Consider the following 115,343-nt stretch of genomic DNA (forward strand, 5'->3'; position numbering starts at 1 on the left):
TGAAGCAACTAGCCGCATGGGTACATCGGGAGAAAGGGCTGCGCTTCTCTCCATATGCATACGTGGATACAAAACATGATCTTGTATTCACCCAGGATGAAGTAGAGGACTTAATGAATGATTCCACCAAAAGAGTCTGGAGAACATTTGCTGGCTCTGGTGATTTCATCGAGCTGACCTTCGCAGATTACTACAAGCGGTTTGTTTATGATGCGGACTTCATTCAGACGGCCGAGATTGCTGTGAACAAGGGGCTGGGTCAGGGCACAATGATTAATAATTTGAACGAAGTGTATCCAAAGGATCAATACGATTTCGTTGAATATCATATTGAGGGAATCGATCCTTCAGTGGAAGGGATGGACTGGCGCAGCCTTCGTCTAGTTTTTGAGAAGATTGGAGAGGATCATGCACTGGTAGGAATAATTCATGATCAATGGACGCCCTAGCTTAGGGGTCTAGATGACAAAGGATTTAGAACATGGGAAAGACCTCAAAAAACGAAGGTGCCTCAGTAGCCATTTCACGGCTTTTGGGGCACCTTCATTTGATTTGTAGCCTAAGAATCGAGTCCGGAGCTTTTATTGTGTAGCACTAGAAGAATAAGATGTAGATCCGGATACCGATTTAGCGATTGCATTATAGCCCTCTGGCAGATAAGTGACAACAGATGCTTTTGAAATCACTTGTGCGTACATTTTCCCTGGATCAGGAGCAGTCACATTAAAGTAAATCACAGCGGTTTTGTCTTTGCCAAATTCAATTCGCTCAATCACAAGTCCATACCCTGGATGAGGTAGATTATTAACGGTCAGCGTAGCCTTATTTACCCCTTCACCAGCTTTGGTTAGTGTAACCTCAGTCTCGTAGGCAGGAGTAGCAGGGCTACCAGTAGACACAATTACGCGTTTGGCAAAAGCGGCAGCATCATAGGTCAGAGCGGCTGCTTCTGAGCGGGTGATGGCATCATTTGGCCGGAAATTACCGTTCTTATCGAGTGTGGCAATATGTGTATTCAACAGGATCTGAAGGCTGTTTATAACCTCAGTAGAGAGTTTATCGCCATCCTTAATATCTATATACATCAGCGTAACAGGGAAATTACCTTTACTTTGCAGCGCTTGCGTCAATAAGTGTGCGAACTGAGCGCGGGTGATGGTTCCGCTAGGGTCCACTGTCCGGTCGAGTGAAAGGCCATTTTGCTTGGCAATCACAAATGCTGAAGCATACCAGGCTTTGTCGTTCACCTTATCAAAATAGTCGCTGGCTTTAGAAGAGCTACCTGACACGGGCTTCAGATTCAAGCCGCCTACGATGAACTGTATCCCTTGTGCAAAGCTTACTTTAGTTTTAGGCGCAAACTTATCTTTATCTACTCCGTTTATAATCCCCTCTTTGTGCAAAGAGTTGATTTTTGCTTCCGCAGGATCACCCTTCAAATCTGAAAAGGCAAAAGCGGATGCCCCAAAAGACATACTTGCTGCCAAAATGCCGCAGGCTATAGTCATTTTTTTAGCGTTATTTATGAATAATGATTTCTTCATTATGCGTCACCTCCATACTCTTAGATGGTAGAATAGACCAAAATGTTGCAGTGAATGAATTAAATATTATCAAGATTCAAATAAAACGTTATCCGCGCAGGAGCGACTCGGCACCATCTACATAAATCTCAGTTCCTGTCACATGAAAAGATTCATCCGATGCGAGAAACAATACCAGATTGGCTACTTGTTCAGGTTTACCGGGCGCATCTTCTAGTGGATGGTTACCTTCCGGAAATTCCACAGGAATCTTCACTTCTTGAAGATCATCGCTCTTATCCGTATTATCCCCAATTTGAGTGTCGATCGATCCAGGACAGACCGCATTTACGCGTATACCGTATTGCGCCAGCTCTAACGCCGCCATTTTCATAAAAGCGACTTGTCCAGCCTTGGAAGAGGAGTAAGCGGAAGCGCCGATGTTCGAGAATACTCGATTTCCGTTAATGGAGCTGGTGATAATGATGCTGCCGCCATGTTCTTTCATATGGGGGATGGCATATTTTACTGTGGCAAAGGTGCTGCGTAGGTTCGTATCCAGTATCTGGTCCCAATCATCGATTTCCAGTGTTTCGATAGGAGACCATGTACCATTAATGCCGGCATTGGCAAAAATAATATCAATCTTCTCGGTCGCCTCCCCAACCTTGCGAATACTTTCTTCGACTAGACCTGGATTGGAGACATCGCATTCAATTACTGTTGCTGTTCCTCCAACAGATTCAATCTCACGTTTAGTTTCATAGGAGTCCTCAGGTGTGCGGTCAAGCATGTATACCTTAGCGCCGTGCTGGGCAAACCGTATGGCTGTAGCTTTTCCAATACCAGAACCAGCGCCTGTAACCACTGCAACTTTATCCTGTAAACGTTGATCTGTCATGATGAATTTCCTCCTTGGCGTTAGATTTCTTAGTTAGTAATTACATACCCGACATAGCTGAATCTAACCAATTGAACTGCAGGGTGGAACAACAGAGGTGGATATATTACTATGGAATGTAAGGATGTAAATAATATGAATTTAGATCAATCTAGCTCATGATAGGGGAACTATAGATGATTCAGCAGCAAGGGGCAGAACGGATTAATGTGGGGATATTTGCCTATGTGGATGCCGGGAAGACAACAACTACGGAGCATATATTATATGAAAGTGGTCGCATTCGTGCACTTGGCAGTGTTGATAGTGGGACAGCATTAACAGATTCTATGGATGTGGAGCGGCAACGCGGAATATCGGTACGGGCGGCATTGGCTTCTTTTACATGGGAAGGTGTGCAGATCAATCTTGTCGATACACCGGGGCACGTAGATTTTCTGTCAGAGGTTGAACGGTCTTTGCGGGTGATGGATTGTGCGGTGCTTATTTTGTCTGCGGTAGAGGGTGTTCAGGCTCAAAGTGAGATGATCTGGAACGCGCTGCGGAAGCTGGGGATTCCGACGCTTATTTTTGTGAACAAAATGGACCGAGTAGGTGCTGACCCTGAAGCTGTACTGGCAGAGGCGAGAAACTATTTATCTAGTGATATCATTCCAGTGCAGCAACCGGTGGGCAAAGAGCAGGAGTACATAGGGGCAATAGATTTGTGGGGGAGCGAGGCTGATCCTGCGGCACAGACTGAACTGTTGGAGGCATTGGCTGAGAGGGATGAAGAGCTGTTAGAGGCGTATATGTCAGGTAGTTCGATTGATCTTTCAGCTTGGAAAAAAGCAATGAAGACGGCTTCCGCATCTGGACGCTACTACCCAATGGTTTATGGTGTTGCCGCCAAGGGGCTTGGCATTACGGCATTGCTGGACGCGATGATTGAGTATTTTCCTCGTGCGGGTGGAAATGCTGAGGGTCCGGTATCAGGGATCGTATACAACATTCAACGTGATAAAAGTATGGGACGAATGGCGTTTGTCCGTCTTTACGAAGGAACAATCCGTAACCGCGATACGGTGATGAATAACACACAGGACATTCAGGGGAAAGTGACCCAGATCCGTAAGGTCGAAGGCGGCCGTACTGAGGATGTAGGAGCACTTGAAGCGGGGGATATCGCTGTAATCTATGGTCTTTCAGGGGTGCGTATTGGAGACGTACTCGGTCATCCGGGGGCGATTCCGGAGGAAGCTAAGCTGGCTGTTCCGCTGTTAACAGTGCGCGTATTCTGGGAAACCGATATGGATGATCATAAGGTTATCGGAGCGCTGCAGGAGCTGGCGGATGAAGATCCGCTTTTGGATGCACAATGGCTGCAGGACGAACGGGAGCTACATATCAAAGTGATGGGGCCTATTCAGCTGGAGATTCTGAACAGTGTTCTAGAGGAGCGCTATGGCCTCCAGGTTACCTTTGGTCAGCCTTCTGTCATTTATAAAGAAACACCAGCCTCTGCTGGGGAAGGCTTTATTGCTTATACAATGCCGAAGCCATGCTGGGCAATTCTGCGGTTTCTGATTGAGCCAGGTCCCCCAGGTAGTGGATTAGTCTACGATTCGGTAGTTCGGAGTTCTGATTTGCTGCCGCAATATCAGAGCGAGACCGCACGCCGTGTGCCGGAAGCGTTGCAGCAGGGCTTGTACGGCTGGGAGGTTACCGATCTGAAAGTGACCTTGATTGAGGGACAGCATCATGTGTGGCATACCCACCCGCTGGATTTTGCCGTAGCGACTCCTATGGGGATTATGGATGGACTCGCGCGGGTAGGTACTAAGCTGCTGGAGCCAATTCTTCAGGTTCGCATCGTAGTTCCTGAGGAGAATGGCGGCCGTGTGATGAACGACCTGGTTCAGATGCGCGGCACGTTCGATCCACCTGTGCTGCAAGGCGAACGGATGATCATCGAAGGGCGTTTACCGCTGGCAACGTCGCTCGATTATCCCGTCAGCTTAAGCTCGTACACAAAGGGGCGCAGCACGTTCACTTCTTTTTTTGCCGGCTATGAAGAATGTCCTTCAGATGTATCCGCAGAGCGCACCCGAAGGGGTGTGAACCCACTGGATCAGGCGAAATATATATTAAGCGTGCGAAAGGCGCTGCAGGGGTGAGATAAAATGAAGATCAGAAAAGCAACAGCTAGTGATATTGACGGGATCGCTTTCGTTCACGCTATGAGTTGGAAAACCACGTATAAAGGACTACTATCAGATGAGTTTCTTGATGCAATCACAGTGGAAGCTAGAAGTAAGCGCTGGATTCGGAAATTTGAAAATCCCAATAAAGACGAGGTTATGTATGTGGCTGAAGATGAGGCTGGGATGATCATTGGCTTTGCAAATGGAGGGGCCCGAAGAGAGCCGGATCTCTACGATGCGGAGCTTTACGCACTTTATTTACTTAAGGAACACCAAGGAAAAGGGCTTGGGAAGCGGCTCATAAGAAGCGTAGCACAGAATTTATTGCAGAAGAAATATAGCTCATTCATGACTTGGGTGCTGGAGGGCAATCCGGCGCTTCATTTTTATCATAAAATGGGTGGCGAGTCTGTTGCGACGAAGGAAATGAAGATTGGTAATGAGATCGTTAAAGAGATCATGATGGGGTGGAGAGATATTGGGGTCGTGGGAGACTGAGCCAACAAAATATAAGGGCTTTTAGCTCGTATGAGCTTCCCCCATCTAAAATTTTAGTATTGAGAGCCAACGGAAGCAATGAGTAGAAGCTTTTAACTGTATTTTCTACAACTAAAATCCTAAGAATGACTTGCCAAAGGATATAACTGTATTTCGTGCATCTATTTTCGTGATTTATGACTCTATGGGTAAATTCATTAGTTTTTAAGTGTATGGAATACAATTAAAGTCACGATAATCCCATTTGCATACGGAATAAGTGTATGAAATACATTTATTTCACGGATTCAATTTAGTTCTGAGCAAAAGCTATACAGAGAAGAAGAAAGATTATTTATTAATATTTTTTTGCTAAAAATATGGTGGTTTAAAGGTTGGGAGAGTGTGAACGATAAACAAGCACGGTTATGTCGTTTGGAGCAATTGAAAAAAAGAATAAAAATAGAAGTCCCATCAGAATCTCTATACAGTGAGTGTATCGAAGCTTTAGGTCCTAATACAAGAATTTATAGTTCAGAAAAGTCGTCTGAAATTGTATCTTTGATGGAGAAAATGGTTAATTTCACACAGTGGGCACGGATTGATTGGGAATCTATTGATCAAAAGAGATCCTTAAAGAAGCCGGAAGAACTGAAAGACATCGAACCTATTTTATTGAGAGACAACTACTTTGTGGTGTGGAATGAATTCAGTCTTCCGATAGTAGAAACTAATTTAGATAATATTATAAAAAACTTCAATGATGTTATTGCTGTTGGATTTGATACATGGATTGTAAATTTGGATCAAGGAATAATTATTGAAAGTCATCACGAGGGAGATTTAACAATGGGTTGGATTACACCCTGAAATTTGAAGTGAAAGAGGGTGGAAATGACAATCCTCGCCTCGTTCATTCCCCCTCAGACTCAGCCTTCTTCCGTGCGCGGAAACGTCGCACCTTCATGAGGTTGCCGCAGGCCTTGTCATCGCAGTACCGCTTAGAACGGTTGCGTGTATCATCATAATATACCCAGAGGCAAGCGGGATTCTCGCAGATACGGAATCTTGCGGGCTCTTTTTCAAGCAATGCCTCGGCAAAAGACGCCGCTATCTCCGCCATCACCTGCTCCCAACCGCTATGGAGTGGCAACAGCTTTATCGCCGCTTGCCCATCATTTTCCCATACCATTCGCCGCGTAACAGGGCCCTTGTCCATATAGGGATTGAGCTGCTCCAGCATTTCTCCATACACTGATTCCCCTTGTACAATGGTCTGTACCCACTTCCATAGCAGTGAGCGAAGCTCTTTAAGCTGTGCCAGTTCTATGTCATTCGGCATCTGTGTTGCTAATAGAGCATGCTCCTTCAGCCATTTAGAAACCCACTCCTCTTCATCGAGCTTGTCCCTATCCTTATTCTTATCCCCTGTACGCCAATCCCGCCAGTAACTGTTAATGAAATCCTCCCACAACACGTCCTGTTCACCCTTTCCGCACAACTCTCGATTATATCGATTGTAACAGTTAAAAATAAGATTAGCTAGTTACTTGATTGAGCGATGGAAATATGCTACATTTCTTTTGTAACCACTATATAATGGTTTAGGTAGTTACATAATTCAGTTAGTATTAGGAGGTTAACATGCAAAATAAAATCAGTGAGGTTCTGCTGCAAAATTGGGATTATTGCATGGATATCGAGGATTGGGCCCCGCCGTTAAGTGATGCACTGGAAGGTGTGGACAGTAAACAGGCACTTTGGAAGCCAGAGGGGAGTACAGTCAATTCCATCTGGGAGACGGTTAACCATCTAACATATTATAAGGTGCGTTTGCTGCGAAAGTTAAAAGGGTTGCCCAAACAACCTGATGCTGAAAGCAACGATGATACCTTCACTGTAACAACGGAAGGGGAAGAAGCATGGGCGAAGGCCGTTGCAGACCTGAAGGACGTGCATTCTGCGCTTAGAGAAATCATTGAGGCGTTGGAAGAAGGTGCATATGATTGGGGTGGTTCGGGTCATGCCCCAGGGGAAGAGGTAATGAGTCTTATTCTGCATGATTCATACCACACCGGACAAATTATTATGCTTCGTAAACTGCAAGGCTCCTGGGTTTCCAACCGTAGTTTTAATTAGAACCTCTATAATAAAAATATAAGCCACACTCCTCTATGCTAGTTTACCTAGTGTAGCGGACATGTGGCTTTTCTTGATTTTACCCTTTTGGGATGCTTCGATATTGAGTCGGCGAGCCCGATAGCACTAGAGATTTCTTTAATATGTAGATCGGTTAATGCCAGCAGTTGACTGGCACGCTGCATTTTGAGGCGCAGATAGAATTCAATCGGGGGAACCCCGGTTTCTTGATTAAATAGATAAATTAGATGCTGCTTCGATAACCCCATATGTTTCGCTGCATCCGGGAGTGAAATGGAGCTGTTGATTCGCGAAAGAACGCTTTAAACAAGCGTTGCACTTGGAGCCGCATCATCAAGGCGCATGAATTCACAAGGCATTGTGCTAGGAATCGTAAAAGAAATAAAGCAGCTTCATGATGCTAAACAATAACTGGTTCGATTTGGAATTTTGTTTCAACTCTGAAAGCCCCGGGTTAATGGAGACTATCTACAGCCTATATTCGAAAGGAGAGATTGATGATGGAACCGGGCTATAAAGATAGAAGCGTTGAAGTGGAGCATACAGAGGTGCAACGGAAGTCGGATTCCAGTGTTGTCGCATCTACCTTTATTAAATATGCTGCTTATATTATTATTTTTTTCGGAGCACTTTTCTTCTTGGTAAAATATGTCTTCCCGATGTTCTAATTGAGATTTCAACGAACCGTATACAAAAATCCATCCTCTGCAAAATGCGGGATGGATTTTTGAATTTAACGAATCCTATAAATTTCTCTGGATGGAATCCGGTGATTCCGCAGAATTACGATAAAAGAACCAGCACTCGTTCAGCAGCTTGATCTGACGGCGGTCTTTTTTGTAATAGGCTTTCATCAGTTGATGGCAGAGCCACTGTGGCAAGGGTATCACTCCTCTAACTGCTTACGTAAGTTAGCATATGGAGAAATGAGCCTAAAGGTGACGATTTACAGAATGCTTTCTGCTTCCTCTTCGTACCACTGCTCTAATTGAGCTTGCAATGCCCGAATCTCGGTCAGCAGGGAGATCAGTGGATAGTTCTTCTGCTCTTGAACAGAGGCGAAGGCCTGCTCCAATCTATTGATATAATCCAAACCGGACTCCAGGGAGTAATCCTCACGTAACAGATCCAGTGAATCACACTCAGCAATCGCTAAGGGCAGATCCGGTACATTATCCGCTGTCAGCTTGTCGATTTCTTTGTTTAGACGTAAATTGAGCGCACTTAGCTGGTACGCATATTCCTCGGGCATTTCCACGAATTGCAATTCTTGATGTTGCTGCAAAATTACATACCGCATTTTCGGCATTGGTCATTCTCCCTCCGTACTTGTCTTCCTTCTTGACAGTTTAGCCTATGCACAAGTTACAATTCAAGTAGAGATGTTAATTCCCGTGGAAAGGACTTGTGATAGAACGCTATGGAAACGATGAGCAACGAAGAGCTTCAGCTGTGGATTGAGCAGGTGTCGCGGGACAGCTTTGGTGTACCCTTTAGGCACAAGGCAAGCTTTAACAGCCGATTATCTTCAACAGGCGGACGATATTTTACCAGAAGCCATAATATAGAGATTAATCCCCATCAGCTTGCTATGTTCGGTAGAGAAGAGACGGAGAAGATTATCAAACACGAGCTCTGTCATTATCATCTGCATTTGGCGAAGCGAGGGTATATGCATCGTGACACTGATTTCAAGAGACTGCTTGCACAAGTTGGCGGAAGTCGCTACTGTCAGACATTGCCGGGTGCGAAAGCTCGGAAGTCACTGCCTTATCGGTACAAGCTGATCTGTACAGCGTGCGCCATGGAGTATCCGCGTAAGCGAAAAGTAGATCCCAAGCGCTACCGCTGCGGTAAATGTTCGGGGAAGCTGAAGCTGCTGGCGCTGGAAGTCCAGTAATCAGACACGAGCATGGCGTTATTTTATAACCAGACCCATCAATCCCACAAAGGAAACAGCTTGCTGAGGCGAAATGATGCATCCTTCTAAATCCTGAATATCCACGATTAAGCCACTGAACTCGCAGTCACTTAGATCAATCCCGTTAAGCTTTGATCCTGATAAGGTGGCTTGATCAATATTACACTCACTGAAGCTGACCTTCTGGAAATTGGATTGGTAGTAATCAGAGCTCATCAATGAACTATTCTCAAAAGCAACCTGCTTCAGATTAGCCATTCGAAACGTTGCAAAATCCCCGATACAATCTACCACGCGAACATTTTGGAATCGCCCCCTTGTAAAGTCCGTACCAATGAGCTTGCAGTTTCTAAATTCGGTTCGATGAATAATCGCATTCGTAAAATCCACATTGGATAGATCGCATCGCTCAAAAATCACATCCATCAGCTCAATCCCAGTTAAGGACGACTCGATAATCGTAACATTTTTAAAAACCACTTGATCAAAGCTGACTTTATTCGCCTCTTGATTATCAATAACTGTATCGCTTATGCTGCAACGACTAAATTCATCTTTGGTTTGCAGCGAATATATTTGCTCAGGGAGTAGAGCGTCTGGATCTGATATTTTTGGTGAATCCATTTTGAATTTCATATGTACCTCCATTTAATGAATGCTCGTTTCTTATTAAATTAACTATCTTAGGGTTCAGCAGATTTGTTAATTCTCAGTAGCGCTCAGACCTTTCGGGAGATACGTACAAATACACCTTTTTCTGGATAAAATCACACATCGTTTTGTAAGCGTTACCAACTTAAGATGGAAGGGAAGTCCATATTAGGTAGAGGGGGTACATTTATGAAACGATTCAGGTCCGCGATGGCGGGTCTGCTCGCGATGCTGCTGATTTTCTCAAGCTTGCCTGTGATGGGAATCGGTAGCGGTTCCGTAGGAGCAGAAGGGGTTGGAGGAACAGGCGCAGGGCTAATTCCATCAGGGACAGTACTCATCAAGAATAAGTGGAAAAATAATTTCTTATATGAAACGTCTGATGGTATCGTGCGTTATGGCATGACCAATCCAGCGGACACATCATCGCATTGGACAGTGGAGACTGTAAATGGTCTGTCACGGATTAAGAATGTGAAGACGGGCCACTACATTACAATGGCTGGTAACAACGGCAAAGAGGATACACTTAAGGCGGCAGATCTCCAAGGAGCTGGAAGTGTTACGGATCAATGGTTGATCGATACTTCCAATAGAAACGGATACATGATCATCCGAAGCGCGAGCGTGCCTGAGAGTAAGCTGGTTATCCACGAGGAGAATCAGCTTGGTTATGCGCAAGTAAGCTCGGATATCAATATTACGTTTGAGAGTCCGCAGTGGGCTTTTATCGATCCTAACGCAGGAACAGTACCTGTACGGTTGGAAAGCCGGATGCGTCCCGGTCAGGTGATGTATGAGGAGAAAGGAAATGTACTTTACGGTAAACAACCTTTGAAGAATGAGGCTGCCCAGTGGTTTCTTGAGCCGGGTACGGACGACGGAACACTGATGATTCGAAACCGTGAGACGGGTCATTATATTAAGCAAAATGAAGTGACTTGGGCTGGAGTTTTTTCGCAAGAAATCGATCCGGACAAGGTGATGCTAAGTGAATGGGTGAAAGAAGATGCACCAGGCGTGGATGGAGCGGGTTTTATTACCTTAAGTAATAAAGGATTAACCGACGGAGTTAAACCTTTATGGCTGAATCCTCAGTTTGAGGAAGATAACAACGTGCGCTCTAACAGCTGGCCGGGTGAAGCAACCAGTCCTAATGCCCAGTGGAAAGTTGTCCCTATTTCCGAGTTTCAGCCGGTACGCTTGGCAACTTATACAGATGCACAAGTAGCTACAGATTTCTTGTATGAATCCGCAAACGGTGCACTTAAGCACGGATTAATTGCTCCAGATACTGCTGATTCATCCGATTATCTATGGTATATAGAGGATTATGACGGCAATAAACGTATCCGTAATGCAGCAACTAATCATTATCTTTCGTATAGTGATGGTACAGCTAAGGCTGAGCAGATCAGTGGAAGCCAACCATCGGATCAATGGAATTTTAAAGATTCTGATGATTATGATGATTATCTGACACTAGAAAATGTAGAGAGCAAAGGCATCTATCTATCTACCTTGGATGGAGACAGTGCTGGTGCGAATGGGGATGCGACTTCCTTAAGCGCCCAGTGGCAGCTTCTAGACCCTAATACACCAACTGATGGGACCATTCCATATTACCGTATTCAAAATGGCTGGAAGTCTTTTTATTGGTATGAATCTGCTGACGGCCTTTTGAAGTACGGAAATATGCAGAAGGATGGCTCTGATCAATGGCTGGTTGAGAAGTACAATGGCCGTAAGCTATTCAAGAATAAGAAAACAGGCCACTATATTAACACGGTGAATATGCCAGATGGCCATATTCAGGTCACCGAGCTACCAGACAGGAATAATGTGCAGCAGGCATACATCTGGACAGGAAAAAATATTGGGAATAGTACCTACGTAATCAGTAGTGTCCTCGACAAGGAACCTAATACATTCCCAGAAAAATTCATCTCACTTCAGAATCTCACTAAATATGCTGAGTATGGTGTGATCAATCCAGGTTGGGGCAGTCCGCAGTGGAGATTTGTTCCTGTCACCGAGAAAAAGCAGGACTTGTTCCGCTTCAAGCTAGACGCTGTAAATGGTGAAGATCAATATCTTAAGGACGGTCCTTTGCTGAGTTCTCCAGATGTACTAGAGAAATTGCTAGAATCTAAGACTGTCACCGAAGCTGTCTATGATTCGCAGGACACTGAAGTAGTGGTGCCGCAGGATAAGACGGAATCTGCAACCGCTGACGCAAAAATGACCCCTCTAGCCGCTGCGAACGAGGATGTAACAGTAGGTCAGGCTACTTATGGTTCACTTGATATGAACGACGATACCTTTGTCTGGCAGCTGCAAGAAATAGCTGGCAGCAATGGATCTGTGAAGATTAAAAATAAAGGTACTGGACGTTATCTCTCCCTGGAGCATATAGGTGGTGCAGTAGATGAGGTTGAGCCTAATGTTGCCGTTCAGACACTGCAAACTGTCTATGATGTATGGGGCAGCATTAAGTGGATTGTGGATATGCAGCCTTCAGGTTTGACTACTTTCAAGAGTGGATGGGCTGGCCACTATATGTATGGGGCTTCCGATGAGAAGGGAAATCCGATTATTAAGATTAGTAAGGCTCCCGATGCAGCGGATAGAAACAGTGCGCATTTTACCGCTGAAGCCGTTGAAGCGATTGCGCCGACGATCCCTGCTTACCCTGTAAGATTTAAGAATGCAAACAGCGGGGAGTATTTATACGAGAATGAGCACGGAGTTGTTCTGTACGGGCAGCCGTCAACAGAGAATGGATTCTCGCATTGGAATATAGCTGTGCAGGACTGCAAACAGACGATTATCAATCGTGCAACTGGACATTTTTTAACATTGAATGGAGATTATTCATACTTGGAGAGCAGTAGCGCAGAACCGGCTATAGACGGAGCATCTGCTTGGGAAGTAAGCTTGGCTTCCGATTATACGCATTACACCATTCGTAGTCTCTATGGAGAATACGACGATGAATTAATAAACATTGCGAATAAGACAGGATATGCTGAACGTGCGCTCCTACTAGAGAGTGACGGCTTAGCTCAATGGACGCTTGAAGCAGCTTCGCAGGAGTTTACTACTCCGTCTGGAGAACTGCGCAATAACAAGACAACAACTCCAGTTCAGAACGATACCAATATTATAACGATCGTGCCGAAAGGGCTAACTGGCAAAGTATTGGCTGAACAAGAAGGGGCGCTCGTATATGCGGAACCTTCCGATAACGCTGCTCACTCCCAGTGGATCGTTCAGGATGTAAATGGACGTAAACGCATAATGAACGTTCAGACCAAACATTATCTTTCTTTAAATGAAGCAGACCAAGCCCTCTTGTTAGCTTCTGGGGAAACTGAACGTTCCAAGTGGACGCTGGAAGAGAAATTAGGCTACAAGCTCCTGCTAAGCGCGGATAAAACAGCCTATCTTACTCACGACGCATCAGCTGTTCAACTTGGCTCTGCTGTGGGAACCGATAGCACTCTTTGGAGCTTCTTGCCCATTCCTACAGATGCAATTTATGCAGGAGGAGAAGCATTCCAAGGCGATCATGTTATGCGGTTTGCAGTCAATGCCCAGCAAGCTGGAGAATACGATGCCGTTGTTCGATACAAGAACACTTCCAGTGATGTAACGGATCTGTTGCTTGAGGTGAACGGCCTGAAGGAATCGGCTAAAGTTAGCTTGGCGAAGTCCTCCTCTTGGACGACTGAACAGGTGAAGCTGAAGCTTCGTGCAGGGATTAATACGGTTTCTCTAAGCAACGGCAACATTGATTGGGGCAAAGTAAGTATTGATAGCCTGACCGTAAAAAATAGCGTAAACAAAGTTTACCGCGGAGCCACAGTTCCTTACATTAGTTATGAAGCTGAAGATGCAGCGACTAACGGAACGCTGATCGGTCCTTCGCGGAAATATCTCACAATGGCTTCAGAGGCTTCTGGACGACAAGCTGTCGCCTTGAAGAATACGGGGGACTATGTAGAGTTCAAGCTTGCAGAAGCAGCTAATTCTATTGTTCTTCGCTATTCCATTCCTGACAGTTCGGATGGTACTGGTGCTGATGAAACTTTGACCCTATATGTAGATGGAGTTAAGAAAAAGCTAAATCTGACATCAAAATACGCTTGGGAATACGGTAGTTACCCATGGTCTAATGATCCTCGTCAAGGTAGTGGACATCGCTTCTTTGATGAAATTCATGCTCTGATTGGGAACGCTCCTGCTGGAGCTACCATTCGTTTAGAGAAGGGAACAGGAGACAATGCCACTTCATACGTCATCGACTTGGTGGATATGGAGCAGGTAGCACCTGAGTTAACACGCCCTGAAGGATTTATTTCCGTAACGGATTTTGGAGCGGTAGCCAATGATGAAGATGATGATACCGCAGCCTTTAAGGCAGCGCTTGCCGAAGCGAAGGCAACAGGTACTGGGGTTTGGTTCCCAGCAGGTACCTTCAATGTCGGAAAGGGTTTACTGGATCTGGATACGGCTGAAATTCGTGGTGCAGGCATGTGGTATACAGTTCTGAATGGAGCAAAATTTTATGGTCATGGCGGCAAAGTCGGTGTATACGACCTATTAATTGATGGTGGTATAAACGTACGAGATGATGAAGCATTCACCAATGCCTTCCATGGTGCTTTTGGGCAAGGCTCGGTCATTCAGAACGTATGGATTGAACATACCAAAGCAGGCTTGTGGTTAACACAACCTATTGGTGAGAAGGCTCGCACAAATGGTCTGTACATGGCAGGTCTTCGAATCCGTAACCTTATGGCAGATGGAATTAACTTTGCCGTAGGCACGGGCAACAGCATGATGGAACAAAGTGACATCCGTTATCCAGGGGATGATGGTATTGCGATGTGGTCGTTCACAGATGCCAAATTGAATGAAGTGAATGGCGCGGAACGGACACTTAGCTATAACAATACGGCACGCTTTAATAACGTCTCACTGCCATGGTTGGCCGATAACATTGTGGTCTTCGGTGGTAAAGATAACAAAGTTCAAGATAACGTGGTAAAAGATACTGTGACTAACGGAGCCGGGATCGCTGTATCTACCCGTTTCTCCGCAGAGCCGTTCCAAGGAACGACTATCGTTGAGCGGAATACATTACTTCGCACAGGTAGTTATGATTCCGGTTATGGGGTGAATCTCGGTGCGTTATGGCTGTACGCTGGTGAGAGTGATCTGAAAGGAAAAGTGTTCATCCGTAACAATACGGCGCTCGACAGCACCTATTCTGGCCTGATTGCCCACGGTAACCTTGAGGGAGAAGCGCTCACGACGATTGATGGAATTATGCTGACGAATAATGTATTAGACGGGGCAGGCACAAGCGGTATAGAAGTTACGAAAAATCTGAAAGGTAACCTGCTCGTCGACAACTTGATTATTCGTGGCGAACGGATGAATCTCCTGACCAATGCATCTCCTGAATTAAGCATCATTGAACAGAACCAAGGAATAGCCACAGCTGTTAAACCGTTCTCCCTCAAGCTTGAAGATGGACAGAGCGGACCTGTTGTACTGGAACAAGGAAAGTCAGCGATCCTTCAGGTGTTGGACAAAGAAGGGGTGGAGATTACTTCACAAGCTACACTTGTGCTGACGAACAGTGATATTGCTACTTTTACAAACGGCAGTCTGCATGGACTTAAAGCGGGAAGCACAGACTTCACGGTAACTGTTGGCAACGATAAGAGGGTGTATACAGTTGAGGTGGTATTACCTAATGGTGGGACGGATCCTGTGGATCCGACTGAACCAACAAGTACACCTAGTCCAACGAGTACACCTAGTCCAACGAGTACACCAGCTCCAACGAGCACACCAGGTCCAACTAGTACTCCTGATCCGGCGGGGTCAGTAAATCCTGTTGCACCTGTCGCTACACCAATGCCAACACCAGCTGCAAATCATGATGCGCAGTTAAAGGCTAAGGCGACTGCTGGGCAGGCTGTGATCGAGATTTCAGCTAATGGAGATGGTACAGCTCGCTTTAGCGCAGAAGCTTTACGCAATGCGGCAGTACTTAGCCCGAATGCGGTGCTTGTTATTGCCGGTGGCGATATGAGCTATCGCTTCCCTCTAGGACTCGTGGAGAGCGTGCTGAAAGCGGCACAAATGCCAGCAGGTACGCTAGAGTTCCAAGTAAATCCGCTAAGCGGAAAAGGATTGGAACAACTGCTTGCTAAGGCTAAGCAGCAAGGCTTTACTGTACAAGGAACTCCGGCAAGTATTACCTTAAAGGTTACAGATGGCAAAACCATTGTACCTGCTAATGGATTCGGCACCACCTATGTAGAACGTGCATTTATGATTAAGGAAGCGCTGGATGCGAAGACGGGGGTAGTCCTTATTTATGATGAACAGACAGGTTCCTTCCGTTATGTACCTGCGATGTTCGAACTCGTGGATGGGATGACCAAGGTTACTGTTAAGAGCAGTAGTGCGAGCGGTGTATTCGTCGCAGCACTGCACCCTGTTACATTTGGGGATATTTCTTCACACTGGGCAAAGAATGAGATTGAGATGCTTGCTAGTCGACTGATCTTGACCGGACAATCCGCAGATACATTTGCGCCTCAGGAATCAGTTAGTCGTGCCGAGTTCGCGGCTATGCTGATTCGTTCGTTGGGTCTTGTCGTTGGGAATACAACGAGGACCTTCAGTGATGTGTCCGATTTATCGTGGTATGCAGCGGACGCAAGAGCCGCAGCAGCTCTAGGATTAGTTCAAGGCTATGAGGATGGAACCTTCCGTCCGAATGCTCCTATTACACGGGAGCAAATGGCTGTTATGGCAGCTAGAGCATTGAAGCTGCTGAACCTTGGAGCTGAAGTATCTGGAGCAAACACTGCTACAAATGTTTTCACAGATGCATCTTCTATTTCTTCTTGGGCAACTGAAGCTGTGAATGTCTTAACTGCTAAAGGGATTATGAAAGGCCAATCCGCAGGCAGCTTTGCGCCTGGCAGTGATACTAGCCGTGCAGAAGCAGCTGTAATTCTAGTTCGTTTGCTTAGAACAGCTAAATTATTGAATTAGCTTTGGTAGTAGAAGCTATAACATTTCATATGTAAAAAGACAGCAGAGCAGCGGTTCTCCGATTATTGGAGAATTGTTGCTCTGCGTTTTTGCATATAAGGTCAACTGATTCGATAGCGGCCTCCTACGCGATACAGCCTTATTTCAGCTTTCCCATTGATAGATTGACTCTGTAATTTCCGAACTTCAGCAGCTCGTCGAGAAAGTTATTCAATTCCTCTTGGCTTCCCGTACGAACACGTATCCAATAGCAGCCTTCTCCACTGACGCGATGTATTTCTTTAACGCTGTCATGTTGCTTTGCGAATGTCTGAAAGGCTGGATGGACCGTATTCGAACCCAGAAACACAGTAATAAAGGCATGAATAGTCTCCCCAACCTTATCCGGATTCCAGCGAACGGTGTAACCTTCAATGACTCCTGTGTCCTGCATTTTGCGAATACGCGCGCCCACAGCTTGACCCGTCATATGGACTTGCTGCCCAATGTCTCTGTGACTGATCGTGGAATCTTCAATTAGAAGCTGTAGGATGCGAAAATCCACATCATCTATGGAGTAAGAACTCATCATTATCTAAAATCCTTTCTGCATGAAAGTAGAACAGGCCAATCTCTTTCCAATCTCAATGTATTCTGTTTCAAGGTCCAACTATAATTAATTGTAGCAGAAGAGATCTGAAAGAAAGAAGGGCTTACGATGAAAATACAGCATATTCGCAACGCGACCCTATGGCTGGAGTATGGTGGAAGTACATTTCTGATCGATCCTATGTTGAGTGAGCAGGGTGTTAATCCTCCCATTTTTAATACGGAAAATGATCGTCGGAATCCGCTCGTTCCTTTGCCGGGAGCCATAGAACAATGGCTGAGTCCTAATGTAATTCTTGTCACACATCTTCATCAGGATCATTGGGATGCCGCTGCCATTTCTTTGTTGCCGCATGATCTACCACTATTATGTCAGGAAGGAGACGGAGATAAATTATCGAAGCAGGGGTTTGAGCATACCACGGAAATTAGAGATTCGCTGACGTTTAATGGAATAACTATAACACGTACTGATGGACGGCATGGCACTGGAGTGACTGGTAAACTTATGGGTAAGGTATCCGGGTTTGTGTTTCAGGCGGAAGGAGAACCTGTTCTATATGTGGCTGGGGATACAATTTGGTGTGATAAGGTGAAAATGGCATTGGACGTTTTTAAACCTGAGGTGACAGTTGTAAATGCTGGTGGTGCGCAGTTTTTAAGCGGATGCCATATCACAATGAATGAGCAGGATGTCGTAGACTTATGCGAATATGCTCCTTCTTCTAAGGTCATCGCTGTACACATGAACGCCATCAACCATTGCCTAGTTACCCGAGATAAGTTAAAAGCTCACTTGGAGAAGGAGGAGCTACAAGATCGAGTACAGGTTCCGGAAGACGGGGAATGGTGTGTATAGACTAGAGGGGGATAGCTCCCTCTTAAATCTATATTGAGGCAGAGTAAGAGGTAAATTTGAAAACGATCACAAAAATTATTTTACCCGCTTGACTAGACCTTGAAATCATGATAAATTAATTCATGTTCACTTCTAAATTTACTTCTAATGTTCCCTGATAGCTCAGTTGGTAGAGCACTCGACTGTTAATCGAGTTGTCACAGGTTCGAGTCCTGTTCGGGGAGCCATTTTTATGGAGAGATACCCAAGTGGCTATAAGGGGACCCTCTGCTAAGGGGTTAGACTGCGTAAGCGGTGCGTGGGTTCGAATCCCACTCTCTCCGTTCTGAATTACATAAGAAGAGCTTCCATTTTGGGGGCTCTTTTTTTGTTGTATAAATTGTCTTTTTTCTAAATTATTAGTGATGATGGTGGCCGGATTCTATATTTGGGAAGGTGAATAGAGTGAGAAAAGCGAATGTTTACTAATAAGCCTAACGAAGTCGATTACATCAGCTAACACAGTAGTTATACTGCGGAGGGAAAATGAAAATTTTAAATCAATTACAAACTAAACCTTCAAGTAGATATGATAGTCTTGATCGTGATCAAGAAGGAAATAAAAATACCAAATTTGCTGACATAATAATTGATGATAGGTCTCTTTACCAAACGCTTAAAAAACATGACATGGTTCCATCCCTCGGGTGGGGGAGTGAAGAGCATCAAAGGAAAATGATTAACTATTTCTTGTTAAACGAAATGCATGAATATTTGTACTATAGGTACCCAATATTAGTCTGTCCCTGGTGTGGAGATGAAGAATGCGGCTTTATATCCGTATTTATTGAAAAAGAAGAGAATCTTATCATATGGAGAGATTTCAAACTGGAACCCAGCAATAAAGCTATTAATGTTGGGCCTTTTTATTTTGAATGGGATGAGTACGAGAAAGTTATAAATGGGACTTTTGGAATTGCGGGGATTCAATGTTAGAGATAAAACATCCGGAGGAACTTATGTCGATTAATCCTAAGATACTTTATAGCTCAAATGAAGAAACAGATTACGTTAGAAAAAAACTTATTGAATTTAATTCTAAACAAGTACCAAATGGCATCTATGAGGAGGTGAATTTATGCTTGAAGGATGATAAAGGAGATATTATTGCCGGTATCAACAGTGCGATATGTTGGAATTGGATGGAGATTGGTATTTTGTGGGTGGATGATAACTATCGTAGTCAAGGTTACGGGAAAAGATTATTGGAAGAAGCAGAGCAAGTTGCTAGAGCGAAAAAATGTACTTTTATCAAATTAGATACATTCAGCTTTCAAGCGCCTGGATTTTATAAGAAGTATGGATATAAAGTGATTGCAACTATCGAAGATGCTCCACTTGGAAGTAAGCATTTTTACTACAAAAAGGATCTTAGCTATGAGTAAGGTGGTTTGAGAAAGGATTAACCTAAACTCAAAGGAGCGAAATAAACATGGAGCTTTTTAAACAAATACCCCTGTACAGATTTTTGGCATTGTGTAATGAAAGTGGTATGGAAAAAACAATATTAGATTGTGGTGCAGGAGGAGATACACCTCCACTAAGTTTGTTTGCGAATTATGGATACGCTACATACGGAATAGAGATGAATGTTGAACAAATGAACAGAGCTAATCAGTTCGCAGCAGAAAGAGGGCAGAATTTAAACATACATCAGGGTGACATGAGACAGTTGGCATTAAACGATGAGTCGATGAGTTTTGTGTATTCGTATAATTCTATTTTTCATATGAAAAAACAAGATGTGAAAGAAGCAATAAATGAATTGAAACGGGTGCTGAAACCTGGTGGGCTATTGTTCGTTAATTTTTTAACCCTTAAGGATTTTCGAGTCGGTGACGGGGTTGATTTAGGGGAACATCAGTATGAACAAATGGAAGATGATGAATTAGTGATCCACTCTTATTATGATTATCATGAGGCGGATTCTATGTTTGAGGATATGCAATTAATATACAAAGAAGATCGAGTATTGGAAAGAAAGTTTGAAGGCGAATGGATACGGCAAGGATTTATTGATTACATATATAAAAAATAAGCTCTTGGAATGACAGCTTCGGTTTTTGTAAAGCGAGTTACTAGTAAGTTGAGTTCTAAAGAGGTTGGAACTATTATCTTAAAGCAAAACGAAATTAACATTACTGTCAGAGATGAACTTGGTCATAGTCTATTAGTGGGCGCAGCTGATAGTGAAGAGAAGTTCTTATTGGCAAGTTTGTTACAACATCAAATAAGTCAAATGATGTAATCTTTTTAGAAAGAATTATTCTGGGATTATGATGATAAAAAAGGAGATATGCAAATGAATAACCGATCAGACTTGCTAAATCAGTTTAAGGAATGGAATGGATTTGTTCTAGAAATTATTGATTTAGATTGGAAAACACCCATCGCTGAAGGAAAATGGGCAATTCATGATGTTGTTAGTCATATAATGCTTTGGGATAAATACTTTTATGAATCGACAATAGAACCGATAGTGTGCGATAAAGCGATAACACTTCAACTTATTGATTTCGATTTATTTAATAATGATGCTGTTACATATGGTAAGACAAAAACTAAAGACGAAATAATAGAATTGACGATGAAGTATCGTAACTTAATATTAGATTGTATAGGTAGTCTTGAAGAGGAAAAATACTCGGAAAAATATGTTGACGGAAGGTTTTGCTTTGAGTCATATTTAAAGGATTTTATATCACATGACCGACATCATATGATGCAGATTAAAGAATTAGAATTAAAAGAGAAAATGTGAACAGCTTATTCTCCTTCCGTTTATCGGTTGGGAATAAGCTTTTTTTTGTATGTCATAATGAGATAAATGTTATATTATTTCCCATTGAGTTCAGCATTCGAATGAATATCGAACATGGGTCAATTGGTGCCGAACTTCAAAAATCTCTGATTTCCTCAGTTTTCCTCCTCCCTACACATTTTTTCGTAGAATCACTCCTTGTTCAATGAATTTATATGTCATGTAATATAACGTAAATATTGAATTTTTTAGTAAATAACACAGTTATCGTTAATCTATTTGTATTTTTATGTTAATATAAATGACATAAAATAATGAAAATGAATGTAAGCTTAAGAAAGGTGCTTTTTAAAAAGTGAATATAGGAATAGGGGGACGGCGATGGAGTATTTCATTCAACAATTAATTAACGGGATTTCTGTAGGGAGCATCTATGCTCTGATCGCACTAGGGTACACCATGGTTTACGGGATTATTAAATTGATCAATTTTGCTCATGGTGATGTGTTTATGGTGGGGTCGTTTATTGGATTGTTCAGCGCTAGGTATCTGGCTACGGCAGGGCTGCCTCCAATCCTAGTCTTACTTATTTCATTGGTAATCTCTATGACCATCAGTGCGTTACTGGGGATGTCGATCGAACGGCTAGCCTACAAACCTCTACGAAAAGCCTCGCGGATCGCTGTACTTATTACTGCAATCGGCGTTTCTTTTTTTCTGGAATACACAGGTGTATTTGTTCTCGGGCCTCAGGCTAAAGGCTTTCCAGAGATACTTAATAAGCAGCAATACACCTTGTTTGGTTCTTCGATTCAGGTAGATTCCAACCAAATTATGATCTTGGGAACGACGGTTGTTTTGATGATCATTCTCCAGTATATTGTGCACCGAACCAAGATCGGTAAAGCGATGCGGGCTGTTTCTTTTGATATGGAAGCTGCACGCCTGATGGGAATTAATGTAGATCGGACAATTTCAGCTACTTTTGCTATAGGATCTGCACTTGCGGCAGCGGCGGGCGTTATTTTTGGAATGACTTACAATTCGGTTGACCCGATGATGGGTGTGCTCCCAGGACTCAAAGCTTTCGTGGCTGCTGTGCTTGGTGGCATTGGCAGCATTCCCGGCGCTTTGGTGGGTGGGCTTCTGCTGGGTACAGTTGAGACAGAGGTTTCTTCTCTGGGGTATTCTTCGTGGCGTGATGGTGTGGCCTTTGCTGTACTCATCCTAATCCTTATCTTTAAACCGTCCGGGCTGTTTGGTAAAAATGTCCGTGAGAAAGTGTAGGGAGATGCCGTATGAAGAAGATAAACAAGTCATTTTGGATCGGCATCGTCTTAGCTATTGTCCTATATGTCATCATTCAAGTTCTTCTAACAACGGGAATATTTGATGATGTTATGGAGTCTACGCTAATTCTGATTTGTATAAATGTCATGCTGGCGGTGTCTTTGAATCTGATTAACGGGATAACAGGGCAATTCTCAATCGGGCATGCTGGGTTTATGTCCATTGGTGCGTATGTTTCTTCTATTCTAACTCTGAATTTTGACATGCCTTTCGTACTGGCGTTAGTAATCTCTGGTCTGGTGGCTGCATTCTTTGGTGTACTTATTGGGATTCCGACCTTACGGCTAAATGGAGATTATCTGGCGATTGCTACGCTGGGATTTGGAGAGATTATTCGGATTGTCCTGCTCAATACAGAATATGTGGGCGGAGCTTCAGGTCTAAGCGGCATCCCCAATCAAACGACTTGGACGATTATGTTTCTGTTCACACTGGTCACGGTTGTTGTCATCAATAACTTTATACGTTCCACTCACGGCCGAGCTTGTATAGCGATTCGGGAGAATGAAATTGCTGCTGAAGCGATGGGGATTAATACGACTTTGTACAAAGTCATTGCTTTTTCACTCGGTGCATTATTTGCGGGGATAGCTGGTGGTCTCTCTGCTCATAAGTTCTACGTCATTAATCCGGGTAGCTTTAATTTTCTAAAATCATTCGAAATTCTAGTCATGGTTGTGTTAGGTGGACTAGGAAGTACAAGCGGTGCCATCGTGGGTGCGATTGTGCTGACAGTGCTCTTTACGGTGCTTCAGGAGTATCCGGAGCTGCGGATGATTATTTACTCGGCGATTCTAATTCTGATGATGATTTTTCGGCCTAAGGGGCTGCTTGGCAGCACGGGTTTTTCTTTCTTGAAATTGTCTAAAAAGGAGGTCAAGCCAAGTGACAGCATTAACAGCGGAAGTGCTTCTTGATGTTCAACAGGCGAGTCGTGCATTTGGGGGACTTAAGGCGCTGAATGAGGTAACCCTCCACATTAATAAAGGTGAGTTGATTGGACTTATTGGGCCTAATGGTGCGGGGAAAACAACTCTTTTTAATCTGCTGACGGGGGTATATCCGCCTTCCAGCGGCAACATTACTCTGAGCAATCAGGCAGTGGGTGGGATGAAGCCTTATCGTATTAATCGAAAAGGGGCTGCACGGACATTTCAGAATATTCGGCTATTTACCGCTATGACGGTTCTCGATAATGTTAAGATCGCGTTTCACCAGCATGCCAGACATTCAATCTTTACCTCTATGCTCCGGTTGCCTAAGCATTTTACTGAGGAGAACAAAATTACACAGAAGGCTATGGACATTCTCAAAATCTTTAATCTAGCTGATCAATGTGATGAATGTGCCGGGAATCTTAGTTACGGAAATCAGCGGCGACTGGAAATTGCGCGTGCGCTTGCAGCGGGGCCTAAGCTTTTGCTATTGGATGAACCTGCGGCAGGGATGAACCCGAACGAAACCAAAGAGCTAATGAATCTGATTGCTTGGATCCGTGAGTCCTTTGATCTGTCGATCTTGCTTATCGAGCATGATATGTCCCTTGTGATGGGAGTGTGTGACCGGATTTATGTGCTGGATCGCGGAATGCTGATTGCTGAGGGTACACCGCTACAAATAAGGAATCATCCAAAAGTTATCGAAGCCTATCTAGGACAGGAGGTGTAGTGGACCATGCTTAGTATACAAGAAATTAATGTGTATTATGGGGCCATCCATGCCTTGAAGGATTTAAGTATGCATGTAAAAGAAGGCGAGATCGTAACTCTAATTGGAGCTAATGGAGCAGGAAAGTCTACATTGCTCAAGACCCTCTCAGGATTGCTGAAACCGAAGACAGGTACTATAGATTTCCTTGGAAAATCGATTGCGAATCAGAGTGTGCAGTCCATCGTAAAACAGGGGCTTATTCATTGTCCGGAAGGCAGGCGTGTATTTGCTAATATGTCGGTGGAAGAAAATCTGGAGTTAGGCGCTTTTTTACAAGATTCGGGCAGCTTAGCTGCTGACTTTGCCAAGGTCTACTCCACCTTCCCGCGTCTTTTAGAGAGGAAAAAACAGCTTGCCGGCACCTTGTCTGGCGGGGAGCAGCAGATGCTCGCTATGGGGCGTGCAATGATGGGGCATCCCAAGCTATTGCTGCTAGACGAACCTTCCATGGGGCTGGCTCCATTGCTCGTTCAGGATATTTTTCGGATCATCCAAGAAGTGAATGCCTCTGGAACGACAGTACTTCTTGTAGAACAAAATGCGCATCAGGCACTTAAGATTGCTCATCGAGCTTATGTGCTCGAAACAGGCAGAGTGGTGCTTGAGGGAGATGCCAAGGAATTGGCAGACTCGGAAGAGATCAGAATGGCTTATCTGGGACATTAATTCATCGGCTAGTTCACAACAGCATCACAGAAAGAACCTATAAATCATTTATTTTGGGAGGCTGGAAGAGGATGAAGAAAATCGGGGCCATATTGATGACTGTGTTATTGGCTGGTGGATTGCTGGCAGGCTGTGGGAACAAGACAGACGACACTACCGCTGAGGGCGAGAATGCTGGTGGAGGGACCATCAAGATTGGAGCAGACCTTGAGCTTACAGGCGGCCAGGCTTCCTTCGGTGATTCTGCACTTAAAGGGGCAAAGCTGGCGGTAAAAGAAATTAATGATGCTGGTGGAGTGCTCGGCAAAAAACTTGAATTGATTGAAGCGGATAATGCATCTAAGTCGGAAGAGGCGACACGCGCAGCGCAAAAGCTAATTACTACCAATAAAGTCGTAGCTATTATCGGTGCAACTACATCTACGAATACACTAGGGATTGTTCCTGTTGCTCAAGAAAAAGGCATTCCTCTGGTCAGCTCCTCAGCCACAAACCCCAAAGTAACTGTTGATGAACGTACTGGTGACTTGAATGAATGGGTATTCCGCGCCTCTTTTATTGATCCTTTTCAAGGAGAAGTAATGGCGAACTTCGCCAAGGATACACTTAAAGCGAAAACAGCAGTTATTTATACAGATGCATCTAGTGATTATTCCAAAGGGCTGCAAACCTTTTTTAAAGCTACTTTTACTAAAAATGGCGGCTCTATCTTAAGCGAAGAATCCTATCAACAAAAAGATTCTGATTTTAAAGCCGTGTTAACACGTATTAAAGAAGCTAATCCCGATGTGATTTATCTCCCGGGCTATTATGAAGAGGTCGGCAAAATCGTAAAACAAGCTCGTGAGATGGGGATCACTGTTCCGTTTATGGGCGGGGATGGCTGGGATTCACCACAGCTGGCTGAGATTGCCGGCGCTGAGGCGCTCAATAATACGTATATGTCCAATCACTATTCACCTGAAGATAGCTCGCCTGAAGTGAAATCGTTCGTAGATGCCTTCAAGGCTGCTAACGGTGATCTTGTTCCAGATGGGATGGCTGCGCTTGGATATGATGCTGTGAAGCTAGTAGCGGATGCTATTAAACGTGCGGACTCCACGGACCCTGAGAAGCTGAAGGAGGCACTCGCTGGGACGAAGGATTTACAACTGGCTACGGGTAAGATCACAATGAATGAAACGCATGACCCGGTAAAAGCAGCGGTGGTGCTAAAATTTGTAGATGGAGTACAAACCTTCGAAGCGAAGGTTAATCCATAAGTTCAGAGGAAAACAAAAGAGCAAACCCAGATCATTGAAGTGCTCCCTGTCAAGTAGACAGTCTAAAAAACAAAAAAATGATTAAATTATCCCCCAGGTTCAGTTTATGAGAGATTGGGGGATTTTTTTTTGTTCATCGTTAAGCAGCTTGTCTATATTCGTTTGGAGATAAGCCGTTTAACCGTTCCGTGTATCGGTAATTATTGTAATAACGGATATAATTGCTCACAACTTCAAAGAGTTCCTCATAAGTGTCGTGTTTTTTCAGATAATAACTTTCTGCCTTTAAAGTGCCCCAAAATCGTTCTATGGGTTGGTTATCTAAACAACGACTTACTCGAGACATACTTTTAGTAAATCCATACTTCACTTGAAGGCGATTATACTCTTGTGATGTGTATTGAAAGCCTCTGTCGCTGTGAAGAAGCGGATTCACTTTGGGGTTGCTTCTGTAAGCTTTCTTCACCGTATCCATGACGAGCATATTGTTGTTGGAATGGCTCATTACCCATGAAACAATGGAGTTGTCATACACATCAATAATAGCGCTCAGATAGGCTTTACGACCGTTTCCATACTTTAATTCTGTGACGTCTGTGCACCACTTCTTATTAGGAGCTTCTGCATTGAATTTACGATTCATTACATTTTCAGCGATATGAATTTCAGTGGCCTTTACGTAATTTGGTCGTTTTCTTCGGATTACAGCCTTTAATCCAAGAGCACGCATAATTCGATAATATTTTTTCTTGTTATAATTCCCCTTAAGTTTACGGTTTAGTTGAATGCGCATTTGACGATATCCAAGAATTCCACCGCGTTTTTCATAGCGAAGCTTCACTTCCTGAGCGAGCGAAAAAATCTCGAGTTCTTGGGTCGATGGCTTCCACTTTAACCATTTATAATAGGCAGATCGGGCGACTCTAGCTAGCTTACATAACGCCGTGATGGGGTAGCCTTTTTCTACGTGCAGTTCCTTGATGGCTGGATACAAATCTGCATGTCGAACTAAAGTTAGCGTGTATTTCTTCGCCGGATCTCTGCCAACTTTTTTGCGAAGGCATTCTCCATTTCTAGGAATTCATTTCGAGCTTCTAGCTCCTTAATTCGAAGTTTAAGGCGTTCATGATCGTCGAGTTCTTCTACTGACTTGATACGGCCACGGTTGTCTCTAAGGGCTTCCTCGCCGCCAGTATTATATTTACGTACCCATGCGTATACCTGTTGATATGAAACTTTATATTTCACGATAGATTTTTGATAGTCTAAGTGATTAGCGATTGTGTATTGTACGATTTCAATGCGTTCTTGAAAAGTTGTTTTCCGTCCGTTATTCATACGAGAGTGTCCATTTCCTTTACGAGTAGGTTTAGTTTCTTTCCTACAAGTATACTTGGAAATCCATCTTCTCAAAACACTACTACTCGAAATATTATACTTCTTGGTAGTTCCCCATAAAGATTCTCCAGATAGAACATCTCTGATAGCAGCAAACTTCAATTCATCAGCGTATTCTTTCCAACCCTTAGATTCTCTTAATCCCTCATAGCCTTCCGCCTTATATTTCCTTATCCAATCTGTAACTGTAGTTTTGGCAACCCCTAATTGCTTTGCTTCATGATTAGGATTTGATACATGCTGAATACATCGCTGTACTACGTGTAATTTTACGTCTAAAGAGATTGAACTCCTTTTGGACATCGCAAAAACTCCCATCATTGTTGAAGTAGAAGTTTTTGTTTTTTCTACTGTCTACTATGATGGGAGCATATCATCATCACACTGGGTTTGCTCTTTTTTCATATCTAAATTATTACAATTCTTAACGTTCCGCTTACATTGCCATGACCCTTGCTACTTGGCATCAAGTTAGAATGGGCTCAAGAAGTAAATTGAAGGAGGAAGCTATGAAAATTGAGCTGCACTGTCATACGAGAATGTCGGATGGTTCACTTCATTTTACAGAGCTGCTGGAGCTTGCTGTTTAAGAACAAATTGGGCACTTGGCAGTTACCAATCATGATACAACACAGGGGCTAGCTGAGATGGACGAGATGTGCAGAGAGCGTGGCATCGAATTTATCCCTGGCATTGAGATATCAGGCTATGATACGCAGCGCCAACGTCGGATTCATATTCTTGGCTATTTTATCGAAGAGGATCATGAAGCCATTAATGCTTTATGTAGTCCTCTACTTTTACGGCGTCATGAAGGCTGTTGCTTGGCAACTAAGCGGTTAATCGAAGCTGGCTATAACATTCGCTGGGAGGATGTCCTGAGCTACGCCGAAGGCGGAACGGGAGTATATAAGCAGCATATTATGCATGCGCTAATTGATCAAGGCTATACGGATCGGATCTATGGCGACTTATATAAAAAGCTTTTCTCACGAGGGCAGCGAGGGGAACAACCTGGCATTGCTTATATTCCGACAGAATATGTCGATGCGAAAGATGCAGTTCGGACCATTATTCTGGCTGGTGGTGTTCCTGTGCTAGCACATCCGGGGCAATACCAGAGCTTTGAGGCTGTAGATGAACTTGTGGAAGTTGGTTTACAAGGCATTGAGGTATGGCATCCATTGCATAGAGAAGAAGATGAGCTTCGGGCACGGGAATTGGCACTTAAATATAATCTGATCATGACCGGAGGTTCAGATTTTCATGGCTTCTATGGTGAAAGTCCTATAACACTTGGCAGTAAAAGTCCTGATGCTGCAGTTGTAGGTGCACTGAAGGAACGTAAGCAATTGCTGCTATGGGGGTGATCAGAATGTCTGAAGAAATGGATATTATGGATCATTTGAACGCCTCTATTCAGTCAGGCGAGTATGTGTCTGACGATAAATTGCCATCGGAGCATGAGCTTGCAGAGCGGTTCAAAGTTCCGCGTATGACCGCTCGGAAAGCATATGAACGCCTGCAGGAGCTGGGGCTTATTTATTCCATGCAGGGGAAGGGAAGCTTTGTTCGGGATAGAAAACTGCGCATTCCGCTCGCCCCCTCAGCTGGAAAAAGCTTCAGTAAGAAGATGATCGAACTCGGATTCAATTATGAATCCGTGAATATATTCGTTAGAGCCTCAAGGGCTCTTTTTTTGTTAGTTAGTGGGAGTGAGGAATATGGATCAAAGAAAAATAGAACGTTCAATCAAGTATGCAAAAATATCGTTTTATATGAACATTGTTATGGCCGTTGGAAAAATGATTGTAGGGCTCTATACTGCCTCAATCTTCTTATGTATATATGCTTTGTACAATGTAGGGTTAGCCTTAGCGAAGGCAACTGCGGTTAAAAGGCATCTTAAGGGGAAGCGGCCGCCTGACGAAACACATCCGTATGGGTACGGCAGAGAAGGATATAAGAGCTACTTCAGGGTTGGAGTCATCTTGACTACGTCTAGCATAGTTTTTATCATTTATTGCGTGCGGTTATTTCTGTACGGCGGTGCATGGATCGATTGTTACAATGAGAAAAGGAAAAGCGCCGGCAGTTTCGGCAATTAAACTATCCAATCTAGCAGCCTCCTTGATATCCCTCGTTCTTACGCAGACCGCTATACTTTCGTTTACACATCAAGGGGATATGTCTTATTATAACGGCCTGGCAGGACTGATCTTCGGTGGGCTTGCTGCGTTGATCGGCGTTGGTATGATGCTACATATGCATCGCGTACTGAATGGTAAGCACTATCCTTCTATTAGGAGAAAGCTATCCAAGACTGTAATATCTTGTGGCGCAAATCTTTCTATTGAACCTATCCGTTATGAGGACCATGGCTCCAGAAGAAAGCTTCTTTATGTCTATGAGATACACAGCGATTCAAGGGAACAATATGAGTGGGTCAAGGTCAGAATTAGATCTGATTGGGATATAGAGATGATTGAAGTATCTAAGAATGCTATGGGCTGAAAAATGGATGAAAAAAAGTGCTTGCCATGTCTCTATATTTCTGGTATCATAATTTTTGTTGTCACGTTAAGACAACCTTGCTAAGGCCCGTTGGTCAAGGGGTTAAGACACCTCCCTTTCACGGAGGTAACATGGGTTCGAATCCCATACGGGTCATATTATGCGGTAGTGGTGGAATGGCAGACACGCTATCTTGAGGGGGTAGTGGGTGTATACCCGTGGAGGTTCGAGTCCTCTCTACCGCATACAAATAAAAGTAAGAAATCCTTTGCTTCGCAGAGGTTTTCTTACTTTTTTTTATAAGATTAGATAAACTGATTAGTTCTTAAAGGCTCTGGCATATTGGGGATAAAGCTGTCTGACACAGTCTGGGCAGATATCATGGGTGAATTGTAGAGCAAGCTGTTGCTTTAAAAAATGTTCAATAGTGATCCATTCATCCTTAGAATTTCGAATAGATTTGCAGGAAGCGCAGATAGGGATTAACTCATGTGTTGACTGGCATGTCGAACAGAGGCTGGTGATTCCTGACAGCTGAGTTCCTTCTATAAAAGCGCCCAAATCATATAGAGAAATAATAAAAGCATTTTCTAAATAATCATCTGAAAGAAGAGGATAGAGCTCCAAACGAAAAATCCGGTTCCCTTTATTGATAGGTTGTATGGAGAATTCAGCAGTATAAACCTGGTGTTCTCTGCTGAGTATGATTGTCACCGACTCACAAAGCTTGGCCCATTGTTCGGAATCGACAATCACATCTTGCATAAGCTCCGAATAATAAGCTCCAATCCATTTGTTATGGGGGGAGAGGCCGTATTCATGACTAAATACCTTCCACTTCCGATTGGTGAACTGGATAACTCCTTGATTGTTGATGACCACTGCATTGTGGGGGAGGCGTTCAAGTGAATGGATAATGGAAGATGATAAGCACTTTGACAAAAGTAACCGCTCCCTCCTAGAGATCCTTCAAGATGATAAGATAATAAAGGGAGTTACTTGTCACCTGAGTCGCCTCTTATCGTCATTCTAGCCATATGATATAATCGGATAATACATAATAGCACCAATTATATACTTTTTTACGTTATTTTACAATACGAATCACTTAAATAAGTCTTTTTTTATTTTTTTTTGTGAAAGGCGGTTCACTGATGCAGACCATTTACGAACGTATAGAGTACTTAATTAAGCAAGAAGGTCTGACCAAGAAATCGTTCTGTGAGCAGTTAAACATTAGCACAGGGAATATGGGCGATTGGAAGCGGGGGAAGTCTACTCCGGGAACACATAAATTGATTGAGATCGGTGCTTTTTTTCATGTGAGTCTGGATTGGCTTATCTTAGGCAGAAACACACCTGAGATATTGAAAGAGAGCAGTGCGACCTATGATTTCGAAGAAGCGAAGACAAGTGAAGGTCGAGTGGATGAATTGCTTCCAGAAGAAAAGGAATTCATTAAAGAATACATAGCTTTCGCTGAGTATCGCAAGCAGAAATTGGTAGATGAAAATTCTTGAATCAACGCCTTTACATTTTGGAAAAGTACATTTATAATAATGAATGTTGACCTCAAACAAAGTTCTATGTTTAACACACCGCGCGGTAGTGGTGGAATGGCAGACACGCTATCTTGAGGGGGTAGTGGGTGTATACCCGTGGAGGTTCGAGTCCTCTCTACCGCATATAGATTGACGAAAGAAGCCTTGCGACGCAAGGCTTCTTTTTTTGTGCTTAATCAAGCATTGGGGGAAGCACTACTTTTTCTTAATAGGGACGCATAAATGGGCTTCGAATCGTTCATCATCTGGTCCAGAATTTTCTGTATATTGGATGAAAAAGACACCATCCGGATTGAATATATATTCGGAATGCGGCAGCCATTCATTATGTATGTGATTCCAAGTGTTCTGAAAAGCCGAGTGAGGCACCCCGTTTGCTGTAAATATGGCATAGGTTGATGCAGGGAAGGTCTTCTGCACAAGCCCTTCAGGAATGAAATCTAGCTGCTTTACTTCGACCGCAAGGAAGAACTCATGATCCCAAGCAGCTTGTTCCCACAATCGGGGGACAGATGTACGATTCTGAAATAGACCCAGATAACAACCACTGTCTTGAACTTTTGAGGGGATGGAGTCAAATTTCGCATCAATATCTAACTCACCAAAAACAAATTCCCAAAGATTCGGATAAGGCTCTCCAGAGGCATTAACATTTGTCCAACCGATAACCTGTAGTTCTGGCAAATCACGCAGTTTAACCATCGCTTGACCCTCCCAGTAATTTTCTTCATCAATAATATAAATTATTCCAAAGGGGTTAGGAGGGGGATTTATCACAATATCATGTGTAAAGACAAAAAGGATACTGACCGCATATCAGCTAGTGGACTGAGTGATGTGGCCGGTATCCTTTTTCGGAATTTTTTCTTAAACGGATTATTTCAAAAGCTTGGAGATATAAGATTCGATCTGCTGAGGAGTAGTTTTAGGAGCAAAACGCTTAAGGACACGGCCTTCTTGATCCACCAGGAATTTCGTGAAGTTCCATTTCACGCTTTTTGAGCCTAGAACACCAGGTGCTTCCTTAGATAAGTATTTGAATAAGGGATGTGCTTCGTCGCCTTTTACATCAATCTTCTCGAACATGGGGAAGGTTACTCCATAATTAATCTCGCAGTATTCTGCAATTTCATCACTTTCACCAGGCTCTTGGCCGGCAAACTGATTGCTTGGGAAACCTAACACTTCGAATCCACGATCCTTAAATTTCTCGTACACTTCCTGAAGCCCTTTATACTGAGGCGTAAATCCACATTTGCTAGCTGTATTCACAACAAGGAGCACTTTGCCTTTGTACTTGGACAATGATTCTTCTGCACCCCGAAGAGTGTTGACTTCAAAATCATATATACTCATGGATGCCACCTCCTTTTTAATTCCTATTTTGATTTATCACAATTTAATTGTACACCATTTATGAGAGAGAGCCAAATAAGAATGTTCTATGAATCATTAACGCCCGTTCGCTTTATCAAATCATTGTGAAATTAATGATCATAAATTAAATGTATCTGTATATATTTTATGGAAATAATGACTGAATAAAGGCGTTGATCATAAAAGAGTAATAAATAGCCTCCGTGTTAGGCGTCTTTGGTTGACATCACCCTTAAAATTCTTTAATATGTCTAAGTATCTGAGAATATGTTGCGTGTGCAATTTACAACCAAAAATTTAAATAATGGGTGATGAAGATGTCTTACAGACCGAATATTACGAATGTGACCAAAGCCAGCAGCAACGATAAGGAAGGATTGTACGAGTTCATTATCAAGCTTGCTGATGGAACGGAGTGCCGTGCGTTTTATAATCGGTTTCCGGAATGGAAAATGACGAACATCAGCCGCCTGCTTAAAACTCCATGTCCAATTTGCCGCAAAGATTTCATCTGTAAATGCATGGAGGCATTCACTGCTGATTTCGAAGGACAAATGATCGGCGATCAATGGATTGAAAAGGCAATTGCTGAATAATTAAAGAACGGTACATGTTGGCGCGGGATTTCTATCCCGCGTTTTTGTTTACCCAAAATATGCGATACACTTATCTTTATCAGGGAGGGGGAGCAATGAACGAGGAGCTGAACATTATGCAAAATAAATCCATTGTGCTGATCGATGGGGTGTGTCATCTTTGCCAAGGTTTGATTCGTTTCATCATCCCGCGTGATCCCAAGGCTAAATTTCTATTTGCGCCTTTACAAAGTGAAATTGCTGCTAAGCTAATGAGGGAGGCTGGACTTCAACCTGGGCAGTTGAACACAGTTGTATTGCTGGAGAACGGTGTGTGTTATACAGAGTCGGCTGCTGTACTGCGGATTGCGCGTAGATTGAGATGGCCTTGGCCTGCTGCGTATTTCTTCATTATAGTGCCGCGCCAAATACGGAATATCCTTTACCGTTATGTTGCAAGGAATCGTTACCGTTGGTTCGGGCGCGATGAGCAGTGTCTGCTCCCAACACCGGAGATCAAACAAAGATTTTTGTAATCCGAGATTTGGCTAGATGTTATAATGTAACCATAATTTGGTATAGTTAAGGACATTTAGCGAGGGGTGAAGGGATGCTGCGAAAGGCAGGGCTTTATCTATTAATAGTTATGTTAGTTTCTTTAGGTACGATGGGAACGGTATCCGCAGAGGCTAAGCTCAAGGTAATGGTGAATAATTCGAGCGTGAATTACGGTGTGCATATCGTTTCTGGACAGACGATGGTTCCGCTGAAGGCTTTTGAGAGCTTCAAGAATACTTCTATTCAGTGGGAAGCCCGTACAAAGCAATTAACGATCATCAGAGACTCTATGAAGATTAAGCTTACAGTAGGTTCTCGAACAGCATGGAAGAACTCGGAATCTGTACAACTGGATGCACCTGCTAGAATCATGGATGGAAGAGTTACAGTACCGCTAAGGTTTATTGCAGAAGCTCTTGGGGCTAGAGTAACTCTGGACGCTAGTACGAATACTGTCTGGGTTCAGGAACGTGCAAATGCAAAGCTTGTGCAGAATTATAATAGTAACGATTTGGTTGTTTCCCGCATTGCTGCCTTACAATTTCCATTTGAAGAAAGAGAGCCGTCTCAATTAACGGGTGATAATGAAGCGTTGTCTATGTCGTATTATTTTCCAGAAGGCAGGTCTGATGGATATTTCATAATCTATGGGCATTTTGTATCGTATTATGAGATTAAAGACAACATTAGAACAGTCGTATGGGAAGCAGATTTGGACGATTCGAAAGAGGCTGATAAACAAGATTTTACCGCGATATTTGGACATCCTATTGCAAAGGAATATGGTAAAGCCCCTGTTTTAGCACCATCCTATGCCTATTATTATACGAGTGTATGGGGAAGTCAGATTATTTGCGGAATCGTTAATGTGGATGGAACGACTAAAGTTTCAGGGAAGTCGCTGAACTGGGAGAATAACAAGCCCTTTGTCGTTGCTATTCCCGGCGAGACCAAGCTTTAAGCACTCTACAAGTCATATAGAATATGGAGATGAATTATGAATAAAGGGAAGCCTAAAGGATTTATGCGTTTTGATTGGCCTTTTCATTTTGTGACGATGCCGCTTGCGCTAATTTTGTTTGTGTGGTCGGCAATTTATGCTGTTCAAGAGATACGTGATGATGGGGTTTTAACGGTGCCATTGCTGTTATTTGGCTTGTCCTTATGCCTACTATTTGCGATTACGAGAATTCGTATATATGCGACAAAAAATCAGGATCGCGTGGTGAGAGTGGAAGAGCAATTTCGCTATTTCCGTCTGACAGGCGAAGCTTTGAACCCAGAGCTTGAATTATCCCAAATTATAGCGCTGCGCTATGCAGGTGACGATGAGTTCCCAGCACTGTGTCAGCGAGCCGTGAAGGAGAAGCTCAATCCTAACGATATCCGGTCTGCCATTAAGAACTGGCGCGAAGATAAGATGAGAGTATAGTATCCAGCTAGTGTGCGAAAAAACTTATTGCTGCCTTCTTGTATATATGCTACTATAGCTGTAAATTAAAGGAATAGCGACGGAAGCACCGTTCAATTACCGTATCCACGGTTATTGTCGGTGCTTTTTTTGCTGTCTTTTTTGAGAAAATAATGGATTTCCTTTTATCGAAAGGAGCGTGGTTTCATGGCGGCAAGGATTGTGCTCGCAGTGCGTGAAAGTCAATATATCGAACCTCTATTACATTATCTTCATCACAGCGAGTACGGAGAAATGCTGCGTATTACGGCTTTTAGCCGAAAGGATGCTTTTATTGATTTCATGAGGGGAGAGGACATCCCGGATGCTGTTGTAGGGGACTCTTCTTTCATCGAGGCTTGGCTGATAGAGGGAAAAAACATGGTTCCATGGGCGGTCCTGAGTGAGGATGGAGGTTATCTTGGTAAGAGTGCTAAGAGTCTAGCAGGAGGGGTGATGATTGCCAAATATCAGGCATTGCCTTCCCTTCTGGGGGCTTTCCTTCAGTTATGTGAAGTCCAAAGAGGTAGAGGATCTTCTGTGCTAGATGAAACGCTGTTACTTGGGGTCGTCTCTTCTAGCGGTAACATGGGCAAAACCACAATAGCATTGAATATGGCTAAGCAGCTTGGTGAGATGGGCCTTTCGGTGTTTTATCTAAACCTTGAAAGTGTAGATAGCAGTGGGTTGTTTCTTCGAATCCCTGCAGGTCATACGCCTGGGCTAGAGCGACTGCTTTATGAAATAAAGGCCAGTCGAGACAAGGGTGAAGCAGATACGATCGAATTAGGACAATACTTCATTAGATATGATCACCTCCGAACGGCTGCTTTTAGGCCAGTTATTAATGTGAAGGAAATGCTTCAGATGACTATGGAAGATACATTGGATTTGTTAGAGCGTCTAGTTGCTGAGAGAAACTTTGATGTTGTTATTGTGGATACCGGCAGTATCGAGGAAGAACGAGCAAAAGCTGTGTTACAAAGAAGCAGGATTCTACTGTGGGTCCTGAAAAATGATGATGTAAGCATGTATAAGACTATGAGGTGGTTATCGCATTGCAACACCCCTAACTCTGGTATGACACCCCATGTGATGGACAAGAGTAGATTTGTAGTGAATTTTGCGGGAAATCGTATGGAAGAGTGGGTGCCTCCTGAAGGAATTAGCATTGAAGGGGTATGCCCCTTTATCCAATCATGGACGCTGCAACACCGTGAGGAGCTCTTTTTGAACTCACCGCAATTTCAGAGGGAAATCTTGCAGTTGTGTAAGCGGATTGTAGAGCCAGAACTCCCATTAGTTTTTACTGGGAAGAACTTGCATGAATGAGGAGATGTTCAGGGCGCTGCGTAGTGAGATTCGTGCAGGACTTGATGTAACTTCTGCAGTAGGAAACCGTGAACTCACCGGTTATATCGAACGAACGATTCTAGAAAGTGAAAGTCTACGTTATTTAACGGCGCATGAGAAGCATGAGTTAGTAAAGAGATTGTTTGATTCTTTCCGAGGATTGGATGTGCTTCAGCCATTAGTGGATAACCCGGCGATCACGGAGATTATGATCAACAGTCATACTGAGATTTTTATAGAAGAGGAGGGTCAGATTCGTCGTCTTCCTTTGGAATTTGAGTCCAGTAGCAGGCTGGAGGACATTATCCAAACGGTAGTCTCCGGAGTTAACAGGGTAGTTAATGACTCCTCTCCTATCGTTGATGCTCGGCTTAAGGATGGATCCCGTGTGAATATTGTACTTCCGCCAGTCTCGCTGAAAGGACCGGCTATGACTATTCGTAAATTCCCGGAGACGCCGATGACGATGAATGAATTGGTGGGGCGTGAAGCCTTAAGCCAGGAAGCAGCAGAGCTTCTGCAAATCTTAGTAGCTGCTAAATACAATATTTTTATCAGCGGGGGAACGGGCTCAGGGAAGACCACTTTTCTAAACGCGTTATCTCAGTTTATCCCTTCACAGGAGAGGGTCATTACGATAGAGGATTCCGCTGAGCTACAGATTGTAACTGTGCCTAATCTTGTATCCTTGGAGACTAGAAACGCGAATACAGAAGGTAGAGGTGAGATCTCCATTCGGGATTTGATCAGATCTTCGTTGCGGATGAGGCCTAATCGAATTGTTGTGGGTGAGGTGCGGGGGGCGGAATGTCTCGATATGCTGCAGGCGATGAACACTGGACACGATGGAAGCTTGTCCTCAGGACATAGTAACAGCGCGCACGATATGGTCAGTCGACTGGAGACGATGGTGCTAAGTGCTGCGGATCTGCCGGTAATGGTTGTACGTCAGCAGATCGCATCGGCGATTGATATTTTCGTACATTTGTCCAGGCTCCGTGATCGCACTAGGCGAGTGATGGAGATTAGTGAGGTTGGGGGCCTAAAAGATGGAGAAGTGGTCTTGAACCCTCTATATGAATTTCAAGAGTCCGGTGAGCGAGAGGGACGGGTACAAGGGGGGCTAGTTTCTAGTGGAAACCCGCTTATACATACAGCAAAGCTTAGAATGGCTGGTGTAACCTCCTACCCGTTATCACAGTATGGATTCTGAATTCTAAAAGGGGGAAGAGGCAGTGCTTAAGATTAAGTTTGCTTCTGAAAAGCCTAAGGAAGCTGATTCCGGAGGCCATTCATTATTGCCGGATTATACGGTTTACGAGTTGACTTTGATACAGAAAATTCTGGCAATCGCAGTAGGCAGTTTGCTGCTGTTTGGAGTGGGATATCTTTTTTATCATCATTGGATACTGTCTTTACTACTTATGCCAGGTGGGGGGTATGCACCTCGTATACTGCGTAATTATTTGCTGAAAAGACGCCGGAGTATGCTTAATTTACAGTTTAAACAGACGTTATTTTCATTGTCTTCCTCGCTCTCAGCAGGGCGCTCGGTCGAGAATGCTTTCCGGGAAGCGGTGCAGGATCTACGTATGCTCGACCCGGAGGGAGGCGGCGATATGATCTCGGAGCTAAATATTATCTGTACGCGCATGGAATACGGTCAGCCAGTGGAAGAAGCACTACGGGATTTCAGTGAAAGAGCTGGAATGGAAGATATCGAGCGATTTGCTGACGTGTTCTCTGTATGTAAACGTACTGGTGGTGATCTTGTAGAAGTAGTACGGCGTACATCCTCGATTATCGGAGAGAAGCTAGATATTCAGCAGGATATTGCTGTAAGCATTGCACAGAAGAAGTTCGAGGCTAAAGCACTGCTGATATCCCCACTGATCATGGTGATCTTTATGAGTTTAACTGCAGGAGACTATATGGAGCCTATGTATACGGGAGCGGGTATAGCCATATCGACACTAGCGCTTATTGCGTTGTTCTTATGTTATCTCTGGACTACTAAAATAATGGACATTCCGCTGTGAAGGGGATGAAATCATGCGATGGCTATGTGCAGTAGTCACTATATTTTTACTTGTTGTCTGGGCTCTGTTACGAATTAAATGCGGAAAAAGATATGCCGGGTTAAGGGGGCTTCCAATGGACGGCTTACGACTTCGGAAGCTGGGTGAACCGCTGCTGCTGCTCATTGAGAAGAGTGGCACCGCCAGCCGTTTTCCATCGTTGATGTTCAGGATTCAACGTTCCTTGCAGCGAAGTTATGGGATGCGTTACAGTGCAGAACGGACCTTGCTGTTCATGGGTGAGATGCTTAGCTACAGTTGGTTGTTGCTTGTGGGTGGAAGCTTGATCACAGGGTTTAGCGGCGATCAGACAGGTCTGATTCTAGGTTTTTTCTTGGCGGTAGCTCTACCGGCTGCTATGGTCAGTGATTTACATAAAAAGGTGAGGGTGCGGGAGCAAAATATTATGCTCGAGCTACCAGAGCTTCTGAACAGCATTGTATTGCTGGTGGGAGCAGGTGAGACTGTGCAGCGAGCGATTATCCGCTGTGTAGAGTGATTCGATTAAATATAGTTGGCAATGATAAAAAATAGTTGGCAAAGCATAATTAAAGTTGGAAAAACGTATTTAAAGTTGGCAACGAAAAGCTCGAAAAGCGAATACAGAGCGTCCGAAACGATTAATTTAAAGTTGGCAATGAAAAATCGAAGGATTATGCCGCTGATTTTGAACATTAAGAATGGTCATGAGACGTTCGACATAAAAAGAAGCCTGCTTATTCGCTGCGTAGGCGCATTTTTATTCATACATAAGGGGCTTTATGAGGTTGGAACTTATGAGGGCTTATATGCGAAATAGAGCCCGTTACAGATGGAGGAGACAGTATGACTAAACGAATTATCACAACCGACGCCGAACTAAAAAGTGTAATGATAATGGGCGCTCTTGTAGACGTATGGATGGGGAATCATCTATGTGAGAAAAATCTAATGATACATAGTTATAGTTCATCAGCGATTCAAAGTAAAAACAGTTATTATTTGCGTTTGAACGTACAAATTGTTCGGAAGGATGTTCTTCAGTAAGAGAAGCGAAGTTTTAATAAAGAAGAAGCGGGGACCAAGACTTAATAAATCTTGATCCCCGCTGTTTCCATCGATCAATGTTTTCTTGGTAAGGAATCTGATTGCATAATTTTGCCTGTAATTAAGGGGGATTATGATGTGTGATAGAAGCATATAGCGAAGTAACAAAGAGTTACGAATCCGATAATTGCGAAATAAATATGAAATATAGATTTGAAAAATGAGCATCTCTATCTAGGGAGATGCTCATTTTAACTATTTTCTTAAATGGTTAAGCAATTCTTTTGCAGCATCTAATCGAACCTGCTCATTTTCTGCATTATTTGCTAAGTTACGCAGAATTTCTAACATATCATCTATAACTTGCTGCTGATTTGAATTAATTTTATTTTCACTATTTTTTGTGTAGACATTAATAATTTGATCTAGTTCAGACTCCTCATAGCTTCCTGGATATTTACATGTAGTTCTTGGATTCTTTAACATCGTTTGAATTGAAGCGTTTAGAGAGTCATAAGATACAGCTACTAACCAAGATATACTTTTTGTATGTGGCATAAACAGATCTAGGTATTCTGGTTTCCATTCGTATGAACCATTGATTTTGCCAATATGAACATAGTCATTGTTGTCTTTTTCGCGGATTAAGATGAGATCGCCTTCCTTAGTGTTCAGAAACGTCTTAACGGTACCGAGATTCGTTCTTAGGGATTGCCCTTCGTATCCATATTCATCGTGTAAGATTTCTTTAACTTGATCCATTGTTTTTCCTGTCAAATCACCAGTGGCATGCCAACCAATTGCTACTAAGTTTTTTTCTAAGAAAAGTGGGAGTCGCTCGATATTATGTGGTTTAGAGCGAAGCATAAAAATATTCATTATCATCACCTCATCCTTACATAGTAACCTACTTAGCAGTTACTAATTAGTTTATAAATAACCTATAATAATTTCGGCGTTTTGTCAATGGTTTATTATTTGTTGAACAGTTCAAGCAAACGAATTATCACAACAGATGCTGAGCTAAAAAGCGCAATAAAAATGGGTGCACCTGTAGACATATGGATGGGGAATCATCTGTGTGAGAAAAATCAAAGGATAAGTAGCTACAGCTCATTAGCAATTCAAAGTAACAATAGTTATTATTTGCGTCCGAATGTACAAATTGTTCGTAAGGATATTCTTCAATAAGGTAAGAGGACCTAATTCATGAAAAAGGATAGGCAAAGGACATCTTGCAATCCCATGCAACCTACTTAATGAGAAGATAAATACCCATAACATAAAAGAAAAAGCTCAGATCTCTCTGAGCTTAGAGGGGCGGCTACAAGCACTGCCTGTATCTAAAATTCATTATAATTATTTTCTAGACCAAAAGAACTCTTTATGACCAGCTTCTCGTTTTCTATCCTCAATTTGTTTCTGAATAGCCCCAACAGATGAGCGTTGCATCTAGTTTGCAAGCAGGGGTGCAATTATTTCCATCTCTTGTACAGTTCCCACTTTGGAGGCCACCCAATCCAAAATCGCCTTTTCCGTGTCGGAGTAAGAAAGTCCGTCTCTCATCATTTTCACTTCTCCTCTTTAATAATTTCTTTTCATTTATACAAATACTAAATCGGTTACATCCAAGACTGTTGCTGGATTAGCTGTTTTATAGATTATTTTTTTCCCCTTTAGCGGGCTTGAGATTTCCTCTAATTCAAAAGCAACTCGATCAGGTTCCATCTCATCTTTTTTGTAACTAATAACCCTGTAAACTTCAAGAATTTCACCTCGATACACAGCAGCAAGTTCTTCTTGATTGTACAAGCGATCAATATTCATTCTCCAGGCTCTGCGAACACGCGCCTTCAAGGATTCTTTTGAATTTGGTACTTCATTCACTTTAATAATGATCATTTAATCACTTCACTTTCTTTTTAGTTCTTTGTACTTACTATTAACATTCTTTACATTTTCTTTTTACTTTCTTAGTATATTCTTTTTGCTTTCTTTTTTCAAGCGTTAATTAGCTTGGTTATTGATTTTAGTATCAGAAAGGCCATACCAGTAAAGACTTGGGACTTAACGGTACGCCTACTTGTTTGCTCTGTAGGCGTCTGTTTGTTCATACATAAAGAAAAGCTTATTGGGATGGTAATAATGAGGGCTTACACGAGTACAGAGGCTCGATAGAAATAGAGTGTATGAAATGACTAAACGGGTCATCACAACCGATGCCGAATTGGTGCCCCTGTAGACATATGGATGGGAGGTTATCTGTGTTAGAAAAACCGAATGATAACCAGCTTCAGCCCATCATCGATTCAAAGTAATGACAGTTATTATTTGCGTTTGAACGTACAAATTGTTCGTAAGGATGTTCTTCAGTAAGAGAAGCGAGGACCAAAACTTAATAAATCTTGGTCCCCGCTGTTTCCATTGATCAATGTTTCCTTGGTAAGGAATCTGATTGCATATTTTAGCCTGTAATTTAAGGGGATTTATGATGTGTGGTAGACGTAAACTGTAAACTAAAAGGGCACCGAAGTGCCCAATATGCATCTATTATTTTGCTGGTGTGAAAGTAAAGGTTTCTTTGTATTTTCTATCATGGGATTCGTTATTTGAAGGTTTTCCGTACCAACTAATCTCGATTTGAAGTTCCTTTGAATCAACAGAAATAGGGAAATTAGAAAAGTCGACTATCTCGCCATGTTTAAAAATTTTGTGATGATCGTCTGAAATGCTTAATCCGAACTTTGTTTGGGTATTTGGTTCATCTCTATAGGAGTTAAACACTACATTTTCTAAGCCAACCCCGATATTGGTGATGATAATGTTGTACATTTCACTTTCATTTTTACGAGGTTTTGACATCTTAGAGTCATATTTCTCAACTTTCTTGATTTCAACTTTCCACTGATCAGATTGTTTTGATGCAGGTGTTTTGAAGAGATCATTTGATGCTACGGCAGCATATGGAGAAATTCCAAATGCTAAAAAACAAAAAGCAAAGAAAATTATTAGTTTTTTCAGAATTGTTGCCCCCTGTGAAATAATCAAATTTTGATTAGTATCTCTTTAAGAAGAAAAAATATTCTATTGCGCAGTACGAAGAAACGAATCATCACAACGGATGTCGAATTGGCACCGTGTAGACATATGGATGGGGAATCATCTATGTGAGAAAAATTTAATGATAAGCAGTTACAACTCATCGGTAATTCGAAGTCACGATAGTTATTATTTGCGTACGAACGTACAAATTTTTCGGGAGGATATTCTTCAATAAGAAAGAAAAAGCGGCGAGCAAGGCTTAATTAGCCAAACTTTTGTCGCCGCTGTTGCCATTGAACTAATGTTCTTTGATAGCTTAACACCACCGATAGCTTATAACTATATTTCCAAGGTCTAAAAGTTTTTCTATCTATTTCTTTATTTTCATCGATCAACTGTAGGAAGAAAACGATTAGCACTAACAAACGCTACGCAAATGATCTTTTTTTACAATATGAGATTTCGGTTGTGTAATTATATGGTATCCTGTTAAAAAAGAGGGGGATACCGTGATGACTTGGGATATCAATTTTCAATCTGCTGATGAACTAGTGCAGACATTTAAAAAGCATAATAATCAGGCGTATGATCTATTTCAAAAGCATCCAGAATACGAGGAAGTCTTAATAAAGAGGGCTGAGGAAGCAGGTTATAATTACTTTGAAGTTATGAACGTTGGAAATGCAGAAGAGGTTATTATATTTCAGTTATGGGAAGATATCCTCTCTTTGTTTACTGAAGAAGAGGTGTCAGAATTAAAAAAGAGAGTAGCAATCGGACTTGTCAATAGCGGTGAGCACAGAGCGCGAGTGGAGAGAACTAAATATGATGTCATTCTTATCAACTATGGCATGATTACCTTTATAAATCAGTGCACAAAATATAAAATAGCATCCAATGAACTTGAATATATTGAATTCTGCGACAGAAAAGAACCAAAAACGGTCACGTTGGATGATATCAATACATTTTACAACGAACTGATTGGCAATTATAGAACACACGGGGTTCCATTCGGTCCACTCATTCTCCTAGCTAAGGAGGCAGATTTTCTGCGGGGGGATATGCTCTATGTTAAGGAGCTGTTTATTGTATCGCATGAACTCGCTCACATTTTACTGGATCATAGAGAACAATCACATGAGGTAGAATATCATGCTGACCATCTTGCATATCGCATTACAAAAGATGTTCTTACCAAAAAGCGGATCTGGCTTAATGAAAAATTTATGTTGTTAGCTCTCAAGGATCTGTTTCAGGATATGCAGCATCTAAGAGGGGCGGTAGAAAGCCCCACTCATCCCCAGCCATATGGACGGCTGCTTCAGCTCACAACATCATATTATGGAGAAAAACTAGCAAATGCTTTAAAAAAAGCATTACTCTATGGTGATAACGGAGAATATGAGAAGCTATTGAGCGAAATTCCAGATTACCCACAAAACGTGCTACAGCAAGGGAGTGACTGAAATCAGATGCTGCACCGCTGGTGCAGCATTTTCACCACGCTAACCTGGTATAGCTTAATGAAGCAGTATCAGTCTTAATGCTTACTTTCTCAGTCTGTGTTGTCAAAAGAAAATCCGAAAAATAAGTGTTAGATTCGGGAAATAAAGTTCCAGTAGGTCGAGTTATCTTTAATATCCTTTCGCTTTTGATAAATCAGGTGATTCATTTGGATATGATAGTATATTGCGATGGGATTAATAAATATGTGCAACTTAAAGACTAAGGAAAATAAAACAAAAACATGGGAAATTCATAACAGTTTAATACTTAATGATGAAGGTTTTTTAATAGTTATTTACTTAAATTTCCTAAGTAAGAACGACTGGGAATTCGAGTATAGGATATGGAATGCTGAGAAAATCCCTAAAGTAACCTTGTTAGAGGGGAACCCCCGATAGTTGAAACTATGTTGGAAGAAAAACGAGATATTGAAATGCTATCTTTGTATTTATTCCCTGAGCATGGCTTTAAATTTGGTGTTCGCTGAAAATAGAGTATTAGACTGGAGTTATTGATTAAACGGGTTTTTGCATTGAAGAGTTATCAGTTTTAAAAACAAATTTTAACTGATTCATAAATAAAAGAAGCGGCAGTCTAAGACTTGATAATAAGTCCTAGACTGCCGCTGTTGTCGTTCAACTAGCGTTTCCTTTTAGCTTAATTCCTAAATCCGTCGGGCAGCCAGAGGGGGAGTAGCCCCAATGCTTGAATTTAGTGTTAACTGATGAATTTTTCTTCTATGAATCACGAATCTCTCTTTTACTTAATTTTTTAAATACCGAGTGTGACAGATCGTGATTAATAAACCTTAATATTTTATCGGCACATTCTGCTGGACTCAACTTTTCTGTATTGACTTCTAGGTCATATTCAGCAAAGGAATATACTTTGTCGTACTGGTAAAGTGCTAATCCAAGTGCTCGATCTCCTCTAATATGTTCTCTTCTTATGAGTCCGTCTCTTGAACACAATACACCTACAAACAATGTAGGAAGATCCATCAGCAGATCATAAAATTCATTAAAGCGCTTATCATTATAAATTATTGTATCAACGATGACATTCAGCCCCATTTCCGAAAACAATTTAATGGTCGCATAGTACACTGAGCTGATGGGATCAAAAAGGATCTCTGAGACAACTTCATCATCCAATACTCGTTTAGGTTTAATGCCTGGATATGTTTTATTGATAAAATCATTGTAGTTACCAGAAAAATCATCATAGGATAGGTGATGAAATGGGATCTCGTTCTGTTTTTTTAGTTCCATAGCAATACTGGTTTTTCCTGAGCTTGAGGCTCCGTTCAATAACACAATAAGTCCTTTCTTCAAACGAATCCCCCTCACATATCAAGATTTGCGTATTAGACAACGTTATATTGATAAATTCATTAAATTATCCAAGTGATAAAATATTCGAGGAACGATGTAACTATCCTGCCCGTTCGCTAAATAGGCAGCCAATGATTTCGGCTGCCTACTGTCATAGTGCTATCCTTTTCCGTTAGCTTAACCTATGGGTGCCAAGTTTAACAGAGAACTGATACAAGGCCCTTGGCAGTCCGCTAATCTTTAAAATTCCTTGGTTAACTAAGATCCATATTCTATTGGTAATAAATGAGTACCCTACGAGTTGGTGCGACGTATCACATACCCTCGCGACGACACTCCCCGCCTTGATAAACCCATTCTCATCTTGTTCTTGCTCTAGTTCAATGACTGACCTTATTATCACTTCGTCCAGGGCAGATTCATCAGTACCTTTAACAGAATCTTCTTTCCACAAACGGAGCAAATGATTTTCATTCGAGAGCATTAGCCATTCTGATTCATACCTTTTTCTTTGGTTAGGATCAAGAGGAACACCTGCATAATACTTTTTTACGATTGCCTGAAAATGCTCTCGATCGACTAAACCACTAAAATAGGGATTCAATCCTTCTTTGTTATGAAGCCCAGTAGTATTAAAGAGCTCTGTCACATTGACAACATTAACTGGCTGTTTTCGACCTCTCAACAAATGCAATACGAAACGTAAGCCTGTTTGATCATGTGCGTTATCCGCGCACCAAATGACAATGGTTTTATTTTCTGGAATATTCTTAACTGCCTCTACCATTTTAACAAGCAGATGCTCTGGGGCATAGATGAAGTCCGCATCGTTTTCTGTCAACCAAAAAAGTCTATTCTGCTGTCCAGTTTTCGTATCTAAGTTAGATATTGGTCCGACTGAAAACAATTCATTGAATGCTAAGACTTGGCATAGCTCCCATTTGCCGATTTTACTTAGAGTTACTTTTAATGAACCTGCATCAGAGAGACTGAAAACAAGATAGACATATTGTTGGAGTTCATTCATTTTTAATTTATGGTTGTGAACCGCCTCTATCTGGGTTTGAAGTATATTAACGAGTCCTTCTGCTAACTTTTTTTCTTCAATACTGCCGTCCTTACCATAACGATCTACTGTATTTAACAAATTGTATAGGAACAACCGCAGGTCATTTCCATCAAATTGATGTAGGCTATCGTAGCACTTCTCCATTGATATCCTCCTCACGGGACATATCCACTATAATACCATATATTGTAATAATCCTGCCCTTTAGTTTAACGAATCATCTTCGTCCTTAGTCACCACTTTATTTTCTACTGATACAAAGAAAGAATCTCCTGATTTTAACAAGAGAACGGTCAATTTATAAGAAGACATGAGATATAAAAGGACGTCTACCATGTTTGCTCTAAAGACGATTTTTGTTCATACATAAGGCTTTATGAGAGGAGAACATGGGGTTTATACGCAAAATGGAGCCCATTAAAGATGGAGTGGACGGTATGACTAAACGAATAACTGACGCCTAATTGGCGCTCGTATAGACACATGGATGGGAAAACATTTGTGTGAGAAAAATCAAATATAAGCAGCTACAGCTCTTTAGCGATTCAAAGTGCATCTGAACGTACAGAGTATCCGTAAGGAAGCTCTTCAATAAGGAAAGCGGAACTAATTTGGTGAACAACGAGGCGAGTAAGACGATTATACAAGTCTTACTCGCCTCGTTGTTATGGATCTACTGTAGCCGCATAGCTTGGTAGCGGGGGCGGTTAAAATATACACAAAGTGAACCCTCTTTTAAAATGGTAAATGATCTTCCGTCTCAGTTTCTTTATCGTCTTCATAATATTGTCGGGAAACTGCTACTGCCTCAAAACCGCCGATGTTTAAATCAATTGATTTTCTTGGAATGGTGTAATTATGATCCTCAAATGTTACCGCACATTTAATATTTATCCAACCTGTTATAATAATCTCTTGATTGTGATGATCGATATCATAATCAGAGAAGGCACTTTCCGATATTTGAACAATAATCTTTGCACTAAAATAACCTACGATAATGACTGTAGAATCTTCCTCATCTATATCGAAAGACTCTATGTCAATGTCATAATCCAGATATTCCAAAATTTCAACATCTGATAACGGATTATCCAAATAATCCTGTAAGTCACCACTATGAATGAGGTAGCGGGTAAGAGCCATTTGCTCATCCAAAATTACTTCCCAGCCACCACCAAGTTCAATGCATTGAAGAGCAAATTCTTGCTGCTCCATTCGAAGTTTGATCCACCGTGAATCTGTATATCCATAAAGTTGATTTACATATTGAATAAACATTGATAAGTTCAGCATAATAAATGATTTTTCACTGTATTCCCTAAACTCATCAAGTAATTCTTGGCGTGGTTCAACAGGCTTTTTGTGGCTATCGAGAAGCCACCAGTCTTCCTTTGCGTCGTTAGTAATAAAAATGACGGATTTCCCTGATGATTCCGCTTGACGAAGAATTTGTTTCCAAATCAGCAGATCACCATATTTCTCCAAACTCGTTTCGTCATTTTTTCGTTTACCGTTATCCTCATAACCAGGCGGAATCTTATGCTGATAACGAATACTGCCTTCAGTGTATATATTAATTCTTTGCCGATACGTGAAAGGGGCACCGACCCTCTCGGAAACTTCAATGTCCTCTAAAAATTCTGTTGTTTTATCATTTTCTAGCATAAGTTTATTCCTTTGAATTTCAGCCTGAATTACCGTTTGATAGTTAGCTGCTTCTTCATCGACTTCGGATAATTTTGCTAGAATAAAAGCATTTAGTTCATTGATTTTAGGGTAATTATTGCCTTTATATTGGATGAACTGTTTTTCCAGAGAGTTTCGGGCATTTACAGTAGCTTGCTTTATTTGTTTGGTAACCTCGCTATACTTTTCTTCCGCTGTTTTTTTTACATGGCGGTAATTTTTCATATATTCTTCTTTAACCTGGGCGGGAATCCATACAGATCTTTCGACACCTCTTAGGATGGACAATATAGCTTCCTGATCAGAAGTTGACTTCCTATGTATTTCAAGCAAACAATTCGTATCTAAAATTACATCTGGGGAGTCTGTCCATATGTCTTCAAACTGTTCAAATGATACATCGATCGTCAAATTTTTTTCTCCTCTATGTGTAATGTTATTCCTTCATTATAATAACTCACTTCGTCATACTGTTTGCGATATGACGGTGTTGTCAAATTTATATGATTTCATAAGAATAAGATTCATATGCTGCGGATCGAAATCCTATGAATAAACGCCAACAGATTTAACAATGCTGGAAAGTATTTGGGTTTCAGTTGTTTCCGTGAGATCCTGCCCATCCATATCTGAGGATGCTTTAAACGACAGATAGCAACAGGGGTTGTAGCTTGAACACTATATCTTGCTCCATGAAACTCTCGCCAAAATCTATAAATACGAATTTGTTAATAGATAGCTCTTCAAAAAGAGTTCTAGTTCCGCAAACAAATTATTTATATTAATTGAATGAGAGAACTTTTATTAAAATAAGACTATTTTTTACTTATTAAAGATGAGAGAAAATTTACTAGTTCTTTAATGGTGATATCACTTTTAGCTTCCTTTGCTTTATCAATGCCATTGAGTATTTGTTCCAATTGTATTTTTGAATTGTGATTTTGAATGTTTTTTGCAACGTTATCATTTATGTAAATATGCAAGGTGAAACCTAAGCTGAATAATGCTAAAAAATCACCCATTTTTTCCTCGGAAAGCAAATAAAAGAAACTAAAAATAATTAATAATATTGAAATTGTCCATATCAATCTCTGCAAATGATTGTAATAATGCCTTATTTCAAATGAATAAATGTCAATTTCTTTATTTTGTTGAGAAATGTTTTTTATACGACCAAATAATAAGTAAATCAATATAATGAATCCAACAACGGGTAAAGGGACGAAAATCAAATTCAGATTTGGCATGAATAATTTAAATCCGCAAAATGAAATACTGCTAAGAAGTAGTAACCCTAAACTGAAATCAAATAAGTTTTTAGTTTTTTTCATAATAAGTTTTTCCCTTTCTTGATAAAGTTTTTAAATGATTTTGATGGAAATTAATTGAATTGATTTAAAAAGGAGGGATGAAGTTGTTTTTTTTAGATGAAAAGTTGAAATTGAAAATAGAAGAATTAGTAAGTGAATTAGATATAACAAGAAGGGAAAATAAACTCTTAACTACATTAGTGCTGGATATATGTGAGGAATATGTAGTGCTTGATAATATGCTGCAAAGACAATATGAAATATCTCCTGAATTAATAACATTAGAAATATTTGAGGATTTTAAGTTTAAGATTTTAGAAAAAATCACTAAAATACAAAATCAAATCCAATAATTACTATAATATGATGTGGATGATCTGCCAAGATAAATAAAATTACTCTATGCATTACAAATGGATGTTTTATGGAGAAAAGTACTATATATTAGATCAGCATGAAAGTGGATGGATACAGCATAAAATTGGCAATGAAAACACGACGGATTATGCCACTGATTTCGAACATCATGAACGGCCATGTTTAGGATGATATAGAACTCGATAGGATGCCTACTGACTTACTCCGTAGGCGCCTTTTTGTTCATACATAAAGCGGGAATGAGGGAGGAGGAGCGCTTTTACGCAAACGGAGATCCATTAGAAGTGAGGCGGATTTTATGACTAAACGAATCATCACAACAGTCGCTGAGCTAAAAAGTGTAATGCTGCTAATTGGCGCCCCTGTAGACATATGGATGGGGAATCATCTGTGTGGGAAAACCGAGGGATAAGCAGTTATAGCTCGTCAGCAATTCAAGGTAACAACAGTTATTATTTGCGGCCGAACGTACAAATTGTTCGAAAGGATATTCTTTAATAAGGAAAGAGGATCTAATTCATTAAAAAGAAGAGGCAAGCAAGACTTTATTACTCAAGTATTGCTTGCCTCTGTTGCTATTTAATGTCTCCCATTAGCTCGACACCCTCATTATTTGTTCAGATGTCTCACACAGTCCTAACTCATTTAGGTCCGTCCATTTCGTTTCACACTTGCTTAACGATTTGCAGAGTTTTGTTCTTATCGGCCACGGATAAGCAAGTAAGAAGTATATACAAGAAAAGCCCCAAGATTCTGGTTTTTTTATGACCGATACTTTCGAACTACAATAATGTTGTCTATATAGAAAGATGACCTTTTACTATCAATTTATTGCGCATATTACGTATTGCTTGAGGGGTACAGCCGTGCTTTTTGGCAATATCGGAAATTGGAACATTTTTTAGTAGATCATCCAGAACATCAGACTGATAAGGAGTCAAGCCTGCATAAATATTAGGTGCAGTCTTAACACCGCCGATTAGCCCCTCACTAAACGCGCGCTTAAAAGCCTCATAAGTTCCTTCGTACACAGCTTGCTTAATTTCTTGTAAATCTTCAGTTTTCATAGTGAAAACTCCCTTCGTATCTTTATATTGAAGTCGCACCGAGAGTAACCTCTTAGTAACTTCCTGATTTGTATATTAAACCTTATTGTTATTGGTGTCAAATTTTATTTTGCAACCTCATGCAACCTCCTTTATGAGAAAATAAATACCCATAAAATAAAAGAAAAAACTCAGATCTCTCGGAGCTTAGAATGGCAGCTTTAAGTAAGGAGCGTACCAACTCCAAAGATAACATTGTGGGGCGGATGGATTAGATCAGTGGAACTTTTTAAATTCAGATACAAAAAAAGAGCCACTTCTCAGCGACTTCCCCATATTGCACTTCCAAAGTAAACTGTCCCGAAGAATCCCAAAATAATTAATATTACCGATAAAATACTCACCAAATTACGTATTGATCTATTATCAATCCTCCGAATAATGAGAAAACACATAAGGCCGATAACTGCAACTGCAATCCCACCTAAAATTATTGGTCCTATAGTCTCCCATAGATCTACGTTTCCAAATAAATTGATTTTCATTGAATCCCTCCTGGTGCTTAGGTTCGACAAAAGGAGACTTTAATCCTGCTTTAAAAGGCTTGATGATTTGATATATAGGGGGAATGGATTATGCCATAATTTAAAATGTAGGTAAAAATCAAAAAAAATAAAATCATTAAAGAAAAAAGAGGTGACGAACTACAACTCTTCAAGTGTTAGCAATTTCCGCAACTTGGCTAATTGGGGTTTATTTCCTCATAAAACGCTACATTTTGAAGGGGACAGACAAAGAAACACACTGGAAGTTTGAGATTATTTATTGATTAACTTCATTCGCAGTAATCACATGCACACTGGTACTGTGCATGTATCTAGTTAGTCTGTCGTAGTCCGTCAACACCACCGTTTAACGGTGGTTTTTTTCTTTGTATAAAAAATATTTACACAAAATAATCTGGTTTTCCCCTTTTTGCTTGAAAAAAATTAATTTATATGTATGAAGATACGTGAAAATAGGTATGTGACTTTATGGATAATGAAATTTCAATGAAATTCAAAGTAGAGCGATGCGATTCCGTGAGCGTCTTATATCCCCAAAATATCTGAGGCAGGGAACGTTATACTCGGACACGAGTACGAAATGGGCAAGAATAAGGCTATAGACGCAAAAGAATTACCTGAGAAAAGTGTTCCTCTTGATTACAATCCAGAGGAAAAGGAAGAGATCATATTGAAGCGCTGGAGCAGGCAATATGGCGGCTAGAAGAAGAATTTTGAGATCGCTAATAATCAAGTCTTCAAATAAAACATATTATTTCCTCGTTAGCGTAAAGAGGTAGGGTTTTCTTCTAGTGATGTCGAATGAAATCTGAATAGGAGCGTGAACAACCATGGGAATTTTCAAAGGATTTATAAAAGGTGGCATCATTGGCGTCGCTAGCGAAGTACTTAAGAGTAGAAGCAGTTCCTCGTCATCAAGCATGAACAGTTTTTCACCATCACCCCTCTTTAGCCCGAGTTCGTCGGTACCTTTCATCATTAATGGCCCCATCGGCGAAATAAATAGGGTTATTACGGAGAAGACGTTCAAAACCATTAAAGAAAAGATGAGTAAAGTGGACACGCCGCTAGCGGAAAAAGTCAAAAAGTCTATCGAGAACATAGAAAACTGGCAAAGGACGCTTGATAATGGCAAGGATTCACTGGATCTGAATAAACGAATAATGCGTTTGCTTGCCAAAGAAGACACAAATCTGCTTCAGGCCGATCATTTGTATGTGCAGCGCTCCACCTACACGCACCACGGACTTTACCTGGGTGGTGGCGAAGTCATTCACTACTTGCGTGGAGAAGGAATCACAACCGACTCGATCGAAACATTTGCAAACGGTGCCCAAGTGTTTGTGAAAAAAAGCCTGATGAAATACAATCGCGAGATAGTGATTGGCCGTGCATTTACACGCTTGGGGGAAAACCAGTATAACCTGGCCTCTAACAACTGCGAACATTATGTGTGTTGGTGTCGAAACGGTGATTAAAAGAAGAAGTATGTGATGTCGATGTCCCATGCTTCTTCTTTTTATTTAACGAGGAAGAGATAGATGCGGGCGTATACGCGAACAGAAGCTCTCTAAAAAAGGAGTGTAAAGTATGGCGAAACGGCTTACGTATCTGATAATAATCTACATAATGCGGTGTGGTTTGGTACTCGCGTGGACATTTAGAGGGGCAACAACTGTACGATAAAAACCAAATATCAATGGTTACAGCTCAATAGCGACTCATAGTAAACGTGGCTATTATCTGGGTCCAAATGTACAGATTTTTCAGAAAGGGTATTTTTCAATAAGAAGAGTGGGAATCATCCATTATAAAGAAATGGGGGGCCTGACTTGCTAATAAAGCTTGGGTCGATCGCTGTTGCCATAGAACTAATGTACCCCGTTAGTGTAATTATCTGTTAGAGACTCTACGCTTGCATTAAGCATGATTGGAATGCCAATGATGCATCCTTATCTAGTCTTAGAACCGTAAGGTGGATAAAATCATCCTCATCCAATTCCATCCTTCACTCGTTATCGTCAAACAATTATTCACACGTTTGCTTTATTTCCAATTGACATTGACAAATTTTATTTATGCAATAATATGAATATATGGGTTTTTTTCTACACAGTAATAATTACTAATTTTACCATTTAATAATAAGGAAGGTGTATGCAAGTGGCTACAATCGATTCGTTATTTTTAGATTTTGTAATACACTTTAATAAACAATTTAATCAACTATCCATTGAAGAAATCCAATCTGCATTACTAGAGTTAATGAATAGAGGTTATAATAACATCAATATTCTTACAGTACCTTATATGTATGGCACTTCTCCTTGTAAATATGACGAAAAGTTAATATTATTAACGTACAAAAAAGAAAGTGAATATGGCCTTTCAACGACAGTATCTACTTTTTCAAAAGACCTGACCCTAGTTGAACTTGGAGTAGCAAAAGCAAATATTGCTATTAAAATAAGCCCCACATCTCAATACCTCCATAAAGACAATATAGACGTAGATAAAATTGATGCTTTGCAAACAAAAATATTGGATAGTAATTTAAAGGTCACGTTGGAACGAATTATCAGTGTCTCGGAATCATCAGTAGGGAGATTAGAAAATGATTTCGAGATCGAATTTCCTGAATCAACCTTTCACCTGCAAAATAAGTTGCATGTGACACATAATCTAACAAGTGAAGATATAATTAAAAAGGTATGCTGCTTTGACATAATGAAAGAAAATAATATGGAGTGTTTAGATAATATTTGTTTTTACCCTAAATCGTTACAAAAAAAAGCAATTGTAAATTATTGTCTTTATACTTTAACTGAGTTAATTGGAAATTATTATAATGATAGTAATTACCTCTCAAAAAGACTAGCACTTAACGTTGATGATAGATTAACGTACAGGAAAAATAAATTATATAATGGTTCTCAAGAAAGTCTTGAAAATGCAGATTTTTTCGAGATGTATAAAAAATATTACATCTCATCGGATTATAGTGTTTTTAATGAAGCTCAATTCAGGCAGTATATCAGTAAGATAATCTCAATAGTCGATACTAATTTTCCAGAACGCTCTCTATATGTTTGCTTATAAGTTAAGGTCAACGGAAAATTTTACTTTGAGTATCGAAGAATAATAAAAGCGATGAGTTAGGATTTTAAAATAAAATCCTAACTCATCGCTTTTTTATTAAGCTGCTTCGCTGCTAATTTGGTACTATTATCTATGGAAATATATTACGCTTAGTTTCATTTAAGCAAGAAGGGCAATGTGATGCAATTGATTACCTGGATAAGAACATATTTAGAAAATCGGAAATGGAACAAAATGTTGGAACAGCTTGAAGTCCAACTGAAGCTTTATGCTGGTTCGGACAGGGGGTTGCAAAGACGGTTTGCAGAAATATCATTGCAGAGATTCTATATTTCGGAAGAGCAAATTACCAATTTGTCGACAAAACACATGCATCAGTTCTATACGCAGGAATTTCCTTATGCGATTAACCCTATACTTGAGCGTTATTTTGAAGGAGTACCCACCGAACAACGTAATCTGGATCCTCGATTTTTGAAAATTGAAACTCTTTTTCAAGCTCAAAAAGAAAAGTATTGGAGTGTTTTCTCCAAGTTACGCACAACCATTATGCAATTAAATGAAGAAATCACAGGGAAAACTGAACATGCTGCGACTTTTCTTGTGGATGTTAAGAAAGCTCGTAAGGATTATTTCACACATACTTTAGCTGTGAAATTGGTTTCTGAGTATAAAGATACTTTTGCCTACTTTAGCACAGGCGATATCAGTGGGATCTCCGAATCGACTTCCGCAAGCATTGACGCTTATAAAGAGTTGAACAAGTATCGATCAGATTGGAACAAGGAATACATCAAGAGAGAATTGATTGAAGCTCAAGAGTTACTCTCCAATATTGATGGGAAGTCCCTGGATACTCAGCAGCGAATTGCTGTGGTCACGGATGAAGATAGCAATTTGGTATTAGCTGGAGCTGGCAGTGGAAAAACATTAACGATTGCAGGCAAAGTAAAGTATTTGGTAGAGCGTAAACACGTAAAATCTGAAGAGATATTGCTAATTTCTTTTACCAAGAAGTCTGCGCAAGAAATGAAAGATCGAATCGAAAGCCGACTCCACCTCCCTGTCGCCGTAAAAACTTTTCATGCCTTAGGTCTTGAGATTATTGCTAAGCATCATCAAGCGAAGCCAGACATTTTTAGCGATCTTGTGGGAGTCATTCAGGCGTATATGAAGGATACGATATTTGAAGAGGACCAACAAATTAAGCATCTTATCGAATTCTTTGGATATTACCTTAGTATTCCGAAAGATTATTCTGAGTTTGGGAACTTGGGGGAATACCATGACTTCCATCGTAACCTGGATTTTGAGACCTTAAAGGGAAAAATGTCGAAATCTGATTATGTAGATCATGCAGCGCATGTGCAGAAAAGCCAATTGAAAACTCTTGCAGGGGAATCGGTAAAGAGCTTCGAGGAAACCTTGATTGCCAATTTTTTATTCTTGAATTCGGTGGAGTATGAGTATGAACGAGACTATCCGTGTGATACACGAACAGAACAATACCGTCAGTATAAGCCTGATTTTTACTTACCTGAGCATGATCTGTATATTGAACATTTTGGCGTCGATGAAGTGGAGCGTACGCCTTGGCTGAGCCCCATCGAGGAACAAAAGTACCTAGACTCCATGAGATGGAAAAGAGAGCAGCATGCTTCTCAAGGAACGACTTTGATTGAAACATACTCTTACCTCAATAAGCAGGGGGTGCTTCTTGATAAGTTACGAGAATATTTGCTGGCTCATGGGGTAAAGTTTAAAGAGGCCAATTATCTGTCGATTTTTAATAGTGTTTATAAAGAGAATCAAGATAAATACTTCAAGGAATTTGTGAAGCTGATAGCCACCTTTATTAATTTGTTTAAATCCAGTGGATATGAAGTAGATCAATTTGAAGCATTTGTTCAGCAAAACCAAACGAAACCCGAGATTCCTTTTTTAAAGCGACGAACGGAACTATTTATATCTCTTGTTCGGCCGATATACAGCTACTATGAAGAACATTTAAAGAAGATAAAAAGTATCGATTTCAACGATATGATTAATCAAGCTACTGATATCGTTAGGAGAAACAAACCGTATTTTCCGTACACTTATATTATTATTGATGAATATCAGGATATATCGAAAAGCCGCTTTGGCCTGATTCAAACAATTCAAGAGCAGACGAAAGCTAAAATCATGTGTGTTGGGGATGATTGGCAGGGGATCTACCGTTTTGCGGGTTCTGATTTACAGCTCTTCACCAACTTTGGTCAATATTTTGGAACCCATGAGTTGATGAAGATTGAGCAGACCTATCGGAACTCGCAGCAGCTTGTGGATGTGGCTGGTCGCTTTGTAATGCGGAATAAAAATCAGTTCCGAAAAGAATTGAAATCCATGCATCAAAATCCAGAACCTATTCGTATTTTGGGGTACCAAAAAGACAAGGCGACAGCACTCCGCGTAGCCATCGAACGCATCGTGAAGGAATATGGGAAAAACACAAAAATCCTTCTACTTGGACGCAATGGTTTTGATATCAACTTTTTAGATGAGGAATCTGAATTTCTTCTGAATGCAGACAAGACCCAGATTACCTATTCAAAGTACCGCGAGCTTCGGATCTCGTTTTTGACCACCCATAAATCCAAGGGGCTGGAAGAAGATCATGTTATTTTGCTGAATGCGGAGAACAGTCTCGTGGGATTCCCGAATAAAATCGCGGATGATCCTGTGCTCTCTTGGGTGCTTACGGATCAAGAGTCGTTTGAATTTGCGGAAGAACGCCGCCTGTTTTATGTGGGGCTAACACGTACACGAAATTCTTGCTACATCTTAACTTCTGAGCAGCGAATGTCTACTTTTGTAAAAGAACTAATGGAGAAGGATAGGATTCCCTATCAATTAGTGACGCAAGAAGAGAGCGTAACAGAGAATCCAAAGTGTCCAAAATGCAAAACAGGGCATTTAACGCGTAGAGTGGGGAATACGATCTTTTTGGGGTGCACGAATTTCCCTGGTTGTGATTATACCAATCAACATGTAGAGATATTGAAAAAGCCAAAGTTATGTCCGCGATGTGGAGGATTTTTAGTCTATAGAAAAGGTTCACGAGGGCCGTTTTATGGATGCACGAATTTTAAACACAACTGTCGATATACAGAAGGTGATAAATTTGCGAAATAACAGTTTAAATGAGGAATTAAGTTGGCTAAGAACATAATTCTTTAATTTCAAAGGTTAATAGTTTTGGCATAATTAAAATTAGCTATTCATTGTGCACATGAAAATTGTTTAACGCAATAATAGAAGTGTAATGAAATAATTGACGAAAATTAGGAGTGTGAATACATTGGGATGGTATGATTTTTTAAACAATAATCCAGTAGGCAAAACTTTTAGCAAAGTTGCAACTTCTGCTATTGGTGGTGTTGATAAGACTGTACAAAAGGGATTTAGCAAAGCAGATAAGGTAGTTGATTCATTTGATAAAAAAGGCCAGTCTTTAGGTAGCGCAATAGATAATATGGGAAATACATACAAGAGTGTGAAAAATAGCGGATTAAAGCGTAATCACTTGGATGATATTCATGAAAATAAAAGAGTCCTCGATGAAAACTTGCCAACATTTATTAAGAACTCAAAACCTTATCAAACTGCAAGCAAGGTTGTGGAAACATCGAATAATATTACAAAAGTTGTTGATAAGTTTAATGGGTTACAAAAATAGATTGTTACATGAGAGGATAGACATTCGGTAAATCACCATTTCGTAAACTGTTATTACATATCTTAAAAAAACTATAGGATTTTTAGTCATTATTTCCAGCAAGTAAAAGCAAAAAGAAAGTATATGAAATTGGCATACATGAAAAAATAAACGTATCTGGTAGCTGCCAAGTACGTTTATTTTTTCATTTGCTTTAATACCTATACCAAGACAGACTTGATTTTCACAATAGCTTGAAGATCTTGCTTTTCCTGAAAATAAAGATTAATATCGGAGCCTCGTCATCCTATCCTCAATAAAATGATTTTTGGCAAGGATTCTGAGAAAAGTGGAACTAATGCTTTCATATAGGAAGAATGTCATGAATTGTTCGCTTATTATGATGCAACGGGGTCGCACTAATCGTTATATTTTAAATTATGCTGTCTCCCTTTATTGGAAATTCTATTGATAAGTAAGGTATAAAGCGCAGTTTGATTATTCAAACAGTCCTGCTCGTTTTCGATCTAAGGCGAGTTCACAAGGTTTACAGAGCCATTTTGTCTCATTCCAATAAACTCTTGTTGTAACAAGGCATTTATCACAAGTTTGAAATGAAACCTCTTTGATAACTTGAGTGGTATTTAGGAATTCATTAATCGAAACCCAGTTATCTTCTATATAAAATCCTTTATCTTGTAAGATTATTTCTTTGAAATAAATATACTTAACATTATTATTGATCACATTCCAAATGGCTATTTTATAGTTATAATTATAAAGATAATCAATTGTTTCTTTACAAAATTCATTAAAAATATATATATTGTCTGATATTGTTACGGTGACACTAAGAGGATTTTTGTTACAGTAGCACTCTCCAGCAAAATTAATTGACTTACCACAACTTTGACAATGTAAAGCTTCTTCATCGAGAAAATCATCATCATCAAATTCATCTAGAAAGTCATCATTTTCGTCAATTTCTTTATAAAATAAGAATCTTGCATCCTGTGCCTCAAATTCAAAATCAAATATAGATTCGTTAAAGTTTGAGATTTCTAGATCGAATTGTAATCTTACGCTATTATGCTCGTAGAGCGTTATGAAAAATCCATCCTTTGTTAAGGTTATGTTCATAATTTCATAAAACTCTTTGGAATTCAGATACATAAAACCTGAGCAACCATAAGTTCGTAAATCTTTAAATCGTGAGGCTAAATATTCCGTATTAGTACATTTTTTGAAATTTAAATTTTTGGAAAATGTAACTGAGTCCCCTAAGATGACATTTTCTACTTCCCAACCCGCATGCACCCATGGTCTATTCGGAACACATCTACTATTTCTCCACCAATCGGATTTTTTGAAAGCGGATTTCGGTAAGTTAAATCCTAAAATTTGTTCAAGGTCTACAAATGTAACAACAGTAGACTTGGAACAATTTTCTTCGAGATATTTTATCAAGGGCGCAAATTTACTCATTTTCATTCTCCTAATCAATGGTAATATTAAATCTAGCTTACCCATCTATAATGATTTCTGCAACGTCATCACCATCAGTAATTTAATAATGTCTACTATTACACTCAAAGTAGCAGCGCTAAAAAGGGTTGCCAATTAAACTTTACCAGTATAAAGTAAATATAATTTATAAGTGGGGAGCAACATAAATGAACGAAACAACTAACTTAAAAGCCTTGTTTTCTTTGCCATATTATCAAAGACAATTTATTGAAATTGAAGAAACGGTTTTTTTATATGGTACTCAAGAGATATCTGAATACGTAGCTCGAAAAACACCTGTAGGAACCGTTAAAGACGTGATTAAATCTAGAAGAGTTACAAAGTTAAGTTTATCGGACTTTAATACAAGACATACAACATATAATTCGTTTGGCGGGATGCAACAATTATTTGATGAATTGTTGAAAGGTCCAATAGGCAATCAAGAGTTATCAATAGAAGAATTTGAAGAACTACAAAATTACTACATGAGCAAAAAAGTGATCCAATTATCCCAAAATGATACCCCATTTTTAAAATTTCCACTCGGTCATCCAAAACCAACAACTATTTATGTTTGTAATCCTCATCTAAAAAATACATATTATCCTGTTAAGGAATTCCATAAGAGGACTTTCGAACATAAGTTTCAGGAAATTATCAATTTACTTATGACATTAGGAGCAACTTCTATTAAAGTGGAATATGATAGTGGTTATTTAAAAGAAGTAGACACTGGTTTGAATTTGAATATTAAGACCGTGGAAGTAGATGTGAAAACAGATCATAAAAGGAAAATTGATAATAATATCATTTATGAAGCAAGGTTCAAACCACGTGAAGAGGTTAACTTACCAGAGGAATTAGTTTGGTATTATCATGAACCTACATGGCAATCGATTGCAGAAGGTAGATTAAAACATGGTTTATTAAACTTCAATTTAGCAATAAATTATGAAGAAGATTTCAATGTAAATAGTGAAATAAATATAGATCTTATAAAATACGGCTTAAACATTAATTTAGAAATGGATTCTTTTAAATCAACAAAATGGATAATTAGTGGTGATTTTTCCGAAATGTAACAGTTGTCAGAGTGGATTTTCTGTTATAGGAACTTCGTTAATGGGTTTAACTCGGATGGTGGAAGTATAAAGTGGTTTTTCTATAAGATCGTTCAAAACAACTAATAGTATAACGGACTTTTCTTTTCAAGAAAGGTCCGTTATTTTATTGTAATAAAGGATAAAAAATAAGTGGGAATATTAGCTCCTTAATCTCTTCGTATCGAGTTCAACAAATGAAAAAAAGGCATTGATAAAAGCAATGAAGGTTAATGCAATGAAAGTGACAAGATATGTCTATCAGTTGTGGTAAAATATAGATGAAAAGGGCTGTTTGGTGGAAATATGGATAAAACGAGAAAGTTAAAACGAATATTAATGTTATATGAGATGATAAAAAATGGCGAGAAATTCAACAAAAGTGAAATGGCTTTAGAATTTGGCGTTCATGAACGTTCTATCCAGCGGGATATTGATGATATAAGAAGCTATTTATATGAACGACATACTGGAGAAGAACTTGTCTATAGTTATTCTGTAAAGGCGTATCAGAAGACCACTAGTAGTAGGGAGAAACTCACGGAAGTTGAACTATTAGCTGTTACAAAAATACTGATAGAAAGTAGAGCATTTACTCGATCAGAGATGCAAGGAGTAATCCAATCGATAATAAATCAAGCTGAGAAACATGAGAGAATAAGTATAAAAGAAGCTATACAAAATGAAATGCATCATTACAAACCATTGAATCACAATAAACCATTGTTGGAGCTTATTTGGGTGATTAGCAACGGAATTCGAAGACAAACTGTAATTCAAATCACCTATGAAAGAATGGATGGTAATGAAACTCAGAGAAGAGTAATGCCACTTTCCATAGTGTTTTCAGAGTTTTATTTTTATTTAGTCGCTAATATCGAAAATAGCAAGTATGATGAACCAGCCTTCTTTCGGCTTGATCGATTGAAGAAGTGTGATCTAACAGATGATTCTTTTAGAATTTTACAACAAAAGCGCTTTGAAGCAGGCGAACTCAGAAACCGAATTCAATTTATGTATTCGGGTGAGTTAATCAGATTACAGTTTGAATTTTGGGGGCCTTCGCTTTCTGCTGTTCTAGATAGGTTTCCAAATGGAAGTGTAATTAAAAGGAATGAGCATAGTTGGATTATCGAAGCACAGGTGTATGGGACAGGGTGTATCATGTGGTTATTAAGCCAAGGACCCAACATAAAGGTAATCAAGCCTCAAAGCTTGAAGGAAATTATGAAAGAGAAAATACAGGCCATGGCCATGAAATATCAGTAGAGTAAAAGGGATTCTTGAGGAGGACAGAAATATGAATGCGGACAATGATTTGAAGTTAGGAGTTAGTCAGGAGTATGAACGATATAAATATGATAACGTTGGAAAAAGAATTAAATTTAAGAATGAAATATTTGATAGTAAGAAAGTTGTTTTAGATCATTATTCTGGAAAGACAATACATCGATCAAGATTAGCAGCCTTAAAAAAATATGGAAAAATAAAATATACGGAGCATATACCAGACACGGATCATATTGTCCCCTTAAAAATGATACATAAGCGGTTGAGACGAAATCCATTTTTAACAGATGACAACGTTAGAGAAGTAGCAAATCTGAAACAAAATTATCGTATAACCAGTGGAAGATTTAATCGTAGCAAGGCCGACAAGAGCAATTGGACAGTCGCATTTGACCAAACAAAGAACGCTAATTTAACATCCAGAACAAAAATGATTGTAGATGATGTTAAGGCGAGATCTGCAATTCATAGTATTGCTGCTGTTAGAACTTCCCAAAATATAAGCAATGAGTTTAAGGCGGGTGCCAAGGGGTCAATCGAAGCCTCAGTGATACCTCTGGCAGTTATGGGGGTGCAAAACCTGGTTATGATGGCCAAAGGTGAAAAGAATCTTGATGAAGCCATTAAAGAAACAAGTATTGCAGTAGCAACCACAGCCACTACTGGTGGATTGATAAGAGTGACAACCACAGCCCTAACTAATACATTAAATCAAAGCTCTGTAAAAGCATTACAGACAGTGGGTAATTCCAACATTGTAGCACAAATAATTTCTGTTTCACTACTCATTAAAGATTCGCTGATAGCATACATGAATGGTGAAATTGACAGTAAGCAATTTATGAAACAGATCGGTGAAAAGGGAGTAGGAATGGTAAGCGGTATACAAGGAGCTATCATTGGACAAATGTTAATTCCTATCCCAGGAGTGGGAGCTATTATAGGTACGATGGTGCTTTCAACAGTTTGTACTGAGTTATATAAATTTTCTAATAAAATGAGAGCAGCATATGAATCTTTAGGAGAATATTCTGAGTTGGAAGATAAAATCAATTTTATAGCAAATTCAGCTTTAAAGGAGATGGAAACACAAAGAAATAACTTGAAGGAGTGCATTTCGGAGGAGTTTAAAGTGTGGGATGAAAAAATTAATACAGCTTTTAGCATAATGATAAACGCAACACTAAACAATGATGTGAATGGAATCTCAGCTTCTCTTGATGATATCTTAGGAATATTTGGAGAGAGAGTTCGCTTTAAAAATTATAATGAATTTGATGAATTTTTTATGAATCAAGATGCAATTTTGAGGCTTTAGGAGGATCAATATGATTAGATTTGTGATAAACATGGTTGAGGCGGATAAAAATAATTTACTTGCTGAGAAAAGGAACATACAAGCTTTTGAAAAGCTCGCAAAGGCAGAAATTAAAGTGAATAACCAACAGGCATTAACCTTAGCAGCGTTAGAAAAACTGATGAATCGAAAAAAGGGGATAATGGCGACATCCTTTCATACTTTTATTGAAGTCTATGAGCAAATTATGCGAATAGATTTTGATGATCGAGATGGATTTGGAAAAGTTAATATGAGTGAGCTAGTATCTCTCAATTCAGTGTCCTCTAACAAAAATGTAAAGATTGAAGCAAAGGCATTGACGACAGAGCAATCACTAGCGGCATTCTTCATCAAAGGTGGTATTTCTGGAGTCATTGCCAAGGAGGCTGAAATGAATGCTAATATGGCCTCTGTACGAAATAGACAGGCTGACGTTACTATATCACAAGCTGAAACGATTTGTGTTGCTTTAAATGGCGTTGAGATTAGAGCCCATAAACTTTCTGAGTTGTTAGCAAAACTAAATCTGATTTTTAGAAAAACGATTGATACAACAACCGCTATTATCACAGATAAGGGGGCATTCAGACAGAATTACACGAAAGATGACAAAGAGAAGCTTATGTCTTGTATTAATACAGCTTCCACTATAAGAAAAGTTATGGATGCCCCTATTATTGATTCAGCTGGGGAATTAACACAACTTTCAATCAACGTTATACAAACTGGTTTTGAGTATTTAGAGAAGATGGATCAAGTTATTAATTATAAGGGGAATAGTCAATGAAACGTATTGTTGTATCCGATAAATGTGTAGCTTGTGGGACATGTTCACTGGAAAGTGAACTGATGACAGAAAGGTCTGATGGTAAGGCAGTAGCATGGGGCACTGGAATGATTACAAATGAACAATACAACTCCTTTATACCTGTCTTGAAAAACTGTCCAACTGGTGCTATTAGTGTTGTCGATGATATTAATCAAGTGGGAGAGACAGCGAGTATTATTAAATTAAAAAAAATTATTGACGAAAAATTAAAATCTTATAAGGTGAAGTATCCTACAACTGAAAGTTTCGATTATATAGATAAAGAGTACATAGCGCCATTATTTATTAATAAAGATAAATCAGGATACGAGTATTCCTCCTATGATAGGGCCAGTAAAGAGGGATTCCGAGAATTTGAAAGAAGCATATACTCACAAAGGAAAACAATGGTACAATCCATGCTAATCGGGTATAAAACTAAAAAGCTATCTTCTTTTGCCTATTATGAGAAGAATTCGGGTGATTTTTACGATGGGGTTTGTCAGGAGATTACAAAGGTATTGAGTGAAATAGAGTTTATGGCAAAGGAAATCACTAAAGGGCGGATTAAGTTGCCCGATGATTTCTTACTATTTGAAGTAGGGCCAGATAAAGATTATGATGGTGAATTATATTGTTATAAACTAAGACACACGGAGCAACTCGATTACTTGAGTGAAGGAGCTCAGCCCGCGTCTTATTACGATTGTTATATTGATATAAATGAATTGAATGATAAATATTCTTTTGATTTAAATCAAGTGAAGGAAATTTTTATGGAGCATGTATCTTTTGAGCTATCTAATCAATTGTCAAAACATATTTTTGAATGGATGGATACAATCATAAATGAATTTAGTAAATTGGTTTCTAAAAAGATTAATGAGAAGATTGTGATCATTAAATCTGCATTAAAGGAATGTTCCTTTGAGGATATTTCAATTAAGGAAAACTCCACTTCAGATTTAAGGGAAGAATTAATGAAATTAATTAAAGAGACGGAGAAAATAGAACTAAAAAAAGAGTTCGCTTATCTTAGCGTGGATACCGATTACGATTCAAGTTATCGTTTTACTTCTGAGAGCAAGTGTCGAGAGGCAGCAGGAAATCGCCTGTGGAGGTTTTTTGATACTTGCCAAAATTATTTTTCATTAAGCTATGCAACGAATATTAGTGAAGAGCTTACTCAAAAATATTATTATCAAGTCAATAATATTTTTGATGATTTCAAAACCAAACTACAGAAAATCTACGATAAATTCGAGATGGAGTATCCGAATGCTACAATTCAAACTACAGTAAAAAGTAAAATAGTTACTATAGATTTCGCTTCCTTTGAACGGTTGTCGTTAAATATTAATCTTGAAATAAGAGAATTAATTAATGAAAATGTATTAGAATATGGTAGATTTAATTATAATGATTATTTAGAGTATGATCGTGAAGCAATTGAAATTTGGAGTAGTTTAGATTGGAAAAAGGGTATTTTCGGAAGGGATATTGAATATACAAAGTACAGCTATTCATTAAGATTCTCTGGGATGTTAAACGGATATGAAAAGGCATGTAATGAATGCTGTAAATTAGCTTACGAGGATGGATTTTTACAAGAATACTATCAAAAACTTATGGGAAATATTTTGCAGGATGTCCGACGGAGTATAGTTAATAACTTGAGCTAAGTTATCATTTTTGTTAAATTTTAAAAAAAATAATTGTTAGATGAAGTAATAATCTCGCCAAATATGATTTGAACATCCTAAAAACTCTAGCGCCGTTAGGCGCTTTTTTTGTTTAAGCGAATTATTATTAATTACCGTAAATTATATTTTTTTATAACAATGGAATTAAGCTTTTATTTAAGTTTTTTATTTTGATGAGAGTGTCAGATATGAAATATAATGATAAAAATGAGAGTGATAATCATAATTCGACAAAGTATTATCAGGGAATTTGGTACAATCTAAATAATAGAAATAAAACTAAACTAATTTTCTATTGTTGTCATAATCGGAGTTTATCTATCCTTAAAGGGGAATAATCAAATGGCTGATGAAAAATTAGAAAAATGTGTATCATCTATTTTCCATGAAATTGTTAACTATTCGAAAAAAAATGAATTGCAAATTGAAATGAAACAAATTTTGCTTCAAAAAAGACAAAGGTGTTCTAGTCATTCGGAATATATGAATACATTAATTCGTAATATTGCTTATACAGTTGAGACAACTAGTGTAATAGTGCAAATTTTAAAAGAATCTATAGTACAAAAACAATATGTAAGACCACAAAATTATGTGGAATTGATTAATCAAGCTCAGCAAAATATTAGAGCTGTGATGGAAGATCAACTTTTACCACAGTACAGGGAGCAAATTTCTAAGGGGATTATCAATAATCAAGATTTATCTGCAAAGGCGGAGATGATTTATTCCACTACTAAGGTTACTAATGACTATTTACTCGTGTTTATGGACATATTCATGGAAACATCAAATGCGTTCTTCACCAGTGATCTTTTCAATTATTCCTCAGAAAGGGTTGGACAAGTGGTTTTAAATACCGCGAGTTTTCATGCAGCTGTTATTTTTGATGGAGTTAGTTTTGGATAAAGTAAGAATCTCATACAAGATAACAAGAGCGCGCCAAAGGGGGGCGCTTTTTTAATTCGATTTTTCCGAAATCTAGAATTCTTTGATAGGCAACTTCGTGGTAGGCAATAGGGTGCCCTAATTTGTTATTAATGCTCCACCAGCAAGCAATGAGCTAAATGTCAAAAATTAAAATGATCACATCAATCTGTCTGCATCGTAAGCAAAAACTTAGGCATAAGTTGGAGATGAAGTATTCAAAGATTTATGCATTGATATATTTTAGTAGATATAGGATGAATTTACCACAAGGGGTCGATAAAGTATACTTATACATGCTAGGCTATTATACAAAATCCGTGTGTACTAATTATATGCTATAAATACACCCAATTGATATTTGATTCTATTGTGTATAGAACTGACACCAAATGATAAAAATATGGAAGAGGATTGATTAGGAGGTATGAGTGCAATGGATATTACTTTAGGGGCAGACGAGGTTATAAATCGCATTAAGCAACTTAAGTCAAACGGAGAAATGGTAAGTAAAAAGCAAGTAAAGCAAAGTGATCCAGAGTTAATGCGGAATGCATTGTTCTATTTCCCGAGTTGGGATCATGCCTTGAGGAGCTCAGAACTACTATAAGACAAATATTAAATAGCCGAGTAGGCTTGCAAGAGGATAACTCTTTGCATCCCACACGGCTATTTTTAGTTGTAATACATTACAATCGTGATTTTCTACTGAAGTATGTCATTATCCTGACAAGGAATAACGGTCATTAGCTCTTTGATTAAGTTGTAGCTCATTTATATAAGTTTTGATTTTCAATTGTAATAGTTTTAGAATCTCTATTTGCATGTCATTGATACGGTCTTCATTACAATATGCTGAACAAGACAGAAAGCCATTAACATATGACTTTGTTTCATCACAAACGGTATTTAGCTTTTCTTTATAGATTCTTTTTACAACACCGTTCTCTGGCTTGATTTCGTAATAACGATTAGTTTCAAAAAGTAATTTCCAGTGGGTAATCTTGATTTCAAACTTACCTTCTCTTAATTCTCCTGATACTTTAACAATTCTTTGATGATGATTGTTCATAAAGATGTAATAGTAATGATCCTCCTGAAAACTCATACTTTAGATGGTTGAAAATTTCGTAATGATAATACTGAATTTACTGATATGGGAATTATATCATAAAACTGTAACGACAGGCCTATTTAAAATATGGTAGATTATTTCGTGTTAATCATCTAAAAAAATGGGTTTTTCAGGAGCTATCTATATAAGCATCCTTATTATAAGTAATACGCCATGTATCTCAGATGTAGCTGATGTAGCTGGAGCTAAATTATTCGAATTCTCAAATTAGAAGATGATTCCACCGCCAGCGGTTGCGATGCAGGTCCGTTCAACACGGAGTGTATAGTCTGATTTACTAAAAGTATGGACATATCGATTCATTGTTACTGTACCTATGTCATTTATCGTATGAAATACAATCGTTGGATTACCTAGGATACTATAATAGAAATGTGGCTCAAGAGTCTCTGGTTCATCTTCGATCATTTTCCACTGGTATTTATCTGCATTTTTACCCTCGTTGATTGGTAGGATCACATCTCGTCCCCAACTCGTACCGTGCCAAAACGCTCCAAATTCATGTATGTCGTGAAATGCGACTGAAGCCTGCAAATAAGAAAGAGGAGACTTATCTCCATCAATAACCTGCATCCAGTCATCCAATGCAAAGGCTGGCTTTGGAGCGATTAGGAAATGCTCCTCTAAACATTCACATTCGTTCGCAGGGGGCAAGTTCATATTTATAGGTATAGCCCATACTACACCATTTCCATTTGCTCCATCACTGTACTGATAAGCCCTTAATTTATAGTTCTCCTTAATATGTAGATGAGAAAAACCCTTTAGAATTGACTCTGGATTAGTGGAAGATCTAAACCAGCCTAATTGATATTGATCGCATTCCTCTAGTAAGTTTGCTTCGTTGAGGAGATTTGGTCTGGCAGCGTAAGTGGGAAAACGTTGCAAGCTGAATTTCTGTTTATATAACGAAAGCAAATCGGTTAACATATGTGACCGATGGGTTGGAATAAGAGGGCATGGATGATAATAGTTATTGTAAGTTTTATGCTTTTTCCCAAAGGTAGGAACCCTTGAATCTCTTATTAGGTTAAGCCAAACATCCTTTATCTTTTCGAGGCTTTTCCAACTCACTTTCTGTTCGATCCCCCAACCTGTAAGAATCCACGGATGAGTTTGTAACTCATTTAAAGAGATTAAGGACTCTGTGATATCGTATTCACCACTATGAACCAATGCTTCAAAGTGATCGATCGCATGAATTGACTTCGGATTTTGGAGATTAAACAGGTTATATATATGGAATCGTCCAGCGATGGGTTGCGATTGTCCATATATTCCCTCGATTAGCAGTATTAATTGTTTCATGGTTGGGTCAGTCATGATTTCGCCTTTAGCATGAAATAATGTATTTAACATCACATTCAAATCAGGATTAATTTTATGAAAGTCTGCTGATCCTGGATTAAGTAGTAGGCAAGCTCCGATTGACTGCTCTGAGCTACCCCATTGAATGTAAGCAGATGTTCTATACGTATTTTCGCCTCTTTTGATAAATGTTCCATATGCTTTGGGATGATTCATTTTAATCCTCCATTCAATTGCAATATAAGCAATCTTTCATCCAATGGTATTTATAGAGAACTTTCTTTGCCTCAATACATAGGTGGGAAGAAGGGGGGGGGCTAAGCAGTATTTTCAAAAATCATAGCTCATCACTTTTTCCTAATAATAGTTTATGATAGTAGGGGATCAATTATTTGGGGAATTTATATACTCTCTTCAGAAACAGCCCTAAATAAACGCCAGGCTAACCCTCTCGAATTCTATGTTGACTGACGAGGAAATCAATGTTGGGGATCTAACGGTGTTTAAATTTTTAACCTTTTTATTGGTTAGGTTTAAATATTCTTCAAAAAACAAGCTTTGAACATTTTTGATCTATTTATATCTACCTAGCTCAGAGACTTTGGTGCTTTAATAGAGTTAAGCTTTTTTTATTATCGAGACAAAGTAGTAAATGAGAATTTAAATGTTATACGTTTCAATTGAGCCCGCACAGGATTATGTAGGTATACTAATTATCACAATCAACAGATCACACTCATGAGTCACAACACTTTAATTACTTACGCAGAAAATGGAATTGATCTATAATAGCCCTATAAAATACATAAAGGGAGTGGTGAGGTGAAAGTAACTTTAAAAGATAAGATCATGGACCTTTTAATAGATAAGGAGGGGTTGACTGATCGAGAAATAACTAATGTAATATTAGGTGTAAACGAGCCACAACAAGCGGTTAATCAGGTTTGTAGGGCATTGACGAGTAAGGGAATCATTAGAAGGATAATCCGTAGGGATGGATTAATAGGAAACTATATAATTGCTGAAGAAACGGTTCAAAAATCATCTCCACTCAATCAAACAAAACAGGTTGAACTTAGACCATCGATATTTAAAGAAGATAATCTCAAACAGATCTTGAATGATTTCCTTCATGCGGATGGTTGGGAAACACAGATTGCTTGGGGGAGAACGCCTGGTATTGATATTAATGCTATTAGAGGGACTCAGAGATGGATCATTGAAGTAAAAGGATTGGGTTCATTAAATCCAATGAATGTAAATTACTTCCTTGCTGTCTTGGCGGAAACACTTCAACGAATGGATGATCCCAATGCTAAGTACAGCATTGCATTGCCTGATGTTAAGCAGTTTCGTAATCTTTGGGATAGACTTCCATTGTTAGCTAAACAGCGGACTGGAATTACGGCTATATTTATAGATGAATTAGGCCGTATTAATGAAAGTGGATAATAAAATGAAGTTGGAGGTAAATTAAGGGTTGAGGTAGGTTTGGAATAGTGGCGAAGAAGAAGGTATTCCTATGAAGGTTCAGACTCTTGTAAGTGAAAAAAGCCCCCAGTTAGGATAGAAATATATGAATATCGATTTGAAATTACTGTATAATCTTGTATTGACTTGGAGACAAATTTACTAAAGTTTATGCAAGGTACGAAGCAGTTCATCATCCCGATTTATCAGCGGAAATATAGCTGGACAATTAGTCAGTGTCGCCAACTTTGGAGTGATATTATGCGAGCAGCAGAAGATGAGAAGATTAAGGGGCATTAGAACGCTCAGTTCAAGAAAGCATGGTTGTACTTGGGAATATGACTGTTGGTGGTACAATTGCTAGGGTCGAGGAATTTGCCAATACACTTCAGGTTTGTGTGGAGCAGGTGCGAAAAAGGTCTTAATATCTGCCTCTTCTGTAGTGGACTTTCAGACTGTACCGCCTGACTTACTTATTAAAGTACAGCCAGTATTTTACTTAGATCCAACAGATGCTGTATTTAAAGCGCTGGGAGTGGGATGATTATTTTTGGAATCTATTATGGTATGAATTATTACCTTGCATATAATGATGAAAAAGATGGCTATTTGATCTCTAGTTAGATATGGAATACGGTTACTGGAGTATAATAGCTTGATGGAGATCCAATTGGAGATTGGGTATACGAAGTGAGAAATAACAGCATTATGATCACAAAGGATGTCTCTGAGACATCCTTTGTTTTTTGTTCCATGTTTAGTGCTAATGCGCCTATAGAATCAGGTATGAAGGGGTAGAAACTAGGCATTCCCAATTAGGAATGCTTAGTTTCTGAAGGATTTTTAATACTTCCCCGTGTTGTTTTCAATTAATAAAACGGTTGATTCACTTCCTTCCCAGGGGAGTTGTCCGAAAAAATCCTCTAACCCTTTGTTCAATGCAATCATATCTTCGATAGTTTTCGGATCATTAGTTTCAATTATTGTTTTTAAGTTCTCCAAGTGTTCATCAATCTTACGAAGAATTTCTTCAACAACTTCACCTAATCCGATCTTACTGTCATTCCAAAACTTAGCGATCGCGTCTGAATAGGAGTTGATAACCTTTTTCTTTTCAAGCGTTTTCACTACTTCTTTAGCAAGTCGTTTTTTCCAGCCATCGCCAAATAGAGAAGTAGCTATCGCAAACACCCCTAATGCTAATGCAATACCAATGGTTACTGGACCACCAATTAATGCTACGAAGGAAGCTGCCGCCGCAGTCCCACCTACTGAAATTCCTAAAGCACTTAGTAAGCTAACGCCTTTAGCAACAAGAATATAACCGCCCAGGTTACCAACAGTAGCTGCCCATAATCCTAAGCCTCCGAGTACAGTAGCCCCAGCAATACCACCAGCAAGCGCACCCTTAAAGTCAAATGGTATTTGAACCTCACCGACAGATATCTTGCTCAAGGAATTTGCCTTTTTCTCAACCTCTTCAAAAAATTGAGTTAACATGTTGTTAAACTCTGAAACGCTACCTTTGAGTATTTCTTGCATTTTTGCATAATAAAGATCTGAGATATTGGAAAGAAGGTATTCCTTAGCTTGTTTTTTATCGTATTTCTTCTCATTAATTAAATCCACGATATAACGCTCCGTAATGTTCTCTTTTTCCCAAAGCTTAATTTCTAGTGTATTACTTTTATGAGACTTATCAATAAAGGTTATGAGTTGATTTCGAAGAACGTTTATTTCCTCGAACTTTTTTGGCTTATCCTGAACAGCCTTCTCATATTCTTTTCTTGAATTCTCACGGTCTTGCAAAATTGCCTCGTATTTCTTTATTTCGTTTGAAAATATAGTTCGAGATTCTAATTTGAAATCATCAATAGCTTTATTTAATTTTGCCTTTCTAATAGTAGGCAATAAATTTACAAGAAGTTCCCTAAATGCATTTTCAAATTTTTCACGGAGGCCTGGATTGTCAAGGGAGTAAGAGAAGAATCTCCGTTTGAATATCTCAACAAAGTTCTTTTTACTAATATTGAAAATTTGATTAATTAATTCATCCGAAAGTTGCTCGGAAAATGCCACAGATCTAGTTTCTAATACATGTGGAATTTTTTCAGGACCCACTACGTGGGCTTGAGAAGCAATAACAAATAGATTTGAAAGCAACGGAATTTCTTTCGTATTAATAACAGGTAACGTACGGATTACGTCTTTTAAGAACAAAATATCAGATTGCTTATTTAGGAAACTGTTACTCTGACATAAAAACAATACGATATCTGCTTCATCCTTAGCTCTTTGTGCTCTTACTGTATCATCCATCTCCTCTGTACCAAAGCCTGGAAGATCGACGATGTCACAAGATAATAAGATGTTTGAATCTAAATATACGACAGCAGAGTCAACTTCTCTATGGGAATTTTCAGAGTTTCTATTACAATACTTTTCTAAGATGTCATAGTCACCAATATGTAGAATATGTGCTTTACAATAGTTCATGTCGTGAATTTTCCTAAAGTTCCAACCCTTATCATGTGTTTCTGCTTTGAAAATACTCACATTATTTTTCCCCATCCATGAGGGCTTGTCATTTATATGTTTGATATAGACAGTTGATGAGGTTGTTGGAGTCCATTGAGATAACAAAGCATCGATACCTGTAAGACTATTAATCATAGTACTTTTTCCAGCATCTGATGGACCAAGTAATGCAACAAGAGGTTTGGCTCCATAAATATTAATTAATTCATCCAGTTCATTGATTTTATTTATTGCTGAGCGATACTCAGGTTTTTCAATGTAGTCCTTCATTTTCGGAGCTATGTAATATCTCAAGGCTTCCTTTTTTAGTGCTTCTTCACCATATACATTAGGGATATCAAGAGCTTTGGGCTGTTCCAACTTAAAGTTGCTTAAAACGTCATTTGGTAGCATACGAGCAACACTACATAGGTTCATAAAGAATTCGAGTGACATGTTTCCTGGGTTCTTTTCCATCCTGGAAATGTAATCTTGCCCACATTGTAGGACTGAAGCAAGCTCTGCCTGTGTGTAACCCAGTTTTTCTCTAAACCCCTTTAAATCAAAATCATTCATGTTAGCATCACCTTTCGATTGGGAAATTTAGGTACAAGTCATTTATAGCACATTATTCGTATTATGTAAATATTGGATATGCAAATTTGCATATCTATATTATATTTATGTGTGGATAAAAATGCTTTATCGCATTTCCAATAGCGAATTCTATTGATTTTAAATAATAACAGACGCTTTTCTGAATAATGTGAATCTGATCTGAAAGAAATATATATGTAAAGGTAAGTTGCTTCTGATGTGATATTACTGTCATGACATACGAATTTAATGATACAGGACTTTATTGTCAAGTCTCGAATTATTAATATAGAACAGTTATTCTATTCATATTCATTTAATAGTTCAGGGGTAAGGAGAAGCGATTATTTTGAAAAAAACAACAAAGATGAATAGTAAATCTCGAAGTTTTCAATTTGATGCCTATTCTGAGTTGATACATTCAAAACTAATGTTTACAAAAGTGATGAGTCAACAAAATAAGAAGACAGGTGTGTTGTATCCAATCCCATTTGAAAAGGACCGAATCGATTTCATTAATTCAATTTTTATTAAAGACAAGCATAGATTTATCAAGCTTGAGATGAGAGACGTTAATGGCGATAAGTATTTCATTATTGATGATAAAAAACGATTTGATCTCAAGTGGCTGTATCCAAAACAACATATGAATAAGTTGAGTTCTAAGGTAGCAACAAAAAAGGCAAGTCCAATAAATATAGAAATGAAAATTGCTAATAAGAAGTTGAAAAAAGGTAAGGATAATGACTCTTTAGTAAGTATAACTAATAACAAAAAAATGAGGCAAAAGCTCAAAGATCCTCAAGCGATAAAATGGTATATGATGTCGAAGGAGGAGAGAATTCGTTTGTCAGGAGAATCTAATCAAAAAAAGAAAAAAGTAGCCCCTAAAAAAGGGAATACGGGCTTTAAATCCGAAGATGCAATGAATTATCGCGTATCAGGCAGCTTTGGAACTGGTAAGCGTAGATGATGGAAGAGAAAAGGGGATTTTATTGTATTCTCAAACCCAGGAATCTATAGGAAGGTATAGCCTAGTAAAGCATGAATTGATAGAAGTAGGTAATATTTTCTGAAAAACTATTTAACGAATAGGTGAATCTTTACATAAGTTTGGCAAGTAGATTGGCAACAATGAAGTTTAAACCATGAATTACTATGAAAAGTTCTCTGATTTTATGTGATTTTCTAATAAGATCAAAAGAAGTAACAGGCGATATAACGATGTCTAAGTATTAACATTTAGAAGGAGTCAACATTTATGAGAATTTTAAAAGATTTAGGGTTGGTCGCAGGAAAAGTAACTGGGAAAGCAATTGGTGGAACGGTAAGGGTAATAGGAGAAGTAACAAACAGCCAAACGATTAAAGAAATTGGATATGGGGCTGAACGTGCTACTGCGAAAACGGGGGTTGTTCTTGGTATAATTGCAAGCGAAACTGTAGATGTTGGTGTAGGACTCTACCAGAAGGATGATTATAAAGTTAAGAAGGGTTCTTCGAACTTGGAGATGCTGCCTTAAGTACAGCAAAAGATGTCGGTCATGGCGTGGGCTACGTTTATGAAAACGGTAAGAATGTGATAGTTGGTATTAAAAATAGAAATGTGGATCAAGTTAAAAGTGGAGCAAAAAAAATTGGAATGGCTGCGGCGGTTGGTGTTCTTGCTATCGGGGTCTTCGATATTTTAGATGGAGCAGATGGCGTTGCCGATGCCACGGGTTTGGCTGAACCCACAAATAACTTATCTGAAGTTGAGGTATTAGACACCATTAACTCGGATTTAGCAGGTATGGAGCATCCAGTAACAGGTGTGCCATATGAAGTGAAAACAATACAATTACCTGATGGACAATGGACAATGGACAATGGACAATGGACAATGGGCAAAAGGAGTTTTTCCTGATTTTAATGAGGTATATGACTATGATCTTCCTGAGAGTTTGTATTTGCAAACCGATGATGTGCAATTTTCTTACCTAAATGATCAATTAGCTAATGAAATTGTGACTAATTCTGAACTAGCAGCTAACTTTAATTCCGAGCAGATTACGCAAATTCAGAATGGAGAAACACCCGAAGGATTCGTTTGGCATCATGCTGAGGAACCAGGTCATATGGAATCAGTAGAGGAAGAAAAACATATGAATTCTGCCCATACAGGTGGGCGCCAAATATGGGGTGGCGGATCGGAACATCGTTAATCTAACAGTTTTAATTTTGGATTACTGTTTAGAGGGGCAGACTTATTAATATGAGAGGGATAGCTAAATGGAAATTGATTATTATAAATGAACTATCAAAGCTAAGGATTAAGAAAAATAAAGTACTTGGCAGTCGCCAAGTACTTTATTTTTTCATTTGCTTTAACATCTCCTGTAAGACAGGCTTAATCTTTACAATTGATTGAAGATCCTGCTTGTATAGCATGACGGTAATCTCCCGAATCTCTTTCATTTTTTCACTTTGTTTGGTTTCCTCAGAAAGGGAGTATGTAAAGAAGTCGGCTTCACTTACCTCAAGAGCTTTGGCGATTTTTTCCAAAGTTTGAAGCGAAATATTTTTTTGTCCCCGTTCAATACGTCCGACGTAGCTATACGAAGCCCCGATCCGCTCTCCGAGCGCTTCCTGCGTCAATTGTTTCTCTACACGTATTTCTCGAATTCGTAATCCGATCGTTTCTAGTATGTTCATACGTCCCTCCTCTTCTTTGAGTCTAAAGAATAAAGACAGACTCAAAAACGGACTGATAGGAACAAATTTAAATATGGTACCTCATGGGAACAATATGATAAAATATCTGGGAAACTAAGGGAAAAATTAAAGGGGGTCTATGGGTGGATTGTTACAAACATCAAGGAATGAGTGTGGTTGCACAGTGCCACAACTGTGGGAAAGGGATGTGCTCCGAATGTTCGGAACGATTTACTGTTATGCTTTGCGAAAAATGCCTGCTAGAGAATAATGAACAGGCGAAGAGGAAAGTAATCGTTAGTTTTGTAATTTCCATCATTTTTGCTGTTATTGGCGTATATGTTGGAGTTCACTCAGGAGCATCGGGTGTGGTAGGAGCCATCGGCTATTGTTATCTCGGGCTGAGTGTACCTTGGGGCTACTCGTTCTTTGGAAAGTTTATAACAGTCCCTTACTTTAAAGCCGTCTTGGCCCTGTTTTTAGGCTGGGCAATCGCGCCATTTTCGATTTATCGAAATATTAAGGAACTCATGGTGATTCGAGCCACGAAGCAAGAAATTAGCGCAAATGTGAGTGTGTAAAGTATGGGAAAAGAGATGGATCGTACACTTAACCTATTAAATCGAGTCCTTTTAGGCCTAACTGCTATTTATGCGTTTATGGCTGTACTAGGTGCGTTTTCCAGCGATCCCGCTGTTGATCATGCAGAAGTCGTATTTCTCTGCTATGGCGCCACTGCTTTTTTTCTGTTCTTATCAGGTCTTTCTCTCCAGCGAAAAGTGGCGGAGATTTGTGCCATTATCGCTTATGGTTGTTTTGCTTTTAGTGTTGCTTGTGGCCTCTTTGGCTTGTCGATCGCAGGGCTTGCCGCAGGCATTGCAGTTATCGTTGCAATTATGCGTCAGCGATATCAATACCTTGACTCCGTCCTTCTTACAGGTTGTATGCTTTCGTATTGGATCGTCATGTATGGTTTCTCGGCTACCCTTGTTGGTAAGGCGCCGTTGATAACTGATGGCTGGGACATCATTTTTTATCCTTTTTATTTTGAGGGAATCAAGCACATTGCGCTAAGCTGGCGAGGACTATTGGTCTTGTTCGGGGGTTGGCTCTTTGCGCGGTTTGTTAACCAAGCGAGAATGACTGCATATCAAGCAACCAAGCAGCCGCATGCTGAAGTACCTACGCAGGTTTATAAGCTGTCTGCGCGCCTCGTTCAACGTGATTTTGCAGCATCAGCTCCAGCTCCTGTAGCCGCTGCTGTTCTTGCAGCACCAACACATTCTATCGTTCAGGAACAGCCTGATGAGGAAGAGTACGATGGCGAGGAAGAGTGGATTGAAGATAACCAAGATGAAAACGAAGTCCCTGACAATCGCGAAGAAGTTTTACATACTGCGTTAGCAGCACTCGACGCCATGGTCGGGCTGGCTCCACTCAAGGCAGAGGTCCAAAGCTTTATGAAGCAAATGCAGGGCCATTTGATTACCCAAAGACTGGGTAAGATCGCTTTGACGAAACCGACGTTACATATGATCTTTTCAGGACCCCCAGGTACAGGGAAGACCGAAATGGCGCGTATCATGGTCGATTTGCTATATGGGCTGAATCTGATCGAAGAGCGTGTATTGATCGAAGCGGATCGATCCAGCATTGTCGGAACGCATATCGGTCAGACAGAAGAGAGAATGATTCATTTGTTGGAAGCGGCCTGGGGTGGGGTCTTGTTTATCGACGAGGCGTATGCGCTGGCTAAATCCGACTCGCCAAGTGATTTTGGCCAGGAAGCCATTGATGTGCTCATCAAGGCGATGGAGGATTATCGAGAAGATCTGGTTGTCATTATGGCGGGTTACGCTAGCGATATGGAACGTTTCCTCGATATGAACCAGGGCTTCCGCTCTCGGGTACCGTACACCTTTGCTTTCGCCGATTATACGCCGCATGAGCTATCGCAAATTGCACTGTACATGCTGGAAGCAAAGGGCTATGATTGCAGCTTTATCAAAGATGAAATCCAAGGGATTGTGAATTTCTGCCACCGTAATGGAGCGATTCAAGGGAATGGCCGCTGGGCACGAAACTTTGTAGAACGTATCGTTAAAGAACACAATGTACGCGTGTCAGCGGAAAACACCGATCGGTATGTCGGGAAAATCTTGCCTGACGATCTGCGGCTGGCCGCAGGTATGCCGAGAAAGTACGGGAATCAAGAGATCAATCGTGCGGCTATCGGAAAGCGTGAGCTCCGCGAAGAAGCGATGCAAGAGCTTCACGCCATGGTGGGGTTAACTTCGCTTAAAGAACAAGTCCAAAGCATACTCCATCACGTGGAAGTGGAACAAAAACGAATGCAGCAAGGGCTATCGACCGAAGCCATAAGTATGCACATGATGTTTGAAGGCTCGCCAGGTACAGGCAAAACGACGGTCGCACGCATTATCGGGAAGTTTCTGAATGGACTAGGCTTACTCACGAACGGTCACGTGGTAGAAACAGACCGTTCAGGGATCGTCGGTCGTTACATCGGTCATACCGAGGCCAATATGAGAGAACTGATTGCCAAAGCAAAAGGCGGTATCCTCTTCATCGATGAAGCCTATGCACTGGCCAAAACCGATTCGCCGAACGATTTTGGCCGCGAGGCCATTGATGTCCTCGTCAAGGCCATGGAAGACCACAGAGGCGAACTCGTGGTCATATTGGCAGGATACAGCAAGGAAATGCAGGATTTACTTTCGCTAAATCCTGGACTGAGTTCACGAATCCCATTTCGCTTTGGCTTTGCCGACTATGATGCGCATGAGATATTTGAAATTATGAAGCGTTCGTTTGCGTCTAAGCAGTTTGTACTCACGGCTGGCGCCGTGGAAGTCTTAGATCAGGAAATTGTCGCTCTTGCCGCTCGTCAGAGCGGCGTGCTAGAAGGCAACGGCCGATGGGCCCGAAACCTCGTGGATAAGGTAAGGATGGCGCAAAATAATCGTTTAGCCCGAACAGGCAGCAGTGATTTGATGATGATCGAGGCTGAGGATATCCAGAGTGCACTGAATCAAATGTAATTGGAAGGAGGAGAGGCTATTATGGCGCTGCTGGAGTATTTCTCTGCGAAATTGGCCAAGAAGAATTTGACCAAAGCGGATGCGTTGACAACACATACTGCAAAAGCGATTGCTGGAGAACTCGTCAAAATTCCGTTTGCGATCCTGAAGGCAGTGATCGTTGGCATCTTGAAATGGGCACTCTGGACCTTCAATGAACTGGTTCCTTCATGGATACGAGTCCTTCTGTTTTTTGTCTTTATTTACTTTTTGGTTTTGGCGATTAGCCAATTTGTGGGACATGGAGGCTTTCCACAGGTCGTGGATGAAGTGGTAACACTTTTGACAACTTGATAATTTAACAGAAATAAAAAACGGACTCCTCATACAAAGGGTCCGTTTTTTAATAATACTTTATTAATAAATAAACAATATCAAATCAATAATTGTTTGCGTGGTTGCTTCGTCTTGGCTCAATCCAGCCTTTTTGTATAAATTTAAACCATCTTGGAAGAAGAGGGTAGTAATTCTGTTTAATTTAGGTGTGTATTCCAGGTCAAAGCGATACGAAAATGAAGAGGTTTCATTATAAACTTTTCCGTATTTATTAAACACAAAAGCAATATACCTTTTTACATCTTCCGTGGATGAAGTATAGGCTCCAATGAACGGGTTGATGCTGCTAAGATAATTTTTATAGATGGGTGTATTAGCATTCTCCGTAAACGTTTGGAGCAAATCCATGTTCACTTGGTTAGAAGCTTCCGAATCTACATATAAGGGATAAGCACTTAAGGACTTATAAAACTCTAATCCGAGAGACAATGCTTTTTGCTTATAAATGTTATTTTCTTTTGAGCCATACAAAGCTATTTTGTAAGCTTGCAATAAATATCTACTATTTTCACTAAGTGTAGAGACTTTATACTCGAACAATGTTTGTCCAATATAGGAATCAATACTGGTCTGAGCAGAAATGTCATACTCGACGAGGGCATTGGCGATCTCATCAGCAATCGAAAGCGATTTATAAAACTGACTTCCCGCTGCTGATGCAGCTTGTGAACTTTGATTGTCTGTATTCGATTTGTTTAGTAGATCTGCATAATTGCTCAATAAAGACAATTGCGATGAAGATAGGTTGTAACTATCTACTTGATATAATAAATAATTTTCGATAAGCGAGATATCTTTATTTTGATTGAAGTTGTAGCTAGGATATTTTTGCAATGGAGTTAAAGATGATAAGCCAAGATAGCTAAAATTATCATTTACGTAATTATTGGGATGTGTTCTGTAATGAGGTCGTACATAAGTACCATCAGCCCGATAATAACCATGAACATATACAAGCGTATCTGCTGAAACAGAATGATCGTATGTAGTCCCCTTATACAAATTAACGACTCTTGATGATCCGCTTGAATAAGAACTGGTTGTTGATGAGGAAGAAGAACTAGAACTAGAACTAGAACTAGAACTAGAACCACCACCTCTGTAATATCCATTAACGTAGGTACCGTTGCTTCGGTAATACCCATTAACGTATGTGCGTGCATCAACTACACTCATTGATAAAATATTGAAAAGCGGGAGTAACAATAACAATGTAACTAATGTGGTGATCAGAAACTTACTTCGTTTAAACATGACTCTCCTCCTAAGTTGGTAACATAATTACTAGGTATATATTACCATGAGTTAGAGAATCGGAATATAAAATTATCCATTTCTGAAAGTTTGATCAATCCCTTAAATCGTTAATGATAAAATCTTTACGTCCATAAGAATTGGTGGAATAGAGAAACTCAAACGGTATACTTTGGGCATTCGGAAACGATGAAGCTTTGTAAAAGGCGAGAGCCCTTTTTCGATTAAATAAAAGGGAAGCGTGAACCTGTTCCTTCCCAAAACACTCCACTCGATAGTGGCTTGGGATTGCAGAACTGTAATACAGTGGCTTCTCATTTCCAATGCCAAACGGCTCCATCATGAAATGGTGTTCAAAGAATTCATCTTCAAATTTCTGAATGGGGAGTTCATGATGAAACATTTTAGAGGGTTGGATGATGGATTGTTTTCGAGTCGCAATTTGAATCGCAGCCGTAAAGAAATCAAGCTGGTTGATTTCTAGCGAGAGCCCTGCTGCGGCGTGATGCCCGCCAAACGTCTTTAAGTACTGGCTACAATTTTGAATGGCGTCCACAATAGAAAACGACGTATTTGAAACCGAACGCGCAGACCCTTTCCCTCGCTCCGTAAACACGATGGCGGGCTTTTGATATTTCTCTGTAATTTTAGCGGCTAAAATCCCAATCAAGCCTTCATGTAGCTCATCGGCTACAACAATCAGATCTTGCTTAAAGAGACGCAGCCTCTGTATGGTCTCATCAACTTGCCCAAACTGGACCTCCGTCAGATATTTCCGCTTTTCGTTTAAATCAATCATAAAAATGATCGCATCTTCACGGCTTACTTTCTCTGTTAAGAGCTTGACCGCAAAATTAGGATTGCCGATGCGACCAACCGAATTAAAAATAGGAGCAATCAAAAAAGAAATGGTGGAGCTATCAATATTTGAAAGCCGTAGAAGTTGAAATAGTTTCTTGAATGGTTCTGAAGGATCGTTATTCATTTTGTAGAGCCCTAATTTAACAAGCGTACGGTTTTCGCCTACCAGCGGCATTAAATCGGCGACCGTCCCCAGTGCTACCAGCTCCAGATACTCCCAAGCGTATTTATGCCAATCGAGATCTTTACGCACGGCAAACAGCGCTTGGACAACTTTAAAGGCCACCCCAGCTCCGCACAGGTAGGTGCAAGGATAGGTATCATCTTGTCGTTTCGGATTGATAAAGGCATAGCATCTAGGGAGTTCGCCCGTGATCTCGTGATGATCCGTTACAATAACATCGATTCCTTTGACTACCGCAGCGGCTAAAGCCGCATGCGAATTCGATCCATTGTCGACAGTGATAATGAGAGCAGGATTTTCTTCTGCCATTCTCTCAACAGCTTCTGGTGTAAGCCCGTACCCTTCCATGCGAGTGGGTACCCTTACGGATACATTTCCTTTCAGAAAACAAAGCGCGCGATATAGCAGCGCACTTGACGTCATACCATCTGCATCATAATCGCCAAAGATGCAAATTCGTTGACCAAGCACAATAGCTTGATAGATGCGATACACTGCCTTTTTCATATCTTTAAAGAAGTAGGGATTGTGCAAATCGGATAAGTTTGGGTAGGCATAGGTGTGATATAAATCTTCATTTGTTATGCCAGCGGTAAGAAGAGCCTTTGTTAGAAAAGGGGGGAGTAAAAACTGGCGGGCGTAATACTGGACCATTCCAGGCGAAAATTGATCAGAGTCTTGTAACTGCCATTGCAAGTGCAACACCTCCACCTAACGGTATTGCCAAGAACGTATGTTTATAAACCACTCGTGATTTTAATTATTGAAAATAAGCTATTTGATTAGGTAGATTGAGAAGAGTTATGAAAGCGGAGGGGAATATGTGAATATAACAGATATTAACATTGAAGTGGTAAGTCGTGTCCTTGAACGGAATACAAGTCGAATTGAGAAGATGGAAGCCAAAATTAAATTGAGTCGAATGTTAAGCGAAGTGACAATCTTTACAGTGATAATTTTAGGGCTTTCTGCGTTATCCTATTATCTTTTTAATATTTTTGATTTCAGGTTTGCTTCATGGTTAATTAGTTTTATCCCAGTCAGTTTGCTTTATATTAAGAAAATTCCTAAAGTAGTAAGCGTGTGTATATTATTTTTAACCTTATTTATTATTTCAGGTTCTAATGCTATTACAAACTTGGTGTTGTTATTTCCTTTTAATATCAAAACCATTAACCCGCTTATGCCTAGTTATATAAGTCTATGTTTGGTATTATGTGTGATTTCCTCGATTTTGCTATGGTATTTTGTTCAACTTATGGTTGAGACAATACGAATTAAATATTTTAAAACAGTAATATTAGAAATCAAACTCATTGGAGAACCACCGCAATTATATAGATTAATTAATATCACTCGCCGAGGAGATTATATTGTCAACACAATGAGGGGAAAAAATAATTCGGAAAGAGAAGTGCTACTTAATCGAAGAAATATATTAATGGTTACATATATAACTGAGAAGGAAAATGAAAACGTCAGGTAGTATTTTTGACGAACTTTATATGGGATATGGCTTCAATCTAAAGGGGGCTCATTTAATAATAATGAACCCCCTCAATTCAATTAGATATTTTGTTGTTCTAACCAAGTGTGAATTTCCATTTTCATTTCTCTGAATCGATCTTGATTTGATGAAGAGAAAAGGGGCTCGGTAATATCCAATAGTTCTTGGATTACTTTGTTCGTGTTTTTGTTATGGGTAACGACAGTGCAAAGGGCCTCCGTAATCGATTGTTGCTGTGAGGAGGGTACATCATCTAACCAGATCCATTGTAGAATTACCCCACAAACGCCAAGAACATACTCATGACCTATTTGATCCTTCTTTAAATAATTCAATAACTGATGGATTTTATCGTCCAATACATACTCATTTTTCTGTAGATGATGTAGTATCGTAAATTCATTAATAGGAAGTAAAGTATACCCCATACTAAGTAAGTTCCCCATATCCTCAAAATAACGTCCTACAGTAATTCTTCTAATTAAAACCAAGTTGATTATCCACTCCACGGTATTAAAGGATTGAATGTTAAAAAGTTCTTTTGCAACCCCGCTTATATGATAACTATCTGACAACAAGTTCAAATGTTCATCTTTACATGCTTCCAAAGGCTGAAGTAAAAAGCTGATTTGATCATCTAATTCATTATTTGTTATGGGATTCCCAATTTTTGTACAGTTGTTATTGATCCAATATATGAATTCCTCGTTATTTTTAAGATATTTTTGCATTTCCTCAGCGCTATTTTTATGATGATTAACCTGTCCGTTGTTGTAGCTGAGGGTAGCTAATCCTCGCTCCCCTATCGTTTTTTTATGAGAATATTCGTTGGAAAGTTCATTATAGTCATTTTGATGAATATATAAATCGTACATCTCAGCTAGCTCATCAAGATGACCGAGCTCTCTAATCGTCAGAAGGGTATACGAATCACAGAAAACTTTTTTTGAATCCTTAGATATTGATACTCTGTGATCTATATCCTGAAGATCAGGACCTTGATATACCCCAAATTCCATATCTGAAGAGAAATAATAAATCCATGTTTCATAAGGGCCCTTGTTAAGGAAGGCAGCCAAGAAACTTGGAGGGAATTGATTTTCTTTCACTACGTTTAGCTTATGGTAGTAGGACTCACTATGGCTCTTCAGCATTTCAATGATTTGATCAGAAAGAGTTTTATCATCATTGAAGGCTTTAATGGCTTGGAAAATTGGAGTTTCTGTTGGGAAAGTTGCACTGAAATGTTCAAAGATGAAATGATAGGTATTAATCCATTCTGGTAAGGGATTGCTTAATTTTTGTGTAACGCTAAGGAACAAGGAAAAATAGGAACGCCAAACTTGAGGGTCCTGCTTTCCAATTTCGAACATTTTATAAGCATATTCTAATGACTGGTAATAGGCCTCGGCTTCCAAATAGCTCTTGCTTAGTAAATGAAAACGTTCTGCTGTAGGTTCTCCATTTATTCTTTTCTCTATAGAACGCAGCACGTTAAAACATTCTGTAATTGATCCTAAGCGAAGCAAACAACTCGCATACCTAGATAGAAACGTGATATCGTTTGTTTTTTGGAACAGAGCTTTATAATGTTCTTTTGCTGGTCCATACCACTCAAAGTTAAAGTATATCTCGCTAACAATCTCCCGTAAGACAATACTAGGTGTTGAAAATTGTTCAGCTAATTCTATGACGTTACTATACTCTCTTAGTTCATACAGACCTCTAGCGTAACGATTAACCATGGATTCATGTTGACGCCAAAGGGGGACTTTCTCGATTAACTTTACTAATTGCTGATAATCATTTGGTGTACCTCTGTTCATATATGCTTGTGATAAACTCATTGCAGCTTCTACAAACAATTCTTCAGATAAATTATCTATGCATGATTCCCAGTGTAAGATTGCATTGTCCCAATCGTGGAGAATTGTGGCCCTATAAGCCTTTAGGGCGTTAATCCCAAAATGAGTGTACTGTTTAGCCTCTAGAGTATCAATTGTAGTTTGAATTTGAGAATGGTTTAAGGCACTTGCTAAGCTTTCTAAATATACAAAATAGTATTTTATTGAAAATTGATCATTCATATTTACAAGCTCGAATTGTTCTTCAAGTAAATCTATAGCTCGCTGAGGATTACCAGAGTTTGTATAAACATTAGCCAACACAACAATATCTTTAATGTCTACTTTACCTACTGTAATTCGTTCCTGAAGTAACTGAATGGATGTACTCCAGTCTTCATCGCATAAGCAACAATAAAGGAAACCGTTAAAGTAGAAGTCTTTATTTTCATATTCATGATTGTACAACCATTCAAACGTAATCTTTGCTTCCGAATAGCGATTACTCCACAATAAAATTGGTGCTTTTAGTTCCTGAAGACGTTTATTAATTCGCTCACTTTGTTTCTTGTGACTCTCTAACTTCTTTATGATGGGCAATATCAATTGATATTTTTCTTCTACATCTATTATGCGTCCAGTAGAGCCCTGATCTTGAAGGTCTAAAACCATAGCTTCAAGCTTAATAAGCTGCCATGCGAAGTTTTCTGGTTCTGTTTCTAACATTTTTTGGGCCAATGTCAGGGTGTCATCAAACTGGTGATTTCCTAGCAACGTGTATGCACGAAGCACCTTCAATTCAGGTGCATCATATTTATCTAAAAGATCTATTGCTAATTGATGTTGACCTTGCCTTCTGTAAATTTCGACTGATTTTTCGATGTTAGCTGGAGTATAACCTTCTTTTTCGATGGCTCGATTAACGTATGTCAGAGCGTCTTCGAATCGTTCTTGGATAAGTTTAATCAATGAAAGCATACGGAACTTTCTTGATTCATTTTTACAATGATTAACTGCGGTTTGTAAGTAAAAGATAGATTCTTGTTCTTGTCCATTCATAATAAAGCAGGAAGCAATGACAGCATTCAATTCCATAATTTCTTCATCAGTGTGTACCTTTTTACTATGAAGTCTTTCGAGGGCTCTTTCACGTGCAATAAGTACATCACCCGCGATTATAAGTTCATTTAAATCGGTAAAGGAAACAGGTTCGAATAACTTATTTAACAGAACACTCTGTTCATTCAGTGTCTGATTAAACTGTCCTTGAGCAGCCTCCATTTTGTCAAACCCTTGTTTTAGGTCTTCCTTAAGTTCAAGATTCAGGGATCGAACTTGTGATAAAATCTGCAAAAATCCAGGATTCCAGTGAATTTCTTGGAAATCATGAATTTTGGCCAGGATTGTTATGAAAAATGCTTCAAGGTAGTCTTGGTACTGAGGGTATCTTTCTATATATGGAAGTAGGTTTAACTTTGATGACTCGAAATCTTCCATCGTTATCCCTTCAATAATCCAGCGAAAGATTTCATCACGGTTTATTTTATCTTCTAACAAATCATTTATTAACTCATCTGAAATGTCGAATACTGCTTTAGAGTCAGCAATTGCAGCCTTAAACATATTTTTAACTTGAGTTGAATAATTATCCTTGGACCACTTTGCTTGTAAATCACGATAAACTTTCATATTTTTAATTTGTGGCAATACATAAGCAAAGAATTTTCCCGCAATTCGTGAAAGTACAACTGGCTCCAATATATATCCCCTCAATCTCTATATAAAGTGAATTGATAAGATAAGTGTATCACTTTTATTACGGTGTAAACCAGAACAAGCGTAATGAAAAAAGATTGTCCGAGACTGAAAATTTATGCTTAGATTAATTTCTATACAGCAGGTATTTGCTAATAAGAAATTGAATTAGTTAATAGTTGGAAATCTATTTTTCTGAGGTGTAAATATGTACATACAGAACATTCGTAACTCGATTTCTAAATTTAATGATCAAGAATATGAACTTTTTCTAAAGAAGCTTAGAAATATATTGCGTTTTCAATATGGAAAAGAATCTTTAAAACCCTCTCAACTTAGACAGCGTGTGGATGAGTTTGTACATGGGAAAGAACCAAACAGTGATTATCTCGAAGCATACATGCTTACCTTTGATGAGATTAATAACAATGGGGCAATAAATGCGCTTCTAAACGGTAAGGTGGAGTCTCCACAGAACTTGCGGGAACTGCTTTTATATGTAACGGAAAACCATATATTTTCTACGAGGCTGTCAAAACATATGGAGGATGAAAAAAATTTGTTAGAAATTAGAAAACTGTTTTTCGGTTGTTTGCGTCATTGTTACAGTGACGATAAAGAACAGTTTTTTAAGAATCTGTATAGCTTTAATCACTTTTTAGAAATCAGTGAATAAATGGTATTTCAATTAATGTAATCCTCAAGTTACTTACTTGAGGTTTTTTGTTTTGTAAATGGAGTTTTAAAATTACGTTATTAGGGAATATAAGTAAAATAAAGGTATTATATGTTACTTGGAGTGCTTTTTCGTTATTTCCATTTTTCAAAATTCCCCATAAAAGCGCTTTTTTGAAAAAACCAAAATTATTAAGCCCCATAAAAATTGTAAAATATTGTGCTATGAATTCTTCTGGTTCACGATATATTATGCAAACAGAAACAATTTTGAACTGGAAGAAAGGATGCAGGACCTTGGAAATTCAGATTAGCGAGGAGGAACAATGGTGGCGATAAAAAAACAAAGAACGATTCTAGAAGAATACAAGTTTATGGTCCAGAAGGGGCGGGGCCAAGGTGAAGGACAATATTATGAGCCTTGGCTTAAAGTCAGAGAAATACCATCTAAAGGATTTTCTCATCGAATCTTAGGATGGAAAACGGGCAGAGTCCATCATTTGTTATCCAATCTGGAGCTTTCCTACTTTTATATATTGGAATGGAGATCAAATGTAAAGGATATTCGGGAACGGTACCCACTTGATCCAAAGCAAACACTTGAAATTGCGCATATGCTGAAAATTCGCCATCCTATTCACCCGAAAACAAAGCAGTTAAGAATAATGACAACAGATTTTTTCATTACCGATGAACAAGGCCAACACACTGCCATATCAGTAATGCCTATCACAAACCTAGAAAAAAAACGGACGATTCAGTTGCTGGAGATAGAACGAATGTATTGGCAACAAAAAAATGTTGATTTTGCAGTTGTTACTGATTTCGATATCCCTGAACCATTAATAGATAATATACGTTGGCTTCACAAAGCACGACGACTTATTGACGGCCCTGAATTCTTATCACAAGAATTAATCATGGAATTAGAATCTTATTTTTATAAGGTTATTAGCCAATCGTCTCAACCGTTAGCGCATTCGTGTTCCGAACTGGATCGTTATTATGATTTTCCGATTGGAACTTCCCTATGGATTGTTAGACACTTCTTTGCCAACAAGACTTGGAAAACGAATATGTTGGTGCCAATTGATACTGCCAAACCGTTAAAACTTAATAGCTAAGTAAAGGAGGATATGATGTTACCATTTGGAGTGAATTCATTAATTGAATGGTTTACAGGTGACAGTCCTGAAAGCAATCCAGTAAAAAGAATCTTATTTATTTCTCATAACAACGATAAAGTTATAACTTTTGATGTAAATGATCGTTTAGCTTTTCCACAAATCATGAATACAGAAGCGCTATTAGAGGATTTGAAAAATCAAGAAGCAAGCATTTTGACGGAGGATCGTTTTCTGCGTATGGATATTCCCGATGTAAAAACTAAATTGAAACATTTCGAAAATCGGGATAACGCATGGGGAAAAATTAAGGACATCGTTGCCGATGAACCAGATATTTATGATCCTTCGCTTCTTAGCGTGATGGTGGAAGAAGCAGCAGTTAAACATAATACCCAAATCAAATATATCTACAAATATCTACGAAGGTACTGGAGAGGCGGTAAGAACAAAAATGCGTTATTCCCAACCTTTAGTCATTGTGGCGCTAAAGGAAAGGATCGCCTTACAAATGGGGGGAAGAAAAGGGGAAGAAAATCAGTAGTTGAACTTATGACAGGGACTACAGGTGTAAATGTAGATGTGAATATGTTGTCTAAAATAATGGCTGGATACAGTATGTTCTATGAAAATCGAAAACGGTATTCTTTACGGAAGTCATATAATGAAACGATTGCTCATTTTTTTAGTATCGGCAAAAAAATGGAACGTGGTCATGAGGTTCATGTTTTGCCAGATCAGTCAAAATACTTTACGTATGAAACATATTTGTATTGGATTCGCAAGAAAAGAAATTTGAAGAAAAAGATCATTTCTCGCGAAGGTGAAAAGGAATTTAATCTGAACAAACGGCCTGTATTAGGAAAGTCCGAAAGAGAGAATTTTGGCCCAGGGTCCATCTTTCAGATTGATGCAACAATAGCAGATGTGTACTTGGTGAGTAGTTATGATCGTACCAAAATAATTGGGCGCCCTGTTTTATATGTGGTCATAGACGTATTTAGTCGAGCTGTTGTTGGTTTTTATGTGGGTTTGGAAGGTCCGAGCTGGGTCGGTGCTCAAATGGCATTGCTCAACACTTTTGAGAATAAAGTTGACGTCTGCCAAAGATTTGATGTCGATATCACTGAGCAAATGTACCCCTGCTGTCATTTGCCTGAAAAATTAATAGCGGATAGAGGCGAATTGATATCAGATCCTTCAGGTGCTCTGTCTGAAAATTTCAATATTGATGTAGTTAATACTCCACCGTATCGAGCTGACTGGAAGGGAATTGTCGAACAACAATTTCGATTGCTCAATTTAAATACCATTTCATGGCTACCAGGCGCCATTAACAAGCGGCACCGACAGAGAGGTGAACCTAACCATGCTTTAGATGGTACCTTGGATATAAATGAATTTACAAAAATCATTATCAATACCATTTTGAAATACAACAATAGTCATTATTTGCAGGGCTATGACAGAGATGAGTTTATGATAGCTAAACATGTTACACCAATCCCTAATCAATTATGGCAGTGGGGAGTACAACATCGAAGTGGGCATTTAAGACAATGGGGAGCAGATTTTGTAAAGCTCAATCTGATGCCTCAAAAGTATGCCACTGTTACCGAAAAAGGTATTCGATTTAAAGGGATGCACTACTCGTGTCCTACAGCAATAACAGAGCAGTGGTTTATAAAAGCTCGGAAAAGAAGCTGGAGAATAGATATCTCGTTTGATTTTCGAAATGTTAATGTAATTTATTGGCGTGAAAAAGGGACAAATCGATTTGAACGATGTGAATTACTTGAACGCGAGCACAAGTACATGAATCATCGATTTGAAGATACTCAAGAGTTGATTGCTCAAGAGCTGATTACAGCTAAACTTCAGGTAGCTGCTGAACTACAAGCGGATGTGGAGCTAAGCAGTATGAATAATGACATTAGCGAATCAGCGACTGAGCAGACGAAAGAACAACTTCAAACTGTTGATCTTAGTGACCGTCAACGATTAATGGGAATCAAAGAAAATCGAGCCCATGAACGTGAAAAACGTAGAGAAGAAGAGAAGTTTGATGTCGGAGGGACGTTTGATTCACAAGACGTCTGGGATGCACCTAAACCTGAAGTAGAAATACCTGTATTACCATCATCAAAATCAAAATCAAGGTTAGATATGATAAAACAAATGAAAAGAGGATGAATCATATGGCAAAGAAAATTTCAGCAACTGAAGGCGGTAAATATGTTTTCACAGGTAGAACTGTGAATGCAAACTATATTGAGCAGGAAGAACCGACATATCAACACAACCTGTGGATTGAAGCATTACCTCCAATCCTCACACAAGAAGAGGCATACCGCAAAATGAAACGATATCCCGTTTATGAAAATGAAGAACGAAAAAAATCGAATGAAGCTCGTTTGCATGCAGTACAACGAATTCGAACATATGTAGAACCATTGCCTATGCTCTTGGATTTGGAAGAACGTTTCTCTAGAATGATTCGTCAAGGGTATCTTGCTCGAAATCCGATCGATGCGGAATATGTAAGACAAATGAGAGCGGGTTTTACCGATTTAGAGCCAGGCGAAATTCCAGTGATACGTTCGTCTTCTGCGGGGTTTGCTGTGATTGGGCTTAGCGGTATGGGGAAAACAACGGCGGTTGAAAGTGTGTTAACACTTTATCCTCAGGTCATTCATCATACCCAATATAACAAAACTGTTTTTCATCGTTCTCAGGTAGTGTGGTTAAAGTTGGAGTGTCCTTCCAATGGCTCTATCAAAGGATTGTGCTATAAGTTTTTTCAAGTTCTTGATTTAATCCTTGGGAGTGATTATTACAATAAATTTTGTAGAGGTAAAGTCACTACGGAAGAGCTGATCCAGGACGTTGCCTTTATTGCCTCGACGCTAGGGCTTGGGGTCTTAATTATTGATGATATCCAGCACTTAAATGCGGCTAAAAGTGGTGGGGCGGATACTATGCTTAACTTCTTCGTGGATTTGGTCAATTCTATTGGAATTCCAGTGGTTCTCATTGGTACGAATGCTGTTATTCCATTGCTCCAAGGCACATTTTCTACTGCACGGAGATTTTCTGGTCAAGGTGATGTAATTTGGTCTAATCACGTCGAAGAAGATGAGGTTTGGGATTACTTTGTTGAACAACTTTGGAGATATCAATGGACGAATAAACCCACTATTTTAACAACAGCATTAAAGAAGACTTTATATGATGAATCACAAGGCATAATGGATATTGCAGTTAAGTTGTATATGCTTTGTCAGTGGAGCCTTATTGGTGCAGATAAAGAGCAAATTACGTCAACGCTTATTCGAAATGTAGCCAAAGAATCATTCCAGCTACTTAAACCGATATTGGAGGCACTCAAGAAGAAGCAAATCGGTAAATTAGCAAAAATACGAGATATTTATGTGGATGAGGAAACGATGGACAATTTCCTGAAAAATTCTAAAGAACGTGTCATGCTGCATGGGTCATCAAGCACAATGCATAATCAAAAAGCGGCAAACGCTAACGAGCAGGAAAGTGATCCGATCATGATTGTAACAACATATCTTTTAGATATGGATTATAAGCCTTTGATTGCTAAGGAAGCTGCTCATATTGCGGTGTCACAAAATGACCAAGCTACAGACATTAAAAAAGTGATAAAAGATGCAATGAATATAGCTTTCAATATGGATACGGATACGTCTTTTGGAGAATTATTATCGCCTGATGATATGCGGGCATTGACGAAGCCAATGTCAGAAACAGATCATTCCAGCAACTATGAGCGCTTAAAAGAAGCAGGTATGATCCAAACTATTGAATTGGAGTGAGTACAATTGCTGCCAATGTTTCCTAATCCGTACCCCGATGAAATTTTTTATAGTGTTATGGCTAGATATCATTTTTGGTCAAGAGGGAAAAGCTGTTCAGCTACCATTGGGGAGTTATTTGGAACGGAGAGGTTGGCAGCCATTGTTGATTTTCCATGTGGATTATCTTCATTACAGTCAAAAGTATCTGCTCATCACTCTTTTAAAGAGGAGAATTTGATTCAATATCACACTTTTTTTCCTTTGCACCAACCATTCTTGTCGTCTGAAAAAGTGGACGCCATCGTTTGTAAATTAAAGGTTGGAGGAAATAAAGGCGGTGGAGTACACGCACTTTTAGGTTATGGCGGCTCGTCGGTCAACATATTCTCGTCAACGCTTCGTTACTGTTCATGTTGCGTACAGGATGATATCGAACTGTACGGAGAAACATACTGGCATCGAATTCATCAGATTAGCGTAATTCAGGAATGCCCAATTCATAACAACCCACTGAAAATTTCGACCGTTCCGTTTCGTGACCGTCAGCATAAATATCAATTTGTTGATCTGAATGATGTAATAAATGGTCTCACCCCACGTCCATTAAAAAATAACGAAACTGAAGTGTATTTTAATTCTGATTTATTATCGAGTAATACACAGTATCTGCTCAACAATGTAGTAACACCATTGGATTTTGAAAGTTTTAGAAAACGCTATGTTTATCTGCTAAAGACTGCTGGGTATGCAAGCCTTTCAGGTAAGGTGAACATTTTAGCATTATCAGAAGATTTTGTTAAGAGGTATGGACGCAACTTTTTAGAGCAGATTGGCTGCTTGCCGAGCCCTAGTAATGAAAAGAATTGGCTGAATTCGTTCGCCAGATATTCTAGATTTATGATCAGTCCTGTCAAACACCTCCTAATGATGGTATTTTTGAAAATAACGGCTGCGGATTTCTTTGAAAATATATCATTTGATGAACCCTTTGGAAACGGACCTTGGCCTTGTTTGAATATCGGTGCGGACCACTACAGAAAAGAAGTTATACAAGCGGTGAAAATGAAAACTCATCCTAAAGATAAAAAAATCGTAATAGGAACATTTCAATGCGATTGTGGATTTGTATACACCAGATATGGACCTGAAAAGAAAAACTCTGAACAAGAACGATATTCGTACAATTATGTTAAACAATATGGGGGTGTCTGGGGAGAAAAGCTGAAATATTTATTGACGGTTGAAAAGAAAAGTCAAAGGGAATTAGCTAGCCACTTTCAAGTCAGTTGGATTACCGTAAAAAGGTATTCTGCTCATGGAGAGACTCGTAAACGATCACTTAAAATGTTGGTTCCAAAGCTGCCAAAAGGGTTTGTTCAAAAACGTTCTCAATATAGAAGTCAGTGGAGGGACCTTCAAATTCGATACCCTGAAAAAGGAAAAACTCAACTATCAATTCTTTTGCAAAACCCATTTTATTGGTTGAAAAAATATGATAAAGAATGGCTAGAAAAAAACTCGCCTCCACTTAAAAAGGCTATGCGATACAATCCATCTCCGATTGATTGGAATAAGCGGGATGAAATGTTGTTATTGAAGTGTAAAGAAGCCGTCCAACAACTTTTAAGTTCTAAAGAACCAGTACGGTTAACAATAAATTCGATTGGTGAAGTAACAAGTTCGGTGCGATTGTTGACTCGGAAAAAGTCTGAAATTCCTAAAACAATGGATTATATTCAACATATTGTTGAAAACCATGAAGACTTTCAGATTCGTCGTATTCAAAAGGCGGCAATTATTTTGCGGGCGAATGGAGAACGTCTTGTAGCCTGGAAATTGAAAGAGGCAGCCCACATTGAAAAGGCGGCATTGAGCAAAAAAGTGAATGAGCAAATCAATAAAATAATCAATGAATATGATTTGGGAGGATAATGAAAGTGATACCACTATTTCCAACCCCCTACCCTGACGAACTGCTGTATAGCATTGTGGCGCGATATCAATTTTGGAGTCGAAATCGATCATATGCTTCTTCTGTAATAGATCTTTTTAAAACTCCAAGTATTTCCATTAACGTTGATTTCCCATTTAAGATAGATCAACTTGTTGATAGCTTAAATTTATTATCCGATATGAACTCAGATTATTTTATTTCACATCATACGTACTTTTCTCTAATCATGCCCTTTATTCAAAAAGAGCAACAGAGCGATATTCTAGAGCATTTAAGAAAGGGCGGGGGGAAAATTAAGAATGTCGCCTCTGTTCTGGGTGCTAATAATGTAAAGCTTACCAATCAATTTTTAAAGTATTGCCCTAAATGTTACACCGCCGATAAACAAAAGTATGGGGAAGCATATTGGCATCGCACTCACCAACTTAATGGAATTAGCGTCTGCCCATTACACGAAATCGCATTAATAAATATATTTTGGATGAGACAATCAAAGATCATTGATATAAATCAGATTTCAGTTTCTTTAACCGATTTACAAAATGTTCCTATATCAAAATGGGATATTACTTTTTCTAAAATGACACAGTGGTTTTTCGATAACGAATTATCATTAGATATTATCAATTTAAAAGAAATTTACTCTGAACAGTTAAAATGCAAATCCTTAGCGTACCCATCGGGAGTCATAAAACATGTTGATTTGCTTGACGCACTCAAAGATTACTATGGTTTAGAATTTTTAAAGGGCCTTTCAACGATAATGAACGTTGATCTTTCAGTCCAACTGAAACGATTGCTTAGTTTGAATTTCACAAGCCCTCCTTTTGTTCACCCTATAATTCATTTTTTGCTGTTGGTATTTCTAGAAATAGATCTTAATCTATTAAGAAAGGATGTAGATTATTTTAAGTATCGTCCTTTCGGTCTTGGACCTTGGCCTTGTTTAAATCCTACATCAATGCATTACAAAGAACATGTAATTCCTGATTGCGAAATCAGTTGCAGTGCGAAGGATAGAATTAAACCTTTAGGTATATTTCGTTGCAGTTGTGGGTTCGAATATTCCAGGAAAGATGCAAATACAACTAAAGAGTCCGTTTATCAATATTCCACTGTTATTAAGTATGGTGAAATATGGGACAGGTCACTTGTTGATTTGGCACATAATAAACGACTTAGCTTCAGAAAATTATCAAAAAAACTCTTAATTAGCCCTGATTTAGTAAGGAAAGAACTTAAGCGTATTGAAGAAATGGGAATTGGAATACCTGATAAATACAATAGCTTCTTTAATACTAAAGCTCATCGTTTTAATGATTTAGATTCACTGAAATTTAAGTATCGTCAATCTTGGACTGAATTGATACAAAGATATCCTGATGCTGGAAGAAGTGATTTGAAATTATTAGATCCAAAAGTGCATAGATGGATTACAAAATATGATAATCAGTGGTATAAAGATATCACACCTTCAGCCAAGTCATCTGGTCGGAAGAAAAAAAACTGGAAAGATGAAGATAATTTGTTTTATGAGCAGCTTTTACAGGCAATAACGAAAATGAAAAATTCGAATAATAAGCCTTTCAGAATAACAAAACATTCTTTATCCCAATATATGAAACAATGTTCATCTGACACATTTATAAGAAAATTAGAAAGTATGCCACTGACTAAAGAACTCTTTTTTCAATCCATTGAAAGTCTAGAGGACTTTCAAATCCGTCGTATACAGTATGTTCTAAGAACTTTTATCGGTTCAGGGGAAGCTATTACCGTAAGTAAAGTGATGGTGAGGGCCTCATTATACGACGGAAGAGCTTCTAAAAGAGTTCTTGATTTTGTTGAAACTGAAGTAAAACAGCACTTATAATTACTAAATTTTGTTTGTAACAACATAAAAGGAGTGCCAAAACTGTTACCAGTTTGCACTCCTTTTACTTGTCACAGGAATGTGTTTCTTAATATCAGATTATTTAATTAATAATGAAGAACTTTATACGTTGTTAAGCGACATGGAAACGATATTTGATAAAAAGGAAAAAATCTAGTGTGTGATATTATATGGTTGTTATATCCAGTATATTTTGCGATTATCCTAGAAATAACATCTTTATTATACTATGGAAAATGCTGTTTTCCGTGGTACCATATTCTTACTTATTATAAAAAGAAGGGGCGTAGAAAAATGTCGGATTTTTCAAAAAAAGAAATTAATAAAAATGTGTTACATGATAACATTCGTGTATTTAAAATTAATAAAGAAGGAAATCCAATTACGGAGCTGAAATTAGATGATAAGTCTGGGGAAATAATTCAAATACAAGCTAGTACTAAGGATATAGAAGGAGAAACTCCTTCGTTAATCTCTATAATCGATTCAAGCGACATTGAAAGTGAAGCAAAAAGAGCTATTAATGAATACTTTAAAAAGGACACTCCAATAAAAAATCAAATCATTTTTCTGAAAGAGGATATAAATCAATTGGATCAGAAAGGAGATGAGAAGTTGAAAGAGAATTATGAAATAGCTGAAGATATTCAATCACTTTTTGGAGAAGTTGTTCAGAAGGCTACAAAAGAAGAGCTACAGATTGATGTAGACTCAGCTCGCGCCTCTTCTGGATACGATACTGTGGAAGAATATAAAAAAGCCATTTCTGAAGGTAAAGTTAAAAATTATTCAAGAGCCTTTTTAAGAATGTGGGAACGTATGGAGAGATTATTAAAGGAGCTGTAGTATAGATGATTTTCGAGGGAACCTTACATGAATATAGGCAGTATTTAAAACACGCTATATTTAAATACCAGCCTTTTTTTGAACACGCGTGGGAAGCTGAAAATATTATAACGAGACTTGAAGATCGGGATGTTTTATTGAGATTAGGTAATTTCAAAATTATTCATGCGGGAGAAGAGATGAATTGGGCGGATTTCCCGCTTAGGTTTGTTGACGGTTCAGTTTTGATGATAGCTCAGACTTTAAGGCCATTGGGCAACAGAAAGTTGGAGTTAATTCAATCAATTTTTGTCTTTGTCAAAGTGGTGGAGGGAAGAGCTCAATATGTTTTTCATTATGATAAAGTTGTAGATATACCTAACCACCCTGATAACCACTTGCAAATTGAATTTGATAAAAGTGTTAATACTCCCAGATTTGATACATATAAGTTTGTAGAGCTAGAGGAAATTATAGGTATGATTATTCGCGATGGATTAATTATGAATTAGGATTTCTTAATGAGAAAGAAGATTAGTAAACCTCATTCTGAACGATGAATGATTTCCTTCTTAAGGATGATTCCAGTTACCTCACCTCAGAATTAAATACCTTCCAGAGACTCTTCATGATATGTAACCTTATCACATTGAAAACTTTTTATGCCTCATGAAGGATAAAATTCTTGGATAATCCCCCAGAGTTTTCACTCATGTGAAGTTTTGATAATGAAAAGTGTTAAGACCATCGATTGCTATGATGGTCTTTTTATTATGGATATTGAATGTTGCGAATCTTTATTGCCAACATTAAATACCGCATTTTTTTGGCTAAAGAAATTTAGGGATGTTTTCATTGCCAACATTAAATATCACGCTTTTTTCGACGGAGAATCCAACTTTAAATTAATCATTGTTAACCTTCGACTCAAAAAATACATGTAGTATTAAGGATCTATATTTCCAACTTTATTTAACTGAAACATAGAGAGCCACCGAGGTGATGTTAATCATCCACTGTATAAGGAGCTTAGGATTATGACCAGTGAATGGGAAGGAGGGTATTCTTTTCAGCAGGCATTCGAGAATTTTAGCAAGAGATGCGCAGTGCAGGAGGCAACCTTGTTCACGACTACGGTTCTTCTGAATTACCGCAGGGGTGGAGCGGATTTTGTGTTATCGCTACGCGACCTATCGCGAATGCTGTGGGATAAACGGAAAGCTATCAGTCGAACTCGAGGGGAGCAGGCTTCCTCTAAGCTAGTCTTTCCGATGGTAGTTATCTTTTTAATAGTAATTGTACTGGTGGGAACACCAGCATTCATGATGTTAAAAATGTAGGAGGATGAAACGAATGATTACGACAATGGTGAGTACTGTAAAGAGCTTTTGGAAGGACGAGGAAGGTCTGGGGACGCTGGAGATGATTCTGATCATTGCTGTGTTGATTGCGGTTGTTTTGGTATTTCGTGAGGAGATTGTAAAAGTAGTTAAAGATCTGATTAGCACTGCGGGTGAAAAGAGCCAGGACGTATTCGAGTGAGCAAGCTTAAGGAAGATCGAGGCAGCTTTACTATTGAAGCCTCACTTCTGCTGCCATTGGTCATGTGTATTACGATGCTTCTATTGTTCTTCTGCTTGTATAGCTATCAGAAATCCATGCTGATACAAGTGGCCTCAGGAGCCACAGAGCGTGCGGCTTACAATTGGGGTAACAGTCATAAAGAGGTTTCTGGATCCTACGCTGTTGGTGAATATGACTCCCTCTATTGGAGGATTGGTGACGACGCGTTGCTATCTTCATTATTCGGCGGAGAAGCTGGAAGTGGCGGTGTAACCATAGAGTTACCTGGTGAAGTGTCAGATGAAAGTGATTTGCCCGTACTTAAACTCAGGCATTCCTCCACTATGGTTCCGTATAATATGCCGGGAAATATGAACTATGTATACAGCCTTACCGGACGGAAAGTAAGTGCTGAGTTAAATCGCCTACTAAACCTACCCGTACTTGATGAGATTCTTTCTGATGAGGCAAAACCAAATGTGAAAGCTCAATCTATCATCGCTGAACCTGTTGAGTTTATTCGTACAGTCGACTTGATGCGATACTTCGGGGCAAAGTTCAAGGGAGGCTCAGAGGGGAGTGGTGGATCTGGAGTCCATATGGAGAAGAAGGATGCATCTACAATGATGACCAAGCTTCAGGATAAGTGATATTTCTTTGCCCGTGGATCTAATATTCATTGAAAGCAGGGATAAGGAGGGAGGTTTTGATGAGGAGTATTTTTACTAGTTGCCTCGCTAGCGGAAAGAATCGAAAGAGAAAGATGCAGGGGCAGCACGAGGGGAAAACAGAAGGCTCGGTCTCGATTTTCCTAATCATGGTATTGGCTTTCGTCTTTTTATTTACAGCAGTGCTGATTGATTATGCGCGCATTGCTGCATTCAATGTTCAAGAGGAACGTCTAGCGAGGGCTAGCGTCCGCTCTGTAATGTCATCCTACGATGTTGAGCTGCGAGAGAAGTATGGTTTGTTCGCATTCGGAGAGAGTGACGGGGATATTCTGCTCTCTAAAGTACTCAATGATAATCTGCATAAAAGTGGTCGGAGTGATGCTTTCAATCTAATCCCCTTTGCGCTGGAATCCTCATCCTTGGAATGGAGCCGACCATTGGGTAGCTATGAAGTTGCTCGTCGACAAATACTGGAAGAAATGAAATATAAGGCCCCGATAGATTTCGCGTTAGAGCTGGCAGGTAAATTTAAACCAATGTCAGGAGTAATGGAAGAGGCTTCACGCGCTACTACTTTGCTCAGTAAGCTGCAGCCGTTATATGACGAGCGAGAAGAGGCTTTGGATCTTATGTTAGAGCGGAGAAGCCAGGCTGCGGAGAGTGGAAGAAGGCTACTTCAATGGATTATGAATCCGCCGGGAGAGTCCATTTCAGCCAGTTCGCTCGGAAGTATGCAATCGGCCGCAGATATTTCAGCACAGTATAGCGACTACCTTGGGAAGTACTACGATGATCTTTATCGTGATAGTAAAAAGCCTGCAAAGTACACTTATCAATTGTCACTCTACCAGAGTCGAACTACTGAGATGTTATCGCGGCTTCCTGCCTTATTAACAGCTTTTCGTGAAGATCATGAAAGATCAATGGAGGGAGCGAAAGAAGCGTTAAAGAAGGCGCAGCAATTGAATGACGAGATGAGAAATGTATTGGAACAGTCGCGAATGGAGGGTGGGGATCTATCAAATGATCCTGCTAATAATTGGGATATTCCGGCGAGCTCAGGAGAGATAAGCTCAGACCCGCTTAAAAAGCTGCGTGAACAGGAAGATGCACTGATTCTCACCTCAACTGATTTAAGTCAGATGGAGAATAATATATCCACGCAGCAAAGTGCTTTCGAGACCATTGAACCAATCGTAGCAGGAATGTCAGGTGTGCTGTATGAAGCTTTGAGTGACAACGGGGACTCCTACCGAATGATATCTTCTGTTCTTGAAGCTACACGTGTGGTGAAAAACTATGTACAGAATTACGGCGAGAAGGGGAATGTTATCGCTAATGATGTGGCTTTAATTGAACAGCACCGTAGCTCAGATAAAGAGCGTAAACAATTGGAGAGAGAAGCTAAATCGAAGCTGGGTGAAGCGAAAGCGTTGCTCGATAAGATTCGAATGATGGGTAACGGAGTGACAGATTCTCTGAAAGACTATCAAACACTTCGCCAATATTATGAAGAGAATATTGCTTTTAATGAGGAAATAGTATCGGATCCACTGGTTAAATCAGAAGTTAGCTCAAACATTTATGCTGCTGGGAGTTCGGCGATGGAGGATATGGACGGGATCTATGCAGCGATGGGTGGCATTATGGCAGGAGCTAGAGATAAACTTTTCCAAACGGAGTATTCTGCCCTCTATTTTCAGCATTTTGACGTTTCCAAGTTAGCTACATTGGCACAAGGTTCTGTAGAGGATACAGATAAGCTTAAAGAACAGCTTAATCCTCAAGCACAAGAGCTGGAATACATTCTATATGGATTTTATAATCCTGCAGGCAATGTAGCCGCGGCTTATGCTGAAATATTCGCTATGCGGTTGTCTATTCGAACGATGGAAGGTTTTATTGAGAAGGCAAGCTTAGGAAATCCATTGGCTGTTCTCGCTGCGGCGCTGTTGTATGGAATCCAGCAAGCTATTCAAGATATGTTACTACTTTGTGAGAAAGATTCCATTCCTCTATCCAAATACTTACCAGCCCAGCTGACTTATCGCGATCATTTGCGTCTGTTTATGATGATGCATGGAGGCGGGAATGTTCAGTTATCTCGGATGCTGGCTCTAATTCGTCTCAACACAGGAATAAATACAGAGGAAAGAAGCACTTATGTATCCTCGAATATTAAGCTCAAAATGCGGTTATGGTTTCTGCCAGGTGTAGTGAAGCTTTTGGATTATAGCGCTGGGTATTCAGGAAAAGTTCAAGGAAGAACATATATGAGAGAAGTAAAGATTGATTTTTCATATTAGCAGGAGGTTGGCAAGGATATGAGGGACGAGTACCGGATTAGGGGGAGGACTAAGGAAGAAGGTAGCATGGTAGTAGAGGCGGCGATGGTACTTCCGTTTTTCTTACTGTTTGTTCTGTTCCTAATTTCTATCGTACAGATGACTTTGTATTCGACAGCCTTACAAAGTACAGCATCCGATACTGTGAAATCTATTTCAACGCATATGTACCCTGCGGCTTTGGCGTTGCAGAAATGGGGGGCAACAAGCGAAGCGGACGCTGATGCAGTGAAGGGGGGCACGGATCTATCCGCTGGCAATCCAGCTGAATCGAATTGGACAATACCTCGCTTGTCTCTTACAGATTGGGGCAGCAGTTACGCAATGGCATTACCCAAGCCGCTGAATGAGTGGGTCATGTCGGCTTTAGAGAAGGGTGAGGGACCGCTGCAGAAGCTACAGGCGGAGACCTCTGAGAGTGTACTGGACCTGGCGATTAAACCCTTATTGAAGCCGTATCTGTCATCAGACTTACTGGATTATGATCGAATTCATGTATCTAACATTATCGTGCCTGAATTAAAGAGGAGTACTCGACCTTACTTTGGATTGGTGGTTAGCTATGAGTTGCCAATGAAAGTACCCTTTTTAAACCAAAGCATTGTACTAGAGGCAAGTGCTGTTGAACGTCTTTGGATCGGAGATACAGGTGAAGGTATAAATAAGGGCGATGACGGCACTAGCAAACCAGAGGATTTCATTGTGATTTTGGAAAAACCGAATCCAGCTGTAGCAAATAAGCAAGGCAAAGTTCGTGCCAAAATTCCGCCAAATGCTTCCGCTAGCTTATCCGTCTTTTATAAAAGCGGAGGAAGCACTGCCAAGTATTTAGGCTGGAAACAAGCGGACGCGGATGGATATATCGAGTGGGAGTGGAAAATTGGTGTGAATACTACTCCGGGTACTTGGCCATTTGTAATACAGCTTGATGACGGAAGATCTATTGAGGTTATGTTCACAGTAGTGAAATGAATGAAGAGGAAAGGAAAGGAGTGTAATCCATGGCGGAGTGGGCGTTTTGGGGGTGTTTTCCGTTTCTGGCAGCTGCATTTATTACAGATATTAAGTCGATGAGAATACCGAACTGGATTACAGTGTCAGGTTTGCTTGCCGGTCTGCTTGCTCAAGTGCTGATGAACGGCTGGGATGGACTCCTGAAGGCTGGTGTGGGTGCTGTAGCAGGATTTTCAGTGCTTCTGATCATGCATTTGATAGGGGCGGTTGGCGCGGGGGATGTTAAGCTTTTTGCCGGGATCGGCGCTTGGACAGGAATGCTGTTTACATTGCAGGTCGTGGTGTACTCCGTATTATTTGGAGCTTTAATAGGCTGGATAATTGTCTTAATGAGACGGGAAACAGGGAGGCGTACGCGTAAGATCATTAACACAATTTCAGGATTTATATTATTGAAAAGTTCATTCCTATTTAAAAATAAAGATAGTGAGCTGTTGAGATTTCCTTTCATGCTGGCTGTAGTCCCTGGTACCATATGCGCTTATCTTTATTTTTAAAATAGGAGGTGGTGATGCTTGTTGTACGGATTAACCCGTGACTTTATACAGCAGGACGGTATATATATGATGCTTGGAGAACCAGAAGGAATGCCGGTGAGTAAGCTTAATATGGTTCAGGCTCGTATGCTGATGAACACCGACATTCCTCATCATTTAAGGTTATTACTTAGGGAAATCGATTTGAAGGTTACTATGGAATACGCTGTTCTGCGTAAAAAAATGCTCAGTCATTTGCTCAAAAGTGAGAAGCTAAGCATGACCTCATTTTTTGGTTTACTACTGCAAATTGCACAAGGGATGGAGGATGGCAGGTTATACATGCTGCGGGCGGAACAATATGCTTTGCATGGAGATTATATTTTTATTGAAGGCTCGTTGCATAGTGGTAAGGTATACCTAACCTATATTCCTATTCAGGGGAATGAGCCTACTTCTAGGCTGGGAGAATCGCTCAAGTCGCTGATCATGGTGCTAATGGCTTCTATTACAGAGCTTACTGGCAGTGGTGTTCAAAGAGTATTGCAATACTGTGGGGAAGAAGAATTTACACCGGCTGGCCTCAAGAGTCTTCTCTCAGAGCTTTTGACAGAGGGGGATTCTAGAAGTAGAGAAATCAGCAATAGCGAAATAATGGCATCTATTCCTCCAAAGATGACAGAAGCAAGTCTGATAGAACCAGAAAGACGAATGCAAGAGAGAGTAAGGGAACTGTTTGTGAATGAGGTAACTGCTCCTCAGAAAAAAATAAGTGAGCGGAATGAGGAAAAGATTCTGAATATGCAACAGAACGCCGCTCCTTGGTTGAGTAGCTATTCCAGTCCCAATCTCAGGTTGAAAGAAGAGGAGAAGTCGCTTCCATCTCTAGAGGATGATAATTTGATAAATTCACAAACCTCAAGCTCAAGAACTTATTTAATTCTAGGGTGCCTATTAGGAGATGCTTTATTATGGAAATTCCTATATCTAAATAGTCCAAAGCCGTTGTGGCTAGCCGTTTGTGGGATTGCAACGATCGCATTGTTTGTATTGAGTTGGATGGTATGGAGCGGAAGGATAAGGTTTGGAAGTAATGAACAAAAGGATCATACGAATGAGGACCCTGAAGATACAAACTGGAGTTCGAGTCGAAGAGAATTGGAGTGGAATTTCGGTAGAAATCCTGTGACAACTACACGTCCCGCAGCAAAGATTCCAAAGGTAGATCAGTATACATCGGATCCTCTATCAAGCGTTCCAACTGCACGAGCTGAATCCAGGATAGAGGAACATAGTTTTGTAACACCACCAGAGCCAATAGCTCCAACTGCTTTATTATCACGAGAGGAGACACCTGAGCAGGGCAAACGAAATCACAAGCCAGCTCGAAATGTTCCTTATCTCAAAAGAAATGATGAGGATGAGGCAGAGGCGGAGACCATTGTGTTAAACCGAACTAGCTTTATTATCGGCCGCTCGGCAGAAGTAGCTCAGTACGTGGAGAGATCCGAAGGAGCTTCAAGAGTGCATGCTGAAATATCTAGGAGCCCAGGCGGATACGTGCTAAAGGATCTCGACTCCAGAAATGGAACACTCTTTCAAGGCGAAGCCATGATCCCTTATAAAGAGTACCCGCTGTCAGAGGGGACCGTATTTAAGATTGTAAAAGGAAGTTACACATTCCACATGGATGAAGCTTAGGATTACAAGTGAATGATGATTCTGCTATTTTTGGCTTTTCAGATCTTCTAAAGCAGCTTGAAGAGTGGGGAATGTAAAGCTAAAACCCTGTTCTAATGCCGCCGCTGGAAGGACGCGTTGCCCTTTGAGCAAGATCTCGGACAATTCACCAACTGCTGTTTTTAATAAGAAGGCAGGTAGTGGAAACCAATGTGGCCGTTTATACACTTTCCCGATCGTTCTCCCAAACTCTTCGTTTGTAACTGGATGTGGAGCAGTCGCATTAACGGGTCCGGAAATGGCGGGATTCTGAATACAATAATCGATCAGACGAACGATATCTGTCAGGTGAATCCAGGGGACCCACTGGCTTCCTTTGCCAATGTTACCGCCAAAGCCCAGTAAGTAGGGTAGCTTCATTTTTGGGAAGGCACCACTTTCATTGCCAAGTACAACACCGGTACGTAACTTAATTAGACGGATATCTTGGTATGCTTTATCAGAAGCTTCTTCCCAGGTATGAACCACTTCAGAGGGGAAGTCCATAACATGGGCTGGTGATGATTCACTAAAGGTATCTTGTAAAGAAGTTCCGTAAATAGCTACAGCGGACGCCTGAATGACTACAGACGGTTTGTGCTTCAAACTGTCGAGTAGCTTAGCAGCAGCGGAAACGGTTGCAAGACGAGAATGCATAATTGCTTTTTTGCCGCTTGGGCTCCAACGCTGGCTAAGAGAAGCTCCAGCAAGATTAACCAAGGCATCTGCATTCTCTAGGGGGGCATGATCAGCTATTAGGCTGTCCCATGTGTGGTAACTCAGTTTAGGATGATATGGCGCAGCTTTAGGTAGATTGCGACCGACGATGGCGACTTCATTTCCTGCTTGCAGCCAGTATTTTGTTAGTTCACTGCCAATAAAACCGGTGCCGCCACATATTACATATTTGATAAGGTTGGCCTCCGTTCTGAACACGACATTCGATAAACAATCACTTAAATAAATGCTGGTAAGCAGAGTAATCGATTTTGTTCTTTTCGAGAAAATTGACGAGGAAACGATTGTCACGTCGCGGTGTGGCGACTATGTAACCTTTAATGCAATGATCACGAGTAACCTCTTTCGCATTGCTTTCCACTGCGATTTTTCCAATCTCAGCAGCAATAGAATGTTTGGCGATATCGCGAAACGGACTAGGCACAGGCTGAACAAGCTGGTCTAAAAAAGCTTTGGATTCATCACTCCAGAGTGATCGGCTGCGTTCTACCCAGTAATTTTGCCAGTCCAGCTTAGATTTTCCATCGGCTTTCGGCAATACCTTTAGGAATTTTCGGAACATAAAAAAACCGCCGATACACATGGAACCCAGCAGCATAAAAGTCCAGAAAGCGATAGAGTTCATGAACCAATTGCTCGGTGTTGCGGATAATAAACCAAGTCCTGATTGGATAGACATGCATACACCACCTTTTGGCAATGAGTATTCTCACATAATTTAATCTTATATTAAAGTATAGCTTATTTCCAAAGTTTTGCGAAGCAGAACCCAGCATATTGACCTTGTCTAGATTTATTTTTCTGATCACGGTAGAATAGGGGGTAATTCGTGAAGGAAAGAGGGAAGAAGTATGCTGAAAATAGGTTCACATGTGTCTTGCTCGGACAAGGGTCTTTTGACCGCAGCAAATGAAGCAAATGAGTATGGTTCCAGCTCATTTATGATATATACAGGAGCGCCACAGAACACGCGCCGCAAGCCGATTGATGCCATGTATCCCGTTGAAGGGAAGCAAGCAATGAAAGAAAATGGTGTGGAGGAGATTGTCGTCCACGCACCTTACATTATTAATCTCGCTTCCTATAAAGAGAATACGTATCAGTTGGCCGTTGATTTCTTACAAGAAGAAATTCGCCGTACGCATGCGCTTGAGGTCAAGCATATCGTATTACATCCAGGTGCTTTCACTGATAAGGACGCTGAATATGGTATCCAGCGGATTGCAGACGGCCTTAATGAGGTTCTTGGGGGAACCAATGAAACGGAAGTTCATATCGCCCTAGAAACTATGGCTGGCAAGGGAACAGAGATCGGACGCAGCTTTGAGGAGATTGCTTCGATCATTGCTAAGGTTGAACATAACGAGCGTTTGTCCGTATGTCTTGATACTTGTCACATTCATGATGCTGGCTATGACATCGTTAATGATTTGGATGGCGTTCTTAACCAGTTTGATGAGATTATCGGCTTGAATCGTCTTGGGGTCATCCACATCAATGACAGCAAAAATCCATGTGGAGCAGGTAAAGACCGTCATACTCCAATTGGATCGGGTTGGATCGGTTTTGATACGATTAACAAAATTGTCCATCATGAGAAATTGGCAGGGCTGCCTTTCATTTTGGAAACACCATGGGTGGGTAAGGATGCTAAGAAACAGCGTCCGATGTATGAGGTAGAGATCGCTTTGCTCCGTGGTAACGTAGCTGAACGATTTGGACCGGAGTTTATAGAAGATGTTGAAACACTCCGCGAGTTTTTTGCTAAGAAGGAGATCGATTCCCGTCAGTATGTGCTTAATGTCTGGGAGTTGCTGAAGAACGATGCCAAGGCTAAAAAAGCTGATCCGCGTGAACCGCTGGAGCGTCTATATGACGAAGTCATCGCTGCCGAGCTGTTCCCTGCGCTGAGCGAGGAAGCAATTAATCATCGCTTGATTGCATGGTTAGCAGGCAAGTAAGTGCTCGTTCATGCATAAGCTAGACTTCAGATTGCACATGTAGATGAGAGGATGGGATGGGGATCATGGAATTACACGTAAAAAGAAACAATTCGTCAGGTGCCGAATCATATTCCAACCGGGCGCGTATGCTCATTTCCTGTCCTGATGGACCGGGAATCGTGGCGGCAGTATCACACTTTCTGTATCAGCATGGTGCGAATATTGTGCAATCGGATCAGTACACAATGGATCCAGATGGCGGAATGTTCTTTATGAGAGTTGAGTTTGACCTTCCTGAATTAGGAGATCGTCTGGAAGAGATACGATCTTTGTTCGGCGGAGTGGCTGAACGTTTCAAGATGAACTGGAAAATTTTCAATGTTCGTCATAAGAAAAGATTAGCCATATTTGTCTCTAAAGAAGACCATTGTCTTGTGGAACTTCTCTGGCAGTGGCAAGCTGGCGATCTAGAAGCCGACATCGCTCTCGTTGTTAGTAACCATTTGGATATGAAATCGTATGTCGAGTCCTTCGGCATACCTTTCCACCATATTCCAGTTACAGCGGATACTAAGGCTGAGGCGGAAAAACGTCAGCTTGAAGTCATCGGAGACGACATTGATGTTATAATCCTGGCTCGTTACATGCAGATTATCTCACCGTCGTTTATTGAGCACTATCGTCACCAGATTATTAATATTCATCACTCCTTCCTGCCAGCCTTTATTGGTGGTAATCCTTACGCCCAAGCGTATCAACGCGGGGTGAAGATTATCGGAGCAACTGCTCACTATGTTACAGAAGAGCTTGATGGTGGCCCGATTATTGAACAGGATGTACAGCGGGTTAGCCACAGTGATGATGTCATCGAGCTGAAGCGGATTGGACGCACCATTGAACGGGTTGTTCTGGCTCGTGCAGTGAAGTGGCATATCGAAGACCGGATCCTCGTCCATCAAAATAAGACTGTAGTGTTTAAATAGAAAGGTTATTTTCTGGTGAAAGCCTATGGTGTGAACCTGAGCGCTTTTTACCGGAACCCTATAATCTAATAGTTCTCTAAATCTCTACAGGTAAAAAAGCATTTTACCAGCAGCTTGGCTATTTACGCCAAGTTGCTTTTTGTCGTTCTCAAAATCGTGTTTTTAAGGAGGTGGAAGGTTTGGCTTTACAGCGTGGGCAACTGCTAAAACGCAACTATTTCTTCGCAAGCCTCATTTTGATTACTGGAGTCGGCGGACTGCTGGGGTATGATCTTTATTTCAAGCCCTACGTGCTCTCCCGAACCGTGGTCAAAATAAAGGTGGAAGGCGGGGAGTTTCTTCCCAAAAACTATGAGCTGAAAGCAAGTGATGTGTATCTGGACTCTGTTCAGACCAAAGATATACCTTCCGGCGTAATAACTGAAATCGAACAGGTAGAGCACAAGATTACGAACGTAAATCTGACTAACGGAAGTATTTTGACAGCGTCGCTAGTGGATGTTAGTGATTTAGAGCCGCTGGAGGATGAAGGGATTTTTCCTATACCAAAGGAGGCTATCTATGCCATTAATGGTTCTTTGCGAAGCAGGGATAAGGTAGATATTTATCTAGTTGAAGGTGACAAAGAGAAGCAGAGTGAATCGGTTAGTCCGAATGTCAACAAGGACGGGGAAGAGCCGATTGGGCAAATTCCACTTAGTGAACCCGTCAAGGAGGTGTTTTTATCTGGAGTCACCGTGAACTATGTGCGAACTGAAGATAATAACGATGTGCTAGATTCAGAAAAGGGCAACAACAATAATCGATTCACTTCGACTGGCAAGGTGGCCACACCGGAACTGAAGCTGAAGAAAAGCGATGGACAACGGCTAGGACAATTTTTGGAGCAGGGGAAAAAGCTGTGGATCGTACGGGTCGAGTAGGAGGGAAGAGTCTTGAAAATTTTTAGTCTAGGAATAGATCAGTTAACGATTAATGATATCAAAAATGCGGGATTTATAGTAATCACACAAAGTGTACTTCCTGATCCATCTCATGCAGAGAACCATATGCTAATGGTTACTAGTGACCAGATTAAAGCTCAGTCACTTAGCGAACTGCGCCGGAATTATCCAAGTTCAACGATCCTATATGTATATTTGCAAAAGGGAATAAGTGGTTACCAAGCTGTACATATGCTCTGTGAAAGCTTAGGTATCTATTTCATCCCTCCTCGTTCTACCTCGTCAGTGGTGATAGAGAAAATTCGTTTTATTTTAGACGAGGATGGGGAGGAGCGGGGCAATCTGGTTGGATTTTTTGGCTCAGGTCCGGGAATTGGTTGTACAAGTGTAGCCAAACTATTCGCAAGGCGGATTGCTGCGTCAGGTCTCCGTGTTATTGTCCTTGGGCTTGATTTATATGATCCCGGACATGATCGTAAAGCGACCATCAGTCTTGATAGGCTTCGGTCAAGGCTTACAGGGAAAATGATACATGATGAGGATTTTGAACAATTCATTAAGCAAGATGGTTATATGTATCTTCCAGGCAATTACGATTACTTGAGCGCACAAGACTATCAGGAGGATGAGATTGAATATTTTTTGGCTAGGGCTGGAGCGAATGCGGATGTGGTTATTGCTGACTTTGGCTCAATTCCGGAAAGCGCTGCATGGTATGTTGGAATGCACAAATCGGCACTACGCATGATCGTCACTCATCCGAAGCATGAATACAGACTTGAACCTCTACTAGAGCTTGCGGGGCATATGGATCTACGTCCACATGATTTTCAACTGATTATTAACCGCAGCAATGTAGAAGAAATATCTTCACCTAAAAATCTTGCGCTTCGCTTTGGGACTGAAATCTTACTGGAGCTACCGTATTACCAGCCCTTGCAGGAGAGCTTGCCGTTAGGGAAAAAGGAACTGCAGTATGTAGATGATAAGGTACATTCTCTGCTAGTGTCGATGGGGCTAGCACCAGAAGCTAAAAAGAAAGGTATATTCCTATGAACGGAAATCAAACGAAGCGTCCGTTGTTCTCTCTGAAACAAAGCATTCTGCGCTTGAGTAAACCGGGTAAGGAAGACTTTTATACATTTTTGCAAAAAATGAAAAATGATATGAACCAAGGGCTGGAGCGTGAGGATGATGCCTACTTCGAGCTAAATGCGAAGGCACTAATAGGCGATCCGCAGGCAGTTAGCTTTTTTATGAATGAGATAGAAAAGTATTTACGGAAGACTCCATTTACGGGCAAGGTTCCAGAAGCATACCGGACGGTGGCAGAAGCGCTCTATCATGAGTGGAAGGGCTTTGGACCGGCGTATCGTTGGTTTACTGATCGTGCATACAGTGAGTCAACGGGGCTCCAGATGATTGGAAAGCAAATTTTTTATAACCATAAAGGTGAGTTTGTAGCTTATCCGTACGAGATGCCTTCTCTAGATCGGGTGGAGCAGTTAAAGCGTTCTTTATTAAAAAGTGATCCCAACAAAAAGCTGAACAAGGACAACCCTTCGGTGGAGTTCAAAATGGATGATCCGCTCTGGCCCGGACGATTTATCCGACTTGCCATTTGGGTATCCCCGAGAGTATGGGATGGCTTCACCACCATATCACTGCGGCGGCAGGTTGTAGAGTTCCTGAGTCTAGAAGATCAAGCAGGTACGGAATGTATTCCAGCGGAAGCGGTTGAAATGATTCGGGCGTTATCATCCACTTTTCGCAATACCATAATTGCGGGTGCTGTTGGATCAGGAAAAACAACCTTTGCAAATACGATCGTCGGCGAGCAACTGCTTGGATCCTCGTCTTGTATGGGTGTGGTGATGATAGAGAAGCATCCGGAGTCGATTTTACCTTATCAGATTAAAGGGCATCGAATTATTCCGATACAAGCTGCAAACGAGGAATTAATGGAGGTGGGGGTAGAGTCACTGCGGCATGACCCAAACATTTTGTATATGACAGAAATGCGGTATAACGAATGGGAATTTTACCTGTGGAGTGGGGAGAAGGGATATGACGGTATCACCGGAACCTTCCACACCGTGGATTCGGAGGACATTCCTTATCAAGGCGCTTTTGCCGTGTCGACAAGAATTGGCGGGAGTCTTAAGGGACATTTAATCTCTGCACTGAAATCATGCGAGCTAGTTTTTATTTTGGAGAGTGTTCCAAATGGGAAGAAGCGGCTGACGCGAATATCGGAAGTCTTTTATGAAGAGGAAAAGAACTCTGTATTTGCGAATGATCTGATGCGCTGGGAGCCTCAGAATATGAGTTGGTCTTATAATGACAAGCTGACGAAGAGCTTGATTCTGAAGATGTCTAAGAAAAATGAGCAGGCGACACAGTTGCTTCAGAAAGAGCTAGGACGACTTGCAACCGCAAAGTCAATGGATCAGCCAATTAAGGAAAGCTTGAAATCTAAGATCATTCTTAACGAGTAAGGGGGTGAAACTGTGGATCTATTATTGTATATTTTTCGTTTTATCCTCCATTTATTGATTGTGTGGGGAATGTGGCTGCTCATTAAACCACTAATTGAACGGCATTTATGGCAGGTGAGTCAGAAAGTAGATTTTCGGATCAAATATAAGATGAGTATTTTTGGTAAAAGGGTTAGCTCAGTAAAAAAAAGGCTGTGGCTTTACCGTCATCTAGATAATTTTCTGTATTTTGTACATCAAAACTATGAGCCGGGTGTAAGTGTTATGCGTTTTGTCGGGCGTACAGTAATAGTATTTATTGCGGTTTTTCTATCAGGACTACTGACGATCAGTGAGCTTCCTGGGCGACTTAGTTTTAACAATCCGTTTTTGGATGGAATCACCTTTAATGAAGGACAGTCGATCCAAGAGGCTTGGAGATTTCCGTTTTTTATGGCTGTGATTTCTGCGATGATTCCTTATTTTCGTATGAGATACATCTACGCACAGAGGAAGGTGCACGGAAGCTACGATCTACTTGATGTAGTCAAGATCTCTACCAAATTCACTCATTTGTCGGTAGATTCCATTCTTGATCGGACAGCTGATTTTCTTACGGATAAGAATGTGCTGAAAGGTCCATTGAAGCTGCTAGGGGCTGCATTTTCTAATTACAGTAATGAGAATGAGCTTGCCCAGGAAGCCGGAAGGTTTTCCGGTGCGATTGGCACTACTTTCGCTTTGGAGTTTATATCGGATCTGCTCTATGCCGAGAAGGAAGGAAGCCGTTATTTAAAAAGCTCGCTGATGCTATTAAACCGTTCTATGGAGCAACAGAGGGATACGATTTTGACTGTAAAAGCGGGCAGTAGAGATGCGATCAGCCTTGGCTTATACGGGAATCTATTGGTGCTAGTATCTACGGTTGGAACCTTTATGTATATGCTGAAGCCTGATGTCTATTTCCAATTGCAGTTTGAGACTACAGTAGGGCTTTCCTTTTTAATGGTGATCATTTCCGGTCTTTTTATTTCTTTTGTGATCAGTACTATTCTCGCCAGACCTAAACTGGACTACCACTAAGGTGATGAGCTATGGACAGATTGTTACTATTAGTTACTGTAATCGGGATTGTATATGTCGCATTACTTGTCTTTGTAAGCAGCAGTAGTAAACAGGAGAGATATCTTGTTCGATTAGGACTACGGTGGAATAAGCTTGGGGAACGGGTGCAGGGGGATAGACTTCAGCAATTATTGAATGACTCTGGTCTATCGATTTCAGCTCGTAAAATTACGCTTTTCCGTTATTCAGCAGCGCTGATTTATTTAATAACTCAAGTCATCAGCGATTTTATACGCTCCGATGCCTTTTCGATCTATGATCCTCTAATTGCTCTACTTATTCTCGTAATCAGTAGTCCGATGCGCTATCTTCCGTTTGGCTGGGTACTTGCATGGCTTCATCAAAAGACGGTTATTAAAAAAGACGGTGAGCTGATCTCTTTCATTCGTCTATACGAGAATAATCGGCTACGCAAGCGTGGATATGCACAATTTGGCACTTTTTGCGGGAGTACGGCTGGACATTTTCAATATATACGTCAGGACTTGTACGAGTTGTCAGAACGAGCAGTAGATGAGGGTGTGGAGGGGGCGATTGAATGGTTTTGTGCCAAGTTTCCGGATGACCATAGTTTTATTAATGACATTCGTTCCATTCTGCTGGCTACTGAGGGGATGGACGACGACACAGAAGCTGCTAATTATTTACGTGAGCAAGGGAAGATCATCTCCAAAATCTCCAGTGATCAGTATTTAAAAAAATGGTCTTTTATCGGTGATTTATCGACGATTATTAACGTTATCCCATCGATTGCTACTTTTTTGATGATCGTCGCGATGGCGATGCAGTACATTTTGCTGATCAAAGGGAATTTTAATGGGGTCGGCATGTTCCAGTGAAAAATTATATATTCAATATTATTTAAAAAATATAAAATAAAAGGGAGATTTTAACAATGAAAAAAGATGCTATTTCTACTGGTTTGTTTATCGCTATCGGATTTTTGTGCGTGGCCATCGTAATCGCGATTTTAGTTCCTTTGGTGCAAGATGTTATTAATGATACGGATGATAATAGACCGGATATCCCGGGTGTAACCTTAATTCA

At 39.9% G+C, this 115,343-nt stretch carries 110 protein-coding genes, 5 tRNA genes and 1 pseudogene (2 of these 116 cut by a window edge); 84 read left to right on the top strand and 32 right to left on the bottom strand.

Going from position 1 to position 115,343, the window contains the following annotated elements:
• Positions 1-449, top strand: the 3' portion of a protein-coding gene (locus NSU15_RS05610) for a hypothetical protein (RefSeq protein WP_339289523.1). Its footprint begins 298 nt before the window's first position; only the last 449 of its 747 coding nucleotides appear in the window; the start codon falls outside the window, past its left edge; its stop codon occupies positions 447-449.
• A gap of 132 nt (positions 450-581) precedes the next feature.
• Here the strand turns inward: NSU15_RS05610 and NSU15_RS05615 are convergent, their stop codons facing one another.
• Both NSU15_RS05615 and NSU15_RS05620 read right to left on the bottom strand, forming a co-directional pair.
• Positions 582-1,544, bottom strand: coding sequence for an S-layer homology domain-containing protein (locus NSU15_RS05615; protein ID WP_339289525.1), 963 nt, complete (start codon positions 1,542-1,544; stop codon positions 582-584).
• Between the two features lie 88 nt (positions 1,545-1,632).
• On the bottom strand, positions 1,633-2,424 hold the full coding sequence (locus NSU15_RS05620; RefSeq protein WP_339289527.1) for an SDR family NAD(P)-dependent oxidoreductase: 792 nt from the start codon (positions 2,422-2,424) through the stop codon (positions 1,633-1,635).
• Between the two features lie 176 nt (positions 2,425-2,600).
• Between NSU15_RS05620 and NSU15_RS05625 the strand changes: the two genes are divergently transcribed.
• The 3 genes from NSU15_RS05625 to NSU15_RS05635 all read left to right on the top strand — a co-directional run bounded on the left by NSU15_RS05625 (position 2,601) and on the right by NSU15_RS05635 (position 5,954).
• Positions 2,601-4,580, top strand: coding sequence for a translation factor GTPase family protein (locus tag NSU15_RS05625; protein ID WP_339289528.1), 1,980 nt, complete (start codon positions 2,601-2,603; stop codon positions 4,578-4,580).
• Between the two features lie 6 nt (positions 4,581-4,586).
• Positions 4,587-5,105 (top strand): GNAT family N-acetyltransferase, encoded by a 519-nt coding sequence (locus NSU15_RS05630; protein WP_339289530.1) that lies wholly within the window; start codon positions 4,587-4,589, stop codon positions 5,103-5,105.
• Between the two features lie 384 nt (positions 5,106-5,489).
• Complete coding sequence (locus tag NSU15_RS05635; RefSeq protein ID WP_170880245.1) at positions 5,490-5,954, top strand: hypothetical protein; 465 nt, start codon at positions 5,490-5,492, stop codon at positions 5,952-5,954.
• Between the two features lie 43 nt (positions 5,955-5,997).
• Here NSU15_RS05635 and NSU15_RS05640 read toward each other — a convergent pair whose 3' ends face one another.
• Positions 5,998-6,561, bottom strand: a complete 564-nt coding sequence (locus NSU15_RS05640; RefSeq protein ID WP_076117870.1) for a CGNR zinc finger domain-containing protein — start codon at positions 6,559-6,561, stop codon at positions 5,998-6,000.
• Positions 6,562-6,728: 167 nt separating this feature from the next.
• Here NSU15_RS05640 and NSU15_RS05645 point away from each other — a divergent pair, with 167 nt between their 5' ends.
• Complete coding sequence (locus tag NSU15_RS05645; RefSeq protein ID WP_076117868.1) at positions 6,729-7,223, top strand: DinB family protein; 495 nt, start codon at positions 6,729-6,731, stop codon at positions 7,221-7,223.
• A gap of 47 nt (positions 7,224-7,270) precedes the next feature.
• Here NSU15_RS05645 and NSU15_RS05650 read toward each other — a convergent pair whose 3' ends face one another.
• Positions 7,271-7,492, bottom strand: coding sequence for a helix-turn-helix domain-containing protein (locus NSU15_RS05650; protein WP_081389761.1), 222 nt, complete (start codon positions 7,490-7,492; stop codon positions 7,271-7,273).
• Between the two features lie 249 nt (positions 7,493-7,741).
• Here NSU15_RS05650 and NSU15_RS05655 point away from each other — a divergent pair, with 249 nt between their 5' ends.
• Positions 7,742-7,912 (top strand): hypothetical protein, encoded by a 171-nt coding sequence (locus NSU15_RS05655; RefSeq protein ID WP_170880244.1) that lies wholly within the window; start codon positions 7,742-7,744, stop codon positions 7,910-7,912.
• A gap of 75 nt (positions 7,913-7,987) precedes the next feature.
• Here NSU15_RS05655 and cmpA read toward each other — a convergent pair whose 3' ends face one another.
• Positions 7,988-8,125, bottom strand: coding sequence for a cortex morphogenetic protein CmpA (gene cmpA / locus NSU15_RS05660; protein WP_094874036.1), 138 nt, complete (start codon positions 8,123-8,125; stop codon positions 7,988-7,990).
• 65 nt (positions 8,126-8,190) lie between these two features.
• A complete protein-coding gene (locus NSU15_RS05665) occupies positions 8,191-8,553 on the bottom strand; it encodes a hypothetical protein (protein WP_042124766.1) in 363 nt (120 codons plus the stop codon).
• Positions 8,554-8,673: 120 nt separating this feature from the next.
• Between NSU15_RS05665 and NSU15_RS05670 the strand changes: the two genes are divergently transcribed.
• A complete protein-coding gene (locus tag NSU15_RS05670) occupies positions 8,674-9,144 on the top strand; it encodes a SprT family protein (protein ID WP_081389778.1) in 471 nt (156 codons plus the stop codon).
• Between the two features lie 18 nt (positions 9,145-9,162).
• On the opposite strand, the gene NSU15_RS05675 is transcribed toward NSU15_RS05670, so the two are convergent.
• Positions 9,163-9,801: a pentapeptide repeat-containing protein gene (locus NSU15_RS05675; RefSeq protein WP_042124771.1), complete on the bottom strand. Its 639-nt coding sequence runs from the start codon at positions 9,799-9,801 to the stop codon at positions 9,163-9,165.
• A 204-nt stretch (positions 9,802-10,005) separates the two neighbouring features.
• On the opposite strand from NSU15_RS05675, the gene NSU15_RS05680 reads away from it, so the two are divergent.
• A complete protein-coding gene (locus tag NSU15_RS05680) occupies positions 10,006-16,899 on the top strand; it encodes an S-layer homology domain-containing protein (protein WP_339289532.1) in 6,894 nt (2,297 codons plus the stop codon).
• A 139-nt stretch (positions 16,900-17,038) separates the two neighbouring features.
• On the opposite strand, the gene NSU15_RS05685 is transcribed toward NSU15_RS05680, so the two are convergent.
• The gene (locus NSU15_RS05685) at positions 17,039-17,470 is read right to left on the bottom strand and encodes an Lrp/AsnC family transcriptional regulator (RefSeq protein WP_042124773.1); all 432 of its coding nucleotides are present in this window, start codon (positions 17,468-17,470) and stop codon (positions 17,039-17,041) included.
• Positions 17,471-17,596: 126 nt separating this feature from the next.
• On the opposite strand from NSU15_RS05685, the gene NSU15_RS05690 reads away from it, so the two are divergent.
• The 13 genes from NSU15_RS05690 to NSU15_RS05750 all read left to right on the top strand — a co-directional run bounded on the left by NSU15_RS05690 (position 17,597) and on the right by NSU15_RS05750 (position 26,134).
• Positions 17,597-18,346, top strand: coding sequence for an MBL fold metallo-hydrolase (locus NSU15_RS05690; RefSeq protein WP_339289534.1), 750 nt, complete (start codon positions 17,597-17,599; stop codon positions 18,344-18,346).
• A gap of 151 nt (positions 18,347-18,497) precedes the next feature.
• Positions 18,498-18,573: transfer RNA gene (locus tag NSU15_RS05695), tRNA-Asn, on the top strand.
• Between the two features lie 7 nt (positions 18,574-18,580).
• Positions 18,581-18,669 (top strand) — tRNA-Ser (locus NSU15_RS05700).
• A gap of 202 nt (positions 18,670-18,871) precedes the next feature.
• Entirely contained in the window at positions 18,872-19,321 is a 450-nt protein-coding gene (locus NSU15_RS05705; RefSeq protein WP_042124777.1) for a hypothetical protein, read from the top strand.
• Positions 19,322-19,344: 23 nt separating this feature from the next.
• The gene (locus NSU15_RS05710; protein ID WP_339289535.1) at positions 19,345-19,770 is read left to right on the top strand and encodes a GNAT family N-acetyltransferase; all 426 of its coding nucleotides are present in this window, start codon (positions 19,345-19,347) and stop codon (positions 19,768-19,770) included.
• 47 nt (positions 19,771-19,817) lie between these two features.
• A complete protein-coding gene (locus tag NSU15_RS05715) occupies positions 19,818-20,423 on the top strand; it encodes a class I SAM-dependent methyltransferase (protein ID WP_042124781.1) in 606 nt (201 codons plus the stop codon).
• A 9-nt stretch (positions 20,424-20,432) separates the two neighbouring features.
• Entirely contained in the window at positions 20,433-20,633 is a 201-nt protein-coding gene (locus tag NSU15_RS05720; protein ID WP_042124783.1) for a hypothetical protein, read from the top strand.
• Positions 20,634-20,687: 54 nt separating this feature from the next.
• Positions 20,688-21,146, top strand: coding sequence for a hypothetical protein (locus NSU15_RS05725; RefSeq protein WP_042124785.1), 459 nt, complete (start codon positions 20,688-20,690; stop codon positions 21,144-21,146).
• Between the two features lie 381 nt (positions 21,147-21,527).
• Positions 21,528-22,433 carry a branched-chain amino acid ABC transporter permease gene (locus tag NSU15_RS05730; RefSeq protein ID WP_042124787.1) on the top strand — a complete coding sequence of 302 codons (906 nt, stop codon included), beginning with the start codon at positions 21,528-21,530 and terminating at the stop codon, positions 22,431-22,433.
• A gap of 11 nt (positions 22,434-22,444) precedes the next feature.
• A complete protein-coding gene (locus NSU15_RS05735; RefSeq protein WP_042124789.1) occupies positions 22,445-23,413 on the top strand; it encodes a branched-chain amino acid ABC transporter permease in 969 nt (322 codons plus the stop codon).
• Positions 23,382-24,164 (top strand): ABC transporter ATP-binding protein, encoded by a 783-nt coding sequence (locus NSU15_RS05740; RefSeq protein WP_339289537.1) that lies wholly within the window; start codon positions 23,382-23,384, stop codon positions 24,162-24,164. Before NSU15_RS05735 ends, NSU15_RS05740 begins: the two co-directional genes overlap by 32 nt.
• A 6-nt stretch (positions 24,165-24,170) precedes the next feature.
• The gene (locus NSU15_RS05745; RefSeq protein ID WP_076121920.1) at positions 24,171-24,872 is read left to right on the top strand and encodes an ABC transporter ATP-binding protein; all 702 of its coding nucleotides are present in this window, start codon (positions 24,171-24,173) and stop codon (positions 24,870-24,872) included.
• 71 nt (positions 24,873-24,943) lie between these two features.
• Complete coding sequence (locus NSU15_RS05750; RefSeq protein ID WP_339289539.1) at positions 24,944-26,134, top strand: ABC transporter substrate-binding protein; 1,191 nt, start codon at positions 24,944-24,946, stop codon at positions 26,132-26,134.
• A 139-nt stretch (positions 26,135-26,273) separates the two neighbouring features.
• Here the strand turns inward: NSU15_RS05750 and NSU15_RS05755 are convergent, their stop codons facing one another.
• Entirely contained in the window at positions 26,274-27,128 is an 855-nt protein-coding gene (locus tag NSU15_RS05755) for an IS3 family transposase (RefSeq protein ID WP_081390105.1), read from the bottom strand.
• A gap of 20 nt (positions 27,129-27,148) precedes the next feature.
• On the bottom strand, positions 27,149-27,835 hold the full coding sequence (locus NSU15_RS05760) for a helix-turn-helix domain-containing protein (protein WP_076121956.1): 687 nt from the start codon (positions 27,833-27,835) through the stop codon (positions 27,149-27,151).
• A 302-nt stretch (positions 27,836-28,137) separates the two neighbouring features.
• Between NSU15_RS05760 and NSU15_RS05765 the strand changes: the two genes are divergently transcribed.
• The 5 genes from NSU15_RS05765 (at position 28,138) to NSU15_RS05785 (ending at position 30,291) form a co-directional block, all read left to right on the top strand.
• Complete coding sequence (locus NSU15_RS05765) at positions 28,138-28,902, top strand: PHP domain-containing protein (RefSeq protein WP_339289540.1); 765 nt, start codon at positions 28,138-28,140, stop codon at positions 28,900-28,902.
• A 5-nt stretch (positions 28,903-28,907) separates the two neighbouring features.
• Positions 28,908-29,429 (top strand): GntR family transcriptional regulator, encoded by a 522-nt coding sequence (locus NSU15_RS05770; RefSeq protein WP_339289541.1) that lies wholly within the window; start codon positions 28,908-28,910, stop codon positions 29,427-29,429.
• A gap of 173 nt (positions 29,430-29,602) precedes the next feature.
• Positions 29,603-30,046, top strand: coding sequence for a hypothetical protein (locus NSU15_RS05775; protein WP_339289542.1), 444 nt, complete (start codon positions 29,603-29,605; stop codon positions 30,044-30,046).
• Positions 30,047-30,130: 84 nt separating this feature from the next.
• Positions 30,131-30,202, top strand: a tRNA-Glu gene (locus NSU15_RS05780).
• Between the two features lie 6 nt (positions 30,203-30,208).
• Positions 30,209-30,291: transfer RNA gene (locus tag NSU15_RS05785), tRNA-Leu, on the top strand.
• A gap of 73 nt (positions 30,292-30,364) precedes the next feature.
• Here the strand turns inward: NSU15_RS05785 and NSU15_RS05790 are convergent.
• Positions 30,365-30,988, bottom strand: a complete 624-nt coding sequence (locus tag NSU15_RS05790; RefSeq protein ID WP_042124797.1) for a hypothetical protein — start codon at positions 30,986-30,988, stop codon at positions 30,365-30,367.
• A 212-nt stretch (positions 30,989-31,200) separates the two neighbouring features.
• On the opposite strand from NSU15_RS05790, the gene NSU15_RS05795 reads away from it, so the two are divergent.
• Together NSU15_RS05795 and NSU15_RS05800 are read left to right on the top strand one after the other, a co-directional pair.
• On the top strand, positions 31,201-31,566 hold the full coding sequence (locus NSU15_RS05795) for a helix-turn-helix domain-containing protein (RefSeq protein WP_076118204.1): 366 nt from the start codon (positions 31,201-31,203) through the stop codon (positions 31,564-31,566).
• 82 nt (positions 31,567-31,648) lie between these two features.
• Positions 31,649-31,731: transfer RNA gene (locus NSU15_RS05800), tRNA-Leu, on the top strand.
• A 72-nt stretch (positions 31,732-31,803) separates the two neighbouring features.
• Here the strand turns inward: NSU15_RS05800 and NSU15_RS05805 are convergent.
• Both NSU15_RS05805 and NSU15_RS05810 read right to left on the bottom strand, forming a co-directional pair.
• A complete protein-coding gene (locus tag NSU15_RS05805; protein ID WP_052414482.1) occupies positions 31,804-32,310 on the bottom strand; it encodes a GyrI-like domain-containing protein in 507 nt (168 codons plus the stop codon).
• A 174-nt stretch (positions 32,311-32,484) separates the two neighbouring features.
• On the bottom strand, positions 32,485-32,964 hold the full coding sequence (locus NSU15_RS05810) for a glutathione peroxidase (protein WP_042124801.1): 480 nt from the start codon (positions 32,962-32,964) through the stop codon (positions 32,485-32,487).
• Between the two features lie 338 nt (positions 32,965-33,302).
• Between NSU15_RS05810 and NSU15_RS05815 the strand changes: the two genes are divergently transcribed.
• The 9 genes from NSU15_RS05815 (at position 33,303) to NSU15_RS05855 (ending at position 40,025) form a co-directional block, all read left to right on the top strand.
• Positions 33,303-33,581 (top strand): hypothetical protein, encoded by a 279-nt coding sequence (locus NSU15_RS05815; protein ID WP_042124803.1) that lies wholly within the window; start codon positions 33,303-33,305, stop codon positions 33,579-33,581.
• 95 nt (positions 33,582-33,676) lie between these two features.
• Positions 33,677-34,096, top strand: coding sequence for a thiol-disulfide oxidoreductase DCC family protein (locus NSU15_RS05820; protein WP_076118136.1), 420 nt, complete (start codon positions 33,677-33,679; stop codon positions 34,094-34,096).
• 110 nt (positions 34,097-34,206) lie between these two features.
• Complete coding sequence (locus NSU15_RS05825) at positions 34,207-35,079, top strand: copper amine oxidase N-terminal domain-containing protein (RefSeq protein ID WP_339289544.1); 873 nt, start codon at positions 34,207-34,209, stop codon at positions 35,077-35,079.
• A gap of 36 nt (positions 35,080-35,115) precedes the next feature.
• Complete coding sequence (locus tag NSU15_RS05830; RefSeq protein ID WP_076118132.1) at positions 35,116-35,550, top strand: DUF6526 family protein; 435 nt, start codon at positions 35,116-35,118, stop codon at positions 35,548-35,550.
• Positions 35,551-35,736: 186 nt separating this feature from the next.
• Positions 35,737-36,900 (top strand): hypothetical protein, encoded by a 1,164-nt coding sequence (locus NSU15_RS05835; protein WP_076118130.1) that lies wholly within the window; start codon positions 35,737-35,739, stop codon positions 36,898-36,900.
• A complete protein-coding gene (locus tag NSU15_RS05840) occupies positions 36,893-38,134 on the top strand; it encodes a CpaF family protein (RefSeq protein ID WP_076118129.1) in 1,242 nt (413 codons plus the stop codon). The genes NSU15_RS05835 and NSU15_RS05840 overlap by 8 nt, the downstream gene beginning before the upstream one ends.
• 31 nt (positions 38,135-38,165) lie before the next feature.
• Entirely contained in the window at positions 38,166-38,960 is a 795-nt protein-coding gene (locus NSU15_RS05845) for a type II secretion system F family protein (RefSeq protein ID WP_170880257.1), read from the top strand.
• A 115-nt stretch (positions 38,961-39,075) separates the two neighbouring features.
• Entirely contained in the window at positions 39,076-39,498 is a 423-nt protein-coding gene (locus NSU15_RS05850; protein ID WP_339289545.1) for a hypothetical protein, read from the top strand.
• Between the two features lie 326 nt (positions 39,499-39,824).
• The gene (locus NSU15_RS05855) at positions 39,825-40,025 is read left to right on the top strand and encodes a hypothetical protein (RefSeq protein ID WP_076272103.1); all 201 of its coding nucleotides are present in this window, start codon (positions 39,825-39,827) and stop codon (positions 40,023-40,025) included.
• Positions 40,026-40,280: 255 nt separating this feature from the next.
• On the opposite strand, the gene NSU15_RS05860 is transcribed toward NSU15_RS05855, so the two are convergent.
• The 3 genes from NSU15_RS05860 to NSU15_RS05870 form a co-directional block, all read right to left on the bottom strand.
• Entirely contained in the window at positions 40,281-40,904 is a 624-nt protein-coding gene (locus NSU15_RS05860; protein WP_339289547.1) for a hypothetical protein, read from the bottom strand.
• A 723-nt stretch (positions 40,905-41,627) separates the two neighbouring features.
• Positions 41,628-41,927, bottom strand: a complete 300-nt coding sequence (locus tag NSU15_RS05865; protein WP_076272100.1) for a hypothetical protein — start codon at positions 41,925-41,927, stop codon at positions 41,628-41,630.
• Between the two features lie 648 nt (positions 41,928-42,575).
• A complete protein-coding gene (locus tag NSU15_RS05870; protein WP_076098449.1) occupies positions 42,576-43,073 on the bottom strand; it encodes a hypothetical protein in 498 nt (165 codons plus the stop codon).
• Between the two features lie 506 nt (positions 43,074-43,579).
• On the opposite strand from NSU15_RS05870, the gene NSU15_RS05875 reads away from it, so the two are divergent.
• Positions 43,580-44,536 (top strand): hypothetical protein, encoded by a 957-nt coding sequence (locus NSU15_RS05875; RefSeq protein WP_339289548.1) that lies wholly within the window; start codon positions 43,580-43,582, stop codon positions 44,534-44,536.
• 777 nt (positions 44,537-45,313) lie between these two features.
• Here the strand turns inward: NSU15_RS05875 and NSU15_RS05880 are convergent.
• From NSU15_RS05880 to NSU15_RS05895, 4 genes are all read right to left on the bottom strand, one after another.
• Positions 45,314-45,910 (bottom strand): chemotaxis protein, encoded by a 597-nt coding sequence (locus NSU15_RS05880; protein ID WP_339289549.1) that lies wholly within the window; start codon positions 45,908-45,910, stop codon positions 45,314-45,316.
• Positions 45,911-46,082: 172 nt separating this feature from the next.
• Complete coding sequence (locus NSU15_RS05885) at positions 46,083-47,123, bottom strand: DUF1835 domain-containing protein (protein ID WP_339289550.1); 1,041 nt, start codon at positions 47,121-47,123, stop codon at positions 46,083-46,085.
• Positions 47,124-47,714: 591 nt separating this feature from the next.
• Positions 47,715-49,079 carry a PIN domain-containing protein gene (locus NSU15_RS05890; protein WP_339289551.1) on the bottom strand — a complete coding sequence of 455 codons (1,365 nt, stop codon included), beginning with the start codon at positions 49,077-49,079 and terminating at the stop codon, positions 47,715-47,717.
• A 404-nt stretch (positions 49,080-49,483) separates the two neighbouring features.
• Positions 49,484-49,999: a hypothetical protein gene (locus tag NSU15_RS05895; protein WP_339289552.1), complete on the bottom strand. Its 516-nt coding sequence runs from the start codon at positions 49,997-49,999 to the stop codon at positions 49,484-49,486.
• 83 nt (positions 50,000-50,082) lie between these two features.
• Between NSU15_RS05895 and NSU15_RS05900 the strand changes: the two genes are divergently transcribed.
• Positions 50,083-50,331: a hypothetical protein gene (locus NSU15_RS05900; protein ID WP_339289554.1), complete on the top strand. Its 249-nt coding sequence runs from the start codon at positions 50,083-50,085 to the stop codon at positions 50,329-50,331.
• Positions 50,332-51,153: 822 nt separating this feature from the next.
• On the opposite strand, the gene NSU15_RS05905 is transcribed toward NSU15_RS05900, so the two are convergent.
• Both NSU15_RS05905 and NSU15_RS05910 read right to left on the bottom strand, forming a co-directional pair.
• Positions 51,154-51,423: a hypothetical protein gene (locus tag NSU15_RS05905; RefSeq protein ID WP_339289556.1), complete on the bottom strand. Its 270-nt coding sequence runs from the start codon at positions 51,421-51,423 to the stop codon at positions 51,154-51,156.
• A gap of 299 nt (positions 51,424-51,722) precedes the next feature.
• Positions 51,723-51,947 carry a hypothetical protein gene (locus NSU15_RS05910; RefSeq protein ID WP_339289558.1) on the bottom strand — a complete coding sequence of 75 codons (225 nt, stop codon included), beginning with the start codon at positions 51,945-51,947 and terminating at the stop codon, positions 51,723-51,725.
• A gap of 601 nt (positions 51,948-52,548) precedes the next feature.
• Here NSU15_RS05910 and NSU15_RS05915 point away from each other — a divergent pair.
• The 5 genes from NSU15_RS05915 (at position 52,549) to NSU15_RS05935 (ending at position 58,785) form a co-directional block, all read left to right on the top strand.
• Positions 52,549-52,671, top strand: coding sequence for a hypothetical protein (locus tag NSU15_RS05915; RefSeq protein ID WP_339289559.1), 123 nt, complete (start codon positions 52,549-52,551; stop codon positions 52,669-52,671).
• Positions 52,672-52,798: 127 nt separating this feature from the next.
• Complete coding sequence (locus tag NSU15_RS05920) at positions 52,799-53,446, top strand: lecithin retinol acyltransferase family protein (RefSeq protein ID WP_339289561.1); 648 nt, start codon at positions 52,799-52,801, stop codon at positions 53,444-53,446.
• Between the two features lie 685 nt (positions 53,447-54,131).
• Positions 54,132-55,067 (top strand): hypothetical protein, encoded by a 936-nt coding sequence (locus tag NSU15_RS05925; protein WP_339289562.1) that lies wholly within the window; start codon positions 54,132-54,134, stop codon positions 55,065-55,067.
• 180 nt (positions 55,068-55,247) lie between these two features.
• The gene (locus NSU15_RS05930; protein ID WP_339289563.1) at positions 55,248-58,241 is read left to right on the top strand and encodes a UvrD-helicase domain-containing protein; all 2,994 of its coding nucleotides are present in this window, start codon (positions 55,248-55,250) and stop codon (positions 58,239-58,241) included.
• A 166-nt stretch (positions 58,242-58,407) separates the two neighbouring features.
• On the top strand, positions 58,408-58,785 hold the full coding sequence (locus tag NSU15_RS05935; protein ID WP_339289564.1) for a hypothetical protein: 378 nt from the start codon (positions 58,408-58,410) through the stop codon (positions 58,783-58,785).
• Between the two features lie 477 nt (positions 58,786-59,262).
• Here NSU15_RS05935 and NSU15_RS05940 read toward each other — a convergent pair whose 3' ends face one another.
• Complete coding sequence (locus NSU15_RS05940) at positions 59,263-60,294, bottom strand: hypothetical protein (RefSeq protein ID WP_339289566.1); 1,032 nt, start codon at positions 60,292-60,294, stop codon at positions 59,263-59,265.
• A 143-nt stretch (positions 60,295-60,437) separates the two neighbouring features.
• On the opposite strand from NSU15_RS05940, the gene NSU15_RS05945 reads away from it, so the two are divergent.
• From NSU15_RS05945 to NSU15_RS05975, 7 genes are all read left to right on the top strand, one after another.
• A complete protein-coding gene (locus tag NSU15_RS05945; RefSeq protein ID WP_038596892.1) occupies positions 60,438-61,355 on the top strand; it encodes a hypothetical protein in 918 nt (305 codons plus the stop codon).
• Positions 61,356-61,679: 324 nt separating this feature from the next.
• Positions 61,680-62,642, top strand: a complete 963-nt coding sequence (locus tag NSU15_RS05950) for a WYL domain-containing protein (RefSeq protein ID WP_339289567.1) — start codon at positions 61,680-61,682, stop codon at positions 62,640-62,642.
• Positions 62,643-62,673: 31 nt separating this feature from the next.
• Positions 62,674-63,981, top strand: a complete 1,308-nt coding sequence (locus NSU15_RS05955; protein WP_339289569.1) for a hypothetical protein — start codon at positions 62,674-62,676, stop codon at positions 63,979-63,981.
• 10 nt (positions 63,982-63,991) lie between these two features.
• Positions 63,992-64,789: a hypothetical protein gene (locus NSU15_RS05960; protein WP_339289570.1), complete on the top strand. Its 798-nt coding sequence runs from the start codon at positions 63,992-63,994 to the stop codon at positions 64,787-64,789.
• Positions 64,786-66,492, top strand: a complete 1,707-nt coding sequence (locus NSU15_RS05965) for a ferredoxin (protein ID WP_339289571.1) — start codon at positions 64,786-64,788, stop codon at positions 66,490-66,492. The genes NSU15_RS05960 and NSU15_RS05965 overlap by 4 nt, the downstream gene beginning before the upstream one ends.
• 363 nt (positions 66,493-66,855) lie before the next feature.
• Positions 66,856-67,422, top strand: a complete 567-nt coding sequence (locus NSU15_RS05970; RefSeq protein ID WP_038596881.1) for a hypothetical protein — start codon at positions 66,856-66,858, stop codon at positions 67,420-67,422.
• 454 nt (positions 67,423-67,876) lie between these two features.
• Entirely contained in the window at positions 67,877-68,050 is a 174-nt protein-coding gene (locus NSU15_RS05975) for a hypothetical protein (protein ID WP_339289572.1), read from the top strand.
• 111 nt (positions 68,051-68,161) lie between these two features.
• Here NSU15_RS05975 and NSU15_RS05980 read toward each other — a convergent pair whose 3' ends face one another.
• A complete protein-coding gene (locus NSU15_RS05980; protein ID WP_339289574.1) occupies positions 68,162-68,512 on the bottom strand; it encodes a hypothetical protein in 351 nt (116 codons plus the stop codon).
• Positions 68,513-68,782: 270 nt separating this feature from the next.
• Positions 68,783-70,099: a hypothetical protein gene (locus NSU15_RS05985; RefSeq protein WP_339289575.1), complete on the bottom strand. Its 1,317-nt coding sequence runs from the start codon at positions 70,097-70,099 to the stop codon at positions 68,783-68,785.
• Between the two features lie 606 nt (positions 70,100-70,705).
• On the opposite strand from NSU15_RS05985, the gene NSU15_RS05990 reads away from it, so the two are divergent.
• The gene (locus tag NSU15_RS05990; protein WP_339289577.1) at positions 70,706-71,335 is read left to right on the top strand and encodes a MarR family transcriptional regulator; all 630 of its coding nucleotides are present in this window, start codon (positions 70,706-70,708) and stop codon (positions 71,333-71,335) included.
• 189 nt (positions 71,336-71,524) lie between these two features.
• Complete coding sequence (locus NSU15_RS05995) at positions 71,525-71,653, top strand: DUF262 domain-containing protein (protein ID WP_339291258.1); 129 nt, start codon at positions 71,525-71,527, stop codon at positions 71,651-71,653.
• Positions 71,654-72,196: 543 nt separating this feature from the next.
• On the opposite strand, the gene NSU15_RS06000 is transcribed toward NSU15_RS05995, so the two are convergent.
• Positions 72,197-74,446 carry a dynamin family protein gene (locus NSU15_RS06000; protein ID WP_339289579.1) on the bottom strand — a complete coding sequence of 750 codons (2,250 nt, stop codon included), beginning with the start codon at positions 74,444-74,446 and terminating at the stop codon, positions 72,197-72,199.
• A gap of 370 nt (positions 74,447-74,816) precedes the next feature.
• Between NSU15_RS06000 and NSU15_RS06005 the strand changes: the two genes are divergently transcribed.
• The 4 genes from NSU15_RS06005 to NSU15_RS06020 all read left to right on the top strand — a co-directional run bounded on the left by NSU15_RS06005 (position 74,817) and on the right by NSU15_RS06020 (position 76,670).
• Complete coding sequence (locus tag NSU15_RS06005) at positions 74,817-75,440, top strand: hypothetical protein (protein WP_339289580.1); 624 nt, start codon at positions 74,817-74,819, stop codon at positions 75,438-75,440.
• A gap of 288 nt (positions 75,441-75,728) precedes the next feature.
• Positions 75,729-75,989 carry a hypothetical protein gene (locus tag NSU15_RS06010; protein ID WP_339289581.1) on the top strand — a complete coding sequence of 87 codons (261 nt, stop codon included), beginning with the start codon at positions 75,729-75,731 and terminating at the stop codon, positions 75,987-75,989.
• A gap of 26 nt (positions 75,990-76,015) precedes the next feature.
• On the top strand, positions 76,016-76,372 hold the full coding sequence (locus tag NSU15_RS06015) for a hypothetical protein (RefSeq protein ID WP_339289582.1): 357 nt from the start codon (positions 76,016-76,018) through the stop codon (positions 76,370-76,372).
• Positions 76,335-76,670, top strand: coding sequence for an HNH endonuclease (locus tag NSU15_RS06020; protein ID WP_339289583.1), 336 nt, complete (start codon positions 76,335-76,337; stop codon positions 76,668-76,670). Before NSU15_RS06015 ends, NSU15_RS06020 begins: the two co-directional genes overlap by 38 nt.
• 145 nt (positions 76,671-76,815) lie before the next feature.
• Here NSU15_RS06020 and NSU15_RS06025 read toward each other — a convergent pair whose 3' ends face one another.
• On the bottom strand, positions 76,816-77,160 hold the full coding sequence (locus tag NSU15_RS06025; protein ID WP_339289585.1) for a helix-turn-helix transcriptional regulator: 345 nt from the start codon (positions 77,158-77,160) through the stop codon (positions 76,816-76,818).
• A 143-nt stretch (positions 77,161-77,303) separates the two neighbouring features.
• Between NSU15_RS06025 and NSU15_RS06030 the strand changes: the two genes are divergently transcribed.
• The 3 genes from NSU15_RS06030 (at position 77,304) to NSU15_RS06040 (ending at position 80,555) form a co-directional block, all read left to right on the top strand.
• Positions 77,304-77,741 carry a hypothetical protein gene (locus tag NSU15_RS06030; RefSeq protein WP_339289587.1) on the top strand — a complete coding sequence of 146 codons (438 nt, stop codon included), beginning with the start codon at positions 77,304-77,306 and terminating at the stop codon, positions 77,739-77,741.
• A gap of 267 nt (positions 77,742-78,008) precedes the next feature.
• Complete coding sequence (locus NSU15_RS06035; protein WP_339289588.1) at positions 78,009-80,222, top strand: AAA family ATPase; 2,214 nt, start codon at positions 78,009-78,011, stop codon at positions 80,220-80,222.
• A gap of 21 nt (positions 80,223-80,243) precedes the next feature.
• Positions 80,244-80,555 carry a hypothetical protein gene (locus tag NSU15_RS06040; protein WP_339289590.1) on the top strand — a complete coding sequence of 104 codons (312 nt, stop codon included), beginning with the start codon at positions 80,244-80,246 and terminating at the stop codon, positions 80,553-80,555.
• Positions 80,556-80,618: 63 nt separating this feature from the next.
• On the opposite strand, the gene NSU15_RS06045 is transcribed toward NSU15_RS06040, so the two are convergent.
• Positions 80,619-81,851 (bottom strand): hypothetical protein, encoded by a 1,233-nt coding sequence (locus NSU15_RS06045; RefSeq protein ID WP_339289591.1) that lies wholly within the window; start codon positions 81,849-81,851, stop codon positions 80,619-80,621.
• Positions 81,852-81,945: 94 nt separating this feature from the next.
• Positions 81,946-83,592 carry a single-stranded-DNA-specific exonuclease RecJ gene (gene recJ / locus NSU15_RS06050; RefSeq protein ID WP_339289593.1) on the bottom strand — a complete coding sequence of 549 codons (1,647 nt, stop codon included), beginning with the start codon at positions 83,590-83,592 and terminating at the stop codon, positions 81,946-81,948.
• Positions 83,593-83,719: 127 nt separating this feature from the next.
• On the opposite strand from recJ, the gene NSU15_RS06055 reads away from it, so the two are divergent.
• On the top strand, positions 83,720-84,382 hold the full coding sequence (locus tag NSU15_RS06055) for a hypothetical protein (RefSeq protein ID WP_076272074.1): 663 nt from the start codon (positions 83,720-83,722) through the stop codon (positions 84,380-84,382).
• A gap of 80 nt (positions 84,383-84,462) precedes the next feature.
• Here the strand turns inward: NSU15_RS06055 and NSU15_RS06060 are convergent, their stop codons facing one another.
• Positions 84,463-88,005, bottom strand: a complete 3,543-nt coding sequence (locus NSU15_RS06060) for a hypothetical protein (RefSeq protein ID WP_339289594.1) — start codon at positions 88,003-88,005, stop codon at positions 84,463-84,465.
• A gap of 205 nt (positions 88,006-88,210) precedes the next feature.
• Between NSU15_RS06060 and NSU15_RS06065 the strand changes: the two genes are divergently transcribed.
• From NSU15_RS06065 to NSU15_RS06135, 15 genes and pseudogenes are all read left to right on the top strand, one after another.
• Complete coding sequence (locus NSU15_RS06065) at positions 88,211-88,678, top strand: hypothetical protein (RefSeq protein WP_076272072.1); 468 nt, start codon at positions 88,211-88,213, stop codon at positions 88,676-88,678.
• Positions 88,679-89,003: 325 nt separating this feature from the next.
• Complete coding sequence (locus NSU15_RS06070; RefSeq protein ID WP_076272071.1) at positions 89,004-89,801, top strand: TnsA endonuclease N-terminal domain-containing protein; 798 nt, start codon at positions 89,004-89,006, stop codon at positions 89,799-89,801.
• Positions 89,802-89,813: 12 nt separating this feature from the next.
• Entirely contained in the window at positions 89,814-91,994 is a 2,181-nt protein-coding gene (locus tag NSU15_RS06075; RefSeq protein ID WP_339289595.1) for a Mu transposase C-terminal domain-containing protein, read from the top strand.
• A 5-nt stretch (positions 91,995-91,999) separates the two neighbouring features.
• A complete protein-coding gene (locus NSU15_RS06080) occupies positions 92,000-93,643 on the top strand; it encodes an ATP-binding protein (protein WP_076272069.1) in 1,644 nt (547 codons plus the stop codon).
• A 15-nt stretch (positions 93,644-93,658) separates the two neighbouring features.
• Positions 93,659-95,557 (top strand): TnsD family Tn7-like transposition protein, encoded by a 1,899-nt coding sequence (locus NSU15_RS06085; RefSeq protein ID WP_339291260.1) that lies wholly within the window; start codon positions 93,659-93,661, stop codon positions 95,555-95,557.
• A gap of 5 nt (positions 95,558-95,562) precedes the next feature.
• Positions 95,563-97,452 (top strand): TnsD family Tn7-like transposition protein, encoded by a 1,890-nt coding sequence (locus NSU15_RS06090; RefSeq protein ID WP_339289597.1) that lies wholly within the window; start codon positions 95,563-95,565, stop codon positions 97,450-97,452.
• Between the two features lie 315 nt (positions 97,453-97,767).
• Entirely contained in the window at positions 97,768-98,319 is a 552-nt protein-coding gene (locus tag NSU15_RS06095) for a hypothetical protein (RefSeq protein WP_339289598.1), read from the top strand.
• Between the two features lie 5 nt (positions 98,320-98,324).
• Entirely contained in the window at positions 98,325-98,810 is a 486-nt protein-coding gene (locus NSU15_RS06100) for a hypothetical protein (RefSeq protein ID WP_339289599.1), read from the top strand.
• 495 nt (positions 98,811-99,305) lie between these two features.
• Positions 99,306-99,638: pseudogene (locus NSU15_RS06105) on the top strand (type II secretion system F family protein); the annotation flags it as partial.
• A gap of 13 nt (positions 99,639-99,651) precedes the next feature.
• Positions 99,652-99,840: a Flp1 family type IVb pilin gene (locus NSU15_RS06110; RefSeq protein WP_076118124.1), complete on the top strand. Its 189-nt coding sequence runs from the start codon at positions 99,652-99,654 to the stop codon at positions 99,838-99,840.
• Positions 99,837-100,511 carry a TadE family protein gene (locus NSU15_RS06115; RefSeq protein ID WP_081389772.1) on the top strand — a complete coding sequence of 225 codons (675 nt, stop codon included), beginning with the start codon at positions 99,837-99,839 and terminating at the stop codon, positions 100,509-100,511. Before NSU15_RS06110 ends, NSU15_RS06115 begins: the two co-directional genes overlap by 4 nt.
• Positions 100,512-100,570: 59 nt before the next feature.
• The gene (locus NSU15_RS06120; RefSeq protein ID WP_339289602.1) at positions 100,571-102,838 is read left to right on the top strand and encodes a hypothetical protein; all 2,268 of its coding nucleotides are present in this window, start codon (positions 100,571-100,573) and stop codon (positions 102,836-102,838) included.
• Positions 102,839-102,856: 18 nt separating this feature from the next.
• Positions 102,857-103,849, top strand: coding sequence for a TadE/TadG family type IV pilus assembly protein (locus tag NSU15_RS06125; protein WP_076118120.1), 993 nt, complete (start codon positions 102,857-102,859; stop codon positions 103,847-103,849).
• A 29-nt stretch (positions 103,850-103,878) separates the two neighbouring features.
• Positions 103,879-104,388 carry a prepilin peptidase gene (locus tag NSU15_RS06130; RefSeq protein ID WP_042124900.1) on the top strand — a complete coding sequence of 170 codons (510 nt, stop codon included), beginning with the start codon at positions 103,879-103,881 and terminating at the stop codon, positions 104,386-104,388.
• Positions 104,389-104,406: 18 nt separating this feature from the next.
• Positions 104,407-106,068, top strand: a complete 1,662-nt coding sequence (locus NSU15_RS06135) for a DUF6382 domain-containing protein (protein ID WP_076118119.1) — start codon at positions 104,407-104,409, stop codon at positions 106,066-106,068.
• Between the two features lie 24 nt (positions 106,069-106,092).
• Here the strand turns inward: NSU15_RS06135 and NSU15_RS06140 are convergent, their stop codons facing one another.
• Positions 106,093-106,998, bottom strand: coding sequence for a TIGR01777 family oxidoreductase (locus NSU15_RS06140; RefSeq protein ID WP_076118239.1), 906 nt, complete (start codon positions 106,996-106,998; stop codon positions 106,093-106,095).
• A gap of 40 nt (positions 106,999-107,038) precedes the next feature.
• Positions 107,039-107,503, bottom strand: a complete 465-nt coding sequence (locus tag NSU15_RS06145; protein ID WP_042124904.1) for a DUF2621 domain-containing protein — start codon at positions 107,501-107,503, stop codon at positions 107,039-107,041.
• A 172-nt stretch (positions 107,504-107,675) separates the two neighbouring features.
• Here NSU15_RS06145 and NSU15_RS06150 point away from each other — a divergent pair, with 172 nt between their 5' ends.
• From NSU15_RS06150 to NSU15_RS06185, 8 genes are all read left to right on the top strand, one after another.
• Positions 107,676-108,785, top strand: coding sequence for a deoxyribonuclease IV (locus NSU15_RS06150; RefSeq protein WP_076118117.1), 1,110 nt, complete (start codon positions 107,676-107,678; stop codon positions 108,783-108,785).
• A 65-nt stretch (positions 108,786-108,850) separates the two neighbouring features.
• Positions 108,851-109,750 carry a formyltetrahydrofolate deformylase gene (gene purU / locus NSU15_RS06155; RefSeq protein ID WP_042124906.1) on the top strand — a complete coding sequence of 300 codons (900 nt, stop codon included), beginning with the start codon at positions 108,851-108,853 and terminating at the stop codon, positions 109,748-109,750.
• A 179-nt stretch (positions 109,751-109,929) separates the two neighbouring features.
• Positions 109,930-110,673 (top strand): SAF domain-containing protein, encoded by a 744-nt coding sequence (locus tag NSU15_RS06160; protein ID WP_076118116.1) that lies wholly within the window; start codon positions 109,930-109,932, stop codon positions 110,671-110,673.
• 12 nt (positions 110,674-110,685) lie between these two features.
• On the top strand, positions 110,686-111,750 hold the full coding sequence (locus tag NSU15_RS06165) for a hypothetical protein (RefSeq protein WP_339289605.1): 1,065 nt from the start codon (positions 110,686-110,688) through the stop codon (positions 111,748-111,750).
• On the top strand, positions 111,747-113,192 hold the full coding sequence (locus NSU15_RS06170) for an ATPase, T2SS/T4P/T4SS family (RefSeq protein ID WP_339289607.1): 1,446 nt from the start codon (positions 111,747-111,749) through the stop codon (positions 113,190-113,192). Before NSU15_RS06165 ends, NSU15_RS06170 begins: the two co-directional genes overlap by 4 nt.
• A 12-nt stretch (positions 113,193-113,204) precedes the next feature.
• Complete coding sequence (locus NSU15_RS06175; RefSeq protein WP_339289609.1) at positions 113,205-114,254, top strand: hypothetical protein; 1,050 nt, start codon at positions 113,205-113,207, stop codon at positions 114,252-114,254.
• 11 nt (positions 114,255-114,265) lie between these two features.
• Positions 114,266-115,135 (top strand): hypothetical protein, encoded by an 870-nt coding sequence (locus NSU15_RS06180; protein ID WP_339289610.1) that lies wholly within the window; start codon positions 114,266-114,268, stop codon positions 115,133-115,135.
• 56 nt (positions 115,136-115,191) lie between these two features.
• Positions 115,192-115,343: the 5' portion of a hypothetical protein gene (locus tag NSU15_RS06185; RefSeq protein WP_339289611.1), read on the top strand. Its footprint extends 58 nt past the window's final position; only the first 152 of its 210 coding nucleotides appear in the window; its start codon is at positions 115,192-115,194; its stop codon lies off the right edge, out of view.

It is taken from the genome of Paenibacillus sp. FSL E2-0201, assembly GCF_037963325.1.
In the GTDB taxonomy this organism is placed as follows: domain Bacteria; phylum Bacillota; class Bacilli; order Paenibacillales; family Paenibacillaceae; genus Paenibacillus_AQ.

What these genes read in the sequence shown, in the direction of transcription:
- NSU15_RS05615 (WP_339289525.1), bottom strand. Translation starts at nt 1,544, where the DNA reads ATGAAGAAATCATTATTCATAAATAACGCTAAAAAAATGACTATAGCC.
- NSU15_RS05620 (WP_339289527.1), bottom strand. Translation starts at nt 2,424, where the DNA reads ATGACAGATCAACGTTTACAGGATAAAGTTGCAGTGGTTACAGGCGCT.
- NSU15_RS05625 (WP_339289528.1), top strand. Translation starts at nt 2,601, where the DNA reads ATGATTCAGCAGCAAGGGGCAGAACGGATTAATGTGGGGATATTTGCC.
- NSU15_RS05630 (WP_339289530.1), top strand. Translation starts at nt 4,587, where the DNA reads ATGAAGATCAGAAAAGCAACAGCTAGTGATATTGACGGGATCGCTTTC.
- NSU15_RS05645 (WP_076117868.1), top strand. Translation starts at nt 6,729, where the DNA reads ATGCAAAATAAAATCAGTGAGGTTCTGCTGCAAAATTGGGATTATTGC.
- NSU15_RS05650 (WP_081389761.1), bottom strand. Translation starts at nt 7,492, where the DNA reads ATGGGGTTATCGAAGCAGCATCTAATTTATCTATTTAATCAAGAAACC.
- NSU15_RS05655 (WP_170880244.1), top strand. Translation starts at nt 7,742, where the DNA reads ATGATGGAACCGGGCTATAAAGATAGAAGCGTTGAAGTGGAGCATACA.
- NSU15_RS05665 (WP_042124766.1), bottom strand. Translation starts at nt 8,553, where the DNA reads ATGCCGAAAATGCGGTATGTAATTTTGCAGCAACATCAAGAATTGCAA.
- NSU15_RS05670 (WP_081389778.1), top strand. Translation starts at nt 8,674, where the DNA reads ATGAGCAACGAAGAGCTTCAGCTGTGGATTGAGCAGGTGTCGCGGGAC.
- NSU15_RS05675 (WP_042124771.1), bottom strand. Translation starts at nt 9,801, where the DNA reads ATGAAATTCAAAATGGATTCACCAAAAATATCAGATCCAGACGCTCTA.
- NSU15_RS05680 (WP_339289532.1), top strand. Translation starts at nt 10,006, where the DNA reads ATGAAACGATTCAGGTCCGCGATGGCGGGTCTGCTCGCGATGCTGCTG.
- NSU15_RS05685 (WP_042124773.1), bottom strand. Translation starts at nt 17,470, where the DNA reads ATGATGAGTTCTTACTCCATAGATGATGTGGATTTTCGCATCCTACAG.
- NSU15_RS05690 (WP_339289534.1), top strand. Translation starts at nt 17,597, where the DNA reads ATGAAAATACAGCATATTCGCAACGCGACCCTATGGCTGGAGTATGGT.
- NSU15_RS05705 (WP_042124777.1), top strand. Translation starts at nt 18,872, where the DNA reads ATGAAAATTTTAAATCAATTACAAACTAAACCTTCAAGTAGATATGAT.
- NSU15_RS05710 (WP_339289535.1), top strand. Translation starts at nt 19,345, where the DNA reads ATGTCGATTAATCCTAAGATACTTTATAGCTCAAATGAAGAAACAGAT.
- NSU15_RS05715 (WP_042124781.1), top strand. Translation starts at nt 19,818, where the DNA reads ATGGAGCTTTTTAAACAAATACCCCTGTACAGATTTTTGGCATTGTGT.
- NSU15_RS05720 (WP_042124783.1), top strand. Translation starts at nt 20,433, where the DNA reads ATGACAGCTTCGGTTTTTGTAAAGCGAGTTACTAGTAAGTTGAGTTCT.
- NSU15_RS05725 (WP_042124785.1), top strand. Translation starts at nt 20,688, where the DNA reads ATGAATAACCGATCAGACTTGCTAAATCAGTTTAAGGAATGGAATGGA.
- NSU15_RS05730 (WP_042124787.1), top strand. Translation starts at nt 21,528, where the DNA reads ATGGAGTATTTCATTCAACAATTAATTAACGGGATTTCTGTAGGGAGC.
- NSU15_RS05735 (WP_042124789.1), top strand. Translation starts at nt 22,445, where the DNA reads ATGAAGAAGATAAACAAGTCATTTTGGATCGGCATCGTCTTAGCTATT.
- NSU15_RS05745 (WP_076121920.1), top strand. Translation starts at nt 24,171, where the DNA reads ATGCTTAGTATACAAGAAATTAATGTGTATTATGGGGCCATCCATGCC.
- NSU15_RS05750 (WP_339289539.1), top strand. Translation starts at nt 24,944, where the DNA reads ATGAAGAAAATCGGGGCCATATTGATGACTGTGTTATTGGCTGGTGGA.
- NSU15_RS05760 (WP_076121956.1), bottom strand. Translation starts at nt 27,835, where the DNA reads ATGTCCAAAAGGAGTTCAATCTCTTTAGACGTAAAATTACACGTAGTA.
- NSU15_RS05770 (WP_339289541.1), top strand. Translation starts at nt 28,908, where the DNA reads ATGTCTGAAGAAATGGATATTATGGATCATTTGAACGCCTCTATTCAG.
- NSU15_RS05775 (WP_339289542.1), top strand. Translation starts at nt 29,603, where the DNA reads ATGAGAAAAGGAAAAGCGCCGGCAGTTTCGGCAATTAAACTATCCAAT.
- NSU15_RS05795 (WP_076118204.1), top strand. Translation starts at nt 31,201, where the DNA reads ATGCAGACCATTTACGAACGTATAGAGTACTTAATTAAGCAAGAAGGT.
- NSU15_RS05805 (WP_052414482.1), bottom strand. Translation starts at nt 32,310, where the DNA reads ATGGTTAAACTGCGTGATTTGCCAGAACTACAGGTTATCGGTTGGACA.
- NSU15_RS05810 (WP_042124801.1), bottom strand. Translation starts at nt 32,964, where the DNA reads ATGAGTATATATGATTTTGAAGTCAACACTCTTCGGGGTGCAGAAGAA.
- NSU15_RS05815 (WP_042124803.1), top strand. Translation starts at nt 33,303, where the DNA reads ATGTCTTACAGACCGAATATTACGAATGTGACCAAAGCCAGCAGCAAC.
- NSU15_RS05820 (WP_076118136.1), top strand. Translation starts at nt 33,677, where the DNA reads ATGAACGAGGAGCTGAACATTATGCAAAATAAATCCATTGTGCTGATC.
- NSU15_RS05825 (WP_339289544.1), top strand. Translation starts at nt 34,207, where the DNA reads ATGTTAGTTTCTTTAGGTACGATGGGAACGGTATCCGCAGAGGCTAAG.
- NSU15_RS05830 (WP_076118132.1), top strand. Translation starts at nt 35,116, where the DNA reads ATGAATAAAGGGAAGCCTAAAGGATTTATGCGTTTTGATTGGCCTTTT.
- NSU15_RS05835 (WP_076118130.1), top strand. Translation starts at nt 35,737, where the DNA reads ATGGCGGCAAGGATTGTGCTCGCAGTGCGTGAAAGTCAATATATCGAA.
- NSU15_RS05840 (WP_076118129.1), top strand. Translation starts at nt 36,893, where the DNA reads ATGAATGAGGAGATGTTCAGGGCGCTGCGTAGTGAGATTCGTGCAGGA.
- NSU15_RS05850 (WP_339289545.1), top strand. Translation starts at nt 39,076, where the DNA reads ATGGACGGCTTACGACTTCGGAAGCTGGGTGAACCGCTGCTGCTGCTC.
- NSU15_RS05855 (WP_076272103.1), top strand. Translation starts at nt 39,825, where the DNA reads ATGACTAAACGAATTATCACAACCGACGCCGAACTAAAAAGTGTAATG.
- NSU15_RS05860 (WP_339289547.1), bottom strand. Translation starts at nt 40,904, where the DNA reads ATGAATATTTTTATGCTTCGCTCTAAACCACATAATATCGAGCGACTC.
- NSU15_RS05865 (WP_076272100.1), bottom strand. Translation starts at nt 41,927, where the DNA reads ATGATCATTATTAAAGTGAATGAAGTACCAAATTCAAAAGAATCCTTG.
- NSU15_RS05875 (WP_339289548.1), top strand. Translation starts at nt 43,580, where the DNA reads ATGACTTGGGATATCAATTTTCAATCTGCTGATGAACTAGTGCAGACA.
- NSU15_RS05885 (WP_339289550.1), bottom strand. Translation starts at nt 47,123, where the DNA reads ATGGAGAAGTGCTACGATAGCCTACATCAATTTGATGGAAATGACCTG.
- NSU15_RS05895 (WP_339289552.1), bottom strand. Translation starts at nt 49,999, where the DNA reads ATGAAAAAAACTAAAAACTTATTTGATTTCAGTTTAGGGTTACTACTT.
- NSU15_RS05905 (WP_339289556.1), bottom strand. Translation starts at nt 51,423, where the DNA reads ATGAAAACTGAAGATTTACAAGAAATTAAGCAAGCTGTGTACGAAGGA.
- NSU15_RS05910 (WP_339289558.1), bottom strand. Translation starts at nt 51,947, where the DNA reads ATGAAAATCAATTTATTTGGAAACGTAGATCTATGGGAGACTATAGGA.
- NSU15_RS05915 (WP_339289559.1), top strand. Translation starts at nt 52,549, where the DNA reads ATGGGCAAGAATAAGGCTATAGACGCAAAAGAATTACCTGAGAAAAGT.
- NSU15_RS05920 (WP_339289561.1), top strand. Translation starts at nt 52,799, where the DNA reads ATGGGAATTTTCAAAGGATTTATAAAAGGTGGCATCATTGGCGTCGCT.
- NSU15_RS05930 (WP_339289563.1), top strand. Translation starts at nt 55,248, where the DNA reads ATGCAATTGATTACCTGGATAAGAACATATTTAGAAAATCGGAAATGG.
- NSU15_RS05940 (WP_339289566.1), bottom strand. Translation starts at nt 60,294, where the DNA reads ATGGGTAAGCTAGATTTAATATTACCATTGATTAGGAGAATGAAAATG.
- NSU15_RS05945 (WP_038596892.1), top strand. Translation starts at nt 60,438, where the DNA reads ATGAACGAAACAACTAACTTAAAAGCCTTGTTTTCTTTGCCATATTAT.
- NSU15_RS05950 (WP_339289567.1), top strand. Translation starts at nt 61,680, where the DNA reads ATGGATAAAACGAGAAAGTTAAAACGAATATTAATGTTATATGAGATG.
- NSU15_RS05955 (WP_339289569.1), top strand. Translation starts at nt 62,674, where the DNA reads ATGAATGCGGACAATGATTTGAAGTTAGGAGTTAGTCAGGAGTATGAA.
- NSU15_RS05960 (WP_339289570.1), top strand. Translation starts at nt 63,992, where the DNA reads ATGATTAGATTTGTGATAAACATGGTTGAGGCGGATAAAAATAATTTA.
- NSU15_RS05965 (WP_339289571.1), top strand. Translation starts at nt 64,786, where the DNA reads ATGAAACGTATTGTTGTATCCGATAAATGTGTAGCTTGTGGGACATGT.
- NSU15_RS05970 (WP_038596881.1), top strand. Translation starts at nt 66,856, where the DNA reads ATGGCTGATGAAAAATTAGAAAAATGTGTATCATCTATTTTCCATGAA.
- NSU15_RS05975 (WP_339289572.1), top strand. Translation starts at nt 67,877, where the DNA reads ATGGATATTACTTTAGGGGCAGACGAGGTTATAAATCGCATTAAGCAA.
- NSU15_RS05980 (WP_339289574.1), bottom strand. Translation starts at nt 68,512, where the DNA reads ATGAACAATCATCATCAAAGAATTGTTAAAGTATCAGGAGAATTAAGA.
- NSU15_RS05985 (WP_339289575.1), bottom strand. Translation starts at nt 70,099, where the DNA reads ATGAATCATCCCAAAGCATATGGAACATTTATCAAAAGAGGCGAAAAT.
- NSU15_RS05995 (WP_339291258.1), top strand. Translation starts at nt 71,525, where the DNA reads ATGCAAGGTACGAAGCAGTTCATCATCCCGATTTATCAGCGGAAATAT.
- NSU15_RS06000 (WP_339289579.1), bottom strand. Translation starts at nt 74,446, where the DNA reads ATGAATGATTTTGATTTAAAGGGGTTTAGAGAAAAACTGGGTTACACA.
- NSU15_RS06010 (WP_339289581.1), top strand. Translation starts at nt 75,729, where the DNA reads ATGAGAATTTTAAAAGATTTAGGGTTGGTCGCAGGAAAAGTAACTGGG.
- NSU15_RS06020 (WP_339289583.1), top strand. Translation starts at nt 76,335, where the DNA reads ATGGACAATGGACAATGGGCAAAAGGAGTTTTTCCTGATTTTAATGAG.
- NSU15_RS06025 (WP_339289585.1), bottom strand. Translation starts at nt 77,160, where the DNA reads ATGAACATACTAGAAACGATCGGATTACGAATTCGAGAAATACGTGTA.
- NSU15_RS06040 (WP_339289590.1), top strand. Translation starts at nt 80,244, where the DNA reads ATGGCGCTGCTGGAGTATTTCTCTGCGAAATTGGCCAAGAAGAATTTG.
- NSU15_RS06045 (WP_339289591.1), bottom strand. Translation starts at nt 81,851, where the DNA reads ATGTTTAAACGAAGTAAGTTTCTGATCACCACATTAGTTACATTGTTA.
- NSU15_RS06065 (WP_076272072.1), top strand. Translation starts at nt 88,211, where the DNA reads ATGTACATACAGAACATTCGTAACTCGATTTCTAAATTTAATGATCAA.
- NSU15_RS06070 (WP_076272071.1), top strand. Translation starts at nt 89,004, where the DNA reads ATGGTGGCGATAAAAAAACAAAGAACGATTCTAGAAGAATACAAGTTT.
- NSU15_RS06075 (WP_339289595.1), top strand. Translation starts at nt 89,814, where the DNA reads ATGATGTTACCATTTGGAGTGAATTCATTAATTGAATGGTTTACAGGT.
- NSU15_RS06080 (WP_076272069.1), top strand. Translation starts at nt 92,000, where the DNA reads ATGGCAAAGAAAATTTCAGCAACTGAAGGCGGTAAATATGTTTTCACA.
- NSU15_RS06085 (WP_339291260.1), top strand. Translation starts at nt 93,659, where the DNA reads ATGTTTCCTAATCCGTACCCCGATGAAATTTTTTATAGTGTTATGGCT.
- NSU15_RS06095 (WP_339289598.1), top strand. Translation starts at nt 97,768, where the DNA reads ATGTCGGATTTTTCAAAAAAAGAAATTAATAAAAATGTGTTACATGAT.
- NSU15_RS06100 (WP_339289599.1), top strand. Translation starts at nt 98,325, where the DNA reads ATGATTTTCGAGGGAACCTTACATGAATATAGGCAGTATTTAAAACAC.
- NSU15_RS06110 (WP_076118124.1), top strand. Translation starts at nt 99,652, where the DNA reads ATGATTACGACAATGGTGAGTACTGTAAAGAGCTTTTGGAAGGACGAG.
- NSU15_RS06120 (WP_339289602.1), top strand. Translation starts at nt 100,571, where the DNA reads ATGAGGAGTATTTTTACTAGTTGCCTCGCTAGCGGAAAGAATCGAAAG.
- NSU15_RS06125 (WP_076118120.1), top strand. Translation starts at nt 102,857, where the DNA reads ATGAGGGACGAGTACCGGATTAGGGGGAGGACTAAGGAAGAAGGTAGC.
- NSU15_RS06130 (WP_042124900.1), top strand. Translation starts at nt 103,879, where the DNA reads ATGGCGGAGTGGGCGTTTTGGGGGTGTTTTCCGTTTCTGGCAGCTGCA.
- NSU15_RS06145 (WP_042124904.1), bottom strand. Translation starts at nt 107,503, where the DNA reads ATGTCTATCCAATCAGGACTTGGTTTATTATCCGCAACACCGAGCAAT.
- NSU15_RS06150 (WP_076118117.1), top strand. Translation starts at nt 107,676, where the DNA reads ATGCTGAAAATAGGTTCACATGTGTCTTGCTCGGACAAGGGTCTTTTG.
- purU (WP_042124906.1), top strand. Translation starts at nt 108,851, where the DNA reads ATGGAATTACACGTAAAAAGAAACAATTCGTCAGGTGCCGAATCATAT.
- NSU15_RS06170 (WP_339289607.1), top strand. Translation starts at nt 111,747, where the DNA reads ATGAACGGAAATCAAACGAAGCGTCCGTTGTTCTCTCTGAAACAAAGC.
- NSU15_RS06180 (WP_339289610.1), top strand. Translation starts at nt 114,266, where the DNA reads ATGGACAGATTGTTACTATTAGTTACTGTAATCGGGATTGTATATGTC.